Source organism: Azospirillum melinis, from assembly GCF_013340935.1.
Lineage (GTDB): Bacteria > Pseudomonadota > Alphaproteobacteria > Azospirillales > Azospirillaceae > Azospirillum > Azospirillum melinis.
Map to the genome: position 1 here is coordinate 1 of NZ_WHOS01000021.1, position 111,392 is coordinate 111,392.

General features: G+C 67.3%; 102 protein-coding genes. 59 read left to right on the forward strand and 43 right to left on the reverse strand.

The genetic code is table 11. The features are described 5' to 3' along the window. Positions 1–190 precede the first annotated feature (190 nt). Positions 191–1,894: a methyl-accepting chemotaxis protein gene (locus GBZ48_RS17020; RefSeq protein WP_174472086.1), complete on the reverse strand. Its 1,704-nt coding sequence runs from the start codon at positions 1,892–1,894 to the stop codon at positions 191–193. A 268-nt stretch (positions 1,895–2,162) separates the two neighbouring features. Here GBZ48_RS17020 and GBZ48_RS17025 point away from each other — a divergent pair, with 268 nt between their 5' ends. Further along, positions 2,163–2,633 carry a response regulator gene (locus GBZ48_RS17025; protein WP_343049571.1) on the forward strand — a complete coding sequence of 157 codons (471 nt, stop codon included), beginning with the start codon at positions 2,163–2,165 and terminating at the stop codon, positions 2,631–2,633. A 16-nt stretch (positions 2,634–2,649) separates the two neighbouring features. Further along, positions 2,650–3,486 (forward strand): formate dehydrogenase accessory sulfurtransferase FdhD, encoded by an 837-nt coding sequence (gene fdhD, locus GBZ48_RS17030; RefSeq protein WP_246307256.1) that lies wholly within the window; start codon positions 2,650–2,652, stop codon positions 3,484–3,486. 120 nt (positions 3,487–3,606) lie between these two features. Here fdhD (GBZ48_RS17030) and GBZ48_RS17035 read toward each other — a convergent pair whose 3' ends face one another. The 3 genes from GBZ48_RS17035 to hypA are packed head-to-tail and all read right to left on the reverse strand — an operon-like array spanning position 3,607 to position 4,876. Next, complete coding sequence (locus GBZ48_RS17035; RefSeq protein ID WP_209798418.1) at positions 3,607–4,185, reverse strand: HupE/UreJ family protein; 579 nt, start codon at positions 4,183–4,185, stop codon at positions 3,607–3,609. Positions 4,186–4,229: 44 nt separating this feature from the next. Beyond that, entirely contained in the window at positions 4,230–4,511 is a 282-nt protein-coding gene (locus tag GBZ48_RS17040; protein ID WP_174472087.1) for a HypC/HybG/HupF family hydrogenase formation chaperone, read from the reverse strand. A gap of 23 nt (positions 4,512–4,534) precedes the next feature. Continuing rightward, positions 4,535–4,876 (reverse strand): hydrogenase maturation nickel metallochaperone HypA, encoded by a 342-nt coding sequence (gene hypA / locus GBZ48_RS17045; protein ID WP_174472088.1) that lies wholly within the window; start codon positions 4,874–4,876, stop codon positions 4,535–4,537. 477 nt (positions 4,877–5,353) lie between these two features. On the opposite strand from hypA, the gene fdhD (GBZ48_RS17050) reads away from it, so the two are divergent. Next, positions 5,354–6,136: a formate dehydrogenase accessory sulfurtransferase FdhD gene (gene fdhD / locus GBZ48_RS17050; RefSeq protein WP_343049572.1), complete on the forward strand. Its 783-nt coding sequence runs from the start codon at positions 5,354–5,356 to the stop codon at positions 6,134–6,136. Between the two features lie 70 nt (positions 6,137–6,206). Here fdhD (GBZ48_RS17050) and GBZ48_RS17055 read toward each other — a convergent pair whose 3' ends face one another. From GBZ48_RS17055 to GBZ48_RS17110, 12 genes are all read right to left on the reverse strand, one after another. Next, on the reverse strand, positions 6,207–7,115 hold the full coding sequence (locus GBZ48_RS17055) for a formate/nitrite transporter family protein (protein ID WP_174472090.1): 909 nt from the start codon (positions 7,113–7,115) through the stop codon (positions 6,207–6,209). Positions 7,116–7,185: 70 nt separating this feature from the next. Continuing rightward, positions 7,186–7,644: a hydrogenase maturation peptidase HycI gene (gene hycI / locus GBZ48_RS17060; RefSeq protein WP_174472091.1), complete on the reverse strand. Its 459-nt coding sequence runs from the start codon at positions 7,642–7,644 to the stop codon at positions 7,186–7,188. Next, positions 7,641–8,108 (reverse strand): formate hydrogenlyase maturation HycH family protein, encoded by a 468-nt coding sequence (locus GBZ48_RS17065; protein WP_174472092.1) that lies wholly within the window; start codon positions 8,106–8,108, stop codon positions 7,641–7,643. The genes hycI and GBZ48_RS17065 overlap by 4 nt, the downstream gene beginning before the upstream one ends. After that, on the reverse strand, positions 8,105–8,908 hold the full coding sequence (locus GBZ48_RS17070; protein WP_174472093.1) for an NADH-quinone oxidoreductase subunit B family protein: 804 nt from the start codon (positions 8,906–8,908) through the stop codon (positions 8,105–8,107). The genes GBZ48_RS17065 and GBZ48_RS17070 overlap by 4 nt, the downstream gene beginning before the upstream one ends. After that, positions 8,905–9,480: a formate hydrogenlyase complex iron-sulfur subunit gene (locus GBZ48_RS17075; RefSeq protein ID WP_174472094.1), complete on the reverse strand. Its 576-nt coding sequence runs from the start codon at positions 9,478–9,480 to the stop codon at positions 8,905–8,907. The genes GBZ48_RS17070 and GBZ48_RS17075 overlap by 4 nt, the downstream gene beginning before the upstream one ends. Positions 9,481–9,492: 12 nt before the next feature. Then, positions 9,493–11,208 (reverse strand): hydrogenase large subunit, encoded by a 1,716-nt coding sequence (locus tag GBZ48_RS17080; RefSeq protein WP_174472095.1) that lies wholly within the window; start codon positions 11,206–11,208, stop codon positions 9,493–9,495. Beyond that, complete coding sequence (locus tag GBZ48_RS17085) at positions 11,205–12,845, reverse strand: hydrogenase 4 subunit F (protein WP_246307257.1); 1,641 nt, start codon at positions 12,843–12,845, stop codon at positions 11,205–11,207. The genes GBZ48_RS17080 and GBZ48_RS17085 overlap by 4 nt, the downstream gene beginning before the upstream one ends. 5 nt (positions 12,846–12,850) lie before the next feature. Next, positions 12,851–13,504: a hydrogenase 4 membrane subunit gene (gene hyfE, locus GBZ48_RS17090; protein ID WP_042694840.1), complete on the reverse strand. Its 654-nt coding sequence runs from the start codon at positions 13,502–13,504 to the stop codon at positions 12,851–12,853. A 14-nt stretch (positions 13,505–13,518) separates the two neighbouring features. After that, complete coding sequence (locus tag GBZ48_RS17095; protein WP_174472097.1) at positions 13,519–14,982, reverse strand: hydrogenase 4 subunit D; 1,464 nt, start codon at positions 14,980–14,982, stop codon at positions 13,519–13,521. Positions 14,983–15,001: 19 nt separating this feature from the next. After that, positions 15,002–15,940 (reverse strand): respiratory chain complex I subunit 1 family protein, encoded by a 939-nt coding sequence (locus GBZ48_RS17100; RefSeq protein ID WP_174472098.1) that lies wholly within the window; start codon positions 15,938–15,940, stop codon positions 15,002–15,004. A gap of 12 nt (positions 15,941–15,952) precedes the next feature. Next, positions 15,953–17,980 (reverse strand): hydrogenase 4 subunit B, encoded by a 2,028-nt coding sequence (gene hyfB, locus GBZ48_RS17105; protein WP_174472099.1) that lies wholly within the window; start codon positions 17,978–17,980, stop codon positions 15,953–15,955. Continuing rightward, on the reverse strand, positions 17,977–18,570 hold the full coding sequence (locus tag GBZ48_RS17110; RefSeq protein WP_174472100.1) for a 4Fe-4S dicluster domain-containing protein: 594 nt from the start codon (positions 18,568–18,570) through the stop codon (positions 17,977–17,979). Before GBZ48_RS17110 ends, hyfB begins: the two co-directional genes overlap by 4 nt. Before the next feature lie 547 nt (positions 18,571–19,117). On the opposite strand from GBZ48_RS17110, the gene GBZ48_RS17115 reads away from it, so the two are divergent. The 14 genes from GBZ48_RS17115 (at position 19,118) to GBZ48_RS17180 (ending at position 34,446) form a co-directional block, all read left to right on the forward strand. After that, positions 19,118–19,660 (forward strand): 4Fe-4S dicluster domain-containing protein, encoded by a 543-nt coding sequence (locus GBZ48_RS17115; RefSeq protein WP_174472101.1) that lies wholly within the window; start codon positions 19,118–19,120, stop codon positions 19,658–19,660. A gap of 78 nt (positions 19,661–19,738) precedes the next feature. Then, positions 19,739–21,898 (forward strand): formate dehydrogenase subunit alpha, encoded by a 2,160-nt coding sequence (fdhF, locus tag GBZ48_RS17120; RefSeq protein WP_246307258.1) that lies wholly within the window; start codon positions 19,739–19,741, stop codon positions 21,896–21,898. 181 nt (positions 21,899–22,079) lie between these two features. Next, positions 22,080–22,322: a hydrogenase maturation nickel metallochaperone HypA/HybF gene (locus GBZ48_RS17125; RefSeq protein WP_174472103.1), complete on the forward strand. Its 243-nt coding sequence runs from the start codon at positions 22,080–22,082 to the stop codon at positions 22,320–22,322. A gap of 155 nt (positions 22,323–22,477) precedes the next feature. Next, positions 22,478–23,377, forward strand: coding sequence for a LysR family transcriptional regulator (locus tag GBZ48_RS17130; protein ID WP_174472104.1), 900 nt, complete (start codon positions 22,478–22,480; stop codon positions 23,375–23,377). A 193-nt stretch (positions 23,378–23,570) separates the two neighbouring features. Then, on the forward strand, positions 23,571–24,182 hold the full coding sequence (locus GBZ48_RS17135) for a glutathione S-transferase family protein (RefSeq protein ID WP_174472105.1): 612 nt from the start codon (positions 23,571–23,573) through the stop codon (positions 24,180–24,182). 91 nt (positions 24,183–24,273) lie between these two features. Beyond that, positions 24,274–26,358: a 2Fe-2S iron-sulfur cluster-binding protein gene (locus GBZ48_RS17140; protein ID WP_174472106.1), complete on the forward strand. Its 2,085-nt coding sequence runs from the start codon at positions 24,274–24,276 to the stop codon at positions 26,356–26,358. A gap of 95 nt (positions 26,359–26,453) precedes the next feature. Then, positions 26,454–26,918, forward strand: a complete 465-nt coding sequence (locus tag GBZ48_RS17145; RefSeq protein WP_174472107.1) for a nuclear transport factor 2 family protein — start codon at positions 26,454–26,456, stop codon at positions 26,916–26,918. Between the two features lie 388 nt (positions 26,919–27,306). Further along, positions 27,307–29,238, forward strand: a complete 1,932-nt coding sequence (locus tag GBZ48_RS17150; protein ID WP_174472108.1) for a bifunctional sugar phosphate isomerase/epimerase/4-hydroxyphenylpyruvate dioxygenase family protein — start codon at positions 27,307–27,309, stop codon at positions 29,236–29,238. Positions 29,239–29,278: 40 nt separating this feature from the next. Then, positions 29,279–29,728, forward strand: coding sequence for a type II 3-dehydroquinate dehydratase (aroQ, locus tag GBZ48_RS17155; protein WP_174472109.1), 450 nt, complete (start codon positions 29,279–29,281; stop codon positions 29,726–29,728). Beyond that, complete coding sequence (locus tag GBZ48_RS17160; protein ID WP_174472110.1) at positions 29,725–30,627, forward strand: shikimate dehydrogenase; 903 nt, start codon at positions 29,725–29,727, stop codon at positions 30,625–30,627. The genes aroQ and GBZ48_RS17160 overlap by 4 nt, the downstream gene beginning before the upstream one ends. 57 nt (positions 30,628–30,684) lie before the next feature. After that, positions 30,685–31,299, forward strand: a complete 615-nt coding sequence (locus GBZ48_RS17165) for a TRAP transporter small permease (protein ID WP_174472111.1) — start codon at positions 30,685–30,687, stop codon at positions 31,297–31,299. Positions 31,300–31,311: 12 nt separating this feature from the next. Continuing rightward, the gene (locus GBZ48_RS17170; RefSeq protein ID WP_174472112.1) at positions 31,312–32,592 is read left to right on the forward strand and encodes a TRAP transporter large permease subunit; all 1,281 of its coding nucleotides are present in this window, start codon (positions 31,312–31,314) and stop codon (positions 32,590–32,592) included. A 35-nt stretch (positions 32,593–32,627) separates the two neighbouring features. Beyond that, on the forward strand, positions 32,628–33,647 hold the full coding sequence (locus GBZ48_RS17175) for a TRAP transporter substrate-binding protein (RefSeq protein ID WP_174472113.1): 1,020 nt from the start codon (positions 32,628–32,630) through the stop codon (positions 33,645–33,647). A gap of 103 nt (positions 33,648–33,750) precedes the next feature. After that, positions 33,751–34,446 carry a TetR/AcrR family transcriptional regulator gene (locus tag GBZ48_RS17180; protein ID WP_246307259.1) on the forward strand — a complete coding sequence of 232 codons (696 nt, stop codon included), beginning with the start codon at positions 33,751–33,753 and terminating at the stop codon, positions 34,444–34,446. A gap of 31 nt (positions 34,447–34,477) precedes the next feature. On the opposite strand, the gene GBZ48_RS17185 is transcribed toward GBZ48_RS17180, so the two are convergent. Then, positions 34,478–35,416 (reverse strand): LysR family transcriptional regulator, encoded by a 939-nt coding sequence (locus GBZ48_RS17185; protein WP_174472114.1) that lies wholly within the window; start codon positions 35,414–35,416, stop codon positions 34,478–34,480. A gap of 93 nt (positions 35,417–35,509) precedes the next feature. Between GBZ48_RS17185 and GBZ48_RS17190 the strand changes: the two genes are divergently transcribed. The 6 genes from GBZ48_RS17190 to GBZ48_RS17215 all read left to right on the forward strand — a co-directional run bounded on the left by GBZ48_RS17190 (position 35,510) and on the right by GBZ48_RS17215 (position 40,883). Further along, entirely contained in the window at positions 35,510–35,977 is a 468-nt protein-coding gene (locus GBZ48_RS17190) for an ester cyclase (RefSeq protein ID WP_174472115.1), read from the forward strand. A 297-nt stretch (positions 35,978–36,274) separates the two neighbouring features. Then, positions 36,275–37,471 carry an ABC transporter substrate-binding protein gene (locus tag GBZ48_RS17195; RefSeq protein ID WP_174472116.1) on the forward strand — a complete coding sequence of 399 codons (1,197 nt, stop codon included), beginning with the start codon at positions 36,275–36,277 and terminating at the stop codon, positions 37,469–37,471. 32 nt (positions 37,472–37,503) lie between these two features. After that, the gene (locus GBZ48_RS17200) at positions 37,504–38,436 is read left to right on the forward strand and encodes a branched-chain amino acid ABC transporter permease (RefSeq protein ID WP_174472117.1); all 933 of its coding nucleotides are present in this window, start codon (positions 37,504–37,506) and stop codon (positions 38,434–38,436) included. Next, positions 38,433–39,422: a branched-chain amino acid ABC transporter permease gene (locus GBZ48_RS17205; protein ID WP_174472118.1), complete on the forward strand. Its 990-nt coding sequence runs from the start codon at positions 38,433–38,435 to the stop codon at positions 39,420–39,422. The genes GBZ48_RS17200 and GBZ48_RS17205 overlap by 4 nt, the downstream gene beginning before the upstream one ends. Beyond that, a complete protein-coding gene (locus tag GBZ48_RS17210) occupies positions 39,415–40,170 on the forward strand; it encodes an ABC transporter ATP-binding protein (protein ID WP_174472119.1) in 756 nt (251 codons plus the stop codon). Before GBZ48_RS17205 ends, GBZ48_RS17210 begins: the two co-directional genes overlap by 8 nt. Continuing rightward, on the forward strand, positions 40,170–40,883 hold the full coding sequence (locus GBZ48_RS17215; RefSeq protein WP_174472120.1) for an ABC transporter ATP-binding protein: 714 nt from the start codon (positions 40,170–40,172) through the stop codon (positions 40,881–40,883). The genes GBZ48_RS17210 and GBZ48_RS17215 overlap by 1 nt, the downstream gene beginning before the upstream one ends. 68 nt (positions 40,884–40,951) lie before the next feature. Here GBZ48_RS17215 and GBZ48_RS17220 read toward each other — a convergent pair whose 3' ends face one another. Further along, positions 40,952–41,680 carry a GntR family transcriptional regulator gene (locus GBZ48_RS17220; RefSeq protein WP_174472121.1) on the reverse strand — a complete coding sequence of 243 codons (729 nt, stop codon included), beginning with the start codon at positions 41,678–41,680 and terminating at the stop codon, positions 40,952–40,954. Positions 41,681–41,805: 125 nt separating this feature from the next. On the opposite strand from GBZ48_RS17220, the gene GBZ48_RS17225 reads away from it, so the two are divergent. From GBZ48_RS17225 to GBZ48_RS17255, 7 genes are read left to right on the forward strand one after another with little or no spacing between them, the layout of a single operon-like run. Beyond that, entirely contained in the window at positions 41,806–43,191 is a 1,386-nt protein-coding gene (locus GBZ48_RS17225) for a M20 family metallopeptidase (protein ID WP_174472122.1), read from the forward strand. Then, entirely contained in the window at positions 43,188–44,777 is a 1,590-nt protein-coding gene (locus GBZ48_RS17230; protein ID WP_174472123.1) for an ABC transporter substrate-binding protein, read from the forward strand. The genes GBZ48_RS17225 and GBZ48_RS17230 overlap by 4 nt, the downstream gene beginning before the upstream one ends. 4 nt (positions 44,778–44,781) lie before the next feature. Continuing rightward, positions 44,782–45,729 carry an ABC transporter permease subunit gene (locus GBZ48_RS17235; protein ID WP_174472124.1) on the forward strand — a complete coding sequence of 316 codons (948 nt, stop codon included), beginning with the start codon at positions 44,782–44,784 and terminating at the stop codon, positions 45,727–45,729. Then, entirely contained in the window at positions 45,722–46,552 is an 831-nt protein-coding gene (locus GBZ48_RS17240) for an ABC transporter permease (protein WP_174472125.1), read from the forward strand. The genes GBZ48_RS17235 and GBZ48_RS17240 overlap by 8 nt, the downstream gene beginning before the upstream one ends. Further along, positions 46,549–48,150, forward strand: a complete 1,602-nt coding sequence (locus GBZ48_RS17245; protein WP_174472126.1) for an ATP-binding cassette domain-containing protein — start codon at positions 46,549–46,551, stop codon at positions 48,148–48,150. The genes GBZ48_RS17240 and GBZ48_RS17245 overlap by 4 nt, the downstream gene beginning before the upstream one ends. A gap of 17 nt (positions 48,151–48,167) precedes the next feature. Continuing rightward, entirely contained in the window at positions 48,168–49,394 is a 1,227-nt protein-coding gene (locus GBZ48_RS17250; RefSeq protein WP_174472127.1) for a M20 family metallopeptidase, read from the forward strand. Beyond that, a complete protein-coding gene (locus GBZ48_RS17255) occupies positions 49,391–50,530 on the forward strand; it encodes a M24 family metallopeptidase (RefSeq protein ID WP_174472128.1) in 1,140 nt (379 codons plus the stop codon). Before GBZ48_RS17250 ends, GBZ48_RS17255 begins: the two co-directional genes overlap by 4 nt. Positions 50,531–50,637: 107 nt before the next feature. Here the strand turns inward: GBZ48_RS17255 and GBZ48_RS17260 are convergent, their stop codons facing one another. Then, complete coding sequence (locus GBZ48_RS17260) at positions 50,638–52,131, reverse strand: M20/M25/M40 family metallo-hydrolase (protein WP_209798417.1); 1,494 nt, start codon at positions 52,129–52,131, stop codon at positions 50,638–50,640. A gap of 214 nt (positions 52,132–52,345) precedes the next feature. Beyond that, entirely contained in the window at positions 52,346–53,071 is a 726-nt protein-coding gene (locus GBZ48_RS17265) for an SDR family oxidoreductase (protein WP_174472130.1), read from the reverse strand. A gap of 147 nt (positions 53,072–53,218) precedes the next feature. On the opposite strand from GBZ48_RS17265, the gene GBZ48_RS17270 reads away from it, so the two are divergent. Next, on the forward strand, positions 53,219–54,127 hold the full coding sequence (locus tag GBZ48_RS17270) for a LysR family transcriptional regulator (protein ID WP_174472131.1): 909 nt from the start codon (positions 53,219–53,221) through the stop codon (positions 54,125–54,127). A gap of 8 nt (positions 54,128–54,135) precedes the next feature. Here the strand turns inward: GBZ48_RS17270 and GBZ48_RS17275 are convergent, their stop codons facing one another. Then, complete coding sequence (locus tag GBZ48_RS17275; protein ID WP_174472132.1) at positions 54,136–55,041, reverse strand: LysR family transcriptional regulator; 906 nt, start codon at positions 55,039–55,041, stop codon at positions 54,136–54,138. A gap of 105 nt (positions 55,042–55,146) precedes the next feature. On the opposite strand from GBZ48_RS17275, the gene GBZ48_RS17280 reads away from it, so the two are divergent. From GBZ48_RS17280 to GBZ48_RS17295, 4 genes are all read left to right on the forward strand, one after another. After that, positions 55,147–56,013, forward strand: coding sequence for an SDR family oxidoreductase (locus GBZ48_RS17280; RefSeq protein ID WP_174472133.1), 867 nt, complete (start codon positions 55,147–55,149; stop codon positions 56,011–56,013). Between the two features lie 192 nt (positions 56,014–56,205). Next, positions 56,206–56,460, forward strand: a complete 255-nt coding sequence (locus GBZ48_RS17285) for a type II toxin-antitoxin system ParD family antitoxin (RefSeq protein ID WP_098738398.1) — start codon at positions 56,206–56,208, stop codon at positions 56,458–56,460. Then, the gene (locus GBZ48_RS17290; RefSeq protein ID WP_174472134.1) at positions 56,457–56,816 is read left to right on the forward strand and encodes a type II toxin-antitoxin system RelE/ParE family toxin; all 360 of its coding nucleotides are present in this window, start codon (positions 56,457–56,459) and stop codon (positions 56,814–56,816) included. The genes GBZ48_RS17285 and GBZ48_RS17290 overlap by 4 nt, the downstream gene beginning before the upstream one ends. 43 nt (positions 56,817–56,859) lie before the next feature. Further along, positions 56,860–57,522, forward strand: coding sequence for an HAD family hydrolase (locus GBZ48_RS17295; RefSeq protein WP_174472135.1), 663 nt, complete (start codon positions 56,860–56,862; stop codon positions 57,520–57,522). Positions 57,523–57,595: 73 nt separating this feature from the next. Here the strand turns inward: GBZ48_RS17295 and dctA are convergent, their stop codons facing one another. Further along, positions 57,596–58,975, reverse strand: coding sequence for a C4-dicarboxylate transporter DctA (gene dctA, locus GBZ48_RS17300; RefSeq protein WP_174472136.1), 1,380 nt, complete (start codon positions 58,973–58,975; stop codon positions 57,596–57,598). Positions 58,976–59,004: 29 nt separating this feature from the next. After that, entirely contained in the window at positions 59,005–60,099 is a 1,095-nt protein-coding gene (locus tag GBZ48_RS17305) for a 4-oxalomesaconate tautomerase (protein WP_174472137.1), read from the reverse strand. A gap of 154 nt (positions 60,100–60,253) precedes the next feature. Between GBZ48_RS17305 and GBZ48_RS17310 the strand changes: the two genes are divergently transcribed. Further along, positions 60,254–61,144, forward strand: a complete 891-nt coding sequence (locus GBZ48_RS17310) for a LysR family transcriptional regulator (protein ID WP_109452870.1) — start codon at positions 60,254–60,256, stop codon at positions 61,142–61,144. A gap of 14 nt (positions 61,145–61,158) precedes the next feature. Here GBZ48_RS17310 and GBZ48_RS17315 read toward each other — a convergent pair whose 3' ends face one another. From GBZ48_RS17315 to GBZ48_RS17345, 7 genes are all read right to left on the reverse strand, one after another. After that, positions 61,159–61,539: a ribbon-helix-helix domain-containing protein gene (locus GBZ48_RS17315; protein WP_174472138.1), complete on the reverse strand. Its 381-nt coding sequence runs from the start codon at positions 61,537–61,539 to the stop codon at positions 61,159–61,161. 64 nt (positions 61,540–61,603) lie between these two features. Beyond that, on the reverse strand, positions 61,604–63,697 hold the full coding sequence (locus GBZ48_RS17320; protein ID WP_174472139.1) for a sigma-54-dependent Fis family transcriptional regulator: 2,094 nt from the start codon (positions 63,695–63,697) through the stop codon (positions 61,604–61,606). Positions 63,698–63,924: 227 nt separating this feature from the next. Beyond that, positions 63,925–65,565, reverse strand: a complete 1,641-nt coding sequence (groEL, locus tag GBZ48_RS17325; RefSeq protein WP_174472140.1) for a molecular chaperone GroEL — start codon at positions 65,563–65,565, stop codon at positions 63,925–63,927. Between the two features lie 130 nt (positions 65,566–65,695). After that, positions 65,696–66,052 carry an MmoB/DmpM family protein gene (locus tag GBZ48_RS17330; protein ID WP_174472141.1) on the reverse strand — a complete coding sequence of 119 codons (357 nt, stop codon included), beginning with the start codon at positions 66,050–66,052 and terminating at the stop codon, positions 65,696–65,698. A 45-nt stretch (positions 66,053–66,097) separates the two neighbouring features. Then, entirely contained in the window at positions 66,098–67,237 is a 1,140-nt protein-coding gene (locus GBZ48_RS17335) for an aromatic/alkene monooxygenase hydroxylase subunit beta (protein ID WP_174472142.1), read from the reverse strand. A gap of 32 nt (positions 67,238–67,269) precedes the next feature. Then, on the reverse strand, positions 67,270–68,328 hold the full coding sequence (locus GBZ48_RS17340; protein WP_174472143.1) for an NADH:ubiquinone reductase (Na(+)-transporting) subunit F: 1,059 nt from the start codon (positions 68,326–68,328) through the stop codon (positions 67,270–67,272). A gap of 90 nt (positions 68,329–68,418) precedes the next feature. Continuing rightward, positions 68,419–70,083 (reverse strand): aromatic/alkene/methane monooxygenase hydroxylase/oxygenase subunit alpha, encoded by a 1,665-nt coding sequence (locus tag GBZ48_RS17345; protein ID WP_174472144.1) that lies wholly within the window; start codon positions 70,081–70,083, stop codon positions 68,419–68,421. 558 nt (positions 70,084–70,641) lie between these two features. Here GBZ48_RS17345 and GBZ48_RS17350 point away from each other — a divergent pair. The 4 genes from GBZ48_RS17350 (at position 70,642) to GBZ48_RS17365 (ending at position 73,684) form a co-directional block, all read left to right on the forward strand. Then, positions 70,642–71,001, forward strand: a complete 360-nt coding sequence (locus GBZ48_RS17350; protein WP_246307263.1) for a c-type cytochrome — start codon at positions 70,642–70,644, stop codon at positions 70,999–71,001. A 32-nt stretch (positions 71,002–71,033) separates the two neighbouring features. Next, positions 71,034–71,429, forward strand: a complete 396-nt coding sequence (locus GBZ48_RS17355) for a VOC family protein (protein WP_174472146.1) — start codon at positions 71,034–71,036, stop codon at positions 71,427–71,429. Between the two features lie 51 nt (positions 71,430–71,480). After that, positions 71,481–72,035: a twin-arginine translocation signal domain-containing protein gene (locus tag GBZ48_RS17360; RefSeq protein WP_174472147.1), complete on the forward strand. Its 555-nt coding sequence runs from the start codon at positions 71,481–71,483 to the stop codon at positions 72,033–72,035. A 77-nt stretch (positions 72,036–72,112) separates the two neighbouring features. Beyond that, entirely contained in the window at positions 72,113–73,684 is a 1,572-nt protein-coding gene (locus GBZ48_RS17365; protein WP_174472148.1) for a GMC family oxidoreductase, read from the forward strand. 62 nt (positions 73,685–73,746) lie between these two features. Here GBZ48_RS17365 and GBZ48_RS17370 read toward each other — a convergent pair whose 3' ends face one another. After that, the gene (locus GBZ48_RS17370; RefSeq protein ID WP_174472149.1) at positions 73,747–74,373 is read right to left on the reverse strand and encodes an SH3 domain-containing protein; all 627 of its coding nucleotides are present in this window, start codon (positions 74,371–74,373) and stop codon (positions 73,747–73,749) included. A gap of 241 nt (positions 74,374–74,614) precedes the next feature. Here GBZ48_RS17370 and GBZ48_RS17375 point away from each other — a divergent pair, with 241 nt between their 5' ends. Next, positions 74,615–75,535 carry a PDR/VanB family oxidoreductase gene (locus tag GBZ48_RS17375; RefSeq protein ID WP_343049574.1) on the forward strand — a complete coding sequence of 307 codons (921 nt, stop codon included), beginning with the start codon at positions 74,615–74,617 and terminating at the stop codon, positions 75,533–75,535. A 34-nt stretch (positions 75,536–75,569) separates the two neighbouring features. Next, positions 75,570–75,995 (forward strand): PAS domain-containing protein, encoded by a 426-nt coding sequence (locus GBZ48_RS17380; protein WP_174472151.1) that lies wholly within the window; start codon positions 75,570–75,572, stop codon positions 75,993–75,995. Positions 75,996–76,017: 22 nt separating this feature from the next. On the opposite strand, the gene GBZ48_RS17385 is transcribed toward GBZ48_RS17380, so the two are convergent. Continuing rightward, on the reverse strand, positions 76,018–77,535 hold the full coding sequence (locus GBZ48_RS17385) for an AMP-binding protein (protein ID WP_209798415.1): 1,518 nt from the start codon (positions 77,533–77,535) through the stop codon (positions 76,018–76,020). Between the two features lie 25 nt (positions 77,536–77,560). Then, positions 77,561–78,418 carry a helix-turn-helix transcriptional regulator gene (locus GBZ48_RS17390; protein ID WP_174472153.1) on the reverse strand — a complete coding sequence of 286 codons (858 nt, stop codon included), beginning with the start codon at positions 78,416–78,418 and terminating at the stop codon, positions 77,561–77,563. 103 nt (positions 78,419–78,521) lie between these two features. On the opposite strand from GBZ48_RS17390, the gene GBZ48_RS17395 reads away from it, so the two are divergent. Continuing rightward, entirely contained in the window at positions 78,522–79,409 is an 888-nt protein-coding gene (locus GBZ48_RS17395; protein WP_174472154.1) for an SDR family oxidoreductase, read from the forward strand. A gap of 12 nt (positions 79,410–79,421) precedes the next feature. On the opposite strand, the gene GBZ48_RS17400 is transcribed toward GBZ48_RS17395, so the two are convergent. Continuing rightward, positions 79,422–80,198, reverse strand: a complete 777-nt coding sequence (locus tag GBZ48_RS17400) for an AraC family transcriptional regulator (protein WP_174472155.1) — start codon at positions 80,196–80,198, stop codon at positions 79,422–79,424. Between the two features lie 153 nt (positions 80,199–80,351). Here GBZ48_RS17400 and GBZ48_RS17405 point away from each other — a divergent pair, with 153 nt between their 5' ends. Beyond that, positions 80,352–81,548 carry an MFS transporter gene (locus GBZ48_RS17405; protein WP_343049575.1) on the forward strand — a complete coding sequence of 399 codons (1,197 nt, stop codon included), beginning with the start codon at positions 80,352–80,354 and terminating at the stop codon, positions 81,546–81,548. A 76-nt stretch (positions 81,549–81,624) separates the two neighbouring features. Here the strand turns inward: GBZ48_RS17405 and GBZ48_RS17410 are convergent, their stop codons facing one another. Continuing rightward, on the reverse strand, positions 81,625–82,515 hold the full coding sequence (locus GBZ48_RS17410; RefSeq protein ID WP_174472156.1) for an aldo/keto reductase family oxidoreductase: 891 nt from the start codon (positions 82,513–82,515) through the stop codon (positions 81,625–81,627). 92 nt (positions 82,516–82,607) lie between these two features. Here GBZ48_RS17410 and GBZ48_RS17415 point away from each other — a divergent pair, with 92 nt between their 5' ends. Beyond that, positions 82,608–83,513, forward strand: coding sequence for a LysR family transcriptional regulator (locus GBZ48_RS17415; protein ID WP_174472157.1), 906 nt, complete (start codon positions 82,608–82,610; stop codon positions 83,511–83,513). Positions 83,514–83,520: 7 nt separating this feature from the next. On the opposite strand, the gene GBZ48_RS17420 is transcribed toward GBZ48_RS17415, so the two are convergent. The 6 genes from GBZ48_RS17420 to GBZ48_RS17445 form a co-directional block, all read right to left on the reverse strand. Beyond that, entirely contained in the window at positions 83,521–85,152 is a 1,632-nt protein-coding gene (locus GBZ48_RS17420; protein ID WP_174472158.1) for a response regulator, read from the reverse strand. A 9-nt stretch (positions 85,153–85,161) separates the two neighbouring features. Continuing rightward, complete coding sequence (locus tag GBZ48_RS17425) at positions 85,162–86,655, reverse strand: ATPase domain-containing protein (protein ID WP_343049576.1); 1,494 nt, start codon at positions 86,653–86,655, stop codon at positions 85,162–85,164. 92 nt (positions 86,656–86,747) lie between these two features. Then, positions 86,748–89,381 (reverse strand): hybrid sensor histidine kinase/response regulator, encoded by a 2,634-nt coding sequence (locus GBZ48_RS17430; RefSeq protein WP_174472160.1) that lies wholly within the window; start codon positions 89,379–89,381, stop codon positions 86,748–86,750. Between the two features lie 138 nt (positions 89,382–89,519). Further along, positions 89,520–89,894, reverse strand: coding sequence for a response regulator (locus tag GBZ48_RS17435; RefSeq protein WP_174472161.1), 375 nt, complete (start codon positions 89,892–89,894; stop codon positions 89,520–89,522). A 157-nt stretch (positions 89,895–90,051) separates the two neighbouring features. Beyond that, positions 90,052–90,705: a response regulator transcription factor gene (locus tag GBZ48_RS17440; protein WP_174472162.1), complete on the reverse strand. Its 654-nt coding sequence runs from the start codon at positions 90,703–90,705 to the stop codon at positions 90,052–90,054. A 5-nt stretch (positions 90,706–90,710) separates the two neighbouring features. Beyond that, on the reverse strand, positions 90,711–92,381 hold the full coding sequence (locus GBZ48_RS17445) for a sensor histidine kinase (protein ID WP_174472163.1): 1,671 nt from the start codon (positions 92,379–92,381) through the stop codon (positions 90,711–90,713). 227 nt (positions 92,382–92,608) lie between these two features. Here GBZ48_RS17445 and GBZ48_RS17450 point away from each other — a divergent pair, with 227 nt between their 5' ends. The 8 genes from GBZ48_RS17450 (at position 92,609) to GBZ48_RS17485 (ending at position 101,986) form a co-directional block, all read left to right on the forward strand. Then, positions 92,609–93,979: an FAD-containing oxidoreductase gene (locus tag GBZ48_RS17450; protein ID WP_174472164.1), complete on the forward strand. Its 1,371-nt coding sequence runs from the start codon at positions 92,609–92,611 to the stop codon at positions 93,977–93,979. 131 nt (positions 93,980–94,110) lie between these two features. Further along, entirely contained in the window at positions 94,111–95,415 is a 1,305-nt protein-coding gene (locus GBZ48_RS17455) for a c-type cytochrome (RefSeq protein WP_209798412.1), read from the forward strand. Beyond that, positions 95,412–95,903, forward strand: coding sequence for a (2Fe-2S)-binding protein (locus tag GBZ48_RS17460; RefSeq protein WP_174472165.1), 492 nt, complete (start codon positions 95,412–95,414; stop codon positions 95,901–95,903). Before GBZ48_RS17455 ends, GBZ48_RS17460 begins: the two co-directional genes overlap by 4 nt. Further along, complete coding sequence (locus GBZ48_RS17465; RefSeq protein WP_174472166.1) at positions 95,900–98,170, forward strand: xanthine dehydrogenase family protein molybdopterin-binding subunit; 2,271 nt, start codon at positions 95,900–95,902, stop codon at positions 98,168–98,170. The genes GBZ48_RS17460 and GBZ48_RS17465 overlap by 4 nt, the downstream gene beginning before the upstream one ends. Before the next feature lie 40 nt (positions 98,171–98,210). After that, entirely contained in the window at positions 98,211–99,326 is a 1,116-nt protein-coding gene (locus GBZ48_RS17470) for an FAD binding domain-containing protein (protein ID WP_174472167.1), read from the forward strand. Positions 99,327–99,452: 126 nt separating this feature from the next. Further along, on the forward strand, positions 99,453–99,980 hold the full coding sequence (locus tag GBZ48_RS17475; protein ID WP_174472168.1) for a helix-turn-helix domain-containing protein: 528 nt from the start codon (positions 99,453–99,455) through the stop codon (positions 99,978–99,980). A 64-nt stretch (positions 99,981–100,044) separates the two neighbouring features. Then, positions 100,045–100,647, forward strand: coding sequence for a TetR/AcrR family transcriptional regulator (locus tag GBZ48_RS17480; RefSeq protein WP_174472169.1), 603 nt, complete (start codon positions 100,045–100,047; stop codon positions 100,645–100,647). Between the two features lie 85 nt (positions 100,648–100,732). After that, the gene (locus tag GBZ48_RS17485; RefSeq protein ID WP_174472170.1) at positions 100,733–101,986 is read left to right on the forward strand and encodes a YbfB/YjiJ family MFS transporter; all 1,254 of its coding nucleotides are present in this window, start codon (positions 100,733–100,735) and stop codon (positions 101,984–101,986) included. Here the strand turns inward: GBZ48_RS17485 and GBZ48_RS17490 are convergent. Beyond that, complete coding sequence (locus GBZ48_RS17490) at positions 101,935–102,885, reverse strand: LysR family transcriptional regulator (RefSeq protein ID WP_174472171.1); 951 nt, start codon at positions 102,883–102,885, stop codon at positions 101,935–101,937. The two genes, GBZ48_RS17485 and GBZ48_RS17490, sit on opposite strands and share 52 nt — an antisense overlap. Positions 102,886–102,980: 95 nt before the next feature. Between GBZ48_RS17490 and GBZ48_RS17495 the strand changes: the two genes are divergently transcribed. Both GBZ48_RS17495 and GBZ48_RS17500 read left to right on the forward strand, forming a co-directional pair. Beyond that, a complete protein-coding gene (locus GBZ48_RS17495) occupies positions 102,981–103,997 on the forward strand; it encodes an NADP-dependent oxidoreductase (protein WP_209798411.1) in 1,017 nt (338 codons plus the stop codon). A 192-nt stretch (positions 103,998–104,189) separates the two neighbouring features. After that, complete coding sequence (locus tag GBZ48_RS17500) at positions 104,190–104,588, forward strand: GNAT family N-acetyltransferase (RefSeq protein ID WP_343049577.1); 399 nt, start codon at positions 104,190–104,192, stop codon at positions 104,586–104,588. A gap of 115 nt (positions 104,589–104,703) precedes the next feature. Here the strand turns inward: GBZ48_RS17500 and otnI are convergent, their stop codons facing one another. Then, positions 104,704–105,537 (reverse strand): 2-oxo-tetronate isomerase, encoded by an 834-nt coding sequence (gene otnI, locus GBZ48_RS17505; protein ID WP_425485999.1) that lies wholly within the window; start codon positions 105,535–105,537, stop codon positions 104,704–104,706. Positions 105,538–105,717: 180 nt separating this feature from the next. Between otnI and GBZ48_RS17510 the strand changes: the two genes are divergently transcribed. From GBZ48_RS17510 to GBZ48_RS17525, 4 genes are all read left to right on the forward strand, one after another. After that, positions 105,718–106,407, forward strand: coding sequence for an MOSC domain-containing protein (locus GBZ48_RS17510; protein ID WP_174472174.1), 690 nt, complete (start codon positions 105,718–105,720; stop codon positions 106,405–106,407). A 223-nt stretch (positions 106,408–106,630) separates the two neighbouring features. Continuing rightward, entirely contained in the window at positions 106,631–108,046 is a 1,416-nt protein-coding gene (aspA, locus tag GBZ48_RS17515) for an aspartate ammonia-lyase (RefSeq protein WP_174472175.1), read from the forward strand. Between the two features lie 131 nt (positions 108,047–108,177). After that, a complete protein-coding gene (locus tag GBZ48_RS17520) occupies positions 108,178–109,452 on the forward strand; it encodes a dicarboxylate/amino acid:cation symporter (protein ID WP_174472176.1) in 1,275 nt (424 codons plus the stop codon). 98 nt (positions 109,453–109,550) lie between these two features. Continuing rightward, positions 109,551–111,392, forward strand: a 1,842-nt coding sequence (locus GBZ48_RS17525; protein WP_174472177.1) for a sensor histidine kinase, incomplete at its 3' end; no start/stop codon positions are given.

Sequence of the window (111,392 nt, forward strand, 5' to 3'; positions counted from 1 at the left end):
GCCTACAGCCCACCGGTCGAGTTCGAGGAAAATTTCCCGCCACCAGGGCCGGGCGGCCGCCCGGCCCTGGTGGCCTGACCAATCCGGAACAATTTAACAAGCGTCTCAACTTCGGGGGGCGGTCCAAGGGCCGGAAAACCGTTCCATAGCGTTCCATCCGTTCCATCCGGCCCCGATGCGGCTGGTCGCGTCAGGCTGCGCGGACCTCTCCGATGAAGGCCTGGATCCGCTCGCGCAGCCGGTCGGAATCGTGCGACAGGCTGTCGGCGGCGCCCAGCACCTCCGAGGCCGCCTGTCCGACCTGTCCGGCGGAGCTGCTGACCTCGGCGATGTTGCCGGTCACCAGCTGGGTTCCCTGGGCTGCCTGCTGGATGTTGCGGCCGATCTCCTGGGTGGCGGCGGTCTGCTGCTCCACCGCCGCGGCGATGGCGCCGGCGATGGAATCGACGTCGTTGATGGTGCGGCCGATGGTCTGGATCGCCGTCACCGTCCCGTCGGTCACCGTCTGGATTTCAGCGATCTGGCTGCCGATCTCCTCGGTCGCCTGGGCGGTCTGGGTGGCGAGCGCCTTCACCTCCTGCGCCACGACGGCGAAGCCCTTGCCCGCCTCGCCCGCCCGCGCTGCCTCGATGGTGGCGTTGAGGGCGAGAAGGTTGGTCTGGCTGGCGATGTTCTGGATCAGGCTGACCACATCGCCGATCCGCTGGGCGGCCTCGACCAGCCGGGCGACCAACGCGTTGGTCCGCTCGCCTTCCTGCACCGCGTTGCGGGCGATGGCGGCGGCGGCGTTGACCTGCCGGCCGATCTCGCCGATGGAGCTTCCCAGCTGTTCCGACGCCGCCGCGACGGTGGCGACGTTGGCGGAGGACTGCGCCGTGGTGGCGGCGACGGTCGCCGCCTGTTCCGTCGTCTGCGAGGCGATGGCGGTCATGGTCTCGGCATTGCCGCGCAGATGGCGGGCTGCCGTCGCCACCGCCTGCACCACGTCCTGCACATCGGCGTCGAAGCGGTCGGCCAGCGCCCGCATGCCGGCCTGCCGGTCGCGTTCCGCCTGCAGCTTCTGCGCCTCGCGCTCCTCCTGCAGGCTGCGCATGGCGAGGCCGTTGCTCTTGAACACCTGCAACGCGCGGGCGAGCAGCCCGACCTCGTCCTTGCGGCCGGCGCCCTGGATGTCGACGGCGAGATTGCCGTCGGCGATGGCGGTCATGTCGGCGACCAGCCGGTGCAGCGGCCGGACGACGAAGACCACGATGATGGAGCCGAACAGGCCGAAGGCGACCAGCAGGCCGACACCGGCGACGCCGTACAGGCGGGTCATGACGCTGGAGGACAGCGCCAGCGCCCGGTCCTCGGCGCGCTTGGTCTCCCCCAGGCTGTGCTCCACCCGCTCCGACAGCGCCGCGTTCAGCTTCTGCCGGACCGGACGGCCGACATCGATCGACACGCGGATCGCGCTGTCGGTGTCATAGGCCCGCGCCAGCTCGACTGCCTTCTGCGACACCCGTTCATATTCGCCGACGATGGATTTGATCCCGGAGATCGCCTCGCGGTCGGCCGGGGCGTCGTAGGCCGCGGCCAGCCGGTCGATGGCGGTCAGCGCCTTGCCGATGTTGTCCTTGTAGCTCGCGAAGGCGGCGTCGATGCGCTCGCGCGTGCCGGCGACCAGCGCGTTGGATTCCGCGTCCATCGCATCGCCCATGGCCGATTGGATCGCCAGCGCCGCCGACAGCCGCCCGGCCACCACATCGGTCACCCGGCTCGTGGAGGCGGTCAGGTCGACCAGTGCCGATCTGGCCGTCCAAACCACGCTGCCCATGACGGCAAGCAGCAGGACCGCCGGGATGAGCAGCTTGTGAACCAGTTTCCGATCGGAAAACCAGGCGTGCAGGGCCATGGGATGTCTCTTTCCAAGGACTATGGAGTGGATCGGGGGCTTTCTGCCCAAGGCAACCGGTGGCAACGGGAGCAGGAAACCCCAGCCCTATTAATTGCTATACGATTGCATTGACTGAATTATGATAGACAATAGTTCGTGTCCAAACAAACGGTTTTTCTTGCCAACCGTGTGCCGTAGACAGGACCGCCGCAATCAAAGCGGTAGTGATTTGTTAACCCAACCGGGAGGCGGCAGCGGCAGATTGCCGCTTATCACTGGAAACAGTGTGGACATTCGTTATGATCGGGCGGTCATACCCCTGTCCGATACTCCGCTGAAGCCCAGAATGCCAACCAACTCTCCGCCGCTTGATGACGCGGCCATCCCGTCCGCGGCCGCAGCGGAGGAGCCGGCAACCGCGCCGTCCGTGCTGATCGTCGATGACGAGGAAGGCATCCGCAATTTCCTGTCGCGCAGCCTGGAGCGGCGCGGCTGGCGCGTCACCACGACGGGCAGCGCCGAGGACGCGGCGCTTCATCTCGAACGGCACTGTGTCGATCTGATCATCCTCGACATCGCCTTGCTGGTCCATGCGACGAGCGCGGTGGTGCTGATCTCCTCGATCATCGTGCATGTCTATGCGGCGCTTTGGGTTCAGGGCACGATCCGCGCGATGGTCGAAGGCGTTGTTACCCATGGCTGGGCCAGGAAGCACCATCCGCGCTGGTATCGCGAGACCACGGGCAAGAAGGTCTGAGCCCTAGGAGACTGACATGCCGCTCGACATGCCGACCGATCCTTCGGACGGGACCGCCTTTCCAACCGTCCACCGCACCGCCGTCCTGCGGCTGGAGCAGGGACGGGCGGAGGCCTGCGACGACCTTGTGGTCGAGGAGGTCCCGGTCGCGCTGGTCTACAACCGCATTTCCCATGCGGTGATGCTGGCCTCGCCCGAGAATCTGGACGATCTGGGGCTGGGCTTCAGCCTGTCGGAGGGCATCCTGGCCGGTCCGGACGAGCTGTTCGACATCGCCGTCAGGGAGGGCTGCGACGGGCTGGAGGTCCATATGGACATCCCGCTGGAGCGTTTCATGGCCTTGAAGGACCGCCGCCGCAGCATGACCGCGCGCACCGGCTGCGGCCTGTGCGGGGTGGAGAAGCTGGAGGCGGTGGCACGTGTCAAGGGCAGGGTGGTGCGCGGCGCACCCGTGCCGGTCGGCGCCGTGACGCGCGCGCTTGCCGACTTCGCCGAGCACCAGCGCCTGCACCGTCTGACGGGCGCCGTCCATGGCGTCGCCTGGGTCGATCGGTCGGGCGCCATCGAAGCGATCCGTGAAGATGTCGGCCGGCACAACGCGCTCGACAAGCTGATCGGCTGGATGGCCCGCACGGAAATCGACGCCACCGAAGGCTTCATCCTGACCTCCAGCCGGGCCAGCTTCGAAATGGTCCAGAAGGCGGCGGTCGCCGGAATTGGATGTCTGGTGGCCATCTCCGCTCCGACCGCGCTGGCCGTGTGGCTGGCGGACGGGTGCGGATTGACGTTGGCGGGGTTCGCCCGTGACGAGCGCATCGTGGTCTACAGCCATCCCGGCCATTTCATCGTGTGAAGGCCAGGGATCGCGATTGCCCGTTCTTGCAATCGACAAAACCGAACGCCCCGGCTCCATCGAACCGGGGCGTTCGCATGTCTGGTTTGGTCGGCGAGAGTCGGGGACCGGCCAATCCCGTCAGCAGCGACCTGACGACGTTGACGAGTCCGGCTGCCGCCGCATCCACGATGCCAGCAGCCTGCGTGGAATATGGCGAGCCAGACCCATGGCGATGCCGGCACCGTGCAGCATCCCGGTGGAAAGAACGAAGCCAAGCCCGTAAAGGAGCGGCTCAGCGGTCTGCGGCATCTCGGTGCCATGGGCATGGCCATGCAGGACCGCGAAAGCGCCGACCAGGATCGCGGCGACGGCGACCGGCACCTGCCTGTTCAGCAGCACCAGCAGTCCGAGCACCGCCACCGAGGCGGCGATTCCGGCCTCCACCGCTGGCAGTTCGATCCCCGCGATCCCAAGCGCGGCACCGCCGGACAGCATGGCGATGAAGGCGGCCGGCAGTATCCAGATCGCGCGGCCACCGTTCTGCGCCGCCCAGATGCCGACCGCCACCATCGTCAGCAAATGGTCGATGCCGGTCAGCGGATGAAGCACCCCCTGAAGGAACATCGCGTCGCCGGCATTGCCGGTGTGTGCAGCGGCCGGCAGAGCCAGCGTCGCCGCCAGAACGCCGGCGAGGCCGGCGGATAGCAACCTGTTCATCGGAACGATCTCCTCGTGGGGTTCGGCCGGCCACGTCGCCCGGGTCAGGCGAGCAGGGAGGCCTTCAGGTGCCCTCGCCCGGCCTCTGCCTCATCGACCTGGCGAAGCAGATCGAGGGTGACCAGTGCGTCTGCTTCCTCGACGCGGGAAAGTGCGAAGCCAAGATGGACCAGGACCCATTGGCCGATCTGACCGTTCATGTCGTCGCCCGCTTCTGCGATGCAGGACAGGTTGATTTCCCGTCTTTCGCCCAGGATCTCGGCGACAGCGAGCATCCGCCGCGCATCGGCGATGGCGATGATTCTGGCCGGTACTCCCAGGCACATGGTCGGGCTCCTTCTCGCCGCGGTTACGCCACTTCCAGTTCGACCAGCGTCAGGTCGTCGCCGCCGCGGGGGGACAGGCGCAGGCCGCCGCAGATCGGGCAGGGGGAGAGGCGCGTCGGAACCTCTCTCTCGCTGGAGCAGTCTTCACACCAGACCAAACCGGGCGGCTGTTGAATGTCCACCGTCGCTCCCTCGGCCAAGGTCTCGCGCCTGACCACGTCGAAGGCGAAGCGAAGGGCCTCCGGATCGACGCAGGCGAACCGCCCCACCGCCAACCGGATCCGCGTGACCCGATGAAAGGCGTGGCGCTGCGATTCCTCCTGCAGCAACTCGATCAAGCGTTCGCACAATGAGAGTTCATGCATCGTCCTTCTCCACGATGGGAGCCGGAAGTGCCGAGCGGAAAACGCATCGGTTCAAGAGACCTCCAAGGCATATCACCGCCAATTGACCGCTGCAAACTATAAATCAGGAAATACCTGTTTCATAGAATAAGACTGATCGATAAAGGAATTCTATGGTGCGATAACCAGAATTTATTCAAAGATGATTGTCAAATATTTCCAATGAGCCGGAATGCCGCATGTCGTTCTGCGGCGACTTGATACAGAATCGGGCAGCGGGTGCTTGGCTGACCTTGCGGCCGGGTTCGATGCTCCAGGGCCGGCCGCGCCGACGGCAGACCATGACGGACCGTCCAGCCGGCGCCCGCACTCCATCGTCCACAAACTCGCCACAGCCAGGGTTCGGGCCATATCATGGAACATGCAACCGCCTGTACCGCCCCGCCGTTCGCCACACTTTCCCTGGCTCAACCGCTTTCCCACCGGGGAATCCGGCATGTGCAGGCGATTGTCCGCACGGAGTCCGGCTTCGACCGACGGGAAGAGAAGATCGTCGACGAGGTGCCGGTCGGGCTCGTCTACGCCGACGATCTTTTCGCCGTCATGCTGGCGACACCCACCGACCTGGAGGATTTCGCCACCGGCTTTTCCCTCAGCGAGGGGATCGTCGGCAGCGCCGACGAATTGGCCGTCACCGCCATTGATGAGCTGGCGGACGGCGTCCGCATCCGCATGCAGTTGCCGGTGGAGCGGCTGGCCGCCCTGCTTCGTCGCAAGCGGAACCTGATGGGCGGGTCCGGCTGCGGCCGTTGCGGCACCGACAGTTTCGCCGAAACCCTGAGACCGCTCGATCCGGTCCGCTCCGCCGCCTGCATCGAACCGGACGCGATCAGCCGCGCCATGGCGGCGTTGCCGGCGGGCCAGAGCCTGAACCGGGAGACCGGGGCCGTCCATGCCGCCGGCTTTGCCCGCCCCGATGGCGAGTTGGTGGCGGTGCGTGAGGATGTCGGCCGGCACAATGCGCTCGACAAGCTGATCGGCGCGCTCGCCCGTGACCGGATCGATTCCACCGGCGGCTTCGTCGTGGTGTCGAGCCGCTGTTCCTTCGAAATGGTCCACAAGACGGCTGCGGCCGGCATTCCACTGATCGCCGCCATCTCCGCCCCGACCTCGCTGTGCATCGGCTTCGCCGAAGCGGTGGGAGTGGGTGTCGTCGCCTTCGTGCGGCAAGGCCGCCTCACCGTCTACGCCGTTCCGTCGCGGGTTGTGACGACCGTCTGATCCGAACCGAAAAGCCTGCGGGCCGGTTTATCGCCGGCCCGCAGGCTTTTCTTTTGCGTGTGCCATATTTTCAGTGGGTCGCCGCCGGCTGCCCCATCGACGGCAGCGGCTTTTGCGACGGCAGCGGGGTCAGACCGCCAAGGCCCTTGCGGTAGATCAGCCAATAGATGCCGCCGACGAACACCGAGCCGCCGACGATATTGCCCAGCGTGGCGAACAGCAGGTTGTGCAGGATTCCACCCGCCGTGATCGTCGACACGTCCAGCCCGGCCGGCACATGGCCCGTCATCTTCAGCAGATAGGCCAGCGGCAGGAAATACAGGTTGGCGATGCAGTGCTCGAAGCCGGCGGCGACAAAGGCGGCAACAGGCAGGGTCAGCGCCACGATCTTGTCGGTCACCGTCCGGCCGGCATAGGCGAGCCACACGGCGAGGCAGACCAGCAGGTTGCACAGGATGCCCTTGAAGAAGATCGTCACCGCATCCGGCGCGATCTTGCCGATGGCGAGCTTCAGCACCGCGGCTCCGACCGCACCATTGTTCATCTCGGTGTGATGCGACATGTAGATGAGGAACACGAGGCCCATCGACCCGACCGCATTGCCGATCCAGATCGTCGCCCAGTTGCGCAGCACCTGCGCCGTGTTGATCTGGCCGTTGGCCCGCGCCATCACGATCAGGCAATTGCCGGTGAACAGCTCCGCCCCGCCGACCATGACGATGGCAAGGCCGAGCGAGAAGACCAGCCCGCCCAATATGCGCTGGACGGCAAAGCTCAGCGCGGTGTCGGCCAGCACGATGACGAAGAACATGCCGCCCAACCCGATGCCGCCGCCGGCGACCACCGCCAGCATGAAGCTGGGCAGGAAGGGCATCGTCGCCTTTTTTACCCCCAGCTTTTCGACCTTGTCCTGAATCTCGGCGGGCGAGTAGGCATCCATGCCGAGAACCGGTGTGTCTTTCGATGCAGGATCACCCATGGCGAAATTCCTCCACCTGTCTTGAATTGCGAATCTTGAGTTGCCGAGAATGCCGGATCACCCTGACCGGTCAGCCCACCGTCTCGTAGGCCTCGAATCCCTCGCCGCGGACGAGCCGTTCGTGAACCGCCTCCACGGAGTTGCGGATGGTGGGTGTGACCGGCGCGAAGAAGCTGGTGTCCTGCGGCTGGATGCCGAGAAACAGGATCTCCGGCACGGTCTCCCGCAGGCTGTCGATCAGGAAGTTCAGCGGGATGGCGTGGGTGGTGACCATGAACTGCTCGGCGACGCTGTCCTCCTCGATCAGGCGGACCTCGCCCGGCGGCAACTCCATGTCGGCGGCATCGACGATCAGCACCCGGTGCGGCGCCAGCGAGCGGATGTGGTGGGTGTGGTTCTCCGGGACATCCTCGCCGTCCACCACGATCCAGCCGGGGGCCGGCTGCTCGTCGAGCAGCTGGGCCAGCAGCGGGCCGGCGCCGTCGTCGCCGCGCAGGACATTGCCAACCGTAAATACGACATCGGTCATGACAGCCGTCTCCCCATCAGATAGATCGCGGGTTCGCGCCGGATGGCGTCCAGCGCCGTGCGCAGCCGGTCGAGCCACGCCGCCACGTCGGGCGGCGCGGTGGGCAGCGCCGCCTCGACCGCCGTCATCAGCGGCCGGATGTGGGTGCTGTCCACCGTGATCTCGCCGAAGCGCAGCAGGCCCGACAACTTGCGATGCGCCTCCTCGCTGTCCTTCAGCGCGTCGAGAACGCGGTCGAACACCGTGGTGGTGCAGCGGAAGGCCGGCTTGAAACAGTCGAACACGCCGATGTGATGCCCGATGGCCAGCGAATAATAGACCACCTGCTTCGCATCTTCGGGAATGTCATCCTTCCGCTCCAGCACCTTGGCGTTCAGCTGATAGAAGACCACCTCCGGCGCCGCACCCCGGCCGGCGCACAGGCCGGGGATGGAGGCGGGATCGGCCTGTGCGGGCATGGTCATGGTGCCTCTCCCCGGATGGCCTGCTGCACCACCTCGGCCAGACGGCCGATGATTTCGGCACGGCGCGGATCGCGCTCCTCGGCGATGGCTTCCATCATGCATTCGAGCAGGGTGAAGGAACCGGGCGTGTGGGCCCGCCCCTCCAGCAGGGCCATGAACTCCTCGGCGATGTCGCGGCCCTGGCGGTAGCCGGCCATCCGCCGCGCCTCGCGCTCCAGCCGGACGCGGAGCGCATAGGGGATGTCGGGATGGGGCAGGGCGGCGGCCTCACCGGCGAGCTCGACATGGGTCTCGGCCTTCAGCTTCTGCTCCAGCAGGCCCAGCGCCACGGCGAAACCGTGGATGGTCGCAGCCGGCGTCGGCGGGCAGCCGGGGATGTAGACGTCCACCGGCACAATGTTGTCGGTGCCGCCCCAGACGCAGTAGAGGTCGTGGAAGATTCCGCCGGTGCAGCCGCAAGCGCCGTAGGACACCACGATCTTAGGGTCGGGAGCCGCCTCAAAGGCGCGCAGCGCCGGCATCCGCATGGAGCGGGTCACCGCCCCGGTGAACAGCAGGATGTCGGCATGGCGCGGCGAGGCCACCACCTTGATGCCGAAGCGCTCGGCATCGAACACCGGGGTGATGGACGAGAAGATCTCGATCTCGCACCCGTTGCAGCCGCCGCAATCGACGCGATAGACGTAGGCGGAGCGCTGGATGGTCTTCAGCAGCGCCTTCTTCATCGACGCGATCTGTTCGCTGGTGGAGACCGGAGACATCTCCGCCACCAGGGTCTTGGGGTCTACGGGGACGTTCATGGCGTGGTCTCCAGTTCCTTGACCGGTTTTCCGGCTTCCATCTGCAGGGCGATCCCCATGCCGGCGATCTGGTGGACATCCTGGGCGCGCTTGCAGGCCGGGCAGGTCGAGACGGTCAGGCGCAACCGGTCCGCCTCTTCCGCACTGCGGGCCGACTGGCTCAGCAGGCGGGCGACGTAATCGACCTCCTTGGCCGGAGCGAAGGGCTTGCCGCAGCAGGCGCAGTCGGCCAGCGTAAAGACCGCCTTGCGCGTCAGGTCGGCCTTGCTGCCGACCGCCAGCTCGAAATCGTCGGACAGACGGATGGCGCCGGTCGGGCAGGATTCCTCGCAGCGGCCGCAGAAGACGCAGCGGCCGTAATTGATCGCCCAGGTGCGGCTGCCGGCGGCGGTGTCAGTCTCCATCCCGATGGCGTTGGCCGGACAGGCGACGGTGCAGGCCGCGCAGGCGATGCAATCCTCCGCCTTGTGTTCCGGCTTGCCGCGGAAGTCCTTGCAGACCGGCATCGGGGCGAAGGGGTATTTGACCGTCGCCTCGCCCGTGCGGAAGATTTCCTTGAGTAGCTTGAGCATCTCTGGCCCCCGTCACTTCAGCGGTGAATCCGTGCGTTCGCGGCAGTAGCGCTCCATCTCCTTGTAGGCGATGGTCTTGGAGCGCTTTTTGCGCACGTCCACCACGGTCACGCGGTCGGTGCAGGAATAGCAGGGGTCGATGCTGCCCACGATCAGCGGGGCGTCCGACACCGTATTGCCGCGCAGCATGTAGCGCAGCACCGGCCAGTTGTTGTAGGTCGAGGCGCGGCAGCGCCAGCGGTAGAGTTTCTGGTTGTCGCCGGTCATCGACCAGTGGATGTCCTCGCCGCGCGGCGCCTCGGTGAAGCCGAGCGCGAACTTGTGCGGAACATAGGTGAAATCCTCGGTCAGCACCGGCCCGGCCGGAGCCTTGTCCAGCAGCTGTTCGATGATCCACAGGCTGTCGAAGAACTCCGCCACCCGTACCAGCGTGCGGGACAGCACGTCGCAGCCCTGTTCGACATGCACCGGCATGTCGAGCAGCTTGTAGCCGGCGAAGGCATGGTCGGCGCGGGTGTCGCGGCGGTGGCCGCTACCGCGCACCACCGGCCCGACCGGGCTGTAGTCGCGGGCGACCTGCGGGTCGAGCCGGCCGACACCCTTGACGCGGCCGCTGACGTTGGCGGTGGACAGCAGCACGTCGACCAGCCGGGTCACGTCGTCGCGCAGCTCGGCGACCAGTTCGCGGGTCCTGGCCTGCTGGTCGCCCAGGATGTCGCGGCGCACGCCGCCGATCAGGTTCAGCGCGTAGGTCTTGCGCGCGCCGGTCAGCAGTTCGGCCAGCGTCATCGCCTTCTCGCGCACGCGGAAGAACTGCATGAAGCCGGTGTCGAAGCCGATGAAATGGCAGACGAGGCCGAGATTCAGCAGATGGCTGTGCATCCGCTCCGTCTCCAGCAGGATGGAGCGGATGGCCTGGGCTCGCGGCGGCACCGTGATGCCCAGCGCGTTCTCCACCGAATTGGCATAGGCGACGCTGTGGGCGTAGCCGCAGATGCCGCAGACGCGGTCGGCCAGGAAGATCACGTCATTGTAGCCCATCCGCGTCTCGGCCACCTTCTCCATGCCACGGTGGACGTAGAACATGCGGTAATCGGCGTCGATGATGTCCTCGCCGTCGACGAACAGGCGGAAATGGCCGGGCTCGTCGGAGGTGATGTGCAGCGGCCCCAGCGGGACGACGCGGGTCTCCTGCTTGGCCTCGTTGATGAACTGGTAGGTCTCGTCGTCGCTGGTCGGCGCCGGCCGCAGCCGGTAGTCCATCGAATCCTTGCGCAGCGGATACAGCTCGTCCGGCCAGTCGTCGGGCAGGACGAGGCGGCGTTCGTCCGGCAGACCGACCGGGCGCAGGCCGAACATGTCGCGTACCTCGCGCTCGCCCCAGACGCAGGCGGGCACCCGCGGGGTGACGGAGGGGTATTCCAGTGTATCGGCCGGCACCTCGCAGCGCACCACCACGTGGCACTTGTCGGCGCCTTCCATGGACAGGACATAGTAGACGGCGTAGGCGCCGTTCAGCGGCCGTTCGTCGTTGCCGACGACCACCGACAGCCAGCCATTGTGGTCGTAATAGAGGCTGGCGACCACATCGGGCAACGATTGCGGCTTGACCGTGATGGTGACCTGGGCCTCGGTCTGCCAGGATTCATCGAGGATCGCATGGGGCAGACTCTCGCGCAGGGAGGCGATAGTGCCGCTCCCGACCCGGACCGGAGTGATGAGGTTCATTTGGAAATCTCCGTCTGCGAGAGGCTGCCGGTCACCAGTTGCCCGCCGGCGCGGACCGTGTCGTATGTTTGCCCGTCGTATTTTTGCCAGGGGGCGGCCACCACCGGGCGGCTGTCACCGTTCATCACCACCGCGGTCGCCTGCTGCACCAGATTGGACAGCGGCTGCGGCACAGCGAAGCCCAGCGTCAGCACCAGCACCGCCAACACGCCCAGCGGGGCCAGCGCCTTCCAGCCGACGTCACCCTTGGCCATCGTCTCCGGGCTCTTGCCCAGCACGCTGTCGGCGACGATCTTCACCAGACCGGCGATGGTGATGCACAGGAAGAGCGCGCACAGCGCCATGATCCAGCCATAGCCTTCGTTCAGCCCGGCCATGAAGACCATGAATTCGCTGACGAAGATGTTGAAGGGCGGGAAGCCGGCCAGCGCCAGGGCGCAGCCCATCATGAGGAGGCCGGTGGCCGGGGCCACCCGCAGCACGCCCTTCACCGCCCGCAGGTCGCGGGTGCCGTACTTGATCAGGACATTGCCGGCGCTGCAGAAGAACAGGGCCTTGGTGACGCTGTGGTTGATGGCGTGCAGCAGGGCCGCGGCGATGCCGAGCGGCCCGCCGACGCCGAGCGCCACGACGATCAGCCCGACATTCTCGATACTGGAATAGGCCAGCTTGCGTTTCAGATCCTGCTGCACGAAGAACAGCAGGGACGACACGCCGACCGACAGCAGGCCCAGCGTCAGCAGCAGCATCTGCGGGAAAGCGGTGCCGACCGTGCCGACGGTGATGACATAGAAGCGGATGACGATCAGCAGTGCGCATTTCAGCAGCACGCCCGACAGCAGGCCCGACACCGGGCTCGGTGCTTCCGAATGGGCGTCGGGCAGCCAGGCATGCATCGGGAAAATGCCGGCCTTGGTGCCGAAGCCGATCAGGGCGAAGACGAAGGCCAGCTTGACCAGCATCGGGTCCAGCTCTGCGGCATGGCCGACCAGGGCCGTCCACAGCACCGCCTGATGCGGGTCGGCCAGCACGTCGGCGGCGTTGGAGAAGACCAGCACCGTGCCGTAGAGGCCGAAGGCGACGCCGACCGTGCAGATGATGACGTATTTCCAGGCGGCCTCCAGCGAGGATTTCTGACCGTACAGCCCGACCAGGAAAGCCGATCCCAGCGTCGTCGCTTCGATGGCCGCCCACATCATGATGATGTTGTTGGCGGTGACCGCCAGCAGCATGGTGAACAGGAACAGGCTGAAGAAGCCGTAGTAGATCCGGACCTTGCCGGCGTCGATGGCGCCGGACTCCAGATCGTGGCGGAGGTAGGCGATGGAATAGAGGCCGGTCATCAGGCCGACCACGCCGATCAGCATCATGAAGACGGCGCCGAGCGCGTCGACGAACAGCCAGTCGCCGAAGGCGGAGATGGCGCCGCTCGACAGCACCTGGATCAGCACCGCGACGCTCAGCAGGAAGACATAGCCGACGGAGCCCAGATGGATGCGCTCCAGCAGCGCCACGCTGCCCTTGTCGGTCGCCAGCGATTCGGGCAGCGAGTCCCGGAACCGGGGCAGGGTCAGCAGGAACAGCGCCACCGCCAACGGACCGATCAGCAGAAGTGGGGGAAGGATCGAGGGTACCATGGCGGTCATCCCTTCAGGCTCGTGAGCTGGCGCGCGTCGAGCGTGTGCAGCGTGTCGAAGATCCGCGATCCCAGCGCCGCCATCACCACCACCGCGAAGATGGCGTCGGTGGCGATGCCGATCTCCACCAGTTCCGGTGCGTTGGGGGCCAGCAGGGCCAGGGTCAGGTGCGACCCGTTCTCCATCAGGCAATAGCCGAACACCTGCTTCAGGATGTTCCGCTGCGCCACGATGCAGGCGAGGCCGATGAAGAACAGGGCGAGCGACACCGCCAGCGCCGGCTTGATGGCATCCGCCGCCGGCAGCGTCACCTTGGACGCCACGACGAAACAGAGGATGAGGGCGACCGCCGCACCGACGATGGACAGCGCCGTCGGCATCACCGCACCGGTGCCGATGGCGGGATCGCTCAGCCGGCGGAAGGCGCGGTACATGATCGCCGGGACCAGGATCACCTTGGTCAGCAGCGCGGTGAAGGACCAGAGATACAGCTCGCCCGACCCGGTTGCCCCCGCCAGCGCCACGAACAGCATCACCAGGATGAAGCTTTGCAATGCGTAGAAGCGGGCGGAGTTGGCCGGATTGCCGGCGAGCGTGACCAGAAGGGAGCTGACGATCAGCAGGCCCGACAGGCCGTTTACGATGAGAAATCCGTTCATGACCGTTCCCTCCCTCAGCCGAGCCATGAGGCGGCGATGGAGCTTGAGACCACCGTCATCACCACCAGGGCCGCCAGCACGAACTTCATGCCGGCCGGCAGCGGCGCTGCCGCCGCCATGGTGGGAGACGGTTTGCCGGGCACCGAATGGCCCAGCCATTTCAGGAACCAGGCGAAGGAGCCGACCGATTCCGCCAGCGCGATGACGACCAGCAGCATCAGCGCCCAATGATGCGCCCCGACCTCGAACCCGCCGGCGAAGATGGCGAACTTGCTGAAGAAGCCGTTGAAGGGCGGCACGCCGGTGATCGCCAGGGCGGCGCAGACGAAGGCGATGCCGAGCAGCGGCGATTTGGTGAAGATGCCGCGCAGCGACGGCAGCAGCCGGGTGCCGGCGGTGTAGCTCAGCGCACCGGCGACCAGGAAGAACAGCGTCTTGGCGAAGGCGTGGTTGAAGATGTGGGCGATGGCGCCCTTGAAGGCGAGGTCGGAGCCGAAGACCGACAGCGACAGCGCCAGGAGGATGTAGGCCAGCTGCGTGATGGTCGAATAGGCCAGCAGGCGCTTCAGGTCGACTTGTGGCAGATACATGAAGAAGCCGTAGACCAGCGTCAGCACCGCCATGATCGAGCCGACCCAGCCGACGATCTCCGGCGCGCCGCCGGCCGACATCAGCCCGCGGGCGAAGATGTAGACGCCAACCTTCACCATCGAGGCCGCATGCAGGTAGGCGCTGACCGGGGTCGGGGCATCCATGGCGTCGGGCAGCCACATGTGGAAGGGCAGCTGGGCCGACTTGCCCCAAGCCGCCACCAGGATCGCCAGCAGCACGGCCGCCTTCATCCCCGGTGCCAGATCGGCGATGGCGGTCAGCGCGAAGGTGCCGGTCGACAGGAACAGCAGCGCCGCCCCGACATAGAGGCCGAGCGAGGCGACATGGGTGACCAGCAGCGCCTTGGCCGCCGAGCGCAGCGCCTTGGGCGATTCGTAATAGCCGATCAATGCCCAGGAGCAGGCGCCGGTCAGCTCGAAGAAGGCGAGCTGGCCGACCACGGTGGAGCTGAAGACCAGCCCGGTCATGGCGCCGATGAACACCAGCAGGAAGGCGTAGAAACGCCGCCGGCCGATGTCGGGATGCTCGCGGTTGCCGGCATTCAGGTAGGCGGCGGAGTAGATCGCCACCAGGAGGCCGATGGAAATCACCGCCAGCGCGATCAGCACGCTGACGCCGTCCACCACCAGCCCGAGGATCGAGACCGATCCGAAGGAGATCAGCTCGAAGGTGCCGCCGACCTTGCCGTCGCCGAGCAGCGACATCGCGAGGATGGCGATCACTGCGACGGTGGCGGCGGCGAAGCCCTGGCACAGCCATTTGGCCGATGCCCGCTCCGATGCCGCGATGGCCGCCGCGCCGCCGAAGGGGACGAGGATGGCGGCCAGCGCCAGCAGCCCGAGCGGTTCCGTGGGGAATGTTATCATGATGCTGCCCCTCGCCGGCTCACAGGCCGACCAGATAGAAGACGAAGGCGAGCGAGGCGGCGCCGACCCCGACCCAGCTGTGCTGGGGGGTCAGGCGGAAGCGGACGCGCGCGACGCTGTTCTCGACCACACCGACGGCGGCGAAGATCAGGACCAGCTTGATGGCGAAGGCGATCAACCCGAACAGCAGCCCGAAGAAACTCATCCCGGACGCGCTGCCGAAGGGCAGGAAGACGCCGACGAACCAGGCGACGACGACCGTCTGCTTCAGCGCCATCGCCCATTTGATCAGCGCCAGCGACGGGCCCGAATATTCGGTCAGCGGGCCTTCCTGCAGTTCCTGCTCCGCCTCCGCCATGTCGTAGGGCAGCTTGCCCAGCTCGATGTAGATGGCGTAGGCGAAGGACAGGGCAGCGATCACCGTCGCGGTCGCCGACCGCACATGGCCGTCGGCGATGGCGCTGCCGATGGCGCCGAGGTTGGTCGAGCCGGCCAGCAGCGCCGCCACGAACAGCGACAGCAGCATCACCGGCTCCACCAGCACGCCCATGGTCAGCTCGCGGCTGCCGCCGATGCCGGAGAAGGAGCTGCCGCTGTCGATGCCCGACAGCGAGAAGAAGAAGCGGGCGAGCGCGAACAGGTAGATGACCGTGATCAGGTCGCCGATGGGCGCCACCGGGGTGAAGCGGGTCAGCATCGGGATGCCCATGGCGATGACCAGCACCGTCGTCAGCATCACCGCCGGCATCAATCGGAAGGCGAAACCGCTGTTCGGCGGGGTCAGATCCTGGCGGGTCAGCAGCTTGGCGATGTCGCGATAGTCCTGCAGCAGGCCCGGCCCGTGGCGGGTGTGCAGCTTCGCCCGGACCATGCGCGACAGGCCGGAGACCAGCGGGGCCGCGGCGAGCAGGAGGAGCGCCTGGAACAGTCCCAGGATCAGGTGTGAGAAGGTCAGCATGGCGTCCTCCCGTCAGACGGCCAGCGCCAGCAGCGCGATCAGCGCCGCGACGATGTAGAGGCAGTAGATCCGGAAATCGCCCGCCTGGATGATTTGCAGCCATTTGCCGCTGGCATCGACGGCGCCGGCGATCGGGGCGACGATGCTGCGGTCGGCCAGCGGTTCGGTGCGCCGCGCCAGCGTGACCACCCGCTCGAAGCCGAGGGCGATGCCGGTCCAGCGCCCGGCAATCGAGCGGCGCATGGTGTAGAGCGGGGCGAAGAACATGCGGATCGGCTGGGCGAAGCTGCCGGCGCTGGCGGGCATGTGGTGGTCCGGCAGGTAGCCGGCCGCCCAGGGGGCCGCCACCTTGCGGTCGCCGCCGCGCTTGGCGGCGAAGGCAGTCTTCAGCGCGATGGGCAGGAAGGCCATGGCGATCAGCAGGATGGCGATCAGCGGGGTGGACAGCGTCGCCTGCTGGGCGTCGCCCGGCAGCAGGGTGGTGCCGACCGCCAGCGTCACCGGAGCGGTGCCGATGGTCGCCGCCGCGATGCGGCCCATCACCGGCGCCATCAGCGGAGCCAGCAGGCCGAGCGCCACGCAGGCGACGGCCAGCACCGCCATGCCGGCGACCATCGCGGCCGGCGCCTCGCGCGCCTCCTCCGCATGGTGGCTGCGCGGTGCGCCGGCGAACATGATGCCGTAGGCCTTGACGAAGCACATCACCGCCAGCGCGCCGGTCAGCGCCAGCATGACGGCGGCGATGGGGGCAGCGAACTTCACCAGCGGGGTGCCGTCCAGCGCCGCGGCGAACAGCGCCTGATAGGTGTACCATTCCGACACGAAGCCGTTGAGCGGCGGGATCGCCGAGATGGCCAGCGCGCCGACCAGGAAGGACAGGGCGGTCCATGGCATGGTACGGGCCAACCCGCCCATCTCCTCCATGTCCTTGGTGTGCATGCGGAAGATGGTGGAACCGGCGCCGAGGAACAGCAGCCCCTTGAACACCGCGTGGTTCAGCAGGTGATAGAGGCCGGCCATCAGCCCCAGCACCGCCAGCACCGGCTGGTGCAGCGCCATGCCGATCATGCCGGTGCCGACGCCCAGCAGGATGATTCCGATATTCTCGACCGAGTGGTAGGCAAGCAGCTTCTTAATGTCGTGCTCGGCGAGCGCATAGACCACGCCCAGCACCGACGACACCGCGCCGAAGGCCAGCACCAGCAGGCCCCAGCCCAGCATCGCCGGCCCGGCGCTGGCGCCCAGCAGGTCGATGCCGACCTTGACGATGCCGAAGACGCCGATCTTGATCATCACGCCCGACATCAGCGCCGAGGCGTGCGACGGGGCGGCCGGATGGGCGCGCGGCAGCCAGATGTGCAGCGGGATCATGCCGGCCTTGGCGCCGAAGCCGATGAAGGCCAGCAGGAAGGCGACGCTGTCCAGCGGGGCCGGCAGCGGATGGGCGCGGAACGCGGCGAAATCGAAGCTGCCGGCCCGGTTCGCCATCAGGAAGAAGGCGGCCATGATCAGCACCGAGCCGCCATGGGCGACCAGGAAATAGAGGAAGCCGGCACCCACCGCCTCGTCGTCCTGGTCGAAGATGACCAGGAAGTAGGAGGCCAGCGACATCATCTCGAAGAAGATGAGAAACCAGAAGGCGTTGTCGGCCGCCACCACCAGCATCATCGAGGCGATGAAGGCGTTCATGAAGAAGCCCATCGCCCCGACGCCGCGCCCGGCATATTCGCGCACATAGGCGAAGCCGTAGATCCAGGCGACCAGCGACAGCAGCGAGATGACCGCGATCATCAGGCCGGCCAGCGGGTCGAGCCGCAGGACGAAATGGGCGAAGGGGTAGGGGCCGGCGGCGTCCAGCACGACCGGCTGCCCGGCGCCGATGGCGGTCAGTCCGGCGCCGAGCCCGGCGAGCGCCGCGGCGATGCCGACGCCGCTGCCGCCAAGACGGATGTCCTCCTCCCGATGCTTCAGGAGGAGGCAGAGGATGGCGCCGCCGCAGGACAGCAGCAGCGACATGATGAGCAGGGAGAGTGGAATCATGGGTCCAGCCCCTCCAGCGAGGCGAGCGGCGTTTCAGGACTGACCGGCGCCGCGGCGGCCAGCGTGCGCTTGACGGCGGCAGCCTGGCGGGTGGCATCGGCGTCTGCCGCGTAAAGGGCAGCGGTCGGGCACACGCGCACGCAGGCCGGGCCGTCGCCGGAAAAGGCGCAAAGGTCGCATTTCACCGCCACGCTGCGCACGCCGATGTCCCAGGCCAGCAGCGGGTCGAGCGCCGCCGAATGGCTGGGTGTCGCGACGGCGATGCCGGCGACTCCGGCGATGCCGGTGCCGCTGGGTGTGATGGCGCCGAAGGGGCAGGCCAGCGCGCACATCTTGCAGCCGATGCAGGTCTGCTCATTCAGCAGGATGGCGTCGGCCCCGAAGGTGATGGCGTCGATCGGACAGACGCGGGCACAGGGCGCGTCCTCGCACTGGTGGCAGAGGACGGGGCCGGTGTCGTCGCCGATCCGCATGACGGTCAGGCGGGGATGCGCCTGCAGCCCCTGTTTCTTGTGTGCCTCGGTGCAGGCCGCCATGCAGGTGTTGCACCCGATGCATTTTCTCGGTTCCGCGATAACGAAGCGATTCATGTCCAAACCTCCGGCTTCCCGGGCGGGTGCGTCGAATTGGCCGATCAGGTTTGTTTGTTGGAATTCCCGATAAGAAAACCTGATCGGCCAATAAGAAGACAGTATTGGCTCGCGCACGACCCCACGCCGCCTGTCTTCACGGGCGGTGCGGCAGAATGAGAGCCAGCTGTTGCGATTTTTGTCAGGATGGCGGTCTTGCTTTGGATCGCCGTTGACTTCTCTACGCTATTCCTCTGGGTGACGCGATGTCAACTAGACACATAAAAAAAGTGGGTATAAGGTGCGCGACACAAATACCGGGAGCCTGATGGCATATTGACTGTCAAACGGCGTTCCGGAAATTCTGATAAGAAAGAGAATATACTCGATAGGATCGACTTATCGGCGTCGATTACTTTTAAAGATCGGGCGATAAGCGATTTCAATCGGACGTGAAGCCACCGGTGCCCACAGCGGCCAACCGGCGCGCAACGCCAGGGAACAGTGAAGCGATGCCGGGGCGGGGCCGCTCGACGGCCCCCTCCGGCTGCCAACAAGGACGACGGGAATGAACAGATTCGTCACTGCCAACCCGAGCAAGTGCATCGGTTGCCGCACATGCGAGGTCGCCTGTGCGCTTGCCCATTCCGACGGGGCCGGCGTCGAAGGACTGGGGCCGGAAAGCTTCAAGCCGCGCATCCGCATGGTGAAGACGGCCGACGTCAGCACCGCGGTGATGTGCCACCATTGCGAGGACGCGCCCTGCGTCAACTCCTGCCCAAACAACGCCATCGTCTACCGCCAGCACAGCGTGCAGGTGGAGCAGGAGCGCTGCCTGGGCTGCAAGAACTGCGTGCTGGCCTGCCCGTTCGGCGTCATGGACGTGGTGACGGTGCCGGCGGTCCGGCAGTTCGCCGTCATGACGCTGAGCCTCGGCGTCAAGGCGCAGGCGCACAAATGCGACCTGTGCATCGGCCGAGATGCCGGCCCGGCCTGCGTTTCAGTCTGTCCGACCAACGCCCTGACCCTGATGGACCGGGACGCGATGGACGAGACCCTGCGCCGCCGGCGCGAGCGCGCCGCCCTGGAAGCCGCTGAAGTCGCGGCCTGACTCCCATCACCCCCATCACTGCGGCTGACGCACAGCCGGCACAATCGAGCGAACATCGAGGTCGAGATGGAAAAGCATATGGCGGTCTGCCCGTATTGCGGTACGGGCTGCAAACTGAATCTGCTGGTCGAGGGCGGGAAGGTCGTCGGTGCCGAACCCCTCAACGGCGTCACCAATGAAGGAGAACTCTGCCTCAAGGGCTATTTCGGTTACGACTTCATCAACGACACCAAGATCCTGACGCCGCGGCTGCGCAACCCGATGCTGCGCCGCAGCCGCGATGCGGCCTTCGAAGCGGTGTCGTGGGACGAGGCGATCCAGTACGCGGCCAAGAAGCTGAGTGAGATCAAGGCCAAATACGGTCCCGATTCGATCATGACCACCGGCTCGTCGCGCGGCACCGGCAACGAGACCAACTATGTGATGCAGAAATTCACCCGCGCGGTCCTTGGCACCAACAATGTCGACAATTGCGCGCGCGTCTGCCACGGACCGTCGGTCGCCGGATTGCAGGTAACGCTGGGCAACGGCGCCATGAGCAACTCGATCCCCGAGATCGAGCACACCAAATGCGTCCTGGTCTTCGGTTACAACGTCGCCGACAGCCATCCGGTGATCGCCAAGCGCATCATCAAGGCCAAGGAGCGCGGCGCCAAGATCATCGTGTGCGATCCGCGCAAGATCGAGACGGCGCGTCTGGCCGATCTGTGGCTGCCGCTGAACAACGGCTCCAATATGGCGCTGGTCAATGCCTTCGCCAATGTCCTGATCAATGAAGGGCTCTACGACAAGGAGTATGTCGCCAATCACACCGAGGGCTTCGACGAGTACAGGAAGATCGTCGACAAATACACCCCCGAATACGCCGAGGCGATCACCGGCCTGCCGGCCGAAGACATCCGGGAGGCGATGCGCATCTATGCCGCCGCTCCCTCCGCCACCATCCTGTGGGGCATGGGCGTCACCCAGTGGGGCCAGGGCGTCGACGTGGTGAAGGGGCTGTCGGGGCTGGCGCTGCTGACCGGCAATCTCGGCCGCCCGAATGTCGGTGTCGGCCCGGTGCGCGGCCAGAACAACGTGCAGGGCAGCTGCGACATGGGCGTGCTGCCGACCGAGTTCCCGGGCTACCAGAAGGTCACCGACCCGGAGATTCGCGAGAAGTTCGCCAAGGCCTGGGGCGTCCCGTCGCTGCCCGACCAGATCGGCTATCGCCTGACCGACGTGCCGCATCTGGCCGAGACCGGCAAGCTGAAGGCGATGTATGTGATGGGCGAGGATCCGGCCCAGACCGAGCCGGACCTGACCCAGGTGCGCAAGGGCTTCGAGGCGATGGAGTTCGTCATCGTCCAGGACATCTTCATGACCAAGACGGCGATGTTCGCCGACCTGATCCTGCCGGCGACCTCCTGGGGCGAGCATGAGGGCGTGTTCAGCGCCGCCGACCGCAGCTTCCAGCGTTTCACCAAGGCGGTGGACGCCAAGGGCGACGTCAAGCATGACTGGGAGATCATCAGCCTGCTCGCCACGGCGATGGGCTATCCCATGCATTACGACAACACCAGGGAGATCTGGGACGAGCTGCGCGAGCTTTGCCCGATCTTCTACGGCGTCACCTACGAGAAGATGGAGGGGCTGGGGGCCGTTCCGTGGCCGTGCCGCGACCTCGACTCGGCCGGTTCCAAGTATCTCTACGAGGGCAACGTCTTCCAGCGGCCGGGTGGCAAGGGCCTGTTGTTCGCCACCGAATGGCGTCCGCCGCGGGACCAGCTGACCGAGGAGTTCCCGCTGATCCTTTGCACCGTGCGCGAGGTCGGCCATTACTCCTGCCGGTCGATGACCGGCAACTGCGCCGCCCTGCAGACGCTGGCCGACGAGCCGGGCTATGTCACCATCAACCCGAAGGACGCCAAGGCCTTGGGCATCCGCGACCAGGAGCTGGTCTGGGTGTCGTCGCGCCGCGGCAAGGTGATCAGCCGGGCCAGCGTCACCGACCGCACGAACAAGGGGGCCGTCTACATGACCTACCAGTGGTGGATCGGCGCCTGCAACGAGCTGACCATCCACGCCGTCGATCCCATCGCCAAGACTCCGGAATACAAATACGCCGCCGTCCGGGTGGAGGCGATTGCCGATCAGGTCTGGGCCGAGAATTACGTCCAGCAGGAATACGCGAAGCTGAAGGGTGGCCTCAGCAATGCGGTGACCGGTGCGACGAACAAGGCACCCGCCTACGCGTGACGTTCTTCCCTCTCCCGTCCCGGGAGAGGGAAGGGGCCCGCCGCGAAGCGGTGGGAAGGGTGAGGGGTTAGGCACGAAGCCGTGCGGTTCGGGTTTCTTGCTTCACCCCTCACCCTCCCCGCCTTTGGCGGGTCCCCTCCCTCTCCCGGGGCGGGAGAGGGCATTTATAGGACCCATCCCCATGCACGAGATCGCTCTCTGCCAATCCTTGCTTGAACAGGCGATGAGGGCGCGCGAGGCCAATCCCTTCGACCGGGTGGTTCGCGTCATCGTGTCGGTCGGTTGCGCCAGCCGGGTGCAGCCCGATGCCTTGCGTCATGCCTTCGACCTGCTCAGCCGCGACACCTTCCTGGAGGGGGCCGATCTGCGGATCGACCGTCCGCCGGGCGAGGCGTTCCGGCTCGTCGAGATGGAGGTGTCGTGAGGATAAAGCTTCGTGGGTCTACGATGCGTCGCATTGCCGCTGCGGCAGCCCGCGCGGAGACGCGGACACATGTTTGGGATCAATGATGTTGCTCGGGTCGTGATCGAAACGTTCCCGATCCACGCTGCGCAAGACGTGGTGGGAGGAGACCCGGCATGCAGGAAAAACTCGAATTTCTGATCGCGCTGGCGACGGAAAAGCATTTCGGCCGTGCGGCACAGGTCTGCGGGGTGTCGCAGCCCAATCTGTCCGCCGCGATCAAGCAGCTGGAATCGACCATGGGCGTGCCGCTGGTCGACCGCGGCGCACGCTTCATCGGCTTCACGCCGGAAGGGGAGCGGGTGCTGGAGTGGGCGCGGCGCATCGTCGGCGACTACAAGGCGATGCGCGCCGATGTCGAGACGATGAAGCAGGGGCTGACCGGCACGCTGCGGCTGGTGGTGGTGCCGACGGCGCTGCCGATGGTCCAGCGGCTGACCGCCACCGTCTGGTCGATGCATCCCGGCATCAAGATCACCATCGCCTCCCACAGCTCCACCGAGATCCTGTCCAGGCTGGAAAATCTGGAGGCGGAGGCCGGGATCACCTATCTCGACAACGAACCGCTCGGCAATGTCGACGAGGTGCCGCTCTATCACGAGCGCTACCACCTGATCACCTCGGCGGACAGCCCGTTCGGCACGCGCGACAGCGTGACCTGGGAAGAGGCGGCGACCCTGCCGCTCTGCCTGCTGAACACCACCATGCAGAACCGCCGGATCATCGACCGCGCCTTCGCCGAAGCGGGGGTGCATGCCGAACCGATGCTCGAATCCAACTCCATCGTCGTGCTGACCAATCATCTCTGCACCGGCATGTGGTCGACGATCATGCCGCGGATCATGGCGGATTCGCTGCTGCTCCCCCCATCGATCCGCGCCATCCCCATCGTGGCGCCGGAACTGTCGACGCTGATCGGCCTTGTGGTTTGCCGGCGCGATCCGCAGCCGCCGCTGACTGCGGCCCTGATCGCCGACGCACGCCGTCTCGCTCCCGAACTGGCGAATGCCGCCTGACGGCATCGTTCCGCCTGTGAAGGAACGCTCGCAGGAGCGGGTCGGGTCGGGTCGGGTCGGGTCGGGTCGAGGATTATTTCACTACAGGAAAGAATGAACTGCGAAAGCCGGGCATTCTCTCAGCGGGGATGATCCAGCACTCTGGTGATGCGGAACGGGAATGCCCCCGTCCGGCAAATCACCGGAGCTGGACATGAAGCTGTATCATCATCCCCTGTCGGGCCACTCGCATCGCGCCCGTCTGCTCGTCTCGCTTCTTGGCCTGCCGCATGAGCTGGTGGAGGTCGACCTCAAGGCGGGTGCGCACAAGAGCCCCGATTTCCTGAAGCTCAATCCCTTCGGTCAGGTGCCGGTCCTGGACGATGCGGGCGTCATCGTCGCCGACTCCAATGCGATCCTGGTCTATCTCGCCAAGCGGGCAGGGCGGGGCGACTGGCTGCCGGAAGACCCCGTCGGTGCGGCGGCGGTTCAGCGCTGGCTTTCCGTGGCGGCCGGCGAGGTGGCCTACGGCCCGGCTGCCGCCCGGCTCATCACGGTGTTCGGGGCGAAATTCAATGCGGAAGAGGTCATCGGCCGGGCCCATGTCCTGCTGGCCCGGCTCGAAAATCACCTGAGCACGCAGGATTGGCTGGTCGGCGATCACCCGACAATCGCGGACGTCGCGATCTACAGCTACGTCGCACAGGCGCCGGAAGGCAATGTCGATCTCTCCGGCTATCCCTCCGTCAAGGCCTTCCTCGGCCGCATCGAGCAACTGCCGGGATTCGTTCCCTTCGTACAGACGCCGGTCGGGCTGGCTGCCTGATCGACCGGGAGAGCCGGGGCGCTACCCCACGGCCACATCCCGCTTCCGGACACACCGTCCGACCGCCCCCCCCAAGCACGGGACACCGACGATGACCGCGACACTGAAGACATTGCCGCCCTGGCATGAGGGTGAGACGTTCATCCAGCGGAAGCTGGGGGTGGCCGAACGGATGGAGACCGTCGGTCAGCGGGTGATCCGCGACCACATGCCCGACCAGCATCGCGACTTCTATGCCCAGCTTCCCTTCATCGTGTTGGGCAGCGTCGATCCCGCGGGCGACCCGTGGGCCACGCTCCTCGTCGGCAAACCGGGCTTCCTGTCGTCGCCAACGCCGACGAGGCTCGACATCGCCACCCATGCCGATCCCGGCGATCCGGCGGGGGAGGGCATGCGGGACGGCGATCCCATCGGCCTTCTCGGAATCGAGATGCACACCCGGCGCCGCAACCGCATGAACGGCTTCGTCACCGCCATCGGCGCCGGATTTCGGGTCGATGTCGACCAGAGCTTCGGGAACTGCCCGCGCTACATCCAGCTTCGCGATGTCGACTATGCACGGGATCCGGCGGAACCGTTCACCGGCGTGGTGGAGATCCTGCCGCAGTTGGACGAACAGGCGCGGACCATGATCGGGGAGGCGGATGCCTTCTTCGTCGCCACCTATGCGGACCGGGCCGAGCGTCGTCAGGTCGACGTGTCCCATCGCGGCGGCAAGGCCGGCTTCGTCCGTGTCACGGAGGACGGCACCCTCACGGTGCCCGACTTCAATGGCAACCTCTTCTTCTCGACCCTCGGGAACATCGTTCTCAACGGCAAGGCCGGGCTCGTCTTCGTCGATTACGGCAGCGGCGACATGCTGCAGATGACCGGCGATGCGGAGGTGATCCTGGAATCGCCGGAGATTGCAGCCTTCCAGGGAGCCGAGCGGCTGTGGACCTTCAAGCCGCGCCGCATCCTGCGCCGGGCCGGCGCACTGGCGCTGCGCTGGTCGTTCCGCAAGGAGGGCTGGTCGCCCAGTTCGCTGATGACAGGGGATTGGGCGCAGGCGGCGGCCCGTATGCAGGCCGGCGAGCTGGCGACACGCTGGCGCCCGTACCGGGTGACGAAGATCGTCGACGAAACCCCGGCGATCCGTTCCTTCCATCTCCAACCGGCCGACGGAGCGGGCCTTCTTCCCCATGCCGCCGGTCAGCATCTGCCAGTCCGCGTGACGGTTCCAGGGTCCGACAAGCCGGTCATCCGCACCTACACGCTGTCGGCCGCGCCGTCTGACGGCCACTACCGGATCAGCGTCAAGCGGGAGGGGCTGGTGTCGCGCCACCTGCACGACCGCATCCGTGCCGGCGACATCATCGAAGCGCGCGCACCCGACGGCGCCTTCACCATCGACCCTTACGGGACAAGGCCGGCGGTGCTGCTGGCCGGCGGCATCGGGATCACGCCGCTGCTGGCGATGCTGCGCCACATCGTCTACGAGGGGCTGCGCAAACAGCGGATGCGGCCGACCATCCTCATCCAGGCAGCCCGTTCGATATCCGAGCGTCCTTTCGACCGGGAGATCGCCGAACTGGTGAATGCGGCGCAGGCGGCGGCGGGGCAGGGCGCCGTCAGATGGATCCGGGTGCTCAGCGAGCCCGGCACGGCCAAGGAGGGCGTCGACTATGAGGCGGCCGGCCGCATCGACATCGCCCTGCTGACCCGCTTCCTGCCGTTCGACGACTATGATTTCTACCTGTGCGGCCCGCCGGCATTCACGCAGGCGCTCTATGACGGATTGCGGAGCCGCAACATCGCCGACGGGCGGATCCACGCCGAAGCATTCGGGCCGTCGTCCTTGCAGCGCACGGCAGACGTCGGGGCAGCACCCCCGCCGGTCCGTCCCCTCCCGTCGAGCAAGCCGGTGCCGGTGGCCTTCATGACCTCGCTGAAGGAGGATCGCTGGACGCCGGCGTCCGGCACGTTGCTGGAGTTGGCGGAAGCGCGCGGACTTGAGCCCGAATACAGTTGCCGAGAAGGCACCTGCGGAACCTGCCGGACCAAGCTGCTGAAGGGTGCCGTGACCTATATCCGCGAACCGGGTGCCAGCGTCGGCCCGGACGAGGTCCTGATTTGCAGTGCCGTGCCTGCCGAAACCGCCCCGGATGAGGAAAACCGCATCCAACTCGCCCTTTGAGCCTTGCACCAACCACGTCGACCGGGTGCGGATCGCGCCGCGCCACGCTCTCACATCACTGCCTGTATCGTTTCATCCCCAAGAAGGAGCATGCCATGTCCCGTCCGCCGCTTCCCCCCTTCACCGCAGAGTCCGCCGTCGAGAAGGTCCGGCTCGCCGAAGATGGCTGGAACAGCCGCGATCCGGCGAAGGTCACGCTCGCCTATAGCGAGGACAGCCGCTGGCGCAACCGCGCCGAATTCGCGACCGGCCGCGCTGAAATCCAGGCATTCCTCACCCGCAAATGGAACAAGGAGCTTGAATACCGTCTGATCAAGGAACTCTGGGCCTTTGCCGGAAACCGCATCGCCGTGCGTTACGCCTACGAATACCGCGACGACAGCGGCCAATGGTATCGCGCCTACGGCAACGAGAATTGGGAATTTGCCGATGACGGGCTGATGCGCGCCCGGCATGCCAGCATCAATGAACACCCGATCGCCGAGGCTGACCGCAAGTTCCATTGGCCGCTCGGCCGCCGGCCCGACGACCATCCCGGTCTCAGCCATTTCGGTTTCTGAAGCCGGGCTTTACGACGCGGAACTTCGATAGGGAAAGGCAACTGACCCCAGATGCAACGAGGCCGTCCACCGTGGCGGCCTCGTTGCCATTGTTATGGCCGGCGCTTTGAAGCTGAGGGAACACTGACACTTCTATGTTGCGAGGGACTGACATTTTAGCTTTGCGCCAAAAAAGCAAAAAAACACATAAGGAGTGTTATGGAAATCAAACTAGCTGCCATGCGACGTCGCATATCCACAGGCGGTGGATACTGGTCTGTCAGCCGGCCCAAACCAGAGACGTTGTTCTATATACCGATCATTGGCAATCAAAGCATCTTGCACCAAAATGTACGAACTGGTACGTTTGTTGATGTCAACGAACCATGCCGCTGCCGAAGGGGCTCCCATGCCGTCCAGCGCCTTTACCTTCAAAAAGTCGATCGCCACCGTTTCGCTGAGCGGCACCCTGCCGGAGAAGCTCGAGGCGGCGGCGGCCATCGGCTTTGACGGGGTCGAGATTTTTGAGAACGACCTGCTGACGTTCGACGGGTCGCCGGCCGATGTCCGCCGCATCGCCGAGGGCTTGGGTCTGGAAATCACCATCTTCCAGCCATTCCGCGATTTCGAGGCGATGCCGGATCCGATCCGTGCCCGCAACCTCGACCGCGCGGAGCGCAAGTTCGACGTGATGCAGGAACTGGGCACCGACCTCGTGCTGGTCTGTTCCAACGTCCAGCCTTCAGCCATCGACGATCCGGCCCGTGCCGCCGCCGACCTCGCGGAAATGGCGGAGCGGGCGCAGCGCCGGAACCTGCGCGTCGGCTACGAGGCGCTGGCCTGGGGCCGGCATGTCAACCGTTGGCGCCAAGCCTGGAACATCGTGCAACGCGCCGACCATCCGGCGCTGGGGCTGATCGTTGACAGCTTCCACACGTTAGCCCTGAACGACGACCCGTCCGGCATCGCCGACCTGCCGGGCGACCGCATCTTCTTCGTGCAGTTGGCCGATGCCCCGACGCTGTCGATGGACGTGCTGTCCTGGAGCCGCCATTTCCGCAATTTCCCCGGTCAGGGCCAGTTGCCGGTCCGGCGCTTTCTCGATGCGGTACTGGCGTCGGGCTATCGCGGCCCGCTGTCGCTGGAGATCTTCAACGACGAATTCCGCGCCGCCCCTGCCCGCCTGACCGCTCTCGACGGCTTGCGGTCGCTCATTCATGTGGAGGCCGAGGCCGGCTTCGGTCCCGGCCTGCCGGCTCCGCCGGTCTGTCATGGCGTGGAGTTTCTCGAATTCGCCGTCGATGCGGCGGCACGCGACAAGCTGTCGGCCCTGCTCGGGAGCCTGGGTTTCCGCCATGCCGGGCGCCACCGCTCCAAGGATGTCGACCTCTACCGCCAGGGCGGCGTCAATCTGGTGCTGAACAGCGAGGAGGATTCCGCGGCGTCGGAGCATTTCCAGATGCATGGCCCCTCGGTCTGCGCCATGGCCTTCACGGTCGATGACGCCGCCCGCACCATTGCCCGTGCCGAGGCGTTGCGCTGTGTGTTGTGGCGCGAGCGGGTCGGCGACGGCGAACGCAAGATCCCGGCGCTGCGGGCACCCGACGGCACGCTGATCTATCTGGTCGATGGCAAGGAAGCCCGCCGCAGCATCTGGGAGGACGACTTCCACCTGTTCGCGGAAGAGCCGGCTGGGCAGGAAGCTGCCCCACAGCCCCCACATGGCCCCCCTCTGCTCGGCATCGACCATGTCGCACAGGCCCTGCCCTTCGGGCGGATGGACAGCTTCGTGCTGTTCTACCGCACGGTCTTCGGCTTCGTGCCGGAAAGCCTGTGGGAATTGCCCGATCCCTACGGCCTGATCCGCAGCCGGGCACTGGTCAGCCCCGATGCCGAGCCCGGCCGGGGCGTGCGGCTGCCGCTGAACATCTCCGAAAGCCGGCGGACCGCCACCGGCCGCTTCGTCAGCGCCACCTCCGGTGCTGGTGTCCACCACATCGCCTTCGCCACCGCCGATGCCGACGCGCTGGTGACGGACCGCCTTGCCGCCGGCGCCCCCTTCCTGCCGATCCCCGCCAACTATTACGACGATCTGGCGGTCAAGCACCCGCTGGACGATGCGACGCTGGCGACGCTGAAGGACCGCGAGTTGCTGTATGACCGCGATGAGCAGGGCGAGTTCCTGCACGCCTACACCGACAGCTTCGACGACCGCTTCTTCTTCGAGGTGGTGGAGCGGCGTGGCGGCTACCGGCAGTTCGGAGCGGTGAACGCCGCCGTGCGCATGGCGGTGCAGGCCCAGCTGCGCGAAGGCGCCCGGCCTGAGCTTTACCTCGACTGAAAATGAACGAAACAGTGCGTTTGTTTGGAGACGCCCCACCATGAGCCGCCCCATCCTCGTCCTCAACGGACCGAATCTCAACCTGCTGGGCAAGCGCGAGCCGCACATCTATGGCCACGAGACGCTGGCCGATGTCGAGGCCGACTGCCGCCGTACCGGCGAGGCGCTGGGCCTCGCCGTCGATTTCCGGCAGTCCAACGCCGAACATGTGCTGATCGACTGGATCCATGAGGCGCGGGAGACGGTGGCCGGGCTGGTCATCAACCCGGCCGGCCTGAGCCACACCTCGGTATCGCTGATGGATGCGCTGTCGGCCTGCGCCTTCCCCATCCTGGAAGTCCACATCTCCAATATCCACCGGCGCGAGGAATTCCGCCATTTCTCCTACGTGTCACGCGTCGCCGCCGGGGTGATCTGCGGCTTCGGCACCCAGGGTTACACGCTGGCCCTCCAGCGCATGGCCCGGCTGCTGGAAAGTGCCGCGAAATGAACGCCCTGTCCCGGCCGGCACCCGCCGTCGGCACCTCCATCCTCGTCGGCCTGATCGGCGCCGGCATTCAGGCCTCACGGACTCCGGCGATGCATGAGCGGGAGGCTGACGCGCTCGGCCTGCGCTGCATCTACCGGCTGATCGACCTCGACCGCCTCGGCCTCGGCCCCGCTGCCCTGCCGGAGCTACTGTCGGGCGCCGAGCGCATGGGCTACACCGGGCTGAACGTCACCTACCCGTGCAAGCAGGCGATCATTCCGCTGCTGGACGAGCTTTCGGACGACGCCCGCGCCATTGGGGCGGTCAACACCGTCGTGCTGAAGGACGGCCGGCGGGTCGGCCACAACACCGACTGTTCGGGCTTCGCCGAGGGCTTCCGCCGCGGGCTGGCCGGCGTGCCGATGGACCGCGTGGTGCTTCTCGGCGCCGGCGGGGCCGGAGCGGCGGTCGCCCACGCCGCCTTCCATCTCGGCACCGGCCGGCTGGACATCTTCGATGCCGACCCGGCGCGGGCGGCGTTGCTGGCAGACCAGATCAACGCGCGCTTCGGCGGCGGACGGGCCATGGCGATTCCCGACCGGGAGATCTTGCGCGCCGCCGTGGCGGCGGCGGACGGGCTGATCCATGCCACGCCCACCGGCATGGCAAAGTTCCCCGGCCTGCCGCTTCCGGCAGAGATGCTGCACCCGCGGCTTTGGGTGGCGGAGATCGTCTATTTCCCGCTGGAGACCGAGCTGTTGCGCACCGCGCGGTCCATCGGCTGCCGGACGCTGGATGGCGGCGGCATGGCGGTGTTCCAGGCGGTGGACGCCTTCCGGCTGTTCACTGGGGTTTCCCCCGATGCCGAACGCATACGCGCCCATTTCGCATCGATGGACGCCGGCCGATCCGCCGTCTGATACTGGCCCCAATCGAATAGAGATAAGCCGGCGGGGCGCCGGCACCGGGAGGACCGCATGAGACAGCTGGTCGAGGCCTATTTCACCCTCATCAAGATCCTGATGGCGCTGTGCATGGCCGGCATGGTGGTGCTGGTGTTCGGCAACGTCGTTCTGCGCTACGCCTTCAACAGCGGCATCACCGTTTCGGAGGAGATGTCGCGCCTGCTCTTCGTTTGGATGTGCTTCCTCGGCGCCATCCTGGGGCTGCGCGAACGGGCTCACCTCGGCGTCGATGCACTGGTGGCGCGGCTGCCACGGAGCGGCAGGATGGCCTGCGCGGTGCTCAGCTGCGGCCTGATGCTGTGGGTCACCTGGCTGGTGCTGCAGGGAAGCTGGACCCAGACCCTCATCAATTGGAGCGCGCAGGCACCGGCCACCGGCCTGTCGATGGGTCTGCTCTACGGCATCGGCGTGGTATTCGGCCTGTCGACCGGCGCCATCCTGCTGCATGAGATGTATTTGCTGCTGACCGGAAAGATCTCCGACGACGACCTCGTGATGGTCTCTGAATCGGAGGATCTGCCGGAGGCCACCGCCCATGGCGCCCACACCGGCGGCCACCGCACGCACCAGAGCATTAACCGGGCGGAGGCGTCGCCGCTGCCATCCCGCACCGCCTCCAGCCGCTGAGGACGCCGGACCATGACCATCACCATCTTCCTCGGCTCCCTGCTGGGTGCCATGGCCATCGGCATGCCCATCGCCTATGCGCTGCTGCTGTGCGGCGTGGCGCTGATGATCCAGCTCGACCTGTTCGACGCGCAGATCGTGGCGCAGAACCTGATCAACGGTGCCGACAGCTTTCCCCTGATGGCCGTGCCCTTCTTCATGCTGGCCGGTGAGATCATGAACACGGGTGGCCTTGCCAAGCGCATCGTCAACCTCGCCATGGCGATGGTCGGCCATATCCGCGGTGGGCTCGGCTACGTCACCATTCTGGCGGCGACGGTGATGGCCAGCCTGTCCGGCTCCGCCGTGGCGGATGCGGCCGCACTCGCCACCCTGCTGGTGCCGATGATGGTGGCGGCCGGCCATGACCGCAACCGGTCGGCCGGTCTGGTCTCCGCCAGTGCCATCATCGCGCCGATCATCCCGCCCTCCATCGGCTTCGTCATCTACGGCGTCGCCGGCAACGTCTCGGTCACCAAGCTGTTCCTGGCCGGCATCTTCCCCGGCATCCTGCTGGCCGTCGGCCTGTGCGGCGCCTGGTGGTACGTGTCGCGCAAGGAGAATCTCGCCCCTCCACCCCGCCGTTCGTTGCACGAGATTCTGGCGATCCTGCGCGAGGGCGTGTGGGCGCTGATGCTGCCGGTGATCATCATCGTCGGGCTGAAGTTCGGCGTCTTCACCCCGACCGAGGCCGCGGTGGTCGCCGCCGTCTATTCGCTGTTCGTCGCCGTCTGCGTCTATCGCGAGATGTCGGTTGCCGACATCTACCCGGCCCTGCTGGGGGCGGCGAAGACGACCAGCGTCGTCATGTTCCTGGTCGCGGCGGCGCTGGTGTCGTCCTGGCTGATCACCGTCGCCAACCTGCCGGGGATGGTGACCGATCTGCTGGAGCCGCTGATGGGCAACCAGACCCTGCTGCTGCTGGCGATGATGGCGCTGGTGGTGGCGATCGGCACCGCGATGGACATGACGCCGACCATCCTGATCCTGACGCCGATCCTGGTTCCGGTGTGCAAGCAGGCCGGCATCGATCCCGTCTATTTCGGCGTGCTGTTCATCATCAACAACGCCATCGGCCTGATCACCCCGCCCGTCGGCACCGTGCTGAACGTGGTCTGCGGCGTGTCGAAGGTCAGCATGGAGGGCGTCATCCGTGGCGTCTGGCCCTTCATGCTGGTCCAGTTGTTCGTCCTCTTCCTGCTCACCCTGTTCCCGTCGCTGGTGATGGTTCCGGCGGCCTGGCTCAGCCACTGATCCCGCTCTGCAAGAAAAAACCCGGAGGAAACCCAATGAAGACACACATGAAGTCCCTGCTCGCCGGCCTGCTGCTGCCCGGCCTGCTGTTCGCCGGTGCCGCCGCCGCCGCGGAATACAAGGACCGTTCGGTCAAATTCGCCTTCCAGAACGTCAAGGAGCACCCCCAGGGTCAGGGCGCGCAGAAATTCGCCGACATCGTCGAGGCGAAGAGCGGCGGCAAGATCAAGGTGAAGCTGTTCCCCGGCGGCACGCTGGGCGGCGACGTGCAGACCGTTTCGGCGATGCAGGGCGGCATCGTCGAGATGTCGGTGATGAATGCTGGCATCCTGGTATCCCAGGCCAAGGAATTCGCGCTGGTCGACCTGCCCTTCCTGTTCAACAGCGCGTCCGAGGCCGACGCCCTGCTGGACGGTCCGGTGGGCGAGCAGCTGATGGCGAAGCTGCCGGAAAAGGGCTTGGTCGGGCTCGGCTTCTGGGACCTCGGTTTCCGCAACCTGACCAACAACCGCCGGCCGGTGAAGACCGCCGCCGACATCGCCGGCCTGAAAATCCGTGTCATCCAGACGCCGATCTACATCGACATCTTCAAGGCGCTGGGCGCCAACCCGGTGCCGCTGGCCTTCCCCGAACTCTACAGCGCGCTTGAGACCGGCACCGTCGACGGGCAGGAGAATCCGGCCAAGACCATCGAACTGACCAAGTTCAACGAAGTCCAGAAATACATGACGATCACGCGACACATCTACAATCCGCAGTCGCTGATCATCTCCAAGAAGTTCTGGGACACGCTGAATTCCGACGAAAAGGCCCTGTTCCAGAGCGCTGCGGCCGAAGCCACCGTCTTCCAGCGCAAGCTGTCGCGCGAGCAGGAGGCCGATGCGCTGGCGTCGCTGAAGGCGAAGGGCATGACCATCGACGAACTGCCAGCCGACGAACTCGCCAAGATTCGCGAGAAGGTCAAGCCGGTGGTCGACAAGTACAAGGCCGAGATCGGCGATGCACTGGTCACCCAGGCCTATGCGACCATCGAAAAGAAGCGCGCGTCGAACTGACCGACGAGTTCGAAGGTGGAGCGTGTCCGCACGCTCCACCACTCCGGCATTGAGCTTTTTATCCTGTTCGTCCATTACCTCCGTTGAAGGCGCGTTGCGCCGCATGAAAATGGAACAGGGCATGACGGCGGACGACGCGACCGGAACAACTCCAAAAGCCAAGCCGAGCCGCAAGAACGATCCGGAAGGCACCCGCCAGGACATCCTTGAGGTGGCGACGGAGGAGTTCGCCTCGCTGGGCTTCAGCGGCGGCCGGGTCGATGCCATCGCCGCACGCACCCGCACCACCAAGCGCATGATCTACTATTACTTCGGCGGCAAGGAGGAGCTGTATCTTGCCGTTCTGGAGAAGGTCTATGGCGACATCCGCGCCATCGAGAACCGGCTGAACCTCCAGAATCTGGACCCTGAGGCGGCGATCCGCGCCCTGATCGACTTCACCTTCGACTATCAGGAACAGCACGAGGACTTCATCCGGCTGGTCAGCATCGAGAACATCCACCGCGCCGAACACATGAAGAAGTCCAAGGCCATCGCCAATCTGAACATCACGGTCATCGACACGCTGGCCCGCATTCTGGAACGCGGCCGGGCGGCGGGTGTGTTCAAGGCCGACATCCAGCCCATCGATTTGCATCTGATGATCAGCGCCTTCTGTTTCTTCCGGGTGTCGAACCGCCACACCTTCAACCTGATCTTTCATCAGAATCTCGCCGCCACCGACACGCGCACCCGGCACAAGCGGATGATCGCAGATGCCATCGTCAGCCTGCTCAAGACGGAAGCGGCGGGCACTTGAACCGGCCTCGCTGAACAGGCTCACCGTCCCATCAGATAGCCATCTTGGCAGGGGGACGAAGTCCGGCACGGTGCGGAACCGACGCCAGCAGGTCGCGGAACCACCGCTGTGCCGGGTGGACGTCGTTGCGGCGATGCCAGGAGAGGGCGAAGAGGATCGGCGGAAGGTCGAGCGGGACCGGCATGATGCAAAGCCGCTCCGCATGGCCTGAGGCCGCGACCACGCCTTCCATCAGGGTGGCGATCAGGTCCGTTTGCGCCACCAGGGCCGGGGCGGCATAGAGTTGCGGCAGCGTCAGGGCCAGCCGGCGCTTCAATCCCTGCTTGGCCAGGGCCGCATCGACCACCCCGTAACTCTCATTCTCAGGCGACACCAGAAGGTGCGACTGCTCCAGGAAGCCGTTCAGTTCGAGCGGTGGGCGCACGGTCGGATGCCCCCTGCGGACGACGCAGACGAAGCGCTCCTCGAACAGGTTCCTGCTGAGAATCCTGCCGGTGGAGGTCGGCGGCACACCAACCGTCAGGTCGACCTCGCCGGAATCCAGCATGCCGATGGCATCGTCCCGTGCGATGAAGTTGCGGATGCGCAGGGTGACGCCCGGCGCCTGTTCGCGCAGGATTTCCAGCAGGGCCGGCAGCAGGGCAAAGGTTGGGTGGTCCGACAGGCCCAGGGTAAAGCTGGCGGTCGAGGTCGACGGGTCGAAGCTCTGCGTGAACGCCAGTGCCTGCTGGAGTTCGGTCAGGGCCCGGCCGATCGGTTGAGCCAGATCGAGCGCCAGCGGGGTCGGCTGCAGCCCATTCGGCCCGCGGACGAACAGTTCGTCCTTCAGCAACCCACGCAGACGGGCAAGCGCGGCGCTCATGGCCGGTTGGGTGCGGCCGATGCGAGTCCCGGCCCGCGTGACGCTGCGCTCGGCCATCAGGGCATCGAAGGCGACGAGCAGGTTCAGGTCGATGCCATGTAAATCCATGCCATGGATGTTTTCATATATCGAGGATCGATTTCAAGCATGTCCGACCATCGGGTAGCGTCTCCTCATCGCATCTCCGAAAGGAAAAGCCCCATGGCACCGAAGGACGACACAGTGACCGGAACCGGGCTCACGCCGCAGGAACTCCGCGCCGTCGAGACGCTCTACCGCGCCTTCAGCGAAGGCAACCCGGACCTTCTCGACGAGGCGGTGACCGAGGATTGGCAGGACATTCCCCTCAATCCCGGCCAGCAGCCAGGCCGCGAGGGGATGAAGCCGCTGATCCGCGGATTTCTCGCCGCGTTCCCCGACACCAAAATCGAGGTCCTGGACATCATTGGCGCGCCCGGCCGTGCCGCCGTGCGGGCGGTGATGACCGGAACGCACAGCGGCGACTGGTTCGGGATCGCGCCGACCGGCCGGCCCTTCCGGGTGGCGATCCATGAATTCCACCGCATCGCCGACGGCAAGCTGACCCATACCTGGCATCTCGAAGACTGGTTCGGCTGGATGAACCAGATCGGAGCCCGCCCCGTTCTGGCGGAGGAGGCCGGACGGTAGCCTCCCAATCCGCTGTCCCTTCCGTCAAGGGACAATTGGAACGGATTCCCACCGCGTTCTCTTCAGTGTCGGCATGAAGGCGCACTGGCCGGGGCGAAGCATCCGCCCCCCGAAATCAGGCCAACGCCGCCATCAGGCGTCCCTCCAGACAGTCCGGTCCGGTTCGGAAGAACCGGATTTCGGATCTGGACAGTTCGCCCCTCACCACGGACAACCGGCGCACCGCACAGACACGGATGCCAAAAGCCGGACTGCGAGGGTATGCTTCCGACACATCAAGAACAGGGAAATCCACCAATGAACCGTCGCAGCTTTCTCACCACGACCGCATCAGCCGCAACCGTCGCCGCCACCGGGGGATTCGCGTTCGCGCCGTCCATCGCGCGGGCGCAGAACCAAGCGGTGAAGGTGGCGTTCGTCGGTACGCTGTCCGGTCCGGGGGCGGCGCTGGGCACGCATCTGCGCGACGGCTGGCTGGCGGGGGTGACGCGGCTGAACAACCAGCTCGGCGGCCGGGCGGTCGAGACGCTGGTGATCGACGACGAGCTGAAGCCCGATGTGGCGGTGTCCAAGGTCCGCGCCGCACTGGAGCGCGACAAGGTCGATTTCGTAGTCGGCGTCGTGTTCAGCAACATGCTGCAGGCCATCGTCCGCCCGGTGACGGAGAGCAACACCTTCCTGATCACCGCCAACGCCGGCCCCTCCACCCTCGCCGGCAAGGGATGCAGCCCCTTCCTGTTCAGCAGCGCCTACCAGAACGACCAGCCGCACGCGACCATGGGGCAGGCGGCGCAGGATCTGGGCTACAAGCGCGTGTTCATCCTGGTACCGAACTATCAGGCCGGCAAGGACGCGGTGGCCGGCTTCCGCAGCCGCTACAAGGGCGAGGTGGTGGACGAGATCTATGTGCCGCTGAGCCAGCTCGACTTCTCGACCGAAGTCACCAAGATCGCCGCCGCCAAGCCGGACGCCATCTTCACCTTCATGCCGGGCGCGCTGGGCGTCAATCTGGTGCGGCAGTACCGGCAGGCCGGGCTCGCCAACATTCCCTTCCTGTCCACCTTCACCGTGGACGAATCGACCCTGCCGGCCCAGGGCGAGTCGGCTCTCGATTTCTACACCGCCGCCACCTGGGCGCCCAATTTCGACACCCCGCAGAGCCGCCGCTTCGTGCAGGAGTTCGAGGCGGCCTACGGCTATGTCCCGTCGAACTTCGCCGCCCATGCCTATGACGCCGCCCACATGCTGGACGCGGCGATCCGCCGGACAGGCGGCGACGTCGCCAACAAGGCGGCGCTGCGGACGGCGCTGGAGGCCGGCGACTTCCCGTCGGTGCGGGGCGCGCTGCGTCTGGGGCCCAACCATTTCCCGATCCAGGATTTCTGGCTGTGCAAGGTCGCCAAGCGCGCCGACGGCAAGTTCCAGACGGAAACCGTGCGCAAGGTGCTGAGCGCCGATGCCGACGGCTACGCCGCCTCCTGCAAGATGGGATGACGGGCGGGACGGGCTGACGGGGGGCTTTCGCGATGTCCATGCTTCTGGTGCAGGCCCTCAACGGCCTGCAATTCGGGGTGCTGTTGTTCCTGGTGGCGGCCGGGCTCAGTCTGGTGTTCGGCGTCATGGATCTGATCAATCTGGCCCATGGCGTACAATACATGCTGGGGGCCTATGTCGCCGCCACGCTGGGGGTATGGACCGGCAGCTTCTGGCTGGGGGCGCTGCTGGCTCTGCCGGTGGCTCTGCTGGTCGGGCTGGCGCTGGAATGGCTGGTGTTCCGCCATCTCTACCGCCGCGACCATCTGAGCCAGGTGCTCGCCACCTTCGGCGTGATCCTGACGGTGGATGAGGCGACGCGGGCACTGTGGGGCAGCGCCCCGCAGACCGTGCTGGAGCCGTCCGGGCTGACCGGCGGCCCGATGGGCGGGGTGGAGATCGTCGCCGGACTGATCTACCCGACCTACCGGCTGGTCATCATCGGCGTCGGCATCTTGGTGCCCCTGCTGCTGTGGTTCCTGGTGGAGCGGACGCGGGCCGGCATGCTGGTGCGGGCGGGGGCGACCCATCCCGCCATGGTGTCGGCGCTGGGGGTGGACATCCGCCGCCTGTTCACAATCGTCTTCGCCTTCGGCGCGATGCTGGCGGGCTTCGCCGGGGCGCTGGCCAGCCCGATCTTCCCGGTGGCGCCGGGCATGGGCGACACCGTACTGATCCTGTGCTTCGTGGTGATCGTCATCGGCGGCGTCGGCTCCATCCGCGGCGCCTTCATCGCAGCATTGCTGGTCGGGCTGCTCGACAGCGTGGGGCGGGCGATGCTGCCGGACCTGCTGCGGCTGGTGCTCGACCCGTCGTCGGCCCGGCAGACCGGGGCGGCGCTGGCCTCCATGCTGGTCTACATCGTCATGGCCGCCATCCTGTTCTTCCGTCCTGCCGGGCTTTTCCCGGGGGGACGTTCGGCATGACGGCCCCGTTCCGCAAAACCCTCCGCAAACATGCCCTCGCCCTCGCCACGCTGCTGGCGCTGGCGGCGGCCCCCTTCCTCGGCTTCGGCGACGGCTTCGCGCTCAGCCTGCTGGCCCGCGCGATGATCCTGGGCATGGCGGCGGTCAGCCTGTCCCTTCTGGTCGGCGGTGCCGGGCTGGTCAGCCTGGGCCATGCCGCGACGATGGGGATCGGTGCCTATGCCGTGGTCGCCTTCGACGCCGCCGGGGTCAGCGAGGGGCTGATCGTCTTCCCCGCCGCCATCGCCGCGGCGGCCGCCTATGCGCTCGTCACGGGAGCGGTGTCGCTGCGCACCAGCGGCGTGCATTTCATCATGATCACGCTGGCCTTCGGGCAGATGGCCTTCTTCACCACCTCCTCCTTTTCCAGCCTGGGCGGTGACGACGGCTACACGCTCTATGCCCGCACCGAGTGGCTGGGAAGCCGGATCCTGGACAACCGGCTGAGCTTCCATTTCCTGTGCCTGGGCCTGTTGGCCCTGGTGTGGGTGGGCGGCACCCTGCTGCTGGGCAGCCGCTTCGGCCGGGTGCTGCGGGCGGCGCGGGAGAATCCGCAGCGGGCGCTGGCGGTGGGTTTCCAGCCCTACCCCTACCGTCTGGTCGCCTATGCGATGGCGGGGGCGGTCGGCGGCCTGTCGGGCGCACTGCTCGCCAATGCGACGGAGTTCGTGTCCCCTGCCCTGCTGTCCTGGACCCGGTCGGGGGAACTGCTGTTCATGGTCATCCTCGGCGGCGTCGGCCAGCTCGGCGGCGCGATCCTGGGGGCGCTCGCCATCGTGCTGCTGGAGGAAACGCTGTCGCACCTGCTGGTCTACTGGCGGCTGGTGTTCGGGCCGCTGTTGGTGCTGTCGGTGCTGTTCCTGCCGGACGGGCTGGTCGGCGCGCCGCTGCGCCTGCGCGCCGCCTTCCGGTTCGCCTCGCCCAAGCGGAGGAACGCCGATGCCTGATCCGTTGCTGGAACTGCACGGCCTGAGCAAGAATTTCGGCGCGCTGACCGTGACCTCCGACGTATCGCTGACCGTCCTGCCGGGGGAGATCCATGCGATCATCGGCCCCAATGGGGCGGGCAAGACCACGCTGATCCACCAGATCAGCGGCACCCTGCGCCCGGACCGCGGAACCATCCGCTTCGCCGGCCAGGATGTGACCGCCCTGCCCTTCGAGCGCCGCGCCCGGTTGGGGCTGGCGCGCAGCTTCCAGATCACCAGCATCGTGCCGGGCTTCACCGCGCTGGAGAATGTGGCGCTGGCGGTGCAGGCACGCAGCGGCTCCTCCTTCCGCTTCCTGCGCCCGGTGGCGGGCGAGGCGGCGCTGAACGACGAGGCGCGGGCGGCGCTGGACATCGTCGGACTGGGCCGGGTCGCCGACCGCACCGCCGCCGCCCTGTCGCATGGCGAGAAGCGTCAGCTCGAACTCGCCATCGCCATCGCGATGAATCCGCGCCTGCTGCTGCTCGACGAGCCGCTGGCCGGGGCCGGGCCGGAGGAGACCGAGCGGCTGATCGGCATCCTGCGCGAGCTGCGCAGCCGCTACGGCATCCTGCTGGTCGAGCATGACATGCAGGCGGTGTTCGCCCTGGCCGACCGCATCTCCGTCCTGGTCTATGGCCGCGTCATCGTCACCGGCACGGTCGACGAGATCCGCGGCCACCCCGAGGTTCGCACCGCCTATCTTGGAGAGGACGCGCTGGCGTGATGCTGAAGATCGACAATCTCACGGCGGGCTATGGCCAGAGCCAGGTGCTGTTCGGCGTGTCGCTGTCCATCGAGGCCGGTCAGGTGCTGGCGCTGATGGGGCGCAACGGCATGGGCAAGACGACGACCATCTCCGCCGTGATGGGACTGATCCCGCGCTGGGGCGGCAGCGTCAGCTTCGACGGCCAAGGCATCGGCCGCATGCCGCCGCACCGGGTGGCACGGCTGGGGGTGGGGCTGGTTCCGGAAGGCCGCCAGATTTTCCCGACCCTGACGGTGGAGGAAAACCTCGTCGCCACCGCCGCCGCCCGTAGGAATGGCCCAGGCACCGGGGCTGCGCGCTGGACGCTGGAGGCGGTGTGGGAGCTGTTCCCCCGCCTGCGCGAGCGCCGCCGCAATTTGGGCAACCGCCTGTCGGGCGGCGAGCAGCAGATGCTGGCAATCGGGCGGGCGCTGATGACCAACCCGCGCCTGCTGATCCTGGACGAGGCCACCGAAGGGCTGGCCCCGGTGATCCGCGCCGAGATCTGGGCGGTGCTGGAGACGCTGAAGCGCGAAGGCCAGTCCATTCTTCTGGTCGACAAGAACCTGTCGGCGGTTCTGCGCCTCGCCGACACCTGCGCGGTGATCGAGAAAGGCCGCACGGTGTGGAGCGGCACCAGCGCGGAGCTCGGCCGGGCGGCCGATATTCAGGAAACCTACCTGCACATCTGAAACGTCGGGCACCCCGCCCCGCGGAGTGTCGGCCGGCCGCTGTCGACGGTGCCAAGGCTTCCCGTCCGTCAGCGCACTTCGTTCACATAGCGGTGGTCGTCCGTCAGCGTCCTGTGGTGGCTGACGATGGTCAGGGTGCCGGTCTGGTCGAACGCCTCCTCGTCGATGATCAGAAGCGGCGTCGGGTCGGGGACGCCAAGGTCGGCGCGATCCTCGGCAGTGGCGAGCCCGGCCGAGACCCGCTCGCGCACGGCGGAAATGCGGATGCCGTGAACGTCGAGCAGGTGGAGGTAGAGCCGCTGCGGCACCAGTGACGGTTCCAGCGGGAAATCGGGCACCCGGCGGGCCACCAGCGCGATGCGGGAGCGCATCACCGCCCGCCCGTCCACCCGCCGCAGCCGCAGGATGCGGATCAGCGGCTCGCCCGGCTCCTCGCCCAGCAGGGCGGCCTCGTCGGCGGTGGCCGGGCTGCGTGAGATATCCGTCACCACCGCCTCGGACGACAGCAGCCGGCCGTCGCCGCCATGCAGGCGGTAATATTGGAAGAAGAAGCGCAGACTGTGCTGCGGCGTGCGCCCGGTGACCACCGTCCCGGTCTTGCGCCGGCGCATCAGCATGCCGTCCGCGGTCAGGTCGGCCAGCGCGCGGCGCATCGTTCCCACCGCAACCCCATAATCGGCGGCCAGCGCGACTTCGCCCGGCAGCACCATGCCGGGCGGCCACTCGCCCAGCAGAATGGCTTCCGCCATGCGGCGCTTGACGTGCTCGTAGAGCGGGATCGGCAGGTCACCCGCCATGTTTGCCGTCTTTTTGTTCACTGCCGCCTCGAAAATAGTCAGAAATTGCTCGAATCTTGACGATTGACAAAGATTTGTGCGCCGGTCACATTTCTTTATAGAATATAGAAAACAGCGAGCCTGTCATGGACAATCGGCATGGAAGCGGCCAGCCTACCGGCGACGACTCCCTCGATGCGGCGATGGCCTGGATCGCGCGGTCGGCGGAACCCGCCGTGGCCGATCTCGCCCGTATGATCGCTGTCGACACGTCCTTTCCTCCCGGCACCGGCTACGACGCCTTCGCCGACCTGATGGATGAGCTGATCGCCCCGCTGGGTTTCCGCTCCAGCCGGGTCGTCGTTCCCGACGCCCTGTGGCGGGTGCCCGGCGGGCCGGCGTCCGGCCGGCGCACCAATCTCATCGGCGAACGCGAGACGGGCAAGCCGGTTCTCGGGCTTTATTTCCATGTCGACACCGTGCCCGCCGCCGCCGGTTGGGACAAGGACCCGCTCCGCCTGACCCGCGAGGGCGACCGGCTGTACGGGCTGGGCGCCGCCGACATGAAGGGCACCATCGCCGCCGTGCTGCTGGCTCTGCGCGCCGCCGAGGCCTGCGGCCTGCCGCTGGCCTACGACCCGATGCTGCTGTTCTGCACCGACGAGGAGGGCGGGCTTTATCCCGGCGTGCGGTACCTTGCCGAACAGGGGCTGCTGGAGGGCCATGTCCTGAACTTCAACGGCAGCGCCGCGCCGCGCATCTGGGCGGGCTGCTTCGGCCTGTTCAACCTGCAGATCCGGCTGCACGGCCACACCGTCCATGCCGGCGAGGGCAACCGCTCCGGCTCCGGCGTCAACGCCATCGAGGCGGCGCTGCCGCTGCTTCAGGCGCTAACCGACCTCAAGCCGGTGGTGGCGCAACGGACCTCGGCCTTGCCGCCGCCACCGACCGCCTCCGGCCCGCTGGCCGCCCGGCTCGACATCGCCGCCGCCCATGGCGGCATCTGCGGCGGGCAGGTCCCCTCGCTGTTCGAGATCCTGGTCTGCCGCCGCTATGCGCCGGAAGAGGACTATGAGGAGGCGCGGGCGGAGATCGAAACGGCCATCGCCCGCGCGATGGCAGGCAGCCCCGACATTGCGGTGGACATCCAGCTGGTCGGCCACCTCGCTCCCACCGGCGATCCGACCGGGCCGCACTGGCCGCGCTGGCAGGCGGCGCTGTCGGCCGGCTTCGGCTACCGCCCGGACGAATTCCGCGCCTGGGGGGCGGCAAGCTGCTCCGACTTCGGCTGGGTCCAGCGCACCGGCATGCAGGAGGTGCTGCTAACCGGGCTCGGCCGGCCCGAGAGCAACGTCCATTCCCCCGACGAACACACCACCGTTACCGACATCGTGGCATTGGCGCAGAGCGTGCTGGCCTATCTGGCCGCCGGCTTCGCCCCCGACATGATCCCCGAAAACACTGACCAGAACACCGATCCGAACGCCGTGCCGACCCCAGGCCGCGGCCCGCAGAAGGAGTCCGACCGATGAGTTCCGTGACCCGCCGCCTCTTCCTCTCCGGAACCGCCGCCGGCCTCGGCGCCCTGTCCGCCTTCAGCCTGACCGGTGCGGCACCGGCCTTCGCCCAGCAGAGCGCCGCGCGCCGCGGCGGCGTGCTGCGCATCTCGGTCGATCAGGCCGCCAGCGTCATCCACCCGCTGCGCACCCGCGTGAACCCGGAATATCTGGTGGCCGAGCTGCTCTATTCCGGCCTGACGCGGCTGGCCGCCGGCATGAAGGTGGAGCCTGACCTCGCCGAATCCTGGGCGCCCGACCAGACTCTGACCGAATGGACCTTCGTCCTGCGGCCGGGGCTGACCTTCCATGACGGCTCGCCCTGCACCGCCGCCGACGTGGTCGCGACCTTCACCGCCATCCTCGATCCCAAGACCGCCTCGCCGGGCCGCACCAATGTCGGCCCGATCAAGGAGGTGACGGCCAAGGACGAGCGGACGGTGCTGTTCCGCCTGACCTCGCCCTATGCCGACCTGCCGGTGGCGCTGGCCTACACCAACGCCCGCATCGTCCCGGCCAAGGTGATCGAGACCGACCTCGACAGCCTGTCGCGCAGCGCGGTCGGCACCGGCCCGTTCAAGCTGGTCTCCTTCGAACCCGACCGCAAGATCGTGGTGGAGCGCAACCCGGCCTATTACGACCCGGCGCGCCCCTATCTCGACCGGGTCGAGGTGCTGGTCTATCCCGACCGCACCGCCGAGGCCTCGGCGCTGATTTCCGGCGACATCGACCTGATGCTGGGCACCGCCCCCGGCGAATACCAGCGGCTGGAGAAGTCCTCCGGCGTCAAGGCGCTGCGCGTGCCGTCGGGCCAGTTCCTGAACGTCAACATGGGCTGCGACCAGAAGCCCTTCTCCGACCCGCGCGTCCGTAAGGCGCTGGCGCTGTCCATCGACCGCGAGGCGATGGTGGGCTTCGTCGCCGGTGGCTACGGCACCCCCGGCAACGACACGCCGATCAGCCCGGCCTACCGCTTCTACCGCGAGCAGCCGCTGCGCAAGGCCGACCTCGCCCAGGCGAAGAAGCTGCTGGCCGAGGCCGGCTATCCCAATGGCGTCGACCTGACCATGATCGCGTCGGACAAGCCGGGCACCCGTACCGAACTGGCGGTCGCCATCCGCGAGATGGCGAAGCCCGCCGGCTTCCGCATCCAGGTGCAGACCATGCCGCACGCCACCTACCTGGATCAGGTGTGGAAGAAGGGCAATTTCTACGTCGGCTTCTACAACATGCAGGCGACCGCCGACGCGGTCTTCTCGCTGCTCTACACCTCCGACGCCGCCTGGAACGAGACGCGCTGGAACAACAAGGATTTCGACGCCCTGGTCGCCGAGGCGCGGGCCAAGACCGACGAGACCGAGCGCGCCGCCCTCTATGCCAAGGCGCAGCAGCTGATGCATGACGAGGTGCCGTCGGTCATTCCCGTCTTCTTCGACCTGCTGGCGGCGCGGCGCGATTACGTCGAGGGCTACGACCTGCACCCGCGCGGCTCGGTGTTCCGCCTCGACTTCGTCTCGCTCGGGGTGGCGGCGCCCCCAAGCCGCACAGATAAGCGGGGTTGAGGCCGTGAGCGCATCCTGGCTCCTGCGGCGGCTGGCGCTGATCCTCTACACGGTCTTCATCGTGTCGGTGCTGGTCTTCGGCATCACCCAGGCGCTGCCCGCCGACGCCGCCGTCACCCTGCTGGGCGAGAACGCCACCGCCGAGGCGCTGAACGCGATCCGCGAGCGCCTCGGATTGGGCGACCCGATCTGGTGGCAGTATCTGCGCTGGGTCGGGCACGCCGCGACCGGCGATTTCGGCCTGTCGATGCGCACCGGCCAGCCGGTGGGGCCGGAGATGCTGACGGCGCTCGGCCGCTCGCTGCTGCTGGCCGTCGCCGCCATCCTGGTCATGCTGGTGATCGCCGTGCCGCTGGGCATGCTGGCGGCGGTGCGCCAGGGCAAGCTGGCCGACATGGCGACCGGGTTGATCTCCTATCTTGGGGTCTCCTTCCCGGAATTCGTCACCGCGACGCTGCTCGCCATGCTGCTGGCCGACACCCTGCAATGGCTGCCCGCCACCGGCTACGTCTCGCCGCTGGAGGATTTTGGCGGGGCGCTGCGGCATTTGGCCCTGCCGGTGCTGACCGCCTCGCTGATCCTGGTGGCGCATGTCGCCCGCATGGTGCGGTCGGAAACGCTCGACGTGCTGCACAGCGACTATATCCGCGCCGCCCGGCTGAAGGGGCTGCCGGAACGCACGGTGCTGGTCCGCCACGCCCTGCGCAACGCGCTGCTGCCGGTGGTCACCATCGTGGCGCTGGATGTCGGCTATCTGTTGGGCGGCATCATCGTCATCGAGGAGATCTTCGCCATCCCCGGCATCGGCCGGCAGTTGATGGTGGCGGTTACCGCCCGCGACCTGCCCTCGATCCAGGCCGGCGCCCTCATCATGTCGGCGACCTACGCCGTCGCCAACACGCTGGCCGACGTTGCCTACGCCGTCCTCGACAAGAGGATCCGCTATGACTGACCTGCTGCGCCGGCTGATGCGCACGCCGCAAGGCGCCATCGGCCTGATCCTGCTGGCGGTGCTGACCGCGGCCTGCCTGTTCGGCCCCTGGCTGGCGCCCCACGACCCGGAGAAGATGGACTTCCTCGGCCGCTTCCGTCCGCTCGGCGCCCAGAACTGGTTCGGCGCCGACCAGTTCGGCCGCGACGTGCTGAGCCGCCTGCTGGTCGGCGCCCGCTCCACCCTGCCAATGGCGCTGGCCGCCACCCTGCTCGGCACCGTCGCAGGCGCCGTGGTCGGCACCGCGTCGGCCTATCTCGGCGGGCGCTGGGACGAGGCGATCATGCGCACCATCGACGCGGTGATGGCGGTGCCCGGCCTGCTGCTCGCCCTGCTGCTGGTCAGCACGCTCGGCAACGGCGCCGGCAACGCGATGATCGCCATCGCCGTCACCTTCGCCCCCGGCATGGCGCGCGTCACCCGCGCGGTGGCGTTGACCGTGCGCGGCCAGGACTATGTCAAGTCGGCCACGGTGCGCGGCGAGAGCGCGTCCTGGATCATCTTCCGCGAGATGCTGCCCAACGTGATGGCCCCGGTGGTGATCGAGGCGACGATCCGCGTCTCCTTCGCGGTGATGCTGTTCGCCACCCTCAGCTTCCTCGGCCTCGGCGCCCAGCCGCCGGCCTCCGAATGGGGCCTGATGGTGGCGGAGGCGCGCCATTACGTCCATCAGGCGCCCTGGATCATCATCGCGCCGTCGCTGGCCATCGCGATGACCGCCATCGCCTTCAACCTGCTCGGTGATGGACTGCGCGACGCCATGAACCCGCGGGATGAACGATGACCGCAGTCCTCTCATTGCGCGACTACACGCTCGACTATCTCACCGGCAGCCGCCCTTTGCGGGTCCTGCAGGACATCAGCCTCGACATCGCGCCCGGCGAGGTGCTGGGGCTGGTCGGCGAATCCGGCTCGGGCAAGAGCACGCTGGCCTGGGCGATCATGCGGCACCTGCCGAAGAACGCCCGCGAACTGTCGGGCAGCATCCGGCTTGGCGACACCGACCTGCGCGGCCTGTCGCCGCGCGCGCTGACCCGCATCCGCGGCCGGCGCATCGGCATGGTGTTCCAGGATCCCTCGACCGCGCTGAACCCGACGCTGACCATCGGCCGGCAGGTGACGGAGACGCTGGTCAACAACCGCGGCCTGACCCGGCGCGCCGCCTGGGATTTGGCGCTCGAACTGCTGGGCCATGTCGAGCTGCGCGACCCCGAGGCGCTGATGCGGCGCTATCCGCACGAAATCTCCGGCGGCGAGAAGCAGCGCATCCTCATCGCCACCGCCTTCGGCTGCCGGCCGGAACTGATCGTCTTCGACGAGCCGACCACGGCACTCGACGTCATCACCGGCGCCCGCATCCTCGACCTGTTCGCCCGGCTGCGCGCCGAAACCGGGGTCGCGGCGCTCTATATCTCGCACGACCTCGCCCTGGTCTCGCGCGTCGCCGACCGGGTGGCGGTGATGAAGAAGGGCCGGCTGGTGGAGGAGGCGCCGGCCGCCTCGATCTTCGCCCGCCCCGCCCACGAGGAAACCCGCAAGCTGGTGGCTGCGGTGCCGCGCCCGGAGCACCGGCTGGTCCATGACCGGCCGGGCGACCGCGTCCTGCTCGCCGCAGAGGCGGTTTCGGTCCGCTATGCCCGGCGGCGCCTGTTCCGTCCGCCCCCGCCGCCGGCGACCCACGCGGTCGGCTTCGATATCAGGGCCGGCGAGATCCTGGGCATCGTCGGCGAGTCCGGCTCCGGCAAATCCTCCATCGCGCGGGCACTGACCGGGCTGGCCGATTTCTCCGGCGGCATCCGCTTCGACGGCCGGCCGATCGGATCGGTCCGCGACATGGACGGCGCCTATCGCCGCGCGGTGCAGATCGTCTTCCAGCATCCCGACGGCTCGCTGAACCCGCGCCAGACGGTGGGGGAGATCCTGTCCCGCCCGCTGAAGCTGTTCGGCACCGGCCCGGCCGACCTGCCCGCCGGAAACCTAGCCGCCGAGATCGGCCGGCTGCTGGAGCAGGTTCGCCTGCCGGCCGCCTACGCCACCCGCTGGCCGCACCAGCTCTCCGGCGGAGAGAAGCAGCGCGTCGCCATCGCCCGCGCCTTCGCCGCCAAGCCCTCGCTGGTCATCTGCGACGAGATCACCGCCCCGCTCGACGTCTCGGTCCAGGCCTCGATCATCGAGCTGCTGCTGTCGCTGCGGGCCGAGACCGGCGCCGCCTATCTCTTCATCACCCACGACATCAACCTGATCCGCCAGATCGCCCACCGCATCGCCGTGATGCGCCGGGGCGAGCTGGTCGACCTGCTGCCCATCGACGCGGTCGACGCCGACCATGTCCACCCCTACACGCGCGACCTGATGGCCGCTTCGCCGACCCCGGTCGGCTGACCCCTTAGGAACTCCCCATGGACACCGCAGAGATTCTCGCCCGTCTCGACACCGATGCGGCCCTCGCCTTCCTGGCCCGCATGGTCCAGCACAAGAGCTACAGCCAGACCGAGGGCGAGCGCGAGCTGGCCCGCTTCATGGCCGCCTCGATGTCGTCCCTGGGGCTGGAGGCGGAACTGACGCCGGTGCCCGGCGGGCGGGTCAACGCCGTCGGCCGCTGGCGCGGCACCGGCGGCGGCAAGAGCCTGCTGTTCAACGGCCACATCGACACCAACCCGGTGACTGAGGGCTGGACCGTCGATCCCTGGGGCGGGAAGATCGACGACAAGTTCATCTACGGCATCGGCTGCTCCAACATGAAGGCGGGCGACGCCGCCTATTTCTGCGCGGTGAAGACCCTGATGGACGCCGGGGTGAAGCTGCGCGGCGACGTCATCCTGACCTATGTGGTGGGCGAGCTTCAGGGCGGCGTCGGCACGCTGGCGCTGATGGACCAGGGGCTGCGCGCCGACTGCTTCATCAACAGCGAGCCGACCGACCTCCAGGCGATGACGATGCACGCGGCGGCGCTGAGCTTCGTCATCGAGCTGGTCGGCGACACCCGCCACCTGTCCAAGCGCGAGGAGGCGGTTGACGCCATCGCCGCCGCCTGCGACCTGATCCCGCGGCTGAACGCCCTGGCCCTGTCCGGCGCCAAGTCGCCGGAGCACGCGACGATCAACCGCGTCCATGTCGGCGTTGTCCACGGCGCGCTGGGCAAGGAACTGCACGAGTGGCGCTCGCCGCAGGTCGCCGACTTCGTGCGGATCAAGGGGTCCGCACGCTACGCCACCGGCCAGAGCGAGGACGGGGCGCTGGCCGACCTGCGGCGCGAGCTGGACGCGCTGGAAGCGCGCTTCCCCGGCCTGAAGGCCAGCGTCTTCTCCGAGGACCGCGGCGGCACCCCGACTATGCCGACCTTCGAGGTGGCAAAGGATAGCGCCATCGTCCAGGCGGTGAACCGCGCCTATCGCGCGGTGCGCGGCACCGACCAGCCGACCGGCGCCATCACGCCGCCCGGCTTCTACGGCACCGACGCCGGCCATCTCCAGCATTCCGGCGGCATGGAGGGCGTCGTCTGCGGTCCGGGAGGACGCTACAACACCATGCCGGACGAGCGGGTCGACATCGACGACTATCTCGACATGATCCGCGTCTACATGCTGACCATCCTGGAGATCTGCGGTGTGGAGCCTCGCGAATGACCGCAGCCATCGCCGCCCGCTTCGCTCCGCGGATGGCCCGGCTGCGCGAGGCGATGGCAGCCGGGGGCTGCGACGCCTTCCTGGCCGACCATGCCGAGCTGATCGCCTGGATCGGTGGCTACACCGTGTCGGAAACGCTCTACCGCGCCGTCATCGTGCCGATTGAGGGCGACCCCTGCTTCGTCCTGCGTTCCATCGATGCAGGCCCCTGCCGCTCCGGGGTGTGGTTCGACGACGTGGCGACCTTCGACGATCACGAGGACCCGCAGGGCGTGGTGGCGAACGCGCTCGCGGTTCGTGGCCTCGCCGGCGGCCGGATCGGCTTCGATCCGGCCTCCTACGGCCACACCGTCGCCACCGCGCAGCGCCTTGCCGAATGGCTCCCCGATGCCCGCTTCGTCCCGTTGCCGGGGCTAAGCGACCGTCTGCGCGCCTGCAAGTTCGCCGACGAGATCGACGCCATTGCCGCGGCGGCGACCATCGCCGACCAGTGCATGCTGGGGTTGGAAGGCCATGTGCCTCCCGGCCGGACGGTGCGGGAAGTGGCGGCCGCGGCGGCAGCGGCGCAGCTCTGGCTCGGCGCCGACGACGGCGGACCGGGGCCGATCCTGGTGTCGGGTGGCCATGGAAGCGGAAGCCATGTCGATTTCCTGCATGGCAGCGGTCTCGACCGGACGCTGATGCCGGGCGACATCCTGCATGTCGAGCTGACGCCGCGGGTCGGCAACTACGGCGCCCGGCTGATGCGGCCGGTCTTCGTCGGTGACCCGCCGGCCGGAGCGCGGGAAACCTTCCGGCAGCTGGCGGAGATTCAGGACCGGCAGATCGCCGCCATGCGGCCGGGTGCCGCGGCCCGCGATGTCGATGCCCTGCTGCGGACGGCGGTGCTGGACGCCGGGTTGCGGGCCGACTACGGCAACGTGACCGGCTACGCCATGGGCCTCTATGCCCGCACGCCGCGGCCGAGTGACTTCTCGCAGTCCTTCCACCCCGGTGCCGACTTCCGTCTGGAAGCGGGGCAGGTGTTCCACATGTACGCGTCGGCGCGCGGCGTTGCCGTGAGCGAGACCATCCTCGTGACCGACGCCGAACCCCGCCGACTGACGACCTGCCCGCGTCGGCCCATGGAAGGCTGAGCCCGCCACAGTGTCGGGCACGGCTCCGTCAGGTGTCGCGCCAGACCTGAGCCATATGCGGAAAGCGGCGCGCCGGACCGGGAAGCCTGGGCGCGCCGCTTCGGGGATCAGAACGGCTGCTGGAGCAGTCCGATCAGGCCCTTCACGCCCGATACGAAATTCCCGACGCGCAGGTTTTCGTCGTAGCTGTGCTGGTTGTTGTCGGCATTCACCAGCGGGACGATGACGAAGGGCACCTTCAGCGCCTCGACCGCCGCTCCGGTGGGCACGGTGCCGCCCATCATGCGGATGCGCACCGGTTCCTCGCCGTAGGTCGCCTTGAAGGAGCGGTACAGCCAGTCGCCGACCGGCGCCTGCATGTCGGTCCGCGCCGCGGAACTGGAGGCGGAAACCTCCTCCGAAGCCAGGGACGCCAGCTTGTCGTACTTGGCCCGGTCCTCGTCCGTCGGGTTGCCCTGGACCAGATGATAGCCCTGGGCCTCGATATGCTTCTTCAGCATGCCGATCAGCTGTTCCGGCGGCGTTTCCGGAACCGTGCGCAGGTCGAGTTCGGCGACGGCGCTTTCCGGAATGATCGTACGCGCCTTGGCGCCCACGTCGCCCGCCGCCATGCCGCGGACGTTGAGCGATGGGTATTGCAGCGCCTCCTGATAGTTCTTGCCGACCTTTTCCGCCTGCGCGATGCCCAGCCGCTTGCGCAGCGCCGCTTCGTCGTCGGGGACGGCGGCCATGATCTTTTCCGCCGCCGCGCCGATCTTCACGGAGTCGTAATAGCCGGGAATGGTGACCCGGCCGTTCTCGTCCTTCATCGATGCCAGCAGCTGCGCCAGCCGCATCGCCGGGTTGGCCGAATAATTGCCGAAATGGCCGCTGTGCAGGCCCTGCTTGGCGCCGAAGACCGTCAGGGTCGCCTGGGCGACGCCGCGGTTGCCGAACACCAGCGTCGGCTTATTGGTCTGGTGCATCGGGCCGTCCAGCACCAGCAGCGCGTCATTCTTCAGCAGCTCGGCGTTCTGCCGGATAACCTCGCCGAGCGACGGCGAGCCCTTCTCCTCTTCGGAATCTAGGATGATCTTGACGTTGACGCTTGGCTTCTGGCCGGCCTCCTTCAGCGCGTCGAACGCCGTCAGCAGCATCATGATCGGACCCTTGTCGTCCGACGAAGACCGCGCGAACAGCCGCCAGTCCGGATCGACCTGCTCACCGTACAGCTTCTCCAGCGGGATCGTTTCCCACTCGCCCTTGTCGGTCTTCTGCTTCAGCGTGGCGTCCCAGGGGCTCTTCTGCTTCCACTGCTGCGGAGTAACCGACTGGCCGTCCAGATGGGCGTAGAACAGGATGGTCTTCTTGGCGGGGTCGGCGCCGGGCAGTTCCGCAAACAGCATCGGCTTGCCGTTGTTCTCCAACGCACGCGCCTGGAAGCCGCGCTTCTGGAAGGCCTGCTCCAGCCATGCGACGTTCTTCTGAATGTCAGCGGGAACAACCGCATCGTTGGGAATGGCGAGAAGCTCGACAAATTCCTTGTAATTCGCAGACGCGTGCTTCGCCGCGAGCGTATCCGTGGATGGCGACGCGGCACTCGCCTGAACCGGCAAGAACATGCATGCGCCGATGAGAAGCGCTTGTTTAAGAGAAAGTTTCTCTTTGCCCGACATTTCTTCCCTCTTACGTATTCATGACGCAATTTTTACGAAGAAATTGCAGGCATCGTCAAGTTGATCACCCGTTTTCACGGGGCTGCCCTGTGCGTGACGCGCAGCAGACGGCCGGGGCGAACAGCCCCGGCAACTCCCGACGGATCGGCGCGCCCTGCCATCAACTGCGGGCGACCGGACGGACGGTGATCTCGTTGACCCCGACATCCCGCGGCTGTTCGATGGCGAAGAGCACGGCCCGGCCGATGGCGTCCGGTTCGATTGCGTTGCGGCGGTATTCGACCATCGCGCGAGCAGCCGTCTCGTCGGTGATGGTGTCGGCGAGTTCGGAGCGCGTCACGCCGGGATAGATGCAGGTCGTGCGGATCGTCTCGCTTTCCTGCCGCAATCCATCGGTGATGGCCCGCACCGCGAATTTGGTCGCGCTGTAGACGGCGGAGGTCGGCACCACCTCGAAACTGCCGACCGAACCGATGTTGACGACATGCCCGCCTCCCTGCGCCTCCATAACCGGCAGGACGGCGGCGATGCCATGGAGGACGCCGCGGATGTTGACGTCGATCATCCGGTCCCATTCCTCCACCTTCAGGGAGGCGAGCGGGGACAACGGCATCACGCCGGCATTGTTGACGAGGACATCGATCCGGCCGAAGCGGTCCCCGGCTTCGGCAACGAAGCCTTCCATGCTCGCGCGGTCGGTCACGTCGAGGGCGCGGGCAGCAGCTTTTCCGCCCTTCGCCTGGATTTCCCGGACGAGCGCGTCGAGCCGCTCCGTCCGCCGCGCCCCCAGCATCAGGGTAGCGCCAGCCCCGGCGAGAATGCGCGCGGTGGCCTCGCCGATGCCACTGGACGCACCGGTGATGAGAACGACTTGGTCGATGGTCATGACGATTTCCTGTCTCTCGATGGTTGCAGCAGTTGTCAGCAGCGGTCACTGCGCCGCCCAGCCGCTGTCCGTGACCAGAAGTTGGCACCGAACCGTTGTCGAGATAACTTGCCAATTGTTGGACGCTGTGGTTAGAACAGCTAACCAATGCAGATCGACCTGAACCTCCTGACCCTGTTCGCCGCGGTGGCGGAAACCGGTAATTTCCGTGCAGCGGCCGACCGCCTCGGGGTGACGCGCTCGGCCGTCAGCCAGGGCGTCCAGCGCCTGGAGGCGGCGCTGGGACAGGCGCTGTTCCTGCGCACCACCCGCAGCGTGCGGTTGACCGAAGCCGGAGAGCGGTTCCTGACGCAGGTCTCCACCCCGCTGGCCGAAATCGCGAGCGCGATCGACGTGGCGTCCGGCTCAGCGGCGGAACCCCGCGGTCTGCTGCGGATCGCCGCCACTTCGATTGCCGAGCGCTTCCTGTCCGGGCCGCTGATCGCCTCCTTCAGCGAGGCCTATCCCGGCGTCACCCTCGACGTGACGGTGACGGATCTGGAATTCGATATCGTCGCTGCCGGCTTCGATGCGGGCGTGCGTCTCGGCGAGGTCATCGAGCGCGACATGATCGCGGTGCCGCTGACGGGCGACCAACGCCAGATCGCGGTGGCGACACCCGGCTATCTAGCCCGCCACGGGACGCCGGAGCACCCGCGCGACCTCGTCCGCCATCGCTGCATCGGCTGGCGGCCGCAACCGGACACGGCCCCCTACCGGTGGGAGTTCGAGAAGGACGGACACGCTTTCGACGTGTCGGTCGAGCCGCAGATCACCACCAACGACATGCTGCTGATGCTTCGCACGGCGCTCGCCGGCGCCGGCATCACCTTCGGGATCGAGGAGACGTTCCAGCCCTATCTTGAGCGCGGTGACCTGGTCGCGATCCTCGACGACTGGCTGCCGCCCTTCGCCGGCTTCTTCCTGTATTTTCCGAGCCGGCGGACGGTGACACCCAAGCTCCGCGCCCTGATCGACCATGTGCGGCGCCACCGCGAGGGAGCGAAATCCGGGTAACCGTCCCGTCACCCCTCGACATAGGCCGCAAGCTCTTCCGGGGTTCCCTGCGGAAACGCGGACTTCAGATGCTCCAGGAAGGCGGAGACGCGCGCATTGAGCAGCCGTCGCGTCGGGTAGAGCACCCACAACTCCGTCTCGGACCCGACCACATCGCCCCATCTCACCAGCCTGCCAGCGGCCAGATCCGGGCTGGCGAGCGACAGCGGCAGGCGGGCGGCCCCCACACCCATGCGAACCGCATCGCGGACCATGACGAAGGACGAGAGGCTGAGTATCGGTTCGACCGCGATGCTCGATGGACCCGCCGGTGTCGCAATCTCCCATGATCCGGGCTTGGTTCCGGCTTGTCCCGGCGATCCGCGGATGACGACCGGAACAGTGTCTTTACCGGTGGAAAACGGCAGGTCCGGGCTTGCCACCACGACGAGGCGGTCCCGCAGGAAGACACGCCCGACAAGGCCCGCGTCCGGGTCCGGATTGACGCGGATGACCAGATCATAGGCTTCCTCGACCATGTCGACGGCGCGGTCCTCCGTGACGATCTCAAGCCGGACCTCCGGGTATTTGCGCAGGAATCCGGCCGCCAGTTTGCCAATGGCGGTCTGCGAGAACAGCAGCGGTGCGCTGATCCGCAACCGTCCGCGGGGGCTGTGGCCGCCGGATGCAATCGCCTTCGCCGTCTCGTCGAGTTCGGTCAGCAATGCGCCGGTCCGCTCGAACAGCGCTTGGCCCTCCGCAGTCAGCTTGAGTGTCCGGGCGCCCCGCTCGAACAGGCGAAGGTCCAGGCTTGCCTCCAGTTCTGCAACGCGCCGCGACAGGGTTGCCTTTGGGCGGCCGGCCGCGCGCGCCGCCTTTCCGAACCCGCCATGGCGGGCGACCAGATTGAAATCGGCCAAAGCAAGCAGGTCCATTCGTTCCACCAGCGAGACGATCCGTCCAAATTCACCGCCTATCGGACCCTACATGGATCGGTAAAGTCAAGGGCGTCAACTGAACCCCAAAGCGGAGTGAACCCCATGACCATCCTCGTGACCGGAGCCACCGGCCGTGTCGGCCGCCATGTCGTCGACCAGCTGGTCAAGCGCGGCGCCGACGTGCGCGTGCTGACCCGCGACCCGTCGAAAGCCGCTTTCCCCGCCGGCGTGGAGGTCGCCCAAGGCGACATGCTGGACATCGATGCCCTGCGTGCCGCCTTCCGCGGCGTTCGCACCCTGTTCCTGCTGAACGCAGTCACCGGCGACGAGTTCACCCAGGCGCTTGTAACCCTGAACATCGCGCGGGAAGCCGGCGTCGAACGGGTCGTCTATCAGTCGGTGTTCGAAGCCGACCGTGCGGTGAATGTGCCGCATTTTGCCGTGAAGTTCGGCGCCGAGCGCATGCTCGACCGCATGGGCTTCAGCGCCACCATCCTGCGCCCGTCCTACTTCATCGACAACGAACTGATGATCAAGGACGTGATCACCGGGCACGGCGTCTACCCGATGCCGATCGGCAGCAAGGGCGTGGCGATGGTCGATGCACGGGACATCGCCGAGGTCGCAGCCATCGAGCTGATCCGTCGTGACCGGGCGCCGGGAAAACTGCCGGTAGACATCATCAACCTCGTCGGCCCCGACACGCTGACCGGTCCGCAGGTGGCCGCGATCTGGTCCGATCTGCTGGGCCGCACCGTGGTCTATGGCGGCGACGATCCCAGCGGATTCGAGCGGACCATGGCCTCCTTCATGCCGAAATGGACCGCTTATGAGATGCGCCTGATGGCCGAGCGCTACGTCAGCGACGGCATGATCCCAGAAGCCGGCGATGTCGAACGGCTGACCGGGCTGCTGGGCCGCCCGCTGCACAGTTACCGCAGCTTCGCCGCTGCGCTCGTTGCGGCCTGAAGCCTCACGAAATTCGGGTCGGTTGCAAAGTTTGACGGTGGCTTTGAGGATAACGGATACATTTACCCCGGCTTGCTGTCGGACTTTGCAACGGAACCTCGCATATGGCGCCCCGCCCTCAGACAGGGGGATGTTTTGACAAAATTTGCCATGCTCCCCATATTGACAACCGGTCATGACGAGGAGCCATCCATGGCGACGATGAATGTGAGTCTTCCGTCCGAGATGGTCGATTTCGTCGAGCATGAAGTGGCGACGGGTGGTTATGCGTCGTCGAGTGAAGTGGTGCGTGAGGCATTGCGCCTGCTGCAACGGGATCGCGCGCAGGAGCAGGAGAAGATAGCCATCCTGCGGCGCGAGGTCGCTGCCGGACTTGCGGCGGCGGCGCAAGGCGATTTCTCATCCCGATCGGCCCTGGATATTGCCGAGCAGGTCGCTCGGGAATGAGCCACCGGCTCACCGCTCCAGCCGAGCGCGACATCTTGGATATCCTGCGCACGACGCGGACACGGTATGGAACCGCCCAACTGCGCACCTATGCAGCGCTGATCGAAAAGGCGATCCAGATGGTTGCCGAGGCCCCTGACCGGCCGGGAATGCTGCCGCGTCCGGAACTGGGTCCAGACGTTCGTCTGTTCCATCTGGAGCTGGCGGCAGGCCGGCGCGGTGCTGCTGCGCACTGCCTCTATTACGCGACCGGGCTGCTGCCCGATGGGACAATCGGCACGATCATCCTGCGCGTGCTTCATGAGGGTATGGAACCGCGACGCAAGGTGGCCCGATCCTTGACCGGCATCTCATGACCGGCATCGCTTCTCAACAATCGAGATCAGGAGACAATACGGGATGGACGGCAGGCTGCAGGAACGGTGGGACGCGGTCATCTTCGATTTCGATGGCGTTCTGTGCGATTCCAACGACCTGAAGGGTGAGACCTTCGCCACGCTGTATGCCCATGAGGGGCCAGAGGTTCAGGATGCCATCCGCGCCTATCACAGGGACAATGGTGGCATGCCGCGGCGGGAAAAACTTGCGCGTTTCGAACGCAATATCCTTGGCCGCGCTCTGGACGAAGATCGGCTGGACCGGATGGTCGCCGGTTTTGCCGCCGCGGTGGAGGAGGCGGTGATCGCCTGCGCCGAAATTCCAGGCGCGACGGACTTCCTGGCCACCCATGCCGGCCGGCCCGCCCTGTTCATCATTTCTGCGACGCCGCATGAGGAAATGCTGCGCATCGCCGAGCGACGGGGCATGACCGACCGGTTCGTGTCCGTCCACGGCAGCCCGCCGAGCAAGGCGGAAACAGCGGCCATGCTGATGGCCCGTCACGGCCTGCGTCCCGACCGCGTTGCCTTCGTCGGCGATGCCGTTCAGGATTATGCGGCGGCGAAGGCTCTCGACCTGCATTTCGTCGGGGTGCGCGATGCCGACGGCCGCCACCCCTTCCCCGACGGAACGCTGACCATCGCCGATCTGCGTGACCTTTCCGCAGCCCTTGCCACGCTTTGAAACCGCTCGATGGGTGCGGAAGGCCGGTTCGGGACCGGTCCTCCGCACCCATCGTCGGGCCACTATCAAACGTTCAGTGAGACGGATGGGCGGGCGCGCGGGCGGCCAGCGGCATGACCGGGATGTCGCCCATCCCTTCCAGGACGCGCTCGGTGGCGGCACCGCTCTGGTTCAACTCGCGGTGCAGAACCTCGCGGTCGCAGGCGTCTTCCCAGATCGAGACCACGATGCTGGCGACGCAGTTGCTGATAATGCTGGTCAGGGCGCGGGCTTCGGACATGAAGCGGTCGATGCCGACCAGCAGCGCGACACCGGCAACCGGCAGGTCCGGCATCACCGTCAGCGTGGCGACCAGGGCGACGAAGCCGCTGCCGGTGACGCCGGCGGCGCCCTTGGAGGTCAGCAGCATGACGCCGAGCATGGCGACGATCTGACCGGCCGACAGGTGGATGTCGCAGGCCTGGGCGATGAACAGCGAGGCGAGGGTCAGGTAGATCGCCGTGCCGTCGAGGTTGAAGGAATAGCCCATCGGCAGAACCAGGCCGGAGACGCCCTTCTTGCAGCCCAGCGCTTCCAGCTTCTGCAAGACGCGCGGCAGGACCGGCTCGGAGGAGGAGGTGCCGAGCACGATCAGCAGTTCCTCGCGGAAATAGCGCAGGACCTTCCACAGGCTGAAACCATGCAGCCGGGCCAGCGTGCCGATGATCGCCACCAGGAAGACGCCGCAGGCGACATAGAATGTCAGGATCAGCAGGCCGAGCGAGCCGATGCTGTCGATGCCGTATTTGCCGACGGTGAAGGCCATCGCGCCGAAGGCACCGATGGGGGCCAGCTTCATGATGAAGCCGAAGGCGGCGAACAGCACGTGGGAGAAGGACTCGATGCCCTGCACCACCGGTTCGCCGGCCTTGCCGACCCGCGTCAGGCCGAAGCCGACCAGCACGGAGATGAGCAGCACCGGCAGCACCTCGCCCTCGGCGAAGGCGCCGAAGAAGGAATGCGGGATGATGTGCAGCAGGAAGTCGGTGAAGCCGACCGGGGCGGCCTGCTTGGCATAGCGCGCGGCCACCGCCGGGTCGAGCGACGACGGCGACACATGCATGCCGACGCCGGGCTCAATGATCATGACCGCGGCCAGCCCGATGAGCAGCGCCGCCGCCGTCAGCGCGTAGAACAGCGCCATCGACTTGACCAGCGTCTTGCCGATCTCGCGGGTGTCGTTCAGGCTGGTGATGCCGCTGACGATGGTGCAGAAGACCACCGGCGCGATCATCATCTTGACCAGCTTGACAAACCCATCGCCCAGCGGCTTCAGGGAAGCCCCGAAATCGGGCCAGAAATGGCCTGCCAGGATGCCCAGGGTCAGGCCGACGACGACCTGGAAATAGAGCGCCTTGTAGATGGCCTTGGGCTTGCTCGGCGTCAGGGTATCGGTCCCCGTTTGTGGACGCATGGCGTTTCCTCCTCTCTTATGCTGTGGCGTCAGGCCGCCATGGCGGTCCGCGACGGGGTCGACGGGCGGGCGAACACGGTTCCCTCGAACAGGCGCCGCGCGGTGCGCAGGATGCCGGCGGTCGGCGCGGATTGGCCGTCACCCGCCTCAAGACGTACTGTCAGCCGGCCGGCCGGATGTTCGAAGGTGATGTCGCCGGGCATGGTGAACCGCCCCACCAGGGCAGCGGCCACGGTTTCCGGAATGGTGCAGGCAGTCGCGGTGGCGACGGCGCCGGTGATGGCCATCGCCCGATGACAATCATGCGGCATGAAATACCGGACGGTCAGCGTGCCGCCGCGGGTCGGCGGGGCCAGCAGGACCGGCTTGGGGATCACCATGCCGGCCGCGTTGGGAAAGCCCATGCGGCGGCCGGCCTCGACGCGCAGCGCCTCCAGCCGGGCCATGAACTCCCGGTCGGACCGGAAGCTATCCACCGCTTCGTACCCCGTCTTGCCGAGGTCGGCGGCGCGGACCAGCATGACCGGGATGGCGGCATCGACGCAGGACACCGCGATCCCGTCTATCAGGTCGACCGGCGATCCGGTGGGCAGGAGTCGGCCGGTGTTGGCGCCGGCGGCGTCGAGAAAGGCAAGATGGATGGGGGCGGCGGTGCCGGGCACGCCGTCGATGACGGCCTCGCCCTCATAGGCCACCTGACCGCCGGGGGTCTGGATGCGGGCCTCGATCAGCTTGCCGGTGTTGACGTTGTGGATGCGCACCACCGTGACGCCATTCGCCGCCGGGACAAGTCCGGACTCGATGGCGAAGGGGCCGACCGCGGCCAGCATGTTGCCGCAGTTGGGCGAGGTGTCGACCACCCCCTCCTGCACCCGCACCTGGGCGAACAGGTAATCCACATCCGCCCCCGCCCTGGTGGCGGGGCCGACGATGGCGACCTTGCTGGTCAGCGGGTTGCCGCCGCCGATGCCGTCGATCCCCAGATCGTTCCCCGCCCCCATCACCGAGAGCAGGAGGGCGTCGCGCTCCGCCGGACGGGCAGGAAGGTCGGACGCCAGAAAGAAGGGGCCGCGAGAGGTCCCGCCGCGCATCATCACGCAGGGAATGCCGATCTGGCGGTTCATCGAATTTATCATGGCGCTTGGTTTCTCTTGGGTTCGCCAGTGGGCGAAGAAAGCCGATGCGCCGATATTCTGACCGCAAACGATATTTGTGAAATGCATTGATTCACACTATTATTCCATTTCACGCATCAATGCGATGCTGACGGAGTTGGGCATGAATTTCGAACTGGTCGATCTGAAGGCGTTCGTAGCGGTGGCGGAGCTGGGCAGCTTCAACCGCGCCGCCGAGCTTTTGAACCTGTCGCAGCCGGCGCTCAGCCGCCGCATCCAGAAGCTGGAGGACACGCTGGGCGTGGCGCTGTTCGAACGCTCCACCCGCCATGTCGCGCTGACGATGGTGGGGCGCGATTTCATGCCCAAGGTCCGCCGCTTCCTGGATGAGTTCGAAACATCGCTGCTGGGGATCAGCGATCTCGGCGCACGGAGCGGTGGCCAGATCACCATCGCCTCCGTCCCGACGGCGGTGTTCTATTTCCTGCCGAACGCGATCAGCCGCTTCAGCATCGCGTTCCCGCGGATCCGCATCCGCATCCTCGATCTCGGCGCCAACGAAGGGCTGGAGGCGGTGGCGCGCGGCGAGGCCGATTTCGGCATCAACTTCATCGGCACCTCGCACCCGGACATCGAATTCACGCCGCTGGCCGAGGATCCCTTCGTCGTCGCCTGCCGGCACGATCATCCGCTGGCGGCCCACACTGTGGTGAACTGGGACGAGCTGGCCGCCCACCGGGTCATCACCGTGGGCCGGACCAGCGGCAACCGGGCGCTGATCGACAACGCCCTGGCGCAGCACGGCCTGAAGCTCAACTGGTCCTACGAGATCACGCATCTCGCAAGTTCGCTCGGTCTGGTGGAGGCCGGGCTCGGCGTCGCCGTGCTCCCCAAACTCGCCACGCCGTCGTCCGGCCATCCCATCATCCTGACCCTCCCCCTGGGCCATCCGAAGATCTCCCGGACGATCGGCGTCGTCCGGCGGCATGGCGCCATCCTCTCACCCATGGCCGCACGCTTTCTCGAAGTCCTGCTCGGCTCCTGGCGGCTGTGACCGGCAGTCCGCCGTCATGCCCTGTCCTGCTGCCGCCCGTCCCGCCGCAGCGAAACGACCGACGCGCCGTCACCCCCGGACGATGTGTCCACAACTTCCGGAAGGCCGCCGGCCTGTCCGGGAAGAAGCATCTGCGGCTTCATGGTCAGGTAACGCACGCAGCTCACCCGCAGGAAGGAGGCGAGATTCTGCACGGCCCCATGGGCCTCCAGAACCTCGTCGTACAGCGACAGGATCAGCCTGTTCGTCGTCGTCCCCTGTTCAGCGGCGATGTCGGCAAGGACGTTCCAGAACAGGTTTTCCAACCGGATGCTGGTGACCATGCCGTGGATGCGCACCGACCGTGACCGCGCCTCGTACAGGATCGGATCGGCGTTGACGAAGATCTGGCACATGCGCCCATCCTTCCTTGAATGCGGTTTCAAACCCGGCTGCGGTTGGTTCGGACGGAGCGGCCTTTTACGCCTTTCCGGCGGATATGCGCTGAATGCCGTGCTGGCTCATTTTCCGATACAGCGTGCTGCGCGAGATGCCGAGGACGGCGGCCGCGTCCGACAGGTTTCCGCCGGTTGCCGCAATCACGTCCTTGATGGTCCTCTGTTCGGTTTCCGTCAGCGCCATTGCCGTTGGGGCCGCCCCTGGAGGTGATGCGATGGCACCGGGCGCCACGATGGGCGGGGTCGGAGAACCCAGCAATGGCCACCCATCGGCAGCCACGCAACCGCAGGCGTCGCGCAGCTCGTCCGGCAGGTCGTCGATGTCGATGCTGCCGCCGGTGGACAGCAGGACCGCCCGTTCGACCGCATTGCGCAGCTCCCGGACATTTCCCGGCCAGTCGTAGCGTTGCAGGAGATCCAGCGCCGACGCGGTGAAGCGAACGGGTGCCCGGCCATGCCGCTCCGCCAGCAGGCCGTTGAAGTGGGAGATCAGGCGGGGAACATCGCCATGCCGGTCGCGCAGGGGCGGCACGCGCAGGGCGGTCACGGCGAGGCGGTGGTACAGGTCGCGGCGGAAGCGGCCGGCAGCGACCTCCTGCCGGAGGTTCCGGTTGGTCATGGCGAGCAGCCGCACCGAAACCCGGCGCGGCACGTTGTCGCCGATGCGGTACAGCACGCCCTCCTCCAGAACCCTCAGCAGATAGGGCTGAAGGTCGAGCGGCAATTCGCCGATCTCGTCGAGGCACAGCGTGCCGCCGTCAGCCAGTTCGAAGCGGCCGATGCGCCCTTCCGCTGCCGCACCGGTGAAGGCGCCGCGCACATAGCCGAACAGCTCGCTGCCCAGCATCTCGCGCGAGACGGCACCGCAGTTGAACGGCACGAAGGGGCCGCCGGCCGCAGCACTGTGGCCGTGGACGGCGCGGGCGAACAGTTCCTTGCCGACGCCGGTCTCGCCCTCGATCAGGATGGGGACCGGCAGCGGCGCCAAACGCTCCCCCTGCCCGATCACCATGCGAAGGCTGTCGCTGTCGCCGACGATGTCGGCGAAGCGCGAACGGTTGTGGTCGGACTCGTCCGGAACCGCGCGACGGCCGGCGGATGGGCGGCCCGATGCCGCAGCGGGGATGACCAGCAGCGTTCCCCGCCGCTCCCCATCCAGAACCAACGGCCGGACCCAGTCGGCCGGAACCGGCAAGCGGTCCTCCGCCCCACCTCCGGGTCCGCCCCCGATCCCAGCTATCGGCAGCCTCGTCCCCCGGTTCAGCTGCGGCAGATCCGATCCGAAACTGGCCTTCAGCAGATGCGCCGCCTTGCGGCTGGCATAAAGCAGGCGCCCGCGGGCATCGAGTGCGATCAGCCCCTCGCCGGCATATTTCTGGCTGTCCTCCAGGCAGGCCTCCAGCAGCCGCACATGTTCGGCCTCGGTCTGGCGGGCAAGGTTCCATTCCACCTGCCGGGCGGCAACCACGGCCAAGGCAAGCGCCTGCCCGCTGAAACTCTGCTTCAGGCCGGAGATGTCGAGCAGGCCGACGACCGATCCGTCGACGGGGTCGTGGATCGGCGCCCCGGCACAGCTCCATCCCTTGATGCCGGCACAATAATGCTCCGCCGCCTGGACAAGCACCGGCTGCTTGGACGCCAATGCCGTGCCGATGCCGTTGGTGCCGGCGCAATTTTCGCCCCACTGGCCACCGCAGGCCAGACTGATGTCACGCGCCACGTTCAAGGTGGCGCGGTCGCCGGCAGCCTCCAGCACCACGCCGTTGGCATCGGTGATCAGCATCACCGTGCGGGTGCCGGACAGCAGGTCCGCCGCCTCCGCCAGGGTCGATGCCGCCGCCTGGAGCAGGTCGCGGTTGTCGCGGCGCAGGGCCTCGATGTGATCGCGGCCAATCACCGGAGCGGCATCCGCCCGCGCATCGACCAGGAAGCTTTGACATCGCGCCCAGGATCGGATGACCACGTCGCGCACCGGCAGATTGTCCCGGCGCGAGCCGGAAACGAAATCCTCCCATGCCTTCATCGTCGCCGTTTCGCCATCCACCAGAGCGTGGAGCGCCGGTGCCGGCGAAGCGACGGCCAGACGGCCGACGCTAGCCTGTTCGTTGGCCAACATAGTCCCCTCCCTGCTTCCCGGCGTCTTTCGCGGATGATGTCCGATGCGCCGATTGTCTCTGGATACGGGATGCGGAGGCTCGCCCGGACATACTCCGCATCAAGGATTGTTTGTGCAGGAAACCATAGGCCGAACCGAAGCGGGAGCGGTAGTAGTGGATTACTCTATTGCTTTTTTCCTGCCTTTCTCTCCGAAGGGGGAGGTGAGGGGGTATGGTGGACAGGGGATCAGGTCCGCCCGTACCGCTCCATTCCGCCGCCGCGGGCCGGTCCGGCAGTGGGATCGACGTCGTCGGGGATGTCTGCGATCAAGGTGTGGGTGGTCAGCACGAGCTTGGCGACCGAGACGGCGTTCAGCAATGCCAGCGTGGTGACCTTGACCGGATCGATGATGCCCGCCGCGAACAGGTCGCTGAACAGGCCACTGCGGGCGTCGAAGCCGGACCCGTCGGGAAGCGTGGCGACGCGTGCGGCGACGCCGGCCCCGTCCAGCCCGCCATTCTCCGCGATGCAGATCAAAGGTTGCAGCATCGCCCGCCGCACCAACCGCACCCCGGCCCTCTCGCCCTCCCCCACATCCTCGGCCAGCCGGTCGAGCAGCGGGGCGACGCGGGCCAGCGCGGTGCCGCCGCCGGGGACCACTCCCTCCGCCAACGCGGCGCGGGCGGCAGCCAGCGAATCCTCCAGAAGCTGGGCGGTGCGCTTCTGCTCCACCGGGGTGGCGCCGCCGACCTCGATCAGGGCGGTGCCGTGCGTCAGCTTCGCCAGCCGCTGGGACAGCTTGTCCCGCTCGATGTTGGGCGGCGCCTCCTCCCACTGGCGCTGCACCAGGGCGCGGCGGGCCGCCAGCGCGTCCGGATTGCCATGACCGCGCAGGATGGTGGTCCGGCCGGTAGACACCTCGATGCGGTCGGCGCCCCCCAGATCCTCCGCCGCCACGCTGTCGAGGCGTCCACCCAGGTCGCGGGCGATCATGCGCCCGCCGGTCAGGATCGCGATGTCCTCCATCGTCGCCTGACGCCAGTGGCCGAATTCCGGGGGGTTGATCGCCACCACCGTGGCGCGCCCGTCGCGGCGCAGCGCCATCAGCGCCGCCACCACCTCCGGCGCCACGCTGTCGGCTATGATCAGCAGCGGGCGGTGCCCGGCGGCAATGCGGTCTACCAGACGCAGGACCGGTTCCGGATCGACGATCTTGTGGTCGGTCATCAGGATGTAGGGCCGTTCCAGCACCGCGCTCTGGCCGGTCGGTTCGGTCGCCATGTGATGGGACAGGAAACCGCGGTCGAGCACCATGCCCTCCAGCACATGCAACGCCGTCGGCGCGCCCGGCTGGCCGTATTCGATGTCGATCACCCCCTCCACCCCGACCCGGCGCAGCGCGTCCGCCACCAGCCGGCCGAGCACCGGATCGGTCGCCGCGACGGTCGCCACCTGCTCCAGCTGGGCATGGCTTTCCAACGGCCGGGCGATGTGGCGGAGCCGGTCGACGACGAAGCCGCAGGCCCGCTCCATCCCCTCCACCAACTCCACCGAGCCATGCCCATCGGCAAGCACGGCGACACCGTCCTGGATCAGCGCATCGGCCAGCACGGTGGCGGTGGTGGTGCCGTCGCCGGCCACATCGTTGGTCTGTTTCGACACCTCACGCACCACCTGGGCGCCCATGTTTTCGAAGCGACAGGGCAGTTCGATCTCGGCGGCGATGCTGACGCCGTCGCGGGAGATCATTGGCGTGCCGATGGGGCGGTCGATGATCGCGTTGGTCCCCTTCGGCCCCAGCGTGCCGCGCACCGCCAGCGCCAGCTTGCCCACCCCACGGGCAAGCGCGGCCCGCGCCTCGGCACGGTGCAGCATCATCTTCGGCATGGCGTCTTTCCCTCCCATTTTTGATTTTGCGGATTTGAAAAAAGAGGCGGAGCCCACCGGACCTGAAGCAGGCCCCGCCTTCCCGAGATCATTGGCCCAAGATCATTGGCCCAAGATCACTCGTCTCAGGTCATTCATAAGCCAGCGCATCGTCCATGTTGCCGAAGAGGACGACGGTGTCCTCGTCGATCATGACCATGCGGCCATAGTGGGTGGAGGTGGAGATCTCGAAGATGTGCGGGGTCATCTCGCGGCCCAGCGCTTCACCGATCTCGCTCATCTTGAACTCGATCTTGCCTTCGCCGTCGATGCGGATCATCGCCGGCAGGTAGGTGACGGTGATGCTGGGCTTGCTCTCCATCACCTCAGCGATGCAGCGCGCGTCGACGCTGTCGTTCATCGTCACGCCGCACTGGTGCGAGATGGTGCCGTCCTGGGTGATGTCCTTCAGCGGCTTGAAAAGCTGCTGCACGGTGGTGACGCTCATGGTCTTGTCCTCTTGTGGCGGAAGCCGGCGGAGATGCGGGAAAGATCACTCGGCCGCGGCGTCGGTGACTGCGGCCGCAGCGGCAGCCGGAGTTGCCGCCTGCCCGACCTCGACCGGCGGCAGGGCCGGCAGGTCGGCGTCGATGCCGATCTCGCGCCCGATGGCGGCGACGCGCCCGCGCGCCCGCTCGAACGCTTCGACGAAGTTGGCCGCCTTGACCCTGGGCAGCGACCACAGCGGCTGAAGCTGCAAGGCCGCCTTCACCGCCAGCCCGCCATGATGGGTGAACCAGCTTTGCAGCATGGTCCGGTTATCCTCGCCATGGGCCGGATCGCGCAGCAGCAGGGCGAACAGCTCCACCGCGTTGGCGAGGTTCCGTTCATAGTCGGCTTCGGCCGCCGAGATGACCGACGGGGTGGAGAAATCGTTCTGCGCCGCGGCCACCTGCATGACGAAGCCGCTGCGGAACAGTTCGCCCACCAACGGTTCGAAGACGAGGTTGACGGCGAAATACTGCTCCAGGAAATCGGTGGCGGCGCGGATATGCTCCACCGCCTCGCGGCAGGGCTGCCAGATCGGATCGTCCAGCCAGTGCGCCTTGCCGGCATCCAAGTCGAACCCGCCGATATCGCTGCCGACCTCCGCCAGATAGAGCGTCAGGTCCTGGGCGAAGCGCAGCTTGTAGGAGGCGTTGGTCAGGATGGCGTTGTTGATCATCTGGGTGTAGCCGTAGCGCTGCGCCCGCATCAGCGCTGTGCCCAAGCCATATTCGGCATGTTTGAAGGCGCCGACATGGTTCTGGAGCACGGCGACCCAGGCCTTGTCGAAGCGCTGGGGCGCCCCGGCGCGGCGCGCATTCTCCACCACGTTCTGGATCATGCCGACGATGGTGGACTGGCGCTGGTAATGGGTGCGTTCCCATTCCTGGTCGGGCGCACGGAAGCCGTGCCAGTCCGTGCATTTCAGCGCGGTCCAGTCCTTGGAATAGGTGGGCGTGCCGTCGCCGAAGGAGATGATCCAGTTCTGGAGCAGATAGCGCTCCGGATCGGGCTGGACGTCGACCGTCACGTCCTCGTAATGGGTCGCCTTGCGGCCCTTCGGTTCGAAGTAATTGTAGCGGCGGCTGTCGGAGCCGGGAAAGGCTTTGGCCCCGGCGGCTGCGGATGTGGTTTCCTGCATGGTCATCGTCGTTCCTCCCGTGCTTACACGAGCCCGTCTCAGCGGGTCGCGGGGGTGAATTTGTCGAAATAGACGCGCGCGGAATCGACGCCGGCCATTTGCAGGACCGGCAGCACCGCGTCGATCATCGGCGGCGGCCCGCAGGAGAAGACGTCGGCCTCCTCCACCTCGTTCATCCCCGACAGGTACCGGCGCAGCACCTCGTGGACGAAGCCGGTCTCGCCGGTCCAGCCGTCGCCCTCCTCGGCATGCGACAGGGCAGGGATGAAGGCGAAGTCCGGCAGGCTGCGGGCGAACTCCTCGAACTGGTCGAGGTGGAACAGGTCCTTGCAGCTGCGGGCGCCATAGAAGAAACGCACCGGCCGGGTCTCGCCGCTGGCGGCCTGATCGCGCAGGATCGACAGCAGCGGCGCCATGCCCGACCCACCGCCGACCAGGATCATCGGCCCTTCCCGCCCCTCGCGACGGAAGCAGGTGCCGTAGGGACCGCGGATGCTCACCCGGTCGCCGACCGACAGGCCGCCGTCCAGTTGGCGGGAGAAGGCGCCGTCCGGGTACTTCTTGATGATGAACTCCAGCCGGCTGCCGTCCGCCGGCGGATTGCCCATCGAGAAGGACCGTGTCAGGCCGATGCCGGGCAGCGTGATGTCGACATACTGGCCGGCCCAGAACTTCATCGGCTGATCCAGGTCCAGCGCGATGGCGACGATGTCGTGGGTCAGCGGCTCCACCGCCGCCAGCCGGGCGTTAAAATCCTTCACCGGTATGGATCGGGACAGCAGATCCTCGTCATAGTTCAGCAGTTCCACCGCCACGTCGCTGTAGGCCAGCGAGCGGCAGAGCAGGATGTGGTTGCTATCGCGCTCCGGATCGGAGAGCGCGAAGGTGGAGTATTTCAGCATCTCCACGTCGCCGTCGATCAGCAGGCATTTGCAGGCGGAGCATTGCCCCTCCTTGCAGCCATGCATCAGCGAGACGCCCTGGCGGAAGGCCGCATCGAGGATGGTTTCCCCCTCCGCGACCTCCATTTCGATGCCGACCGGCTCCAGCCGGACGGTGTGGACGGCCGGGCTGTTCTGTAGCGCTTGTGCGGTCATGGTCTGTCGATCTCCGCGGTGATGTCCGCATGGGATCCCCATCCCCCTTTCCGGTGGGAAAGGGGGTGGCCCCAAGAGTAAGGCTGGGGATCAGACCCGGCGGATTTTGAAGCCCTTGCGGTACTCGTCCACATGGGCCTTGCGCTGGTCCGGACTCATCTCGCGGAGCGCCAGCAGCGGGCTGCGGATGGTGTGGCCGCGCACATGGTCCAGCGTCCACATGTCCTTCTCCTCGAAGGACAGATGGGGCTGGGCGACCAGCGTCTTCCCGTCGGGACGGACGAAGCCCATGTCCTGGATGGCGTCCGCGAGGTCCCAGCCGTCATAGACCTCCTCCCACTGGCGCCGGCCGGAGAAGCGGCCCATCGCCGGGGTCGGGCGGCCTTGGTATTCGGCGGCGAAGGCCTCCTTGTGGGTCCAGCGGTCGACCTCGGAGGCGTAGGTGAAGAGCTCGCCGTCGACTTCATCGATTGTGAAATCCTCGCGGATCACGCAGGGCACCAGGCTCGACCAGCAGCGGTGCGGATAGACGTAGCCGGTGTCGGCGAAGGTGATCGGCACGCTGCCGGGCTTGCTCAGCTTAGCGTAATTCTCCCACCAGACGCCGAACTCGTCGTACCAGCCCGGATACTTGCTCTCGAACCATTCGAAGTCGCGTTCGGTCATCGCCTCGATGCGCCAGAAATTGGCCCACCAGCCGGCGGAGAAGAACTGGGCGATCTTGTGGACGTAGTTCTTCTTGACGATGCTGTCGAAGGCCTCGTGGACGTCGTCGTGGTGGATCTTGATGCCGTACTTCTCCAGCGGCAGCAGATAGGTGCGGTAGTAATCCTCGAAGATCCAGCGGTGCCACAGCTCGGCGTAGGATTCCTTGTTCTTGTCGCGGTGCTTGGTGCCGTATTCGATGATCGTGCCGATCGCGGCGTCGACGATCATGTGGTTCTGCCAGAAGGAATAGCGGATGTCGCGTTCCAGCAGCAGATGGTTGTCCGGCTCCTTCAGCACCGACATCAGCATGGAATGGCCGTTGCCGATGTGGCGGGACTCGTCGCTCTGCACCGACAGGAAGACGGTGGGCAGGGCATAGTCGCCGTTGCGCGCCGCCTCCGACGGCATGGCGACGAACAGGGTGTTGGTGAAGGCGGTCTCGGCCACGACCTGCAGATAGATGTTCGACGCGGTGATGGCGTCGCCGGTCAGGAAGGCTTCACCGAACTGCCGGCCGATGGTGGTGGCGTAGCATTTGCCGAACGCCTTCTCGGTGATGTCGAACCCAGCCGGGTCGATGTAGTTCTCCATGTACCATTTCTTGAGATTCATCTGGATCGTCGAGTGCCGGAACTCGTCGATCATCTGCATGGTGAAGCCGGTGCGCAGGTCGTCGCCCGGCGCCAGCTGGCCCAGCGTCGCCATCGACCGCGCCGCCGAGATTTCCGGGAAGGGGATGATCGCCAGGAACAGCTTCATCCACTCGATCCAGCGCGGCTCGACATTGCGGAACATGTCGCCGCGCAGCGCGGCGTCCAGCGCGCCATAGACGCGGTTATCCTTCTCCTCCTGCATCGGGAAGTAGGATCGCAGGACCTGTTTCATCGGGTCGCGCGGAGCTTTGGAGATCTTGTAATCGGTCGGGAAGCTCATCGCCTCCTTGACGTAGGACGGTGTCCAGCCGAGATCGGCGACGCGGCGGGCCGCCTCGGTGATGCCGATGCCTTTCTGACTGGTGATCTTGTTCAGCGTCAATCCATCCGGCATGTCGTCTCTCCCCATGATTTTGATGATGTTGATCCGGGCCTGAAGGATTGCGTCGGCCGCTTATGCCGGATGACGGGACACCGGCAGTCTTATGGGCGGGATCATCGGCCGGACCGGGGCCGCACAGCAGCGCGGCGAAGATGGTCCGCAGCTTCAGGCTTTCTGCGACCGCCGAAGCGGGGCGGCTGCAACGCCCACCCCATAAAGCAATCGACGTGCCAGAACGCCGGAGGCAGCCGGATAAGTGATTTTAAAGAATGTTCGCATTGCGCACTGTCTCATCATGGGACGATCTGTCGCACCATGGGTGTCCCATAATGAAACAGTTGGGACAGCCATTCCCCGCGACATCGCACAAAACCCGCCCTTCCCCTTATCGAACGCGGCTTTGCGTGGCGTGGCACGCCCCTTGCTCCATCCACATCGACGGCGCCGCGCCGGCTGGGCCGGCGTGCCGGCGCCCAAAGGCTTCGGCCGGGATTTCGGCCAAGATTTCGGGAGGATTTTCAAACGATGAGGCATGCGATGCACGCGAGGGTGTCGCCGCACCGCTGGGTGATGTTGCTGCTCCTTCTGTCCATACCGTTCTCGCCCTTTACGAAAAAATCCGCGGCGGCGGACGGCGAGACGCTGTTCCGCCAGCAATGCGGGACCTGTCATTCCGTGAAGAAGGACGACGGGCCGCGCGCCGGGCCGCCGCTGTACGGCGTGATCGGCCGCAGGGCCGGCACGGCTGACGGCTTCGAGTATTCGGACGCCCTGCGCGGTGCCGGCTTCGCCTGGGACGCCGGCCATCTGGAGCATTGGCTGGCCAACTCCAACCAGTTCGTTCCCGGCAGCTACATGAATTACCGGCAGGACGACGACAGCGTCCGCAAGAGCATCGTCCAGTTCCTGGAAAGCAGTGCCAAACGGTAACGCCCTCCCTCAACGACCTCATGGGAAGCATCATGGCCAAGATCATCCACATGATGGTGCGCGTCCTCGACGAACAGCGGTCGCTGGACTTCTACGTCAAGGCCTTCGGGTTGGAGCCGGCCGAGCGGCTGGGCTTCGACGGCTTCACGCTGATCTACCTGCGCAACGCCGAAAACGACATGGAACTGGAGTTGACCGTCAACCACGACCGGACGGCACCCTACACCCACGGCGACGGCTACGGCCACATGGCGGTGGCGGTGGACAATCTGGACGGCGAGCACGCCCGGCTGTCGGCCCTGGGCTTCCCGGTGACGCCGGTGAAGGAGTTCGCCCCCGGCGGCACGCTGCTGGCCCGCTTCTTCTTCGTCACCGATCCGGACGGCTACAAGACCGAGGTTCTGCAACGCCACGGCCGCTACCGGTAAGTCCAAACCTCAACCCAACAATAACCGAACCATGGGAAGGAGACGTCGATCATGCGCGTTCTCGACAAACGGACACGGTTCAACCGGCGGAATTTTCTGAAGACCTCCGCCGCGTCGGTTGCGGCGGCCGGTGCGGTTTCCGGCGGCATGGTGTCGATGACGGCGATGCCGGCCTGGGCCGAGGGTCTGACGGCCATCAAGCCCGACGCGGCCAAGACCCTGCTGGTGATGGTGCGCGACCTCTATCCGCACGACCGGCTGGGCGACGCCTATTACGAGAAGGCGCTGGCCTCGATGGACCAGGAAGCGGCGAAGGACGTGACCCTGGCGGGCCAGCTCAACGAAGGGGCGGTGGCGCTGGATGCCGCCGCGCGCAAGCTGCGCAACACTCCCTATGCCGCGATCAAGGCGGAGGAGGACCGCGTCGCGGTGCTGAAATCCATCGAGACCACGCCCTTCTTCCGCAAGGTCCGCGGCGACATGGTGGTCGCCCTCTACAACCAGCCGGAGGTGTGGGCGAAGCTCGGCTACGAAGGGGCGTCGGCCGAATATGGCGGCTACATCCACCGCGGCTTCGACGATCTGGACTGGATCAAGGACGCCTGACGGCCCCACCGGCTCGCATCAATGCTTGCCGCACCGAACGCGCACCGAATGCCCGAAAAAATGGGGAGGACCGAGACATGGTTGCGAAATTCGCGATGGATGACGACAGCGTCGTGGTGGTGATCGGATCGGGGGCCGGCGGCGGCACCCTGGCGAACGAGCTGGCCCAGAAGGGCGTCAAGGTCGTCTGCCTGGAGGCCGGCGGGCGTCACGAGATCCAGGATTTCGTGAACGACGAGTGGAAGAGCTTCTCGCAGATCTCCTGGCTGGACAAGCGCACCACCTCGGGAAGCTGGCGGGTGGCGAAGGACTTCCCCAACCTGCCGGCCTGGATCGTCAAGGCGGTCGGCGGCTCCACCGTCCATTGGGCCGGCGCCTCGCTCCGCTTCCAGGAGCACGAGTTCAAGACGCGCACGACCTACGGCGCCGTGGAGGGCGCCAACCTGCTCGACTGGCCGGTGACGCTGGCGGAGATGGAGCCCTATTACGACAAGGCCGAGTTCAAGATGGGGACGACCGGCACCAACGGCATCCCGCGCCTGCCCGGCAACAACAATTACAAGGTGCTGGCGGCCGGTGCCAAGAAGCTGGGCTATGCTGAGTTCCACACCGGCAACATGTCGATCAACAGCAAGCCGCGCGACGGCCGCGGTGCCTGCCAGCAGATCGGCTTCTGTTTCCAGGGCTGCAAGTCGGGGGCGAAATGGTCGACCCTCTACACCGAGATCCCCAAGGGCGAGGCCACCGGCAATCTGGAGGTCCGGCCGAACTCCCAGGTCCTGAAGATCGAACATGACGCGAAGGGCAAGGTCAACGCCGTGCTCTATGCCGACGCCACCGGCGCCATGCACCGCCAGAAGGCCCGCATCGTCGCGGTCGCCGGCAACTCGATCGAAAGCCCGCGCCTGCTGCTGAACTCGGCCTCGACGATGTTTCCGGACGGGCTGGCGAACTCGTCCGGTCAGGTCGGGCGCAACTACATGCGGCACATGACCGGCTCGGTCTATGGGCTGTTCGACCGGCCGGTGCACATGTACCGCGGCACCACCATGGCCGGCATCATCCGCGACGAATCCCGCTTCGACCCGCGGCGCGGCTTCGTCGGCGGCTACGAGATGGAAACGCTGTCGCTCGGCGTGCCCTTCATGGCGGCCTTCCTCGATCCGGGAGCCTGGGGGCGTGACTTCAGCTCGGCGCTGGACGCCTACGACCACATCGCCGGCATGTGGCTGGTCGGCGAGGACATGCCGCGCGAGACCAACCGCGTCACCCTGCACGCGACGGAGAAGGACAAGTTCGGCCTGCCGATTCCCAACGTCAATTTCGATGACCATCCCAACGACATCGCCATGCGCACCCACGCCTATGGCCGCGGGTCTGCCGTCTATGACGCGGTGGGCGCGGTCAGGACCATCCACACCCCGCCCTACCCGTCCACCCACAATCTCGGCACCAACCGGATGAGCGCCAACGCCCGCGACGGCGTCGTCAACAAGTGGGGCCAGGCGCATGACGTGAAGAACCTGTTCGTGTCAGACGGCAGCCAGTTCACCAGCGGGGCGTCGGAAAACCCGACCCTGACCATCGTCGCGCTGGCGATCCGGCAGGCCGATTACATCGCCGACCAGATGAGCAAGCGGGAAATCTGACGATCCGCAAGGACCGCAAGCCCCCGGTGTGAACGCGCCGGGGACTTGTAGCCCTTCTCCCATCAGCGCGCCGGGTTGAAGGCCGGTCCGGTAAGTTCCGGCCCCTTCGCAGCGTCGGCGATGGTGATGGCGGCCGGCCCCTGCGCGCCCAGCGTGACCGTCACCGGCTTGCCGTTGTTGTAGTTCTTCCACATCTGGTACAGGGCCAGCGCCGCGAACATCTTGGCGTCGCGGCTGGTGTTGTACAGCCATTCCTGGGTCGGCACGACCCGCAGCGTGCCATTGGCGCCCTGCTCCACCTTGTCGGCGAAGCGGTAGCCGAGTTGCTCGCCGATGCCGGCGACCAGCCCGTCGAAGCCGGGCGAAAGCTTGCCGAACCCGGCCTGCGCCGGAGCGCTTTCGCCGCTGCCCAGCGTGCTGGCGCTCTGGCGCTTGACGAGGTCGGAGAACAGCCAGCCCTCCTCCCCGGTGCGCAGGACGCGGACACCCATCCAGTTGCCCTCCCGCCGCAGTTCGACCACGTCCTCGCCGCGCATGATCGTGGAGCGGACCGCCGCGTCGTCGGACGGACCGGCACGCAGATTGACCTTCTCGCCCGTCACCGCATGGATGTCGCCCGACGCCGCCAGCGCCGGCGTTCCCGCCAATCCAAGCGCTGCAACTAGGACCATGATCGTCGACCGTGACATGACAGTTCCTCCCGTTGGGGGTGCCCGCGCACCGTTTCGCGAACAACGCATGGCGACCGCCGGATGATCCGCCGAACCGGGATTCCACATTTCCCCTTGACCTGAAGTTAACTTGAGGTTTTAGGCTGCCTGCATTGGATCTGGCATACCAGACCCGCCGATGACACTGGCAGGCAGGATGATGAGCAGTACGCAGCCTGAAACGCCGCAGCCCTCAGCCAAGGCACCATGGACGTTGCGCGTGCACCGCCTGGACCGGATCACACCGCAGGTCCGGCTGGTCGAATTGCGCGATCCGGACGGGCGTGGACTGCCGCCGGCCGAACCGGGCGCCCACATCGACCTCCATCTGCCGGACGGGGCGGTACGGTCCTATTCGCTGTGCGGCGACCCGGCGGACCGCCAAGCCTACCGCATCGCCGTCCTGAACGTGCCGGGCGGGCGGGGATCGGGCTTCGTGCATGGCGAACTGGCGCTTGGCGCCGACCTGACCATCTCCCCGCCCCGCAACAATTTCCACTTTGACGACGCGGCGCGCTATCTGTTCGTCGCCGGCGGCATCGGCATCACGCCGCTGTTGCCGATGATCCGCAGGGCGGTAAACAAGGGCGCAGATTGGGTTCTGCATTATTGCGTGCGCAGCGCTGCTGCGGCGCCTTTCCTCGACGATCTCCGCGCCCTGCCCCACGGCCACGTCGACCTGCATGCCGCCGACGAGGGCCAACGGCTGGCGGTTGACGAGTTGATGGCGTCCACCCCCGTCGATGTTCCGATCTATTGCTGCGGTCCGCAGCGGCTGATGGAAGCGGTGGCCGCCGCCGCCCGGCCGGACCAGGATGTCCGCTTCGAATGGTTCACCCCACGTCCGGAGCCAGCCCGTCAGGACTTTGCGGACAACAGCTTCGATGTGGTCTGCGCGCGCTCCGGCATCACCGTCACGGTTCCGGCGGGAACCAGCATTCTGGACGCGCTCTACGCCGCAGGCGTCGAAATCGACTCGTCCTGCGAACAGGGCGTCTGCGGCACTTGCGAGACGACGGTGCTGGAGGGCGAGCCCGACCACCGTGACAGCGTCCTGTCCGACGCGGAGCGCGCTGCCGGCAAGACGATGATGCTGTGTGTCTCGCGGGCGCGCAGCACAAGATTGGTCTTGGATGTCTGACGCTTCAACACGAAACGACCATTGGGAGGATTTGATGACCGAGGAAGACCTGCGCCAACTTGGAGTGGCGCTTTTGAACAGCCCGGCGGAGGCTATCGTCTATTCCGACCGGGAGGGTCTCATCCGATTCTGGAATGCGGGGGCGGAACGCGTGTTCGGCTTCACCGCTGAAGAAGCGTTGGGCCAATCGCTGGACATCATCATCCCCGAACGGCAGCGCCAGCGCCATTGGGATGGCTATGACGAGGTGATGAAGACGGGGGTGAGCCGCTATGGCAGCGGCGACCTGCTGTCGGTTCCGGCGCTGCGCAAGGACGGCAGCCGCATCTCGGTGGAGTTCACCATCGTGCCCTTGAAGGACGCGGACGGCGCCATGCTCGGGATGGCCTCCGTCATGCGCGACGTGTCAGCCCGCTTCGAGGAGTTGAAGACCCTGCGCCGTCAGGCGACCGGGCGCTGATACCTCCCTTTCCCGTCTGGCCCTACCCGCCGGCCAGACGGGCGCGCAGGTCGCGCTTGACCACCTTGCCATAATTGTTCTTCGGCAGGTCCTCGACGAACAGGTAACGCTTGGGCCGCTTGAACCGGGCGATGCTGGCGTTGCAATGCTCGTCGAGGCCGCCGGGGGAGATTTCGCGCCCCGGCTCGGCGACGATGAAGGCGACGACGATCTCGCCCCATTCCGGATCGGGTTGCCCGGTGACACAGACCTCGGCAACGTCGGGGTGGCGCAGCAGCACCTCCTCCACCTCGCGCGGATAGATGTTGCTGCCGCCGCTGATGATGACGTCCTTCGACCGGTCGCGCAGCGTTAGGTAGCCGCGTCCGTCGAAGGATCCCATGTCGCCGGTGAACAGCCAGCCGCCGCGCAGGGCTTCGGCCGTCGCCTTGGGATTGTTCCAGTATCCGGCCATCACCACGTCGCCGCGGCAGACGATCTCCCCCACCTCGCCGGTGGGCAGCGGCCGACCGTCGGCATCCACCACCGCCACCTCGACGCCGCTGCGGGCGAAGCCGACCGACCCCAGCACCGCATCGTCGTCGCTTGCATGGTCGCGGCGCCGCAGCGACGCGATGGTCATCGGCGCCTCGCCCTGGCCGTAGATCTGGGCGAAGACCGGCCCGAAAACCGCCAGCGAGCGGCGCAGTTCCTCCACATACATCGGGCCGCCGCCATAGACGATGGAACGCAGGTTGGCCGGCCGCCGGCCGCCGCGTTCCGCCTCCAGCCGCAGCCTCTGCACCATCGTCGGGGCCAGGAAGGCGCCGCAGCCGGGGTGACGGTCGCAGAGATCGAGGAACTCCGCCGGCTCAAATGCGGAGGAGGCCGGCACCACCTGCCGGGCGCCGCGGGCGACATAGGCCGCCATGTAGAGACCGGAGCCGTGCGACATCGGCGCCGCGTGCAGCAGGCTGCAATCCTCGTCCACCGCCTCGACATCGGCCAGATGGGCGACGGTCATGGCCAGCAGATTGCGGTGGGACAGCATCGCTCCCTTCGACCGACCGGTGGTGCCGCTGGTGTAAAACAGCCAGCCCAGCGCCTGCGGATCGGGATCGATCGGCCCGGCCCATTCGTCGCCCGCCGCCATTGCCGTGTAGTCCTCTCCGCCGATGATGATCCGGCGGCAGGACGCCGCAGTCGACCCGTCCAGCGCCTGCTCCAGCCCGCCGGCCAGCTTGGGCGAGACGAAGACGATGGACGCTCCGGAATCCTCCAGGATCTGCACCAGCTCGCGCGGATGCAGCTTGGCGTTGACCGGCGTCGCCGCCATGCCGGCCGCCCAGATGGCGAAGAACAGCTCGACATATTCGGGCACATTTTCCGTCGCGATGGCGATGCGGTCGCCCGGCCGGCCGACAGCACGCAGGCCGGCGGCGATGCGCAGCGCGCGGGAGCGAAGTTCGGCAAAGCTGTGAAACTGCTCGGTGCCGCGGAACACCGCTCCGCGACCGGGGAAACGGGCCGCCGCCTGATCGAGAAGGGAGAAGAGATTCACCGGCGCTGTTCCTTCCTGCCACCGCTCATCCGCCAGACGCCACTGCGGTCCTTCGACCGGCCAGGGCACGGATGCGTTCTTTAACCTGTTCGTCCAGCGGATTGTAGACCAGAAGACCGAGATCGGGGCGTCCATCGACGGCGAAGGCCGAATATTCCATCTCGACGCTGCCGAGTTCCGGATGCTGGAGCCGTTTGAACCCCTCGCTCGGCGCGTACACGTCGTTCTCGTTCCAGAACCGGGCGAAGTCGGCGCTCGTCCGGCACAGCTCATCGACGAAATTGGCGATCTCCTTCACCGCCCCGGCCCGCGCCGCATCGACGCGGAAGGCGCCCACCAGATGCCGCGCCATGCCCTCCCAGTCCCTTTGCTTGGCCCGGATCGCCGGATTGCCGAACACCAGCCGCAGGATGTTCCGCTGATCGGGCGGCAGCGTGCCGTAATCGGTCAGCACCACGGCGGCAGCGCGATTCCAGGCCAGCACGTCCCAGGTCGCGGTCTTGATGAAGGCCGGACAGGCGTCGAAGGACTCCAGCAGCCGTTGCAGCCGCGGGCTTACCCCTTGCGCCGGCCTGTAGCGCATCTCCGGCGGCCGGCCGAGCGCCAGGATGAACAGATGCTCCCGCTCCAGATCGGTCAGCATCAGGCTGCCGGCGATCCGGTCCAGCACGTCGGCCGACGGCGCCCCGCCCCGCCCCTGCTCCAGCCACGTGTACCAGGTCGGGCTGATGTTGGCGCGCTGCGCCACCTCCTCCCGGCGCAGGCCCGGCGTGCGGCGGCGTCCCGAGAACCCGAAGGCCGCCGGGTCCAGCCGCGTCCGGCGGTCGCGCAGGAAGGCGGCGAGCGTGCCGGCCGGACTGGTCTGTCTGGTGTCGGTCTGCATTGGCTGATCCTGGTAGCCGCTATACTAGGAAAACGTCACTACTTTAACAGGATATCACGGCGGGACAGAGTGGGGGCGACTGAATTGGAAAGGTGGTTGTCCCATGCGTATTTTCCTCACCGGCGCCACCGGTTTCATCGGCCGGGCCGTGCTGTCCGAACTGCTCCAGGCCGGCCATCGGGTCATCGGCATGACCCGCTCCGAGGACGGCGCCCGCGCGCTGGAGTCCGCCGGTGCCGAGCCGCACTTGGGCACGCTGGAGGATCTGGCGAGCATCCGCAGCGGCGCCGAAAAGGCCGACGCCGTAATCCACACCGCCTTCGACCATGACTTCTCGCGCTTCGCAGAGAATTGCGCAAAGGACAGCCGGGTGATCGGTGCCTTGGGCGCGGCGCTGAAGGGCTCGAACCGTCCGCTGCTGATCACGTCCGGGGTCGGCATTGGGGGTGCCGGTCATGGCCGGCTTGCCCGCGAAGATGTCTTCGACGACGGTCACCCCAACCCGCGCATCGCATCGGAGCGGGCCGGCAACGAGCTGTTGGACGCCGGCATCAATGTCGCGGTGATGCGGCTGCCGCAGGTCCACAACACGGAGAAGCAGGGGCTGATCACCCCGCTGATCGAAATCTTCCGCGCGAAGGGTGTCGCCGCCTACATCGGCGAGGGGCGAAACCGCTGGTCCGCCGGCCATCTGGGGGATGTCGCACGCCTCTACCGTCTGGCCATCGAGAAGGCGGAGGCCGGCGCCCGCTACCATGCGGTTGGGGAGGAGGGCGTCGGGACCCGCGAGATCGTCGAAACGCTGGCCCGCGGCCTGAAAATTCCGGCGGTCTCCATCCCGCAGGACAAGGCTGCCGAACACTTCGGCTGGATGGCGATGTTCGCGGGCATCGACATGGCGGCGTCCAGCGCCCTGACCCAGCAGACACTCGGCTGGCATCCCGAAGGTCCCGGCCTCATCGCCGACCTGGAGGCGATGCGCTACTCCTGACCGGGCAGGAAGTCATTCGGCGCCTTTCAGATAAGCGCGCGGCGAGGAGCCGAGCACGCGCTTGAACATCGCGGTGAAGGCGGCGGGATTGTCATAGCCGAGGTCGATGGCGACCACGGTGACGGCTTCGCCCGCCACCAGCCGCGGCAGGGCGGCGGCAAGACAGGCCTGCTGGCGCCATTCCAGAAAGCTCAGTCCGGTCTCGCGCCGGAACAGGCGGGTGAAGGCGCGCCGGCTGACGCCCAGCTCGTCGCACCATTGTTCAATCGTCTCATGCACCGCCGGCTGGCGGAGAAAGCGCCGACAGCGCTCGGCCAAGGCCGGACTGGTCGGGAAGGGGACGGTCAGCGGCTGGGCCGGCAGATGCAGCATCTCATAGCGGATCAGCGCCATCACCGCGCCGTCGTGGCTGTCCGGATCGTAGTCCGCCGGCACATCCACGGCGCGGGCGATCAGGTTGCGGATGAAGGGGGACAGGCCGACGACCTGACAGCGGTCCGGCATTCCGCCGGTCAGATCCGGGTCCAGGTAAAGGCTTTGGGTGGTCACCGCCCCGATCATGCGCACCTCATGCATGATGCCGGGCGGGATCCACAGGCCGAAATCGGGCGGCACCACCCAGCGGCCCTGCGGCGTCGACATGATCAGCACCCCGGTGATGCCGGAGATCAGCTGTCCCCGCCGGTGCCAGTGCAGCGGCAGCGTGCCGCCGTCCGGATAGTCGTGGGTGGTGGCGAGCAAAGGTCGCTCGACGGCATCGATCTCGTCGACACGGACATTCCTGACCATGGCCCAGACTCGTAGAAAACTGGCCTGACCGCGGTGGCGGGCCTTCTCGGTCGACCGTAGGCTTACGGTGCAGTCAACGCAACAGTGCCGGGCCAACCGGGCCGCCGATATGCGGTCCGGACGCCTGAGGCGGAGAGAAGAGGGCATGCCCCCGTGACCGACACCACCATGAGCCGGCCCAGCGCCGGTTCGACGGCCTTTTCCATCCTGGCCGCGATCAGCGCCTGCCACCTGCTCAACGACATGATCCAGTCGCTGCTGCCCGCGGTCTATCCGATCCTGAAGGACGAGTTCGGCCTCAGCTTCGCCCAGCTCGGTCTGCTGACCTTCGTCTATCAGCTGACCGCATCGCTTCTTCAGCCGCTGGTCGGACTTTTCACCGACCGCAAGCCGATGCCCTATTCGCTGGTCTTCGGCATGGGCTCCACCCTGCTCGGCCTTCTAACCCTGGCCTGGGCGCCAAGCTTTCCGGCCCTGCTGGCCGGCGGGATGCTGCTGGGCTTCGGCTCGTCCGTCTTCCATCCGGAGGCATCGCGCATCGCCCGTCAGGCCTCCGGCGGCGCCCATGGGCTGGCCCAGTCGCTGTTCCAAGTCGGTGGCAATCTCGGCTCCGCGCTCGGCCCGTTGCTGGCCGCCTTCATCATCCTGCCGCGCGGTCAGGGCAGCCTCAGCTGGTTCGCCTTCGCCGCTCTGGCCGGCATGGTGGTGATGGTGCGGCTGGGAAGCTGGCAGCGCCGGAACGCCAAGCCGCGCAAGGCCGGTGGCCCCTCCACGGCGCGCCATGCCGATCTGCCGACGGGGCAGGTCACCCGTGCCGTCGCCATCCTGATCGCGCTGATCGTGTCGAAATACGTCTATCTGGCCAGCATCACCAGCTATTACATCTTCTACCTGATCGACCGCTTCGGCCTGTCCACCGGCGACGCGCAGCTCTGCCTGTTCGTCTTCCTGGCTGCCGTCGCAGCGGGTACGGTGATCGGCGGCCCGGTGGGCGACCGCATCGGCCGCAAGACGGTGATCTGGGTCTCAATCCTCGGCATCCTGCCCTTCACCCTGGCCCTGCCCTATGTCGGGCTAACGACGACGGTGATTCTCAGCGCGGTGATCGGGCTGGCCCTGGCTTCGGCCTTCCCGGCCATCGTGGTCTATGCGCAGGAACTGCTGCCCGGCCGGGTCGGCATGGTGTCGGGCCTGTTCTTCGGGCTGGCCTTCGGCGTCGCCGGCATCGGCGCGGCGGGGCTGGGCGTCGTGGCGGACTGGAAAGGCATCGGCTTCGTCTACACCGCATGCTCCTTCCTGCCGCTGCTGGGCCTGCTGACAATCTTCCTGCCGAATGTGGAACGCCGGTAACCAACACCGGGACGCGGCACCGGGACGAGGGGAGCGCAGGCTCCCCTTTGTCCATCCCCTTTTTCCATCTCGGCCCTCAGGCGTCTTTCCCCAGCTTGTCCAGCGCCTCCAGCGCATCGGCGGGCAGAACCAGATCCGCCGCCGCCAGATTCTCCTGCAGATGCCTGACCGACGAGGTTCCCGGGATCGGCAGGATGTTGGGTGCCCGGTTCAGCAGCCAGGCGAGTGCCACCTGCATCGGCGTCGCCCCGAGCCGGCTGGCGACATCGGACAGCAGGCCGGACTGGATCGGCGAGAAGCCGCCGAGCGGGAAGAAGGGCACATAGGCGATCCCCTTGGCGGCGAGATCGTCGATCAGCGCATCGTCCGCCCGATGCACCAGATTGTAGTGGTTCTGCACGCAGACGATCTCGCAGACGCGGCGACCTTCCTCGACCTGCCGCGCCGTGGCGTTGCTGAGCCCGATGTGGCGGATCAGCCCCCGCTGCTGGAGTTCGGCAAGGACGGTGAGTTCCCGCTCGACCGGCCCTTCCGCCGGTGCATGCCCATGGTCGCCCCACAGCCGCATATTGACGACGTCGAGCACGTCGAGGCCGAGATTGCGCAGATTGTCATGCACCGCCTGCCGCAACTCTTCCGCCGAGGATGCCTGGAGCCAGGAGGCATCCGCACCGCGCCGGGCGCCGACCTTGGTCACGATCAGCAGATCGTCCGGATAGGGCGCCAGCGCCTCGCGGATCAGCTGGTTGGTGACATGCGGGCCATAGAAGTCGCTGGTGTCGATATGATTGACACCGGCCTCGATGGCATGGCGCAGCACGGCGATGGCGGCGTCGCGGTCCTTCGGCGGACCGAAGACACCGGGACCGGCCAACTGCATGGCGCCATAGCCGAGCCGGCGGACGACTTTGCCCCCGAGGGTGAAGCTGCCGGATTTGTCGATTTTGGTCTGATCAGTGTCGGACATGATGAACTCCATGATGGCTTCACCAATCTAGCCATCACCCGCCTGTCCGATTAGTCTGCACAATCAGGACAACCCGTGCGGATTTCCGAACAATGCAGCATGAGCTGGGGGACCTGAACGCCTTCGTCGCGGTGGCCCGCGCCCGTGGTTTCCGCGAAGCGGCGAAGGCCGGCAAGGTCAGCGCCTCGTCCCTCAGCGAAGCCGTGCGGCGGCTGGAAGGACAGCTCGGCGTCAGGCTGTTCAACCGGACCACCCGCAGCGTGGTCCCGACGGAGGCCGGCGAACGCCTGCTGGCCCGGCTGGAGCCCGCCCTGCGCGAGGTCGATGCAGCCCTCGACGTTGTGAACGGCTTCCGCGACCGGGTGGCGGGCACCCTCAGGCTCAATGTGCCGGTCAGCGCGGCACGGCTGGTCCTGCCGTCGATCCTGCCGGCCTTCCATGCCGCCTATCCCGAGATCCGGGTGGAGGTGATGGGAGAGGACAGCTTCGTCGACGTCCTTGCCGCCGGATGCGACGCCGGCATCCGCTATGACGACCGGCTGGAGCAGGACATGATCGCTGTTCCCATCGGTCCCCGCCGGCAGCGCTTCGCGACCGCGGCCTCCCCCGCCTATCTCGACGCCCGGGGGCGGCCGGAGCATCCACGCGACCTGATGGCCCACAGCTGCATACGCGGACGCTTTGCCAGCGGTGCGATGCCGCTCTGGGAATTCGAGCGCGACGGCGAAGCGATCCGCCTCGACCCGACCGGACCGCTGGTCGTGGGGCCCGGCGGCATCATGGACCTCGCCATCGATGCGGCCGTCGCGGGCGTCGGGGTCTTTCAACTGTTCGAGCAGTGGCTGCGCCCGCATCTGGACAGCGGCGCGCTTGAACCCGTCCTGGAATCCTGGTGGCCGTCCTTTTCCGGCCCATTCCTCTATTACCCCGGCCGGCGCCTGGTGCCGGCCCCGCTTCGGGCCTTTCTGGATTTCATCAGGACCGATCCCATCGCCTGACAAGCCGTCACTCCGCCAGCATGGCCGCCAGCTGCTCGGCGATCTGGTTCGGCGAGAAGGGCTTGCGCAGCAGGCGCACGGCCTCGCCCAGATCAGGCGTATCGGCATAGCCGGTGACGATCAGCGCCGGCAATCCGGGACGCAGGGTTCGCACGGTGCGCACCACCTCGGCCCCGTTCATGCCGGGCATGGCAAAGTCGGTGACCAGGGCATCGATCTCCGCACCGTCCTGCAACAGGGCCAGGGCAGTTTCCCCGCTATCCGCCTCGATGACCTGATGGCCCTGGCTTTCCAGAAGCGCCATCGTCCCCATCCGCACGATGGCATCGTCCTCCACCAGCAGAACGGTGCGGCCTTCGCCGCGCTCGACGTCGGCAGTCAACCGTGCCGGCGGGCCGGTGACGGCCGCCACGCTTGGCAGGTAGAGAGTGATCGCGGTTCCGCCGCCGAGGCTGCTGTCGATGTGGACGCCCCCGCCGGACTGGGTCGCCATGCCCTGGACCATCGACAGCCCCAGCCCCGACCCCTTGTCGAGCGGCTTGGTGGTGAAGAAGGGCTCGAAGACATGCGGCAAAACCGCCGGGTCGATGCCGGTGCCGGTATCCGCCACCCGGATCGCCACATAGGTCCCGGGCCGCAACTCCGCCGGCCCGGTCACGGAGCGGCCCGTTTCTCCGCCGCCGATTTGGGCAACGGAGGCGGTCAGGGACAACCGCCCGCCGCCCGGCATGGCATCGCGGGCATTGATCGCAAGATTAAGGATGGCGGATTCGAGCTGCGCCCGGTCGATCAGCGCCGCCGGAAGTCCGGGCGGCACCTGGATCGTGACGCTGATCTGGCCGCCAAGGGAGCGTTCCAGAAGGGAACTCATCCCGGTGAGCAGCTCTCCCAGGTCTGTCGGCTCCGGCATCAACGTCTGGCGCCGTGCGAAGGACAGCAGCGACTGGGTCAGCCGCGCACCACGCTCGATGGAGCGGTTGGCCGCTTCGAACAGCTCGCGCGGGGTGCCGTCGGGCACGGTGGGGGCCAGGACGGCAAGGCAGCTGACGATGCCCTGGAGCAGATTGTTGAAGTCATGCGCCACGCCGCCGGTCAGCTGCCCCAGCGCCTCCATCTTCTGCGCCTGATGCAGTTGCTCCTCTGCCCGCCGGCGGTCGGCCATTTCGGCTTGCAGGGCCTGCGTCCGCTCGGCGACACGCTCTTCCAACCGGCTGGACGCCTGGGTGATCTCCTGAAGATGGCTGCGGGTCCGGTACTGGCGTTCCCGGCTGCGCAGCGCCGCCTGCGCCGCGCTTTGCAGCGCCTCGCGATGCAGCGGCCGGTCCAGCAACGTGACGTTGCCGAGCAACTGGAAGAACGCCTGCCTGCCCCGTCCGGCCTGCCGGCTGCGCCGCGACGTCAGGATCACGATGGGCAGGTCCGACCAGCGCGGCTGCGCCTCCAGCCAAGCGGTCAGCGGTTCGATGTCGGTCAGCACCCCTTCGGAGAGGACCAGCGCCCCGACATCGTCGCCAAGGCCGCGGCAAAGCTCCGGCAAATCGGCACAGGGCTGCGTCGCCAGACCGATTTCCGCCAGGACAGAGCCGATCACCTCGGCATCCCGCCCTTCAGGGGCCAGGACAAGGATGGACCCGTGCATCGGCATCGATCACCCGGCTTCGCCCTGACCACTGAGGAGAGTCTCCACCGAGCCGTCATATTCCGGCACGCCCGTCAGCACGCCACGGAAGTCCATCAGCTGCGGCCCGACCTGCATCCCGTCCGGGAACAGCCGGAACTCGCGGATCGACAGTTCATGGACGCCGGTGCGCTTCTTCACCACCGAAATTGCCTTGCGCACCTCGCCCCCGGCCTCGAAGAAGCGCAGCAGGACAACGGTGTCGCTCATAAAGGACAAATCGATGGGATTCTGCACGTCGCCGATGATGCCCTGCTGCGCCAGGATCAGGATGGTCACCACGCCCTTGTTGTTCAGGTAAGTCAGCAACTCGTGCATCTGGAGCGAGAGCGCCTTCTCTTCCGGCATGGTGCTGAGATAGGAGTTCAGGCTGTCGATCACCACGATGCCGGCGTTGCGGTCCTCGACTTCGCGACGCACCTGCCAGACGAACTGGCCGGGCGACAGGCGCGAGGGATTGGCGCGGTGCCAGCCGACACGGCTCTTTTCCACCGCCTCTTGGATGTCGATGCCGAGTGCGATGCTGCGCAGCTGCAGCGTCTTGAAAGTCTCGTCGAAGGAAAAATACGCCGCATGCTCGCCGCGCTTGACCGCGGCGGTGACGTATTGGAGCGCAATCGAGGATTTGCCGACCCCCGATGGCCCCACCAGCATCGTCGTGGTGCCGTGCGTCAGTCCACCGCCCATCAATTCGTCCAGGGTCGGCAGGCCGCTTTCCATGGTGGTCTGCTCGAAATCGCTTTTGTGCTCTTCGGCGATCAGGCTGGGAAAGACCAGGACATTGGACTTCGTAATTGCGAAGTCATGCCAGCCGCTCTGGTATTCCGCCGCCCGCATCTTGGCGATGCGCAGCCGCCGCCGCGCAGCACCATAGGTGCGCTCGATCTGCTCCAGCACGATCACGCTGTGAGCCAGGCTGTGCAGATCGCTCGCTCCATCCTGATGGGTCAGGTCGTCGAGGATCAGGGTGGTGCAGCGGCGCCCTTGCAGGAACTGCTTCAAAGCCAGGATCTGACGGCGGTAGCCGAGCTGGTCCTGGGCGAGCAGCCGCAGTTCCGACACCGTGTCGATCACCAGCACTTCGGGATTTTCACGCTCGATCCGGTCGATGATCAGACGCACGGTCTCGCCAAGCTCGACCTCCGAGGGGTAGAGCACGCTCTGCTGGCGATCCAGTTGGGCTTCGATGGGCACGATGTCGAAGACCGCAAAGCCGTCGAGCGACCAGCCATGGCTGGCGGCGGTCGCTTCCAGCTCCTTGGCGCTCTCCGACAGGGTGATGTACAGCCCCTTCTTGCCGTCGTCGCGCGTCTGGATCAGAAGCTGCAGGGCAATGGTGGTCTTGCCTGTGCCGGGTGCGCCCTCCAGAAGATGTATTCGACCGCGCGGCAGCCCGCCGCGCAAAACCAAATCGAATTCGGGGATTCCGGTCTGCACTTTCTCGATCGGGAGGGGCTTGGGCACCAAAGGCTCCTTAAGGTCCATGTCATCAGACAAACACGGTGCAGCGGAAATGTTCCGCCGGAGCTTGGGCGCGGCCTGAAAATTGGTGTGGATCAAAGGGTCGCCGAGGGCGGCTCGGCGGTATCGGCGACCGGGATGCGGGCCTCCCCTTCCGCCATCGCCAGACGGCGGCCGAGCGCCGCGGCGAGGCTTCGGGGGGTGACCGGCTTGTGCAACAGGTCGAAGCCATGGGTGAGCGCATCGTTCTGCGGCTCCGTGCCGATCTCCCCGGTGACGATCAGGCCGGGGATGTCCGCATCGTGCATGTCCCAGATGCGGAGGATCGCCTCCGTTCCGATGCGCTTGCCCCGCAGGCGGTAATCGACGACGAGGATGTCCGGCCGGCGGCCGTCCAGCGTCAGGCGCTCCACCGCCAAGTCGGTCGAATCCGCGGTGATCACGTCGAATTTCCAGGCGCGCAGCAGGCTTTCCATCCCGGCGAGCACGATGGGGTCGTCGTCCACCACCACCGCCAGCCGCCGCCCCTCCCGCTCGGGCGGTGCCGGCGCCATTTCCACAGGGGTCGTCTCCACGGATGACGGGGCGGGGCGGTGGACCTCCGCCGCCAGCGGCACCGCGATGCTGAACAGCGAGCCCTGGCCCGGATGCGAGCGTACGGTGACGGGATGGTCCAGCAGGTCGGACAGGCGGCGGACGATGGCAAGCCCAAGGCCGAGGCCCTGGTTACGGTCGCGCTCGGGATTGTCGACCTGATAGAGTTCCTCGAACACCCGGTCGATCTGGTCGGCCGGGATGCCGCGGCCGGTGTCGTGGACACCGATCAGCAGACGGTCGGCCGCCACGCTGCAGTCTACCGAAATCCCGCCGCTGTCGGTGTAGCGGATCGCGTTCTCCACCAGATTGCGCAGCATGCGGCCGAGCAGGACCCGGTCGCTGCGGATCACGGCATGGCAGGGCTGCACGCGCCAGTCCAGTCCCTTTTCATGCGCGACGGGGGCATAGGCGTCGTCCAGGCTCCTCAGCAGGTCCGAGATGCGGAACTCCTCGAACTGCGGCGCCACGATGCCGGCGTCGAGGCGGGAGATGTCGAGCAGACCGTCCAGCAGACCTTTGAGGATCTCCAGCCCGTGCTGGAGCCGCCCGAGTGCATCGAGACCGGGGCCCTCGCCCAGATGCGGGCGGAGCACCTCGGCGAACAGCAGGATCGACTGCATCGGCTGGCGCAGATCATGGCTGGCGGCGGCGAGGAAGCGGCTTTTGGACCGCCCGGCCTCTTCCGCCGTATCGCGGGCGCGATGGATGTCGTGGATATCGACGGCCCCGCCGAACCACGCGACGATCCGTCCGCCATGGTGGATCGGGTGAGTCCGGCTGAGATGCCATCTGTAGGCTCCGTCGGCCCGGCGCAGGCGCAGTTCATACGAATGCGCCGCACCGGCGGGGATGGCCGCTCTCCGGACCGCCTGAATGCGCTCGACGTCCTCCGGATGCAGATCTCCCATCCGGTTCTCTTCGTTCGTCATGCGGCCGGTGTAGGCCCGGAACGCCGCATTGACGTATTCCAACGTGCCGTCGGGCCGGTTCACCCACATCATGTGCGGGGCGTTCTCCACCAGCGCGCGCGACCGCTCCTCGCTGGCCCGCAGCGCGGTGGACGCTTCCTCATTGGCCCGCATCTGCCGGTCGAGATCCTCGACCAGCCCATCGAAGGCCAGCCCCAGCCGGCTCATCTCCGGGCCATCCACTGCTCCCACACGGGCCGTGCGGTCGCCGGCACGCCAGCGCTCGGTCGCCGAGATCAACGCCGCGACCGGCCGATAGAGGTGCCACCTGGCGATCAGGAACGCCGCCAGCAGGCCAAGCAGCAGCGTGGCGGCGATCCAAACCAGCGACCGCGTCAGCGCGGCATCGATGCCGCTCATCGCCGCGTCATGGTCGATGCCGACCGCAACGAAGATGTGCCGGACCCCGGCCGACAGCGGAACATAGGCGAACACCCGCTCCACCCCGTCGATCCCCATCAGCTGGGCGGTCCCGACCGCATCGGCATCGAGCAGAGGCCGGAAGCGCGGCGGGAGCGCAGTGCCGACGGCCCCCGGTCTCGCAGGGGCATGGGCCAGGACGATGCCGTTGCCGTCGGCGATCATCAGCGCGGCATTGTCGGGAAGCGGATGTTCCGAGAGGTAGCGTTCGAGCCAGCCGAGATCGATCAGCGCCGTGACCACGCCGATGGTCCGCCCGTCGCCGCCGGTGCGGCGGATCGGCAGGCCGAACGGCATCGCCGGCTTGTCGTCGTGCCGCTGCCGGATGAACTCGCCGACGGTGAAGCCGCCGCTTTCCAGGGCGGAGCGCACATGCATCCGGTCGGCGATGGTCCGCCCGCGCAGAAGCGGGTTGGTGGAACAGAGAATGACCCCGTCCTCGGCCGTCAGGTTGACCGTCAGGTAATCCGGGATCCGCGTGGCGGTGCGCGTCAGCAGCGCCTGACATCCCGTCGCGTCGAGGGTCTGCGCCGACGTGGTTTCCGACAGCAGTTCCAGCATCTGCCGCACGCCTTCGACCAGCCGCTGCTGCTCCCCGCCCAGCAAGCTGAGAAGCTGCTGCGCATGCTCGTGGATCTCATCGGAGCGCTGGCGGCGCAGGTCGATCTGGTTCCAGACCTCCAGCGCGCAGATTGGCACCAGGGCCAGCGTCACGAGCAGCAACAGCCGGGTCAGGAAGCTCATGGCGCCCTCTTCCCGATCCCGGCCCACGTCCTGAGCCCGACCACAATTCTGTGGGATGCGACCGCCATGCCCCGTCTCCCGAACGGCCCTGTTGCATACATAACCGTTCGGGAGGCCGATTGCTGCCGCTCTCTGGCGTTACCCTGCGGCGATGGCGCGGTTCAGGGAGGCGATCAGGACATGGGCGTCGACCGGCTTGCCCAGCACGTCGCAGGCACCGCCGCCCAGCGCGCGCAGCCGTGTGGTCTCGTCGGCGTAGGAGGTCATGAACAGGATCGGCGGATGTCCGCCGCCCTCGGTATTGAGCCGGTCCTGCAACTCCAGCCCGGACAGGCCGGGCATGCGCACGTCCAGGATGATGCAGGCGATCCCGGTCCGGTCGGCCAGCGCCAGGAAATCCTCGGCGGAGACGAAGGGCCGGCAGCGGAAGCCGACCGACCGCAGCAGGTCGTCCAGCGCCTCGCGGATCGCCTCGTCGTCATCGACCACCGCTATCAGGGGTGCGTTGGACACGTCGTGATGCCTTGACCGGATCGGGGATCGAATGGGAGCGCCAGTCACTGGCGTTACACGCATCCTATCCGGATGGGGCGGGTGGCAGATACCACACCTAGGTCTAGAAGCGGACGGTGGGGCCGGCCGCAGGACAGAGGCGCGCGAACCGTAGCCGTCACTCCTCGTGGTCGAGCACCTCCACCTTGCGGACGAGGTCGGCGACGGAGCGCACCTGCATCTTCCGCATCACCTTGCCGCGGTGGAGCTTGACCGTCACCTCGCTGATGCCGAGATCGCCGGCGATCTGCTTGTTCAGCCGGCCCTTGACCACCTCCGCCATCACCTCGCGCTCGCGCGGGGTCAGCGTCGCGGCCAGCGATTCCACCGTCATCGTGGCGGCCCGTTGGCTCCGCCGCGACCGGTCGCGGGCAAGCGCGGCATCGACCGCGTCCAGCATGTCCTGGTCGCGGAAGGGCTTGATCAGGAAATCCGTCGCCCCGGCCTTCATCGCCCGGACCGACATCGGCACGTCGGCGAAGCCGGTCATGAAGACGATGGGCAGCGCGATGCCCAGGCTGTCCAGCCTGGTCTGGAACTCCAGCCCGCCCAGGCCGGGAAGCCGCACGTCGAGGATCAGGCAACCCGGCCGGTCGGGAACCGCCGCCGCCAGCAGTTCCGCCGTGCTGCCGAAGGCGCGGCCTTCGATGCCGACCGATTGCAGAAGATCGACCACCGCCTCCCGCATGCCGGCGTCGTCATCGACGATCAGAACCAGCGGATCGTCCTTGGCAGGGGCAGGCTCGGGCGACGGGGCGGCTTTCTGGGCCATGGCGGTCAGTCCTCTCGTGCCGCGGCCAGCGGGACGGCTGGCGGTTGGGCTATTAATTCTTCGATCAGTGATTTGGGCGATGGCGGGAGAGCCGCCGGTATGGTGAACTCGAACACCGCCCCGCCGTCCGCATGGTTGTGGGCGGTCAGCGTGCCGCCGCAGGACTCGATGGTGGACCGGCAGATGGCGAGGCCCATTCCCATCCCGTCGGGCCGGGTGGTGAAGAAGGGATCGAACAGGCGGGAATGGCTGGCCTCGTCGATGCCCCTGCCGCGGTCGCGCACGGCAACCCTGACCTGTGCCCCGCCTTCCAGGCTGCCGATGGCGACGGTCAGTTCGCGCCGGGGGCTGTCCGCCTCCGCCATGGCGTGCAGACCGTTGGTCACGAGGTTGACCAGCACCTGCTGCAGGCCGACCCGGCTGCCCCGCACCGGCGGGGCGGGGGCAAAGTCGGTGACCAGAACGGCCCCGCCCCCCGACAGTTCACGCTCCAGCAACAGCCCCACCTCGGTCACCAGTTGAGCCAGATCGATGGTCTCGTCGCAGTGGGTGTCCTTGACCAGCATGCCGCGTGTCCGCTGCACGATGTCGGCGGCGCGACGCCCGTCGCGGACGATGCGGTCGGCCGCCTTCGCAGCGGTTTCGATGTCGGGCTGGTCGCGGCGCAGCCAGCGCAGGCAGGCCTGCGCGTTCAGCACGATGGCGCCCAGCGGCTGGTTCAGCTCGTGGGCGATGGAGGCGGACAGCGCGCCCAGCGTGGCGGCTCGTGCGGCGCGCGCAAGCTCCGCCTGGGCCGCCAGCAGCGCCTCCTGCGTGCGTTCGCGCTGGGTGATGTCGACGACGCCGACTACCACCTGATCGAAGCCGACGCAGTCGTCGGGGAAGCTGATGCCAAGCAGCACCGTCAGGGTGCGCCCGTCCGCCGCGATCAGCTGTGCCCGCCCTTCGAAGCGGTCGCGCTTCTCCCAAAGCGCCAGCAGGACCTGCAGCATCGCCGCATCCTCGGCCGGCAGATAGCGGTCGAGCGGCCCCAGCACCGCCGGCCGGCCGGCCGCACCCAGCAGTTCCACGGTGGCGTCGTTGACGTTGGTGGTGCGGATCAGCGCGCCCATCCCGCGCGCCCAGCCGGGATCGGCCTGCGCATGGGCGGCAAGGTCAGTCACCCCGCGCGCCCGCAGGGCGTCGAGCGCCGCCGTCACCGCGGTGAAGTCCTGTTCCCACAGGGAAATCCGCGCCTGTTCGAACATGCAGCGGTAGCGTTTTTCGCTGCGCGCCAGCGCACCGTTGGCCCGCAACAGCAACGTGCGCGAATCATGGTCCCGCACCAGCAGCGCGCCGGTGATCAGGATGGCCGCCAGCGACACGCCGCAGCGCAGGACCGAAGACAGGTCCATGTCCTGCCAGTGCGAGAGGAAAAAGGACAGCACCGCCAGCAGCGCGCAGCCGGCGGCCACCCGCAGGATGCCCCGCCGCGACAGGGCGGTTGCGGCCAGCAACAGCACCAGCACATAGAGGACGGCGATGGCGCTTTCGATGTCGGTGAAGGTGTCGACGAAGAACACCGCCAGGGCGAGCGGAATCGACAGAAGGCCGAGACGGCGCTCCATCGGCCGTCCGTTGGCCGGCGAACCGCCCCATGCCGCGTCGCCCTTCGCACCGCCTTCCGCGCCAACCATCCGCCAGTCTCCAACCCCGCGCCGTTCCGGTTCCGGTTCCGGTTCCGGTTCCGGCAGCTTGCCTGCGGGCGCCATCCGGTTCTTGAACGATCTGACGATCACGTGGACGATCGGCACGGCTTGCCGCAAGTCATACCTTGGTTTGCTTGGAAGACGCCCGGCACCGGCGTTACCATCCTGCCCCACGCCATTTCCCCGAAGAACGCAACCGGCCGCAGGAGCCTGCCATGGTCGACGCCATCATCATCGGAGCCGGCCAGGCCGGGCCGCCGCTCGCCGAACGTCTAACCGCCGCCGGCATGAGCGTGGCGGTGGTCGAGCGCAAGCTGTTCGGCGGCACCTGCGTCAACACCGGCTGCACCCCAACCAAGACGCTGATCGCCAGCGCCCGCGTCGCCCAGATGGCCCGGCGCGCCGCCGAATACGGCGTGGTGCTGGACGGGCCGGTGCGCATCGACATGGCCCGGGTCAAGGCACGCAAGGACGAGGTTTCCGGCCGTTCGCGCCAGAATGTCGAACGCTGGCTGCGCGGCATGCCCAACTGCCGGGTGTTGCAGGGCCATGCCCGTTTCGAATCGCCGGGCAGCGTGCGCGTCGGCGACGAATTGCTGACGGCCGAGCGCATCTTCCTCAATGTCGGCGCCCGTGCCGCGATCCCGGACATGCCGGGGGTGCGCGACGTCGATCTCCTGACCAGCGGCACGATCCTGGACCTCGACCATGTGCCCCGTCATCTGGTGGTGGTCGGCGGCAGCTACATCGGCCTCGAATTCGCCCAGATGTACCGCCGCTTCGGTGCCGAGGTGACGGTGGTGGAGAAGGGGGAGCGGCTGATCGGCCGCGAGGACCCCGACGTGTCCGACGCGATCAGGGAGTTGCTGGAGAAGGAGGGGGTGACCGTCCGGCTGTCGGCCAACTGCATCCGCTTCGCCCGCCATGCCGACGGGGTGGAGGTGGGGGTGAACTGCACGTCCGGCACCCCGTCGGTGGTGGGAAGCCATGTGCTGCTGGCCGTCGGCCGCACGCCCAACACCGACGATCTCTGCCTCGACCGCGCCGGCGTGGTGACGGATTCCCGCGGCTTCGTCACGGTGGACGACAAGCTGCGCACCAATGTGCCGGGCATCTGGGCGATGGGCGACTGCAACGGGCGGGGCGCCTTCACCCACACCGCCTACAATGATTTCGAAATCGTCGCGGCCAACCTGCTGGACGGCGACCCGCGCAGCGTGGACGACCGCATCCAGGCCTATGCGCTCTACACCGATCCGCCGCTGGCGCGCGTCGGCATGACCGACGAGGCGGTCCGCCGCTCCGGCCGGCGGGCGCTGGTCGGCCAGCGGGCGATGACCCGCGTCGGCCGCGCGGTGGAAAAGGGCGAGGCCCAGGGCTTCATGCGGATCGTCGTCGATGCCGACAGCCAGGAGATTCTGGGGGCCGCCATCATCGGCCCCGGCGGCGACGAGGCGATCCACGGCGTGCTCGACATGATGTACGCCAAGGCGCCCTACCCCACCCTGCAACGCGCCGTCCACATCCATCCCACTGTCGCCGAACTGCTGCCGACCCTGCTGGGCGAACTGAAGCCGCTGGAATAGGAGGAGCCGAAAGCGGGTTTTGTTCAAAAAATCCCGCTTTCAATCTTCAATAGCGAGGCCGGAATTTCCGGCACCCTCCCTGGACTATCCGCCAGCCCGCAGTTCCCGCGGCGGACCACAGGAGGTGCAGGATGAAACGAGCCCGATGGACCGGATGGGCGGCAGGCAAATGGGCGGCCGGAGGCGCCCTGGTCTGCCTTGTCGGTGTCGGCGCGTTCCTGGGCATGGCTCACCGCAGCGGCCTGCCCGCCGTTCCCCCGCCCAAAGCCGCCGATTTCCCGGCGGAGATGCTGACCCGCGGCGCGGCACTGGCCGCCATCGGCGACTGCATCGTCTGCCACACGGCCGACGGGGGCGTGGCCTATGCCGGCGGCCGGGCATTGGCGACGCCGTTCGGCACGCTCTATTCGACCAACATCACGCCCGATCCGGAAACCGGGATCGGCGGCTGGTCGAAGGAGGCGTTCAAGCGGGCCATGCGCGACGGGGTATCGCGGGACGGCCGCCATCTCTACCCGGCGCTGCCCTACGACCATTACCGGCAGGTGCATGACGGAGATCTCGACGCGATCTACGTCTTCCTGATGTCCCGGCCGGCAGCCTCTGCGCCGGCCAAGGCGAACGAGCTGATCTTCCCGCTGGGCTTCCGCCCGCTGCTGGCCGGCTGGAAGCTGCTGTTCCTGCATCAGGAGGATTTCGCGCCGCGGCCGGACCGCGATGCGGAGTGGAACCGCGGCGCCTATCTGGCCGAAGGGCTCGGCCATTGCAGCGGCTGCCACAGCCCGCGCAACATCGCTGGGGCCGAGAAGACGGGCTCCGACGCCTATTCCGGCGGCGTGGCGGAAGGCTGGATGGCGCCGGCACTGAACGGGTCCAGCCCGTCGGCGGTGCCCTGGACGGCCGACAGCCTGTTTACCTACCTGCGCACCGGCGTCGATGGCCGCCACGGCGCCGCCGCCGGGCCGATGGGGCCGGTGGTGCATGGCCTGTCCCGCGCACCGGAAGCCGATGTCCGCGCCATCGCCACTTACATCGCCTCGTTGTCGGCAGATCGGGCATCGAAAGCACCGGCCGCTGCCGACCGAGCGGCGGAGGCCGCCAGGACCAACCCGGCCGGTGCCACGCTCTTCGCCGGGGCCTGCGCCGGTTGCCACGAGGGCGGCGCACCGATGATGACTGAGGGGCGTCCCGGTCTGTCGACGGTCACTGCCTTGCAACTCGACCGGCCCGACAACGCGATCCGCGCCATCCTGCAAGGCATCCATGCCCCCACCGGACCGGCCGGACCGGCGATGCCGCCCTTCGCCGCCAGCCTGACCGACACGCAGGTCGCCGACCTCGCCGCCTATCTGCGGTCCCGTTTCAGCGACCGGCCGGCCTGGACCGCGCTGGAAACCGCTGCCGCCACCGTCCGCAAGGAGGAGTCCCAGCCATGACCGTCACCATCACCGTCAACGGCGCCGACCATGCGCTTGACGTCGACCCGGCCACGCCACTGCTCTATGTGCTGCGCGACGACCTGGAACTGAACGGGGCGAAGTACGGCTGCGGGCTCGGCCAGTGCGGCGCCTGCACCGTTCACATCGACGGCAAGCCGGCCTTCTCCTGCCTGACGCCGGTCGGTGCGGTCGCCGGACGGCGCATCCGCACGGTGGAAGGGCTGGGCAGCGCCGAGGCTCCCGGCCTGCTGCAACAGGCCTTCGAGACGGAACAGGCCGCCCAGTGCGGCTACTGCATCGCCGGAATGCTGATGCGGGCCCAGGCTCTGCTCGACCGCAATCCCGATCCGGACGAGGCGCAGATCCGCGCCCACATGCAGACCAATCTCTGCCGCTGCGGCACCCACATGCGCATCCTGCGCGCCATCCGCCGTGCCGTCGCCATGCGCAAAGGGGTGCAGGCGGCTCAGGAGATTCGGCCATGAATCCGATCCTGTCGCCCCTGTCCCGCCGCGGCTTCCTGACCGGCGGCGCCCTGGTGGTCTCCTTCGCCCTGGCGCCCAGGGCCTTCGCCCAGCTCGCCGGCGGCGGCGAGGGCGGTGCCGGCCCGGCCGTGGTGGCGCCCGATTTGAAGGGAAGCCTGAAATCGGCGCCCTGGCTCGATGCCTGGATCCGCATCGACGCCGATGGCCGGGCCACCGTCTTCACCGGCAAGGTCGAACTGGGCCAGGGCATCCGCACCGCCCTGATCCAGGTCGCGGCGGAGGAGCTGGACATCCCGCCCGCCGCTGTCACCCTGGTCACTGCCGACACCGAACGCACGCCGGACGAGGGGCTGACCGCCGGCAGCCATTCCATGCAGGACAGCGGCACGGCGATCCAGAACGCCGCCGCCAACGTGCGCATGCTGCTGGCCGCCGAGGCGGCGAAGATCTGGGATCTGCCGGTCGGGCAGGTCAGCACCGGCGGCGACGGCAGGCTGCGCGCACCGGATGGCCGGACCCTGTCCTATGGCGAGGTGGCGGCGCGGCTGTCGCTGCATGTGCAGGCGGTGCCGGACGCGCCTTTGCGCAAGCCGTCGGACTACCGCACGCTGGGCCGCGCGCTGCCGCGGGTGGACATCCCGGCAAAGCTGACCGGCGGTGCCGCCTATCTGCACGACATGCGCCTGCCCGGCATGCTGCACGCCCGCGTCGTCCGCGGCCCCAGCGTCGGCACCGGTTTGCAATCGCCCGATCTGGACACCGTCGCCCGCATGCCGGGCGTGGTGAAGATTGTCCGGCAGGGCGGGTTCCTGGCCGTGGTGGCGGAGCGGCAATGGACGGCGATCCAGGCCCTGCGTCACCTGCAACGGGCGGCCTATGCCCGTGCCGCGCAGCCGCCCCTTCCCGCCGACGGCAGCGGAGACGCCGTGGCAGCGACGCTGAAGGCGCTGCCGGCCCGCGACATCGCGATCATGGACACCAGCGATCCCGTGGGACCGGCGGTCCGCAGCGTCAAGGCGCGCTACACCCGCCCTTGGATCAGCCATGGCTCCATCGGCCCGTCCTGCGCCATCGCCCAGTATATGGACGGCACGATGACGGTGTGGACCCACAGCCAGGGCACCTTCGACGTCCGCCGCGTCGTCGCCGAACTGGTCGGCCTGCCGCCGGAGAAGGTCCATGCCATCCATGCCGAGGGTGCCGGCTGCTACGGCCAGAACGGCGCCGACGACGTGGCGGCCGACGCAGCGGTGATCGCCAGGGCCCTGCCCGGCCGGCCGATCCGCCTGCAATGGATGCGCGAGCAGGAATTCGGGTGGGAGCCGCTCGGCCCCGGCATGATGACGGAACTGGAGGCGGAACTGGGCGCCGATAACCGGATCGTGTCCTGGCGCCATGCAGTCTGGAGCAACCCGCACAACAACCGCCCCGTCGGGGCGGGTGGCGTTCTCGCCGGCAACGAGGCCGATCCGCCCTTCCCCGCCCCCGAAGGCAAGCCGATCCCAATGCCGGAGGGCGACGGCAGCCGCAATTCCAATCCGCTCTACAGCTTCGCCAACACCCATGTCGTCTATCATTTCCTGAAGGACATGCCGGCGCGCGTCTCCGCCCTGCGGTCCCTGGGCGCTCATCTGAACGTGTTTTCCATCGAAAGCATGCTGGACGAGCTGGCCGCAGCAGCAGGCATCGACCCGCTGGCGATCCGGCTCGACCATATGCGGGACGAGCGGGCGCGCGAGGTCATGCAGGCGGCGGCCGACCGCTTCGGCTGGCCGAAGCGCGTCAAGGGCGACGGCCGGCACGGCTGTGGCATGGCCTTCGCCCGCTACAAGAATCTCGGCGCCTACTGCGCGGTGGCGATGGAGGTGGAGATCGACCGAGAGACGGGCCGGACGATGGTCCGCCGGGCGGTCGCCGCGGTGGATTGCGGCCAACCCGCCAACCCCGACAGCGTGCGCAACCAGATCGAAGGCGGGCTGGTGCAGTCGCTCAGCTGGACCGGCCGGGAAGCGGTGCGTTTCGCCCCCGACCGCCGTGCCAGCTTCGATTGGAGCAGCTACCCGATCCTGCGCTTCGACGATGTGCCGGGGTCCGTCGAAGTGGTGGTGATGGACCGCCCCGGCGCCCCCTTCCTCGGCACCGCCGAGGCGGCGCAGGGACCGTCCGCCGCGGCACTGGCGAACGCCATCGCCAATGCCACCGGCGTGCGCCTGCGCGACATGCCGCTCAGCCCGGATCGGCTCAAGGCCGCACTCGGTCCTGTTTGAGTTGGCCCTGTTTGAATTGGCCCTGCTTGAAGGAAAAGCCATGAAGACCCTGCGTGTGAGGATCGTCGGCGGATCGGTCGGCGGCCTGTTCGCCGCCGCCCTGCTGCGGCAGGACGGGCACGACGTCCGCCTGTATGAGCGCTCCAGCGGCGGGCTGGCCGGCCGCGGCGCCGGGCTGGTCGGTCAGCGCGACCTGTTCGCCCTGCTGCGGGCGGTGGGCTGCGAGCGTGTGGCGCAGGTCGGCGTCGTCGCCCATGAACGTATCTTCCTCGACCGCGCCGGAGAAATCCGGCAACGGCAGGCGACGCCGCAGATGCAGATTTCCTGGGACCACCTGTACGCCACGATGCGCAGCAAGGTGCCCGACGACAGCTATGTCCTGGGCCGTGCCGTCCTCGCGGTGGAGCAGGATGGCGCCACGGCGACCCTGCAATTCGACGATGGCAGCCGGGAGGAGGCCGATCTGGTGATCGGTGCCGACGGGCTGGGCTCCATCGTGCGCTGTGCGGTGGTGGGCAGGCACGCCGCCAACGGGTATGCCGGCTATGTCGCCTGGCGCGGGCTGCTTCCGGAACGCGAGCTGCCGGCGGAGTCCGCCGTCCTGCTGGACCGGTTCGCCTTCTTCGACATGCCGCAGTCGCACACGCTCGGCTATCTGGTCACCGGGCCGGCGGCGGAGACGGCGGTCGGCCAGCGGCGCTACAACTGGGTCTGGTACAGACGGGTGGCGGCGGCCGAGTTGCCGGTGCTGCTGACCGACGCCAAGGGACGCCACCACCCCCACTCGCTGGCGCCGGGGCAGGTGCCGGAGCCGGTGGCGGCACGGCTGCGGCAGGACGCGGCGGACCGGCTGCCGCCGCCCTTCGCCGCGGCCATCGCGGCGGAGTCCCGCCCCTTCCTACAGGCCATCTTCGATTACGAGGTGCCGGCGATGACGCGCGGTCGGGTCGCTCTGCTGGGCGATGCCGCCTTCGTGGTCCGTCCGCACACGGCGATGGGCGTCGCCAAGGCGGCGGGGGACGCGATGGCGCTCGTCCGGCAGCTGTCGAACCATCGGGACATCGAGACCGCCCTCCAGGCCTACAACGAGGAACGCCACCCAGCCGGGGCTGCCATCGCCGCCTACGGACGTCGGCTGGGCGCGATGCTGGAGTGAGCATCATACCAAGGGATAGCAGCCGTAAAGCCATGGGTCGATGCGGGCGACCCCAGCGTGCGATTCCGCCATGTGCTCCAGACAAGCGAAGCTTCCTGCACGCCATGCCATGCAGGAAGTCCCCCGATGCTTCAGCCCGCAACCGCCGATGACAGGATGGTCGCCTCGCTGGTGACCCGCGCCCTTGCGGTGCTGGACCATGACCCCGACGGCGCGCGGCGCTGCCTCGACCGGCTCGCCTCCCTGTTCGCCGACCGGCGGGACGAGCCGGCGGCCGTCGCCGCACCGCCGCCATCCCAGGGTGGCCTGACCTCGTTGCAGCTCCGCCGGGTGACCGGGCATATCGAGACCAACATCTCCCGGCCGCTCAGGGTGGAGGCGCTGGCCGCCCTCGTCGGGCTCAGCAGCGGGCATTTCACCGCCGCCTTCAAGGCCAGCACCGGCGAAACGCCCCATTCCTACGTCATCGGGCGCCGCGTGCATCTGGCCCAGCGCCTGATGCTGGAAACCGACGAGCCGCTCTGCCAGATCGCCTGTGCCTGCGGTTTTGCCGATCAGGCCCACCTGACACGCCTGTTCGGGTCCAGGGTCGGGCAGACGCCACTGCGCTGGCGCAAGGCAGGGCGGCGTTTGCGCAACACCGAAACTCCTTGACCCCGGACCGTCCCACCCTGATTTTAGATCATACGATCTAAAACGGGTTCGGGAGGCGGAAGCGATGGCTCGGCCGCGGAAGTTCGACGAGACGGCGGTGCTGGACGCGGCGGTGGACCGCTTCTGGACCCAGGGCTTTGAGGCGACCTCCACCCGGGAACTGGCGGAGAGCATGCAGATGACTCTCGCCAGCATCCACAACGCCTTCGGTGACAAACGGACGCTGTTCCGCCGCTCGCTGGAGCATTACCTGAACGGTTCCCTGCGCGCCCGCATCGCCCGGCACGAGGCGGCACCCTCCCCGGCCGCGGCCATCGCCGGCTTCCTGCGGGAAAGCATCGAGCGCTCGCTCGGCGACGGCTGCCGGCGCGGCTGCCTGCTGGTCAACTCGGCGCTGCAGGTCACGCCGGCCGATCCGGAGATGCGCGATTACCTGAACGCCGAACTGGCGACCATCGAGGATTTCTTCCGCCGCTGCATCGTCAGGGGACGGCAGAGCGGCGAGATCCCCGCCGGCATCGATGCCGACGATGCCGCCCGCCTGCTCTTCTCCAACCTCCTGGGAATCCGGGTTCTGGCCCGTGTCCGCCCCGAACGCAGTCTGCTGGAGGGGGCGGCCCGCGCCGCCCTCGCCACCCTCGGCCTGCCGCCGATGCCGGACATCTGACCCCACCCTCCGACCTTCATTCCCGAGATTTCCCGATCAACCGGGCGGGCCGCAGCCGCGGCGCCGTCAACAGGGACGCACGCCCATGAGCACGACCTCCATTGGTGCGAAGGATCGCCTCGACAGTTCCGCCTGGATGGCGACGTTTGCCGGCATGGCAGGCAGTCTCGTCGCCATCGGCTTGGCACGCTTCGCCTACTCCCCGCTGGTTCCGTCGCTGATCGAGGCGCACTGGTTCTCCGCCGGCGATGCCGTGACGCTGGGGGCGGCGAATTTCGCCGGATATCTGGCGGGCGCCCTGCTCGGCCGGCCGATGGCCGGGCTGCTGCCGAACCGGGCGCTGCTCCGGCTGCTGATGCTGGCGACCTCCCTTGCCTTCATCGCCTGCGCCTATCCGCTGTCGCTGGCCTGGTTCTTCGGATGGCGCTTCATCTCGGGCCTTGCCGGGGGTGCAATCATGGTGCTGGTCGCGACCAGCATCCTGCCCCACATCCCCGCCTCGCGGCGCGGCTTCGTCAGCGGGATGATCTTCCTCGGTATCGGCCTTGGCATCGCCGCGTCGGGCACCGCCGTGCCGGCGCTGATGCGGCTCGGTCTGCACGAGACGTGGCTCGGGCTGGGCGGGCTGTCGCTGCTGCTGACCGCCCTGTCCTGGTTCGGCTGGCCGGCCTCGGCGCCGCCGCAGGGAATCGCCGCCCCGGCGGTCGAGCATGCCCCGAAGCATGAGGGAGGGATCCTACGCACCCTCTACGGCGAATATGCGCTGAACGCTCTCGGTCTGGTGCCGGTGATGCTGCTGCTGGTGGATTACGTCGCCCGCGGCCTGGGCAATGGCGCGGACACCGGTGCTTTCTATTGGGTCCTGTATGGCGTGGCGTCGGTGGCCGGGCCCGTCGCCGCCGGATCGCTGGCCGATCGGGTCGGCTATGCCGCGGCCTACCGCATCGCCCTGCTGCTCCAGGCGGTATCCGTCGCCACCCTGGCGGCCAGCGGCAATCCGGTGGCGGTCGGGGCTGCGACGGTGGTCCTTGGCGCCCTGACGCCGGGCGTGGTTCCCCTGGTGCTGGGCCGCATCCACGAACTGCTGCCGCACAGCCAGACCGAACAGCGGGCGGCCTGGAGCCGGGCCACCACCGCCTTCGCCCTGTTCCAGGCGCTGGGCGGCTACGGATACTCCTATCTCTTCACACACAGCGGGCAGAGCTATGCCGCCGTCTTCCTGTGCGGCGCCGTCGCCCTGGCGGTTGCGCTGGGCGCCGACATCCTCATCAACGCCCGCCGCCACCGTCACTCCGGAAAGCGGGCCGAAAAGCGGGCCGCAGCTGTCATCCGTTCCTGAAACGCCTCCTGCAACAGGGCCAGGAAGGCGCGCACCGCCGGGTTGGTGCGGCGGCTTTCCGGCCAGAGCGCGGTGATGTTGTGCCGCTCGACGGCGAAGTCGGACAGCACCGGGACCAGTTCGCCGCGCACCACATAGGGGGCGGTGATGAAGGTGGCGGCGATGCCGATGCCGCCGCCGGCCGCCAGTGCGGCGACCAGCGCGTCGCTGACATCGACGACGATGCCGGAGGGCGGCACGACCTCGACCAGACGCTCGCCGATCCGGAAGGGCCAGCGCAGCGTCTGCCCCGTGCTCTGGAAGCGCAGGCTGACGGTGTCGTGCCCGTCCAGCCCGTCCGGGTGCGCCGGCGTGCCGCGGGCCGCCAGATAGGCGGGCGAGGCGAAGCAGCAGAGCCGGTGCGACGCCAGCCGGCGCGACAGCAGCCGTGAGTCCGCAAGCTCGCCGATCCGCACCGCGACGTCGATCCCCTCCTCGATGAGGTCGACCATCCGGTCGCTCAGGCGCAGATCGACCGAAACCTTGGGATAGAGCCGCCGGAACGCCGGCAGTGCCGGTGCGATGACATGGACGCCAATCGGCAACGATGCTGCAACCCGCAGCGTGCCCGAAGGCTCCGAGCGGGCCGCCATCGCCGCCTGCTCGATCTCCTCCGCATCGCGCAGCAGCCTCAACGCCCGCTCGTGCAGGTCCCTCCCCTCCGCCGTCAGCGTCAACGAACGCGTCGTCCGGGTGAACAGCGACACCCCGAACCGCTGCTCCAGCCGCTGCACGCTCTTGCTGACAGCCGAGGGCGAGACCGACAGCGAACGGGCGGCGGCGGTGAAGCTGCCCAATGTCCCGGCACGGGCGAAAGCGATCAGGCCGGTCAGCCGCTCCAGGGCAATTTGTTCCTTCATGGCATAAGTGAAGCGATATCAGCCCCGATTATCAATCCCAAAACCGCCTGCCATATGGTCATCCGGTCTTAGAAACCCTGGATAAGGAGACCATGATGAGCGAGACGATGAAAGCGGTCCGGCTGCACGCCTTCGGCGGTCCGGAGGTTCTGGTTTACGAAGACGCGCCGAAGCCCGAACCGAAGCCGGGCGAGATCCTGATCCGCGTCCATGCGGTCGGCGTCAATCCTCCCGACTGGTATCTGCGCGACGGCTATCGGATGCTTCCGCCCGAATGGCAGCCGCAGGTGTCCTTCCCCGTCATCGTCGGAACGGATGTTTCCGGCATTGTCGAGGCCGTCGCCGACGATGTGCGGACGCTGGCGCCCGGCGACGAGGTCTATGCGATGATCCGTTTTCCCACCGGTCTCGCCGGGGACAGCCGGGCCTATGCGGAGTATGTCACCGCACCGGCGACGGATGTCGGCCGCAAGCCGGCCGGCATCGGCCATGTGCAGGCTGCCGCCGCCCCGATGTCGCTGCTGACCGCATGGCAGTTCCTGATCGATCTGGGCCACGACGAACCGAGCCCGCTCCAGCCGCACCGGCACCGGCCGGTGCCGCTCGACGGCAGGGCCGTGCTGGTGAACGGAGCCGCCGGCGGTGTCGGGCATCTTGCGCTTCAGCTTGCGAAATGGCGGGGCGCACACGTCATCGCCGTCGCCTCCACCCGGCATGAGGCGCTTCTGCGCGACCTCGGCGCCGACGAGGTCATCGATTACACCAAGGTCAAGGCCGAGGAGACGGTGCGCGGGGTCGACCTCGTCGTCGATGCGGTCGGCGGTCCATCCTCCGCCCGGTTCCTGAAGACGCTGAAGCGCGGCGGCGCCCTGTTTCCGATTTTCCCGTTGGGCCTCGACGCCGCGGCCGAGGCGGCAGAGCGGGGCGTCACGGTTTCGGCGACACAGGTCCGCTCCAACGGCGCACAACTGACGGAGATCGCCGGGCTCCTCGACAACGGCACCCTCCGCGTCGTCATCGACAGCGTCTTCCCCCTCGCAGAAGCCCATCTGGCGCACGAGCGTGCCGCGAAGGGGCATGTCCAAGGCAAGATCGTGCTCACCGCCGTCTGAGCGGGCGATCCGGCCACGCATTGCCCGCTGGATGCGCATAGCCAAACCAATCAATCTCCAAGCTCAAGCCCAGGCTTGCAACCTGCTTCACACACGCACCATTCTGTGACCGCAGCAGGTATGGGAAAGCGGACACCGAGAGGACGCGACGTGCAGTCAGAGATTGTTGAGATTTCCGAAGGACTGACAGAAGTGGCCGTGCCGGCCCTGCGGGTTCTGTGGCCGAAATACGATGCGGCGGAGATGACCCGCATCATCGACACGGAGTTGCGGCCGAACGGCTACCGCCTCGCCGGCATTATTCCCGAGGCGGGCGGCCCGGCGGCCTGTGTCGTGGGCTTCCGCCTGCAACATTCGCTGTGGCTGGGTAAGTCCCTCTACATCGTCGACATGGCGACTCTGCCGGACTATCGCGGCCGCGGCTATGCCGCCCTCATCCTCGACTGGGTGAAGGCGGAGGCCGAACGGCTGGACTGCACGGCGCTGCATCTCGACTCCGCCGTCGGTCCGGAGCGCAGCAGCGCCCATCGCGTCTATATGGGCAAGCGCTACCAGATCGCCTGCCACCACTTCGTGCACAAGCTGGGCTAGAGTGTGATCGGTTCAAGCGGAATCGCTTGAAGCGTGAATCACACGGAAAATCAAATGCTTAGAGTCTGTCTGATGCTTCAATAGGCATCAGACAGACTCTAAGCCCGCGGGACCGTCACCGGGCCGCTGCGCGATACGGGGCGAACCAGCCGAGCCCGTCGAGCGTGGCGGCGCGCGGCCGGTATTCGCAGCCGACGAAACCGCCGTAGCCGAGCCGGTCCAACTCGGCAAGCAGGAAGGGCCAGTTCAGTTCCTCGCCGTCCGGTTCGTTGCGCGACGGGACGGAGGCGACCTGCACATGCCCAACCAGCGGCATCAGCCGGCGCAGCGCCACGGTCACGTCGCCATGCAGGATCTGCCGGTGGTAGAGGTCGAACTGGAGCCGGACGTTGGGCAGCCCGGCCTCGGCGATCAGCCGTTCGGCAAGGCCGAAATCGTTCAGGAAATAACCGGGCATGTCGCGACCGTTGATCGGCTCCAGCAGCAGCTCGATCCCGCGTTCCGCCAGCACCTCTCCGGCGTGGCGGACGGCCCGCCGGTAGGCGTCGAGCGCCACCGGATCGGCGGAATCGGCCAGCCCGGCCATCATGTGGAGGCGCCGGCAGCCGGTTGCCCCGGCATAGTCCAGCGCCGTGGCGACCGCAGCACGGAACTCGTCGAACCGGTCCGGCAGTGCGGCAAGCCCGCGCTCCCCGGCTGCCCAGTCGCCGGGCGGCATGTTGAACAGCGCCTGGGTCAGGCCATTGCGCTCCAGCCGCTGCGCCACCGCGTCCGGCGCATGCTCGTAGGGAAAGAGATATTCGACCGCCCGAAACCCGGCATCGGCGGCGGCGGCGAAGCGGTCCAGGAACGGCCACTCCGTGAACATCATCGTCAGGTTCGCGGCGAAGGCGGGCATGGCGGCGGTGAACTCCCACAGGCTGCTGGCGGTGTCGGGAGCCTGCATCATCCGGCAACCTCCGGGCAACCGCCGGCTTTCCGCCGGACAGCCTCTCCGTTGTCTTACGCGTGCGCACCGCAATGCTGACCTGCCAAGGCGGCGCCTTGGCTGGCGCCGGCTGGGCAGCGATAAGGGGGGTCTTGCAAAAAGCCCCAGCCGGGCGACAGCCACAAAAGCGGAGAAGGGCCGATGACCAAGTCCACCATGCTGAACGCAGTCCTGACCGGCAAGGCGGTTCCGTTCGGCCGGCCGGACACACTCAGCGCCATCGGCAAGCATCCGGTCGATGCCGCCATCGCCATCGGTCCGGCCGGGCTCGAGGGCGACGAACAGGCCGACCGCCGCAACCATGGCGGGCCGGACAAGGCGATCCACCATTATCCCTTCGACCATTACGCGGCATGGCGCGGTGACCTGCCCGCCCCCTGCCCGCTGCTGGAGTCCGTCGGTGCCTTTGGCGAGAACCTTTCGACGCTCGGCCTGACGGAGGAAACGGTCTGCGTCGGCGACATCTTCCGCATCGGCACGGCGACGGTGCAGGTCAGCCAGGGGCGCCAACCCTGCTGGAAGCTGAACCACCGCTTCGGCGTGAAGGACATGGCGCGACGGGTGCAATCCACCGGCCGGACCGGCTGGTATTATCGCGTGCTTGAGCCGGGCACCGTCGCCGCCGGAGACGGGATCACTTTGCTCGGGCGTCCGCTGCCGGACTGGCCGCTGGCCCGCATCCTGCGCGCCTTCTACCACGACACCGGCGACCTCTCCACGCTCGCTGGCATCGCGGAATTGGAGCCGCTCGCCACCGGCTGGCGCACGCTTGCCCGACGCCGGGTGGAGAGCGGCAGGGTGGAGGACTGGTCCAACCGCCTCGGCGAGTAATCCGGCGCGGGCAGCCCGCCCGGCCCGTTCGGATTTCCGAACGCCCAGAGGCGGGCCGCGTTCGGAAATCCGAACATCAGCGGTTCTGACCAGCAATCCTATCCAAAAAGATCAATGGCTTAGGCCGCGACGTCCTGTCAGCCCGCGCTGGCATGGCGGTTGCTCCTGATTGGTTGCGTCCCGCGCAGACGGGACGGTCTCAATCAAGGGAGCGAAACGTACGATGCCTGCCACAACGCGCACCGAACACGACCTGCTGGGCGACCGCGAAGTCCCGGCCGATGCCTATTACGGCGTCCACACCCTGCGCGCTGTCGAGAATTTCCCGATCACCGGCACGCCGATTTCCCATTACCCCGATCTGGTCCGCGCGCTTGCCGAGATCAAGATGGCAGCATCCCGCGCCAACCATGAACTCGGGCTGCTGAACGCCGAGCGGGCCGACGCCATCGCCGCCGCCTGCCGCGAAATCCGCGCGGGCAGGCTGCACGACCAGTTCGTCGTCGACGTTATCCAGGGCGGCGCCGGCACCTCGACCAACATGAACGCCAACGAGGTGATCGCCAATCTGGCGCTGGAGATCCTGGGGCATGGCCGGGGCGACTATGCCCATCTGCACCCCAACGAGCATGTCAACATGAGCCAGTCGACCAACGACGTCTATCCGACGGCGCTGAAGCTGGCGACCTACACCGGCATCTTCCGGCTGGTGGAGGCGATGGGCCATCTGCGCGCCGCCTTCCAGCGCAAGGCCGACGAGTTCCGCGACATCCTGAAGATGGGCCGCACCCAGTTGCAGGATGCCGTCCCGATGACGCTGGGGCAGGAATTTTCCACCTACGCCGTCATGCTGGCCGAGGATGAGGAGCGGCTGAAGGAGGCCGCCCTGCTGATCCGCGAGATCAACCTGGGCGCCACCGCCATCGGCACCGGCATCAACGCCCATCCCCAGTATGCCGCGCTGGTCTGCCGCCGTCTGGCCGAAATCAGCGGCGTGCCGGTGGTCACCGCCCCCAATCTGGTGGAGGCGACGCAGGATTGCGGCAGCTTCGTCCAGCTGTCGGGCGTGCTGAAGCGGGTGGCGGTGAAGCTGTCCAAGACCTGCAACGACCTGCGCCTGCTGTCCAGCGGCCCGCGCGCCGGTTTCGGCGAGATCAACCTGCCGGCGCGTCAGGCCGGCTCGTCGATCATGCCGGGCAAGGTCAACCCGGTGATCCCGGAGGTGGTCAACCAGATCGCCTTCGAGGTGATCGGCAACGACATGACCGTCACCTTCGCCGCCGAAGCCGGTCAGCTCCAGCTGAACGCCTTCGAGCCGATCATCGCGCACAGCCTGTTCAAGAGCATCAACCACCTGCGCCAGGGCTGCCTGGTGCTGGCCGACCGCTGCGTCGACGGCATCACCGCCAACCGCGACCATCTGGAAGCGGGCGTGCGCAACTCCATCGGCATCGTCACCGCGCTGAACCCCTACATCGGCTACGCCAACGCCACCGAGGTGGCCGCCGAGGCCCACCGCACCGGCAAGGGCGTCGCCGAACTGGTGGAGGCGCGCGGCCTGATGACCGCCGCCGCCCTGGCCGAGGTTCTGCGGCCGGAGGTGCTGACCCAGCCGCGGCTGCTGGCGACCGCCGGCTGACCTTCTCCGCCACCCGGCCCCGTTTCCGGTCCTCTCTCCAGACATGGACGGCGGACCAGGGGGCCGGCTCCCATCGACCGCAACCCGGCCGGCGCGTAGAGGCGGGCGGGACAAGGTGAGGTAACAGGACCATGAACAAACAGACGACGCTGATCATCGTCGCCATGCTGCTGGGCATCGTCACCGGCTATGTCTGCAACAGCCTGTTCGATGCGGCCACCGCCAAGGAGATCGCGGGCTATTTCGCGATGGTGACGGACATCTTCCTGCGCCTGATCAAGATGATCATCGCGCCCCTGATCTTCGCCACCCTGGTCGCCGGCATGGCCGGCATGGGCGACGCCCGCACCGTCGGCCGCATCGGCGGCAAGGCGGTCGGCTGGTTCCTGATGGCGTCCTTCGTGTCGCTGTTCATCGGGCTGATCTTCGCCAACCTGCTGCATCCGGGCGCCAATGTGGGCGTGCCGCTGCCCGACGTGGCGGCCAGCGCCGGCCTGAAGACCTCCGCCCTGAACCTGAAGGATTTCCTGACCCACGTCTTCCCGCGCAACTTCTTCGAGGCGATGGCGAACAACGAGATCCTGCAGATCCTGATCTTCTCGGTCTTCGTCGGCCTCGCCATCGGCCAGCTGCGCGACACCAAGGCCGGCCTGCTCGCCCGCTCGATCGAAGAGGTCGTGCCGGTGATGCTGAAGGTCACCGACTATGTGATGCGCTTCGCTCCCATCGGCGTCTTCGCCGCCGTCGCCAACGTGGTGACCACCCAGGGGCTGGGCGTGCTGCTGGTCTACGGCAAGTTCATGGGCAGCTTCTACGTGGCGCTCGCGGTGCTGTGGGCGGTGCTGGTCTTCGCCGGCTTCGTCGTTCTGAAGGGCGACGTGTTCCGCGTGGTCAAGGCGATGCGCCAGCCGATGCTGCTGGGCTTCTCCACCGCGTCCAGCGAATCCGCCTATCCCCGCGTGATGGAGGAGTTGAAGACGCTGGGCGTGCGCGAACGGGTGATCGGCTTCGTGCTGCCGCTCGGCTATTCCTTCAACCTCGACGGCTCGATGATCTACACGGCCTTCGCGTCGCTGTTCATCGCCCAGGCCTATGGCATCCCGCTGACGCTGGAACAGCAGATCGTCATGCTGCTGGTGCTGATGGTGTCGAGCAAGGGCATCGCCGGCGTTCCGCGCTCCTCGCTGGTGGTGGTGGCCGCGGTGCTGCCGATGTTCCACCTGCCGGAGGCCGGCGTGCTGCTGATCATGGGCATCGACCATTTCCTCGACATGGGCCGCACCGCCACCAACGTGCTGGGCAACGGCATCGCCACCACGGTGGTCGCCAAGTGGGAGAACGCCATCGGCACTGAGGAGGACGAGGAGGCCGGTGCCGCCCTGCCCTCCCCGGCCGCTGCCGAGTAACGGGCCGATACCCTGACGGAGCGGTACAGAAGACAGGCGGGCAATGGAACGGGGCTTCTGCTATGATGCGGAGGCCCCTCTCCCTGCCCGCCTTTTTCATGCCCGCCGCCAGACGCCTCCGCACCATCGGCCTTCTCCTGCCGGCGCTCGCCGGTCTGGCCCTGCTTGCCGGCGTCGTGGGCTTCCGCATCAGCGAGGGGATGGGCCTCGCCGCGTTGCAGGAGACCGGGCACCACCGGCTCGACCTCTATGCCGAGAGCCTTGAGCGCGAGATCGACAAATACGCCTATTTCCCGGCGACTCTGGGGCTGGAGCGCGACGTCCTCGACCTCGTCACCGGACGGGCGCCACTGGCCTGGGGGCTGAACCGCTATCTGGAACGGCTGAACGAGCGGGCCGGCACCCTGTCGATCTATGTGCTGAACCGCCGGGGCCGGGTGCTGGCCGCCAGCAACTGGAACCGCCCGGACAGCTTCATCAACGAGGATCTGTCCTACCGCCCCTATTTCATCGAGGCCGCCGCCGGCCGCCAGGGCCGGTTCTTCGGGGTCGGCACCACGCGGGGGGAAGCCGGCTATTACCTCTCCTCGCCGCTGACCGAGGATGGCGCCATCGTCGGCGTCGCCGTGGTGAAGGTCAGCCTGGAGCAGCTGGAGCAATCCTGGTCGACGGTCGAGGCGCCGGTGCTGGTCGCCGACGAGAACGGCGTGGTGATCCTTGCCTCCGTACCCTCCTGGAAATTCACCACCCTGCGGCCGATGGACGAGCCGACCCGCCGCCATTTCGACCAGACCCTGCAATACAACGCCCGCCCGCTTTCGCCGCTGGGGCTGATGCGGCAGGATCGCATCGCCGCCGACGCCGAACTGGTGCGCCTCTCCCGCCCGGCCGACGGGCAGTTGGAGGAGACAGTTTTCCCGGTGTCCGGCGGGTTCCTGGCCCAGACGGCCCCCCTGCAAGGCACCGGCTGGACGATGACCGTGCTGTCGCCGGTCGATCAGGTGACCGGCATGGCCTGGACCCGCGCCGCCCTCGCCGCGATGGGCAGCGCCGTCCCCGGCATCCTGCTGCTGATGTGGGTGCAGCGCCGCCGCCACCTGCATGAGCTTGAACGCAAGGTGGAGGAGCGCACCCGCAACCTGCGCGCCGCCCAGGACGAACTGGTCCATGCCGGCAAGCTGGCGGTGATCGGCCAGCTCTCCGCCGGTCTGGCGCATGAACTGAACCAGCCGCTGGCGGCGCTCCGCACCCTGTCGGGCAACACGGTGAAGTTCCTCCAGCGCGGCAATCTGGAGGCGGCGCAGGGCAACCTGGAGCGCATCGCCCATCTGGTGGACAGCATGGGAGCGCTGACGAGCCAGCTTAAATCCTTTGCCCGCAAATCCTCCGGCGCCCCCCGCCCCATCGCGGTGCGACGGCCCATCGACAATGCGCTGTTCCTGCTGGACCAGCGGCTGCGGCGCTCCGGTGTCGCCATGCAGGTCGACGCGCCGGAGGATGTCGCGGCACTCTGCGATCCCAACCGGCTGGAGCAGGTGCTGGTCAATCTGGTCGCCAACGGCCTGGATGCGCTGGCCGGTCGGACGGGAGGCAGGCTGACGCTGACCGCCCGGACGGAGGGCGACCGGGTGCGTATCGAGATCGCCGACAATGGCCCCGGCCTGCCCGCCGAGGTGTTGCCCCGCCTGTTCGAGCCCTTCTTCACCACCAAGGAGGCGGTGAAGGATGGGACGAAGGAGGGAAGCGGCGGGCTCGGCTTGGGTCTTGCCATCTCGGCCGGGATCGTGCGTGACTTCGGCGGCGCCCTGACCGGGGCGAACGGCCCGGATGGCGGGGCGGTCTTCACCATCGACCTTCCCGCCGCCGCCCTGCCCAACGACCCGGCCTCAATCCTTGCCGCCACACAGGCCGGAGAGCTCATATGTCCGACCCTGCCGCCC

Excerpts from the sequence above, each read along its gene's own strand:
- GBZ48_RS17220 (WP_174472121.1), bottom strand. The coding sequence starts at position 41,680 with ATGGCGGGTGACCTGCCGATCCCGCTCTACGAGCACGTCAAGCGCCGC.
- aspA (WP_174472175.1), top strand. The coding sequence starts at position 106,631 with ATGCCTGCCACAACGCGCACCGAACACGACCTGCTGGGCGACCGCGAA.
- GBZ48_RS17085 (WP_246307257.1), bottom strand. The coding sequence starts at position 12,845 with ATGGTACCCTCGATCCTTCCCCCACTTCTGCTGATCGGTCCGTTGGCG.
- dctA (WP_174472136.1), bottom strand. The coding sequence starts at position 58,975 with ATGCGTCCACAAACGGGGACCGATACCCTGACGCCGAGCAAGCCCAAG.
- GBZ48_RS17035 (WP_209798418.1), bottom strand. The coding sequence starts at position 4,185 with ATGAACAGGTTGCTATCCGCCGGCCTCGCCGGCGTTCTGGCGGCGACG.
- GBZ48_RS17195 (WP_174472116.1), top strand. The coding sequence starts at position 36,275 with ATGAACCGTCGCAGCTTTCTCACCACGACCGCATCAGCCGCAACCGTC.
- hyfB (WP_174472099.1), bottom strand. The coding sequence starts at position 17,980 with ATGATTCCACTCTCCCTGCTCATCATGTCGCTGCTGCTGTCCTGCGGC.
- GBZ48_RS17365 (WP_174472148.1), top strand. The coding sequence starts at position 72,113 with ATGGTTGCGAAATTCGCGATGGATGACGACAGCGTCGTGGTGGTGATC.
- GBZ48_RS17020 (WP_174472086.1), bottom strand. The coding sequence starts at position 1,894 with ATGGCCCTGCACGCCTGGTTTTCCGATCGGAAACTGGTTCACAAGCTG.
- GBZ48_RS17330 (WP_174472141.1), bottom strand. The coding sequence starts at position 66,052 with ATGAGCGTCACCACCGTGCAGCAGCTTTTCAAGCCGCTGAAGGACATC.
- GBZ48_RS17140 (WP_174472106.1), top strand. The coding sequence starts at position 24,274 with ATGACCGCGACACTGAAGACATTGCCGCCCTGGCATGAGGGTGAGACG.
- GBZ48_RS17170 (WP_174472112.1), top strand. The coding sequence starts at position 31,312 with ATGACCATCACCATCTTCCTCGGCTCCCTGCTGGGTGCCATGGCCATC.
- GBZ48_RS17440 (WP_174472162.1), bottom strand. The coding sequence starts at position 90,705 with ATGGCCCAGAAAGCCGCCCCGTCGCCCGAGCCTGCCCCTGCCAAGGAC.
- GBZ48_RS17205 (WP_174472118.1), top strand. The coding sequence starts at position 38,433 with ATGACGGCCCCGTTCCGCAAAACCCTCCGCAAACATGCCCTCGCCCTC.
- GBZ48_RS17070 (WP_174472093.1), bottom strand. The coding sequence starts at position 8,908 with ATGAACGTCCCCGTAGACCCCAAGACCCTGGTGGCGGAGATGTCTCCG.
- GBZ48_RS17480 (WP_174472169.1), top strand. The coding sequence starts at position 100,045 with ATGGCTCGGCCGCGGAAGTTCGACGAGACGGCGGTGCTGGACGCGGCG.
- GBZ48_RS17345 (WP_174472144.1), bottom strand. The coding sequence starts at position 70,083 with ATGCCGGATGGATTGACGCTGAACAAGATCACCAGTCAGAAAGGCATC.
- GBZ48_RS17245 (WP_174472126.1), top strand. The coding sequence starts at position 46,549 with ATGACCGCAGTCCTCTCATTGCGCGACTACACGCTCGACTATCTCACC.
- GBZ48_RS17115 (WP_174472101.1), top strand. The coding sequence starts at position 19,118 with ATGAACAGATTCGTCACTGCCAACCCGAGCAAGTGCATCGGTTGCCGC.
- GBZ48_RS17485 (WP_174472170.1), top strand. The coding sequence starts at position 100,733 with ATGAGCACGACCTCCATTGGTGCGAAGGATCGCCTCGACAGTTCCGCC.
- GBZ48_RS17270 (WP_174472131.1), top strand. The coding sequence starts at position 53,219 with ATGCAGATCGACCTGAACCTCCTGACCCTGTTCGCCGCGGTGGCGGAA.
- GBZ48_RS17250 (WP_174472127.1), top strand. The coding sequence starts at position 48,168 with ATGGACACCGCAGAGATTCTCGCCCGTCTCGACACCGATGCGGCCCTC.
- GBZ48_RS17240 (WP_174472125.1), top strand. The coding sequence starts at position 45,722 with ATGACTGACCTGCTGCGCCGGCTGATGCGCACGCCGCAAGGCGCCATC.
- GBZ48_RS17040 (WP_174472087.1), bottom strand. The coding sequence starts at position 4,511 with ATGTGCCTGGGAGTACCGGCCAGAATCATCGCCATCGCCGATGCGCGG.
- GBZ48_RS17125 (WP_174472103.1), top strand. The coding sequence starts at position 22,080 with ATGCACGAGATCGCTCTCTGCCAATCCTTGCTTGAACAGGCGATGAGG.
- hypA (WP_174472088.1), bottom strand. The coding sequence starts at position 4,876 with ATGCATGAACTCTCATTGTGCGAACGCTTGATCGAGTTGCTGCAGGAG.
- GBZ48_RS17400 (WP_174472155.1), bottom strand. The coding sequence starts at position 80,198 with ATGGTCAGGAATGTCCGTGTCGACGAGATCGATGCCGTCGAGCGACCT.
- GBZ48_RS17165 (WP_174472111.1), top strand. The coding sequence starts at position 30,685 with ATGAGACAGCTGGTCGAGGCCTATTTCACCCTCATCAAGATCCTGATG.
- otnI (WP_425485999.1), bottom strand. The coding sequence starts at position 105,537 with ATGATGCAGGCTCCCGACACCGCCAGCAGCCTGTGGGAGTTCACCGCC.
- GBZ48_RS17225 (WP_174472122.1), top strand. The coding sequence starts at position 41,806 with ATGGACAATCGGCATGGAAGCGGCCAGCCTACCGGCGACGACTCCCTC.
- GBZ48_RS17340 (WP_174472143.1), bottom strand. The coding sequence starts at position 68,328 with ATGACCGCACAAGCGCTACAGAACAGCCCGGCCGTCCACACCGTCCGG.
- GBZ48_RS17305 (WP_174472137.1), bottom strand. The coding sequence starts at position 60,099 with ATGAACCGCCAGATCGGCATTCCCTGCGTGATGATGCGCGGCGGGACC.
- GBZ48_RS17445 (WP_174472163.1), bottom strand. The coding sequence starts at position 92,381 with ATGGTTGGCGCGGAAGGCGGTGCGAAGGGCGACGCGGCATGGGGCGGT.
- GBZ48_RS17465 (WP_174472166.1), top strand. The coding sequence starts at position 95,900 with ATGAATCCGATCCTGTCGCCCCTGTCCCGCCGCGGCTTCCTGACCGGC.
- fdhF (WP_246307258.1), top strand. The coding sequence starts at position 19,739 with ATGGCGGTCTGCCCGTATTGCGGTACGGGCTGCAAACTGAATCTGCTG.
- GBZ48_RS17200 (WP_174472117.1), top strand. The coding sequence starts at position 37,504 with ATGTCCATGCTTCTGGTGCAGGCCCTCAACGGCCTGCAATTCGGGGTG.
- GBZ48_RS17415 (WP_174472157.1), top strand. The coding sequence starts at position 82,608 with ATGCAGCATGAGCTGGGGGACCTGAACGCCTTCGTCGCGGTGGCCCGC.
- groEL (WP_174472140.1), bottom strand. The coding sequence starts at position 65,565 with ATGCCGAAGATGATGCTGCACCGTGCCGAGGCGCGGGCCGCGCTTGCC.
- GBZ48_RS17265 (WP_174472130.1), bottom strand. The coding sequence starts at position 53,071 with ATGACCATCGACCAAGTCGTTCTCATCACCGGTGCGTCCAGTGGCATC.
- GBZ48_RS17450 (WP_174472164.1), top strand. The coding sequence starts at position 92,609 with ATGGTCGACGCCATCATCATCGGAGCCGGCCAGGCCGGGCCGCCGCTC.
- GBZ48_RS17175 (WP_174472113.1), top strand. The coding sequence starts at position 32,628 with ATGAAGACACACATGAAGTCCCTGCTCGCCGGCCTGCTGCTGCCCGGC.
- GBZ48_RS17150 (WP_174472108.1), top strand. The coding sequence starts at position 27,307 with ATGCCGTCCAGCGCCTTTACCTTCAAAAAGTCGATCGCCACCGTTTCG.
- GBZ48_RS17275 (WP_174472132.1), bottom strand. The coding sequence starts at position 55,041 with ATGGACCTGCTTGCTTTGGCCGATTTCAATCTGGTCGCCCGCCATGGC.
- GBZ48_RS17420 (WP_174472158.1), bottom strand. The coding sequence starts at position 85,152 with ATGCACGGGTCCATCCTTGTCCTGGCCCCTGAAGGGCGGGATGCCGAG.
- GBZ48_RS17430 (WP_174472160.1), bottom strand. The coding sequence starts at position 89,381 with ATGAGCTTCCTGACCCGGCTGTTGCTGCTCGTGACGCTGGCCCTGGTG.
- GBZ48_RS17260 (WP_209798417.1), bottom strand. The coding sequence starts at position 52,131 with ATGTTCTTGCCGGTTCAGGCGAGTGCCGCGTCGCCATCCACGGATACG.
- GBZ48_RS17190 (WP_174472115.1), top strand. The coding sequence starts at position 35,510 with ATGGCACCGAAGGACGACACAGTGACCGGAACCGGGCTCACGCCGCAG.
- GBZ48_RS17210 (WP_174472119.1), top strand. The coding sequence starts at position 39,415 with ATGCCTGATCCGTTGCTGGAACTGCACGGCCTGAGCAAGAATTTCGGC.
- GBZ48_RS17475 (WP_174472168.1), top strand. The coding sequence starts at position 99,453 with ATGCTTCAGCCCGCAACCGCCGATGACAGGATGGTCGCCTCGCTGGTG.
- GBZ48_RS17130 (WP_174472104.1), top strand. The coding sequence starts at position 22,478 with ATGCAGGAAAAACTCGAATTTCTGATCGCGCTGGCGACGGAAAAGCAT.
- GBZ48_RS17095 (WP_174472097.1), bottom strand. The coding sequence starts at position 14,982 with ATGATAACATTCCCCACGGAACCGCTCGGGCTGCTGGCGCTGGCCGCC.
- GBZ48_RS17360 (WP_174472147.1), top strand. The coding sequence starts at position 71,481 with ATGCGCGTTCTCGACAAACGGACACGGTTCAACCGGCGGAATTTTCTG.
- GBZ48_RS17290 (WP_174472134.1), top strand. The coding sequence starts at position 56,457 with ATGAGCCACCGGCTCACCGCTCCAGCCGAGCGCGACATCTTGGATATC.
- GBZ48_RS17280 (WP_174472133.1), top strand. The coding sequence starts at position 55,147 with ATGACCATCCTCGTGACCGGAGCCACCGGCCGTGTCGGCCGCCATGTC.
- GBZ48_RS17230 (WP_174472123.1), top strand. The coding sequence starts at position 43,188 with ATGAGTTCCGTGACCCGCCGCCTCTTCCTCTCCGGAACCGCCGCCGGC.
- hyfE (WP_042694840.1), bottom strand. The coding sequence starts at position 13,504 with ATGAACGGATTTCTCATCGTAAACGGCCTGTCGGGCCTGCTGATCGTC.
- GBZ48_RS17380 (WP_174472151.1), top strand. The coding sequence starts at position 75,570 with ATGACCGAGGAAGACCTGCGCCAACTTGGAGTGGCGCTTTTGAACAGC.
- GBZ48_RS17355 (WP_174472146.1), top strand. The coding sequence starts at position 71,034 with ATGGCCAAGATCATCCACATGATGGTGCGCGTCCTCGACGAACAGCGG.
- GBZ48_RS17065 (WP_174472092.1), bottom strand. The coding sequence starts at position 8,108 with ATGACCATGCCCGCACAGGCCGATCCCGCCTCCATCCCCGGCCTGTGC.
- GBZ48_RS17185 (WP_174472114.1), bottom strand. The coding sequence starts at position 35,416 with ATGGATTTACATGGCATCGACCTGAACCTGCTCGTCGCCTTCGATGCC.
- GBZ48_RS17310 (WP_109452870.1), top strand. The coding sequence starts at position 60,254 with ATGAATTTCGAACTGGTCGATCTGAAGGCGTTCGTAGCGGTGGCGGAG.
- GBZ48_RS17100 (WP_174472098.1), bottom strand. The coding sequence starts at position 15,940 with ATGCTGACCTTCTCACACCTGATCCTGGGACTGTTCCAGGCGCTCCTC.
- GBZ48_RS17180 (WP_246307259.1), top strand. The coding sequence starts at position 33,751 with ATGAAAATGGAACAGGGCATGACGGCGGACGACGCGACCGGAACAACT.
- GBZ48_RS17335 (WP_174472142.1), bottom strand. The coding sequence starts at position 67,237 with ATGACCATGCAGGAAACCACATCCGCAGCCGCCGGGGCCAAAGCCTTT.
- GBZ48_RS17320 (WP_174472139.1), bottom strand. The coding sequence starts at position 63,697 with ATGTTGGCCAACGAACAGGCTAGCGTCGGCCGTCTGGCCGTCGCTTCG.
- GBZ48_RS17135 (WP_174472105.1), top strand. The coding sequence starts at position 23,571 with ATGAAGCTGTATCATCATCCCCTGTCGGGCCACTCGCATCGCGCCCGT.
- GBZ48_RS17215 (WP_174472120.1), top strand. The coding sequence starts at position 40,170 with ATGCTGAAGATCGACAATCTCACGGCGGGCTATGGCCAGAGCCAGGTG.
- GBZ48_RS17455 (WP_209798412.1), top strand. The coding sequence starts at position 94,111 with ATGAAACGAGCCCGATGGACCGGATGGGCGGCAGGCAAATGGGCGGCC.
- GBZ48_RS17395 (WP_174472154.1), top strand. The coding sequence starts at position 78,522 with ATGCGTATTTTCCTCACCGGCGCCACCGGTTTCATCGGCCGGGCCGTG.
- aroQ (WP_174472109.1), top strand. The coding sequence starts at position 29,279 with ATGAGCCGCCCCATCCTCGTCCTCAACGGACCGAATCTCAACCTGCTG.
- GBZ48_RS17410 (WP_174472156.1), bottom strand. The coding sequence starts at position 82,515 with ATGTCCGACACTGATCAGACCAAAATCGACAAATCCGGCAGCTTCACC.
- GBZ48_RS17110 (WP_174472100.1), bottom strand. The coding sequence starts at position 18,570 with ATGAATCGCTTCGTTATCGCGGAACCGAGAAAATGCATCGGGTGCAAC.
- GBZ48_RS17315 (WP_174472138.1), bottom strand. The coding sequence starts at position 61,539 with ATGTGCCAGATCTTCGTCAACGCCGATCCGATCCTGTACGAGGCGCGG.
- hycI (WP_174472091.1), bottom strand. The coding sequence starts at position 7,644 with ATGACCGATGTCGTATTTACGGTTGGCAATGTCCTGCGCGGCGACGAC.
- GBZ48_RS17490 (WP_174472171.1), bottom strand. The coding sequence starts at position 102,885 with ATGAAGGAACAAATTGCCCTGGAGCGGCTGACCGGCCTGATCGCTTTC.
- GBZ48_RS17460 (WP_174472165.1), top strand. The coding sequence starts at position 95,412 with ATGACCGTCACCATCACCGTCAACGGCGCCGACCATGCGCTTGACGTC.
- GBZ48_RS17145 (WP_174472107.1), top strand. The coding sequence starts at position 26,454 with ATGTCCCGTCCGCCGCTTCCCCCCTTCACCGCAGAGTCCGCCGTCGAG.
- GBZ48_RS17080 (WP_174472095.1), bottom strand. The coding sequence starts at position 11,208 with ATGAACCTCATCACTCCGGTCCGGGTCGGGAGCGGCACTATCGCCTCC.
- GBZ48_RS17160 (WP_174472110.1), top strand. The coding sequence starts at position 29,725 with ATGAACGCCCTGTCCCGGCCGGCACCCGCCGTCGGCACCTCCATCCTC.
- GBZ48_RS17075 (WP_174472094.1), bottom strand. The coding sequence starts at position 9,480 with ATGCTCAAGCTACTCAAGGAAATCTTCCGCACGGGCGAGGCGACGGTC.
- fdhD (WP_246307256.1), top strand. The coding sequence starts at position 2,650 with ATGCCGCTCGACATGCCGACCGATCCTTCGGACGGGACCGCCTTTCCA.
- GBZ48_RS17370 (WP_174472149.1), bottom strand. The coding sequence starts at position 74,373 with ATGTCACGGTCGACGATCATGGTCCTAGTTGCAGCGCTTGGATTGGCG.
- GBZ48_RS17285 (WP_098738398.1), top strand. The coding sequence starts at position 56,206 with ATGGCGACGATGAATGTGAGTCTTCCGTCCGAGATGGTCGATTTCGTC.
- GBZ48_RS17295 (WP_174472135.1), top strand. The coding sequence starts at position 56,860 with ATGGACGGCAGGCTGCAGGAACGGTGGGACGCGGTCATCTTCGATTTC.
- GBZ48_RS17520 (WP_174472176.1), top strand. The coding sequence starts at position 108,178 with ATGAACAAACAGACGACGCTGATCATCGTCGCCATGCTGCTGGGCATC.
- GBZ48_RS17350 (WP_246307263.1), top strand. The coding sequence starts at position 70,642 with ATGTTGCTGCTCCTTCTGTCCATACCGTTCTCGCCCTTTACGAAAAAA.
- GBZ48_RS17470 (WP_174472167.1), top strand. The coding sequence starts at position 98,211 with ATGAAGACCCTGCGTGTGAGGATCGTCGGCGGATCGGTCGGCGGCCTG.
- GBZ48_RS17390 (WP_174472153.1), bottom strand. The coding sequence starts at position 78,418 with ATGCAGACCGACACCAGACAGACCAGTCCGGCCGGCACGCTCGCCGCC.
- GBZ48_RS17510 (WP_174472174.1), top strand. The coding sequence starts at position 105,718 with ATGACCAAGTCCACCATGCTGAACGCAGTCCTGACCGGCAAGGCGGTT.
- GBZ48_RS17255 (WP_174472128.1), top strand. The coding sequence starts at position 49,391 with ATGACCGCAGCCATCGCCGCCCGCTTCGCTCCGCGGATGGCCCGGCTG.
- GBZ48_RS17055 (WP_174472090.1), bottom strand. The coding sequence starts at position 7,115 with ATGGGTGATCCTGCATCGAAAGACACACCGGTTCTCGGCATGGATGCC.
- GBZ48_RS17495 (WP_209798411.1), top strand. The coding sequence starts at position 102,981 with ATGAGCGAGACGATGAAAGCGGTCCGGCTGCACGCCTTCGGCGGTCCG.